We start from the raw sequence: 115,343 nt of genomic DNA, 5'->3' as shown, positions 1-115,343 counted from the left end.
CCTGCTTCGCTATCCCTGCGGGCATAGACACCGGCTACGGTTCCGCTTGGCGCAATGGTTCGAAGTCGGTTTTCGTTGTTTGGATCAGGAATCTGAACACGCGGGTAGTAGGCGGCCACGTTGCGATGTCTAAGCCCCGCAGCTGCCACCTCATCAAGCCATTCAATGGCCTCTTCCGCGCTATTCACATTTTCAGGAGGATCAATCAGCAAGAAGGCGCGTTGCTCTTCACAATACGCAATGGCCGGACTCATCACGGTAGACATATCGGCCACGTTGCCGTTGTTTAAATCAGAGGCTTCAGGGATCAGCAAAATGTTAAACAGATCCACATCTTCGAGTGCGTAAATCCCCGTACGAAGATTGCGATTCCCGCGAAGTTGAGCTGCGGTAGGTACACCACCATCCACTCCGGGAGCGGCCGTTGTTTGTTGACCTGCAGGAGCGGCCGTATTCATCGCGTATTGCTGAACGTTTGCTTCTGTACTGGCCACTAACCCCAGCACCGTCCCAATATTACCGACAGACTCCGCCACCACAACCTCGTGTCCTGCACGGTATTCAGGGCTGTTTCGTCCAGTAAATATTGCGAGACGATCGCCACGCACAACCACCTGACATTGCGCCCACAGCGGATCTTCCGGACGAGTATCACGTATCGTGTTTTGGATCATCAATGCGGCTTCTGCCATGGTGGTCGGTGGTATGGTGACATCAACGGTTACATCATGTGACCCTGTTCCAAGGTTGACCTGAAGCGTGTTAGCGGCAGCAATTCCAACATACTGCGTTGTATCCTGAACATCTGAGTAATAGCCAGTAGGTGCAGGTCGGTCGGTATTTCCTCCCTCGGTAAGCTGCACCATCATGGAATCATCATTCACCACGTGTGACACAAAACGTGGGTGCGTCGCGACCATAGACACGTTGCGATACGTTTCATTTCGCACGGGCAACTCTATGCCATCAACATGCCTGATTTCCGTCACAGTGAGATTGAACAGAGAAGTCGGATCGGAGGTCAAATAGTCGATATCGATACGTATATGATTATTCCACGTTCCGGGATCTTGAACTGGTTGCCCCTGAAACTGGCGCCCCGCATCAAACCTCAGCGTACTGCCTCCTCCCCAACTCTGGGCTGTCATAGATCCATTTGTGCCACCACCGACGCGAACCGCAATCGCCTCTCCGCCGCTATTTGCGTAGAATTGTGATACGGCATAACTGGTTTCACTGTTGGTATTCACGCCTCCCATATGAGCGTCAAAATCCCCAACATGAAACATACGAACCGGCGTATTTAATGGGCCTCGAGAAAACCCGCCAACAAATGCAGCGATGGATGTTGCGACGCCACTGATTGAGCGGCTACCGCTTGGAATTTCCTGAATGTAAACGCCGGGGTATGTCAGTGCTACGGGCATGAGCAACCTCCTCTACCATGACAATGAATCGAATCGTTTATGATTGGCGTCAAAAAGCAGCACAAACTATCTGGCTAAAACCCTAGGCGAGGATATATGACACGACAGACATGTATATTAGTGCTGCAATACACAACTGATGATGGCTAACTTTCGTCCAATGACATGTCGCAAAAACAAGATATTAGGTGGGTACAAAGGAGAGGTAAACAAAAAGCACGATTGTTTTAAATATTGTTTTTCAATAGATTACGCATTTTGATTGCGCTTACAATTTTCAGAAAAAATTTTCATACTTTTTTATCTGCCATTTAAGAAAGGATACCATTAATAAACATTACGTAATAAATGCCTATTTATTCGTCCTCCTTTTTACGACAATGCATTTAATTATTATGTATAGATTTCTAGCCCCGTACGGTATGCCTATTCGTTGAGTTTGCAATACAAACGGAAAATATCGCCCTATTCGCTCTTATTTCCCCACGCCAACGCGTTTAAAACCCAAGGCTTAGAAATAACCCCCTGAGCAATTCCACGAAACCGACTCGGAATTGCCACAGGGGGTAATCATTTTATTTACACAGCTGGAGCAGGTTTAACGATGTCCTCATCAGCCTCAGTCGTTACCTCTTCCTCAACATGACGGTATTTGGCTGTCAGGTGATCCTGAATCTTCTGATGATACGCACCATTTAGCTTGTAGTAGCGGAAGTAGATAGCCAATGCGATGGCGAAGAAGAAGCTTGGCAAACCAATCATCACACATTGCATACCAAATATCGTGTCGGCACTTTGTTCCACGTTCGGCACATATTCCACCATTGTCAACGCGATACCGATGAAGAATGCCGCAAACGCAGATCCCGCTTTTACCACCATGGTTTGCACTGCATAGGCAATACTCTCACAGCGTACACCCAGCTTGTACTCCCCGTAGTCAACGGTATCTGCAACCATGATGACATTCAGTACCCAGAATAACGCGGTACCAATTTGAAGCAGTACACCCGCAGCAGAAATCAGGAACACACTAGGTTGCCCAGTCACCCCAATGTAAATCAGAACCGCACTGCCCAATATTGGAAAACTCGATGCACAAGCCCACAGAATACGGCGGGAAAAGAGCTTCGCTAATTTAGGGAACAACACCAAGGTAATCAGGTTAGCGATACCCGCATAGGCCATATAGTAAGGGAATAAATCAGCATCCCCGATGACGTAGGTGAAGTAATAAATCGCAAATGCAGTGATGATGTTCGTTGCCAAGTTGTAAGACAGAGCCATACCCAGCAGGCACGAGAGTTGGGAGTTCTTATAGATTAAAGCAACCATCTCTTTGAATGAGACTTTTTCTTCATGCGCTATATTCTCCGAAGAACTTGAAGAATAACGTTCTTTGACGTTACGCAACGTAATCAACGTAGAGGCGACAAAAAACGCTATCAGTACAAGTGTCAGCATCTGAAAACCGAAGCCCTTGTCTCCACCACCTATCTTATCGACGAAAGGCAGTGTAATAGCGCCTGTCACAAACCCCGCAAGGCTGGCAAAAAAGCGAGGATAAGGAACAAGCTCTTCTCGTTCGCGTTTATCTAGTGTTAGCGTCGGAACCAGTGACCAAAAAGGAATATCCATAAGGGTATACGTCATACCCCAAAGAATGTATGTCACGGCGATGTAGGCGATCAATGCAGTCCCTTCAAAATGGTGCGCACTGAATAACATGAAGAGCACCACGGAATTCGCGATGGTTCCGATCAGAATCCACGGCTTGAATTTCCCCCAACGTGAACGGGTATTGTTAACTATCCATCCCATAATAGGGTCGTTTACCGCATCCCAAATCCGTGCGATAAGGAATATAGTACCGACGACGCCGGCCGAAATACCGATGACGTCCGTGTAGTAATACATCAGGTACATGTAGACGATCACAATGGCAAAATCTTTCCCGAAAGCACCAAAGCCGTAGCTTAGTTTGGTGTTCATTGACACGCTCATTTGGACTCCTTTGCCCCCATTCATGTGAGGGCGGAATAATATAGATCGTAGGGTTGCCCTCAGTGCCGTTGCGTCTTTTCAACGCAACGCAACCGTCACCTCGGGCATTCGTTATTGGTATTTATCTTTGTTATTTATTCTGTGTTTATAGGGGCATCAAATGATTACTGATGTACCCACGCTGGCAACCAGTCGCCGTGAGATTGGATAAGGTCATCCACCAGCGCATAAATTTCTTCAATACCCAGTACAGCTGCAGTATGTGGATCCATCATTGCGGCGTGGTAAATGCGATCTCGGTTTTCCGTCAGAATTGCTTCGGTCAACAGCGTTTGAACGTTCACATTGGTTTGCATGAGTGCGGCAAGGTGGCTTGGCAGCTTACCGGCTTTGATCGGTTGCACGCCGTTGGCATCAACCAGACACGCGACCTCGACACAGCATCCTTGTGGCAAGTTGTCGATCAACCCGTTGTTTTTTACGTTGCCGTAAATCACGCTCGGATTACCTGTCCAGATTGAGTTCATGATGGTACTGGCGTATTCATGCGAGTCTTTTACATCAATCCGATCGGCGTTTTTAAAGTCTTCCAGATCTTGCTTCCACGACGCAATTTGCTCTACACAACGCTTCGGATATTCATCCAAAGGCACTTTATAACGCTCAATCAAATCTGGGCGGTTAGGCTTGATGAAATAAGGGGTATATTCAGAAAAATGCTCTGAAGATTCAGTTACGAAGTAGCCCAACTTTTTGAACATTTCATAGCGAACGAGATTTTGGCAGCGTCCAGCGTGATGTTCAGAAGGTTTTGGTGCTTTACCACTTTCAAATGCGGCAAGAAGATCAGGATAAGCGTCTTGATATTCGCCCGATGCATTTTTCCTTTCAAAGGTCAGGTAATACGCCATGTGGTTGATACCCGCACAGGTATAGCGAAGGTCGGCATAATCTATGTCGAGATCCCTCGCCAACTCTTCTGCGGTCCCTTGAACAGAGTGGCAAAGACCGACTTGTTTGATGTGCGGGAACTTTTCATACATTGCCCATGTGTTCATCGCCATTGGGTTGACGTAGTTCAACATGGTGGCATTCGGACAGATTTCGGTCATGTCTTCACAGATTTGCCATAGGTGCGGAATGGTGCGAAGTGAACGCATAATGCCGCCAGGGCCCAAGGTATCTGCGATTGTCTGTTCTAAACCGTGACGCTTGCACACCTCAAAATCCGTCACCGTACATGGCTCATAACCGCCAATTTGAAACGCGACAACCACAAAATCTGCACCCGCCAACGCCTCTTTCTGATTCATATGGCAAGTGATTGAACCGTTTGCATTTGCTGACTGCATTAACTTGCTGACGACAATTTGAGACTCTTCAAGGCGCGTAGCATCGATATCCATTAACGCGATATCTGCATTTTTTAAATCAGGTTTGTGAAAAACATCACCAAGAATGTTTTTAACAAAGATCGTAGAGCCGGCACCGATAAACGTTATTTTAGGGTTTTTCATTCTTCATTGTTCCTATTAACAGATGTCTTATCTGCTAAAAACAGTAACCTCAAACGCCCCGCCGAATCTTCACGCTTCCTATAATCACATTCCCATTTCCTCAGATTTCCTGTGCTAGGTTGGAATTTCTTAGCAAATAGAACTTATTTGACGATTTTCCTGACATTTCAATGTACTAGACTGCCTGAACAATCAAAAACATACCGCCATCTCATTAATGACCTAAATATCAGAAGGTAAAATTGGGAATATGACATTGCTCAAGGATATAAATTTGTTTCACTGATAATAAATACTCGGTAAATCTTGGCTGAAGTATGCTGTTTCCTAAGGAATTAATATGGTAATGGAGAAAGAGTTAGGAATAGGCGCGCCTCCTCAGATGCACTATACGGACGAAAGCGTATCAGTTAGTCCGCTCTCTCTTTATTCATCCTATGAACAAATCGATATCGAATTGCGCGCACCGCATAGCATGCCAGTGTCACATTGGCACGGTCAGATAGAGATGAACATTCCCTTTGGCGATGATATTGATTACATCATTAACGGTGAAGCCGTCACTATTCAGAACGGACATGTCGGGCTGTTTTGGGCATCTGTTCCCCATCGACTCACCAATCCTGGCACGAGCCACAACATGGGAATCATCAACATTCCCATACACATATTTTTGTCTTGGCCTCTCAGCCGTGAGTTGATTAACCAAGTAACGCACGGTGTTGTGTTGCAATCTGACTCAGCCAGTCTTGTCAGCGAATTTGAGATTCAACGCTGGGAAGGAGAAACAAAGCACCCCGATGCCAGTAGAAGACAACTTTCCAATGATGAAATTTGTTTGATGCTTAAACGGATCTGCCTCGATGGGTGGTCGTCTTTGTTGAGCAGTCACACTGAAAAAGCCAATCAGAATGGGGTCTCAAAACACTCACAGTTTTATGTCAGCCAAATGCTGGAATACATAGCTTCCCACCACGATACCCCGCTCACGGTCAATCAAATTGCCTCACATGTCGGCTTGCACGCGAACTACGCAATGGGATTGTTTCAGCGTGTGATGCAGATGACAATCAAACAGTACATTACGGCAATGCGGGTTAACCACGCACGCGCTTTGCTAAGTGATACCGAGCGCACGATCTTGGATATTTCTTTAACGGTAGGGTTTAACTCTTCGAGTCGATTTTATCAAACGTTTCAAACCTATCTTGGTGTGACACCAAAGCAATATCGAAATCTCAGTCGAAACAATCAAAAACGGACGTAGACTTGGGATATGCAGATTTGCCCTATAAATAAAGCGGAATTGATTCGTTATGTCTCTGAAAATATGGGAATAAAATACGCGCTCATTTAGTTCATCGTTACGATTCGGCCACTAGGCAACATTCCAATCAACCTACCCTCAAGATTTTGTTTACATTCAAGTCCAAATGTAATGCCTTTACCCTGAATATTTGCACCTATAAATAGGCACTAACTTTTCCCCATATAATCATTGAGTTATAACCAGAACTTACAGATTTTCCCGCTTACCCCTTGGGGAAAATAAAACACGACGTACTTTTTCATTAAAGTCGCAGCACATGCACTACCCTTATTAATATATCTCTTAGTTAATACATGATTATTTTTTAGAGACTTAATTCTTATTGGCGGTACTTGAGGGTTAGACAGTAAATGAGTGATGTAAGAATTCCAGTTGGCGCAAATGTTGTGTTTATCAGTGGAAAGGCTGCTTTGCGCAATTCATCACAGACGCATGAAATCCAGGTTGGTGAACATCTACAACAAGACCAGATATTGGATGTGGCCGACAACTCTCTCATTGCTTTTCAAAGTGATGGCGGTGAATTCTTCCTCTACAACACTGCAAACATAAACGCGTTTGATAGTTTCCTTAGGGTGGATTCCTCCGAATTTTTTAGCGACCAAGAAATCGTTAAAATCGTTGAGTTCATCCAGCTCAATAAAGACCCGACTGTTGACGAAGAAAATGCCACGGCGTCGGGCTCTGCCCCTACAAGCTCTGGGACCCATGGTTTCTTCACTCTCGATCGCAACGCAAGTGAAACTATTGCAACTGCTGGCTTTGATACCGAGGCGTATGCAAACAACAATGGTATAGCAAGCACACGCAGCTTAGATGAATCGAGTTTTTTTAAAGCCCCTACTGTTGATGTTTTTGTCGACACTTTAACAAATGACAACACCCCGACGATAACAGGAACGACCAACTTGTTAGCAGGGTCCAGCGTTAAGCTGACCATTTCTGATGCAACTGGAAATGTGCTCTCTCTCTCAGCCGTCGTCCAAGCAGATGGCAGTTTTTCAATCGTTGTACCGCAAAGCTTGTCCGACGGGCAATTTTCGGTCGTCGCAACAATTGTTAATAATCAAGGTCAAAGCGCGTCCGCAACAGTCACTGGAACCATTGATACCACCGCACCTGGCGAAGGAACTGGCCCCGGCGGTACCGACGAGTTACCGCTTGTTGATATCCCTGAAGCCACAGGCGGCGTCGGCGAGAGCGAGGTCTCTGATGGCATTGAGGTACAAGTCACGCCACCAACAGGGACAGAATCGGGTGATACGATCACTGTCACGGTGACACAACCCGACGGGGATATCAGCCAAGTAATCACAACGGTTCCAAACGGTTGGACTGGCGGGAGCAGCGTCTCTGTCACGGTTTCTCCGGAAGATTTAGGCGCGAGCAGTGGTCAACTGCCTGATGAAGGCGATTACACCATCACAGCGAGCATCACTGACTCCGCAGGGAATACATCCGCATCAAGCGCAGACGCAGACTTCACCATTGATACCACCGCCCCCGGCGAAGGAACTGGCCCAGGTGGTACCGACGAGTTACCGCTCGTTACGATCCCTGAAGCCACGGGTGGCGTCGGCGAGAACGAGGTCTCAGATGGCATTGAGGTACAAGTCACGCCACCAACAGGTACCGAACTTGGCGATACGATCACTGTCACGGTGACACAACCCGATGGGGATATTACTCAAGTCATTGCCACCGTCCCAAACGGCTGGACTGGCGGGACTAGTGTCTCTGTCACCGTGTCTCCGGAAGATTTAGGCGCGAGCACCGGCCAACTGCCAGATGAAGGCGATTACACCATTACAGCGACCATCACTGACTCCGCAGGGAATACATCCGCGACAAGCACAGATTCTGACTTCACCATTGATACCACCGCCCCCGGCGAAGGAACTGGCCCAGGTGGTACCGACGAGTTACCGCTCGTTACGATCCCTGAAGCCACGGGTGGCGTCGGCGAGAACGAGGTCTCTAACGGCATTGAAGTCCAAGTCACACCACCAACAGGGACAGAATCGGGTGATACGATTACTGTCACGGTGACACAACCAGACGGGGATATTACTGAAGTCATTGCAACCGTCCCGAATGGCTGGACTGGCGGCAGCAGCATCTCTGTTACTGTGTCTCCCGAAGACTTAGGCGCAAGCAGCGGCCAACTGCCAGAAGAAGGCGATTACACCATCACGGCGACCATCACTGACTCTGCCGGGAATACATCGGTATCAAGCACAGATTCTGACTTTACCATTGATACCACCGCACCCGGCGAAGGAACGGGCCCTGGCGGTAGCGACGAGTTACCTCTCGTTGCGATCCCTGAAGCCACCGGCGGCGTCGGTGAGAACGAGGTCTCTGATGGCATTGAGGTACAAATCACGCCGCCAACTGGAACCGAACCGGGTGATACGATCACGGTCACGGTTACACAACCCGACGGGGATATCACTCAAGTCATTGCAAGCGTGCCAAATGGCTGGACTGACGGGAGCAGCGTCTCTGTCACGGTATCTCCGGAAGAGTTAGGCGCGAGCAGTGGTCAACTGCCTGATGAAGGCGATTACACCATCACGGCGACCATCACTGACTCCGCAGGGAATACATCCGCATCTAGCGCAGATTCTGACTTTACCATTGATACCACCGCGCCCGGCGAAGGAACGGGCCCCGGCGGTACCGACGAGTTACCGCTTGTTACGATCCCTGAAGCCACCGGCGGCGTTGGCGAAAACGAGGTCTCTGGTGGTATTGAGGTACAAGTCACGCCACCAACAGGGACCGAACCCGGCGATACGATCACTGTTACGGTGACACAACCCGATGGGGATATTACTCAAGTCATTGCCACCGTCCCGAATGGCTGGACTGGCGGGACTAGTGTCTCTGTCACCGTGTCTCCGGAAGATTTAGGCGCGAGTAGTGGCCAACTGCCTGATGAAGGTAATTACACTATCACAGCCACCGTCACCGACTCTGCTGGCAATACATCCACGTCAAGCACAGATTCTGACTTCACCATTGATACCACCGCTTCATCGACACCCACAGTCACCCTTGCCGATGACACAAATAACGATGGTTTGATAAACAGCCAAGAGCATGGAAGCGACGATGTACAAATGACCGTCTCCGTCGACCATGACGATTTTACGGCTGGCGGCGTAGTGACGATTGTGATTAACAACGACGGCACATCTCGAACAGAGAATCTTAAGCTCGTCAGCGGTACCTTACACTATGAAAATGGCTCGACTGCTTCAAGTTACAGCTACAACAATGGGACAATTTCGTGGAACGAGGTGGTCGCTGCTGGAGACAGTATCTCCGTCAGTGCTACTCAAACAGATTCAGCAGGAAACCTCTCAAACTCTGCCTCTGACTCTGCCATTGCGACTCAAGCGAGTAACGAGTCCGCCTCCACGCTAGAAGACGTCGCTCTAAATGGCAATGTACTGACCAATGATGCAGGCAATACCAGTGTTACCCAATACTCGGTAGCTGGCTCTTCAACTGTTTATACAGCAGGTCAAACCGCCGTTATTACAGGTATCGGTTCGTTCGTATTAAATACCAACGGAAGCTACACCTTTACCCCTGAAGCAAATTGGAATGGTCTTGTGCCGGACGTGACCTACACGACCAATTCTGGTGACACCGCGACAGTCGCTATTTCAGTCACGTCCGTAGACGAAGCCGTTGATGCAGTTAACGACACTTATTCTGTGGACGAAGACAGCACCCTTTCTCTCGACCTTCTCAGCAACGACAACGCGCCCGACGGAGGCCTTGAAGTCACTCATATCAACGGCGTCGCCCTCGTCGGCGGCACCCAAACCATTGCTGTTGACAATGGCAACGTCCTGATTGCCAACGACGGCAGTATGAGCTTTAAAGCGGACGCAAATTATTTTGGTTCAGTGAGTTTTAATTATCAGGTCAAAGATAGTGATGGTGACACCGATACGGCGACAATCAATATTACCGTAAACAGTGTTAACGATAATCCTGATGCTATTGATGACACATTAACGATGACAGATGCAGGTGCTATCGCTTCTGGCTATACCGGTAATGCAATCGACACCCAAATTATCGAGGGTTATGGCACAGGAAAAGTTGATGATTCAGCTTACATGACAACCACCCACGCAGATGGCAGTTACACTGTGGTATTCAGGGCGTGGGATACCAATTATCACGGCAACAATAAAGTCGTGTTACAGAGTTTCAACGCAGACGGATCATTAAAAGGCGATAAACTCACACTGGGTTCCAGAGATAAAATTGAATCGCCTCAGGTAACACAACTCAACGACGATGGTGACTTGTTAGTCACTTGGACTGGCTATAACAACAGCACGACCCTCAACACCCACTCATATGCTCAAGTCGTATATGCAAACCCTGATGATCATGGCGGCGCCACCACGGGTCCAGAAATGGATTTGGGTACATCGGCACTAAGAAGTGTCACCTCAGAGCATTCAGAAGATAACAGTATGCTTGTCTGGGTAGATAACTTTACCTTGTACATGCAAGTGCTAGACAGTTCCGGCGACAAAGTTGGCTCAGCGCAAGTCGTCGGCTCCGTTTCCGCCAATAGCAATGGATACCCCATTGTATCTAATCCTGAAATTACAGTACTCGACAACGGGAACTATGTTGTTTCTTGGAGCCAAGGTTCGACGGCAACGGCAACCAACACCGTTATGTATTCTTCAACTGGCAGCAAAATTGGGAGCACGCAAACGCTTAATATTGGTGGTACAGATGGTAACGCAGATAAAGAGACCAATGTCGTTAGTATAAGTGGTGACAAATACGCGATTGTTGGGTCTAGCGGGGGGACTGTCACGCTTACCCTCGTGGATGCAACAACCAACGCCCCCATTGCTGGCTCAACCCAGACATTGAACTTAGCTGGCACAACCAGCAATGACATGCCATCAATTACAAACGTTGGACCTGATGGGGATTTTGTTGTCGTTTGGCGCGGCATCGAAAATGGACAATGGCAAACCTACATACAACATTTCGATGCCGACGGTTCCAAAGATCAACCAGTGAGTAAACTTGAAGCACCTGGCGGCCATGGCCCAGCAAAAGTAGTTGGTGTTGGTGATGATGGCGATTATGTCATTGTGTGGTCGGCGATAAATGCGAATGGCGATTATGATGTTCACACCCAAAAATATAACGCAGACGGCACGAAAGATGGCGACCAACTGACCTTTACCGGTCAGCAGGAAAACCAAAATGACCTGAATTTCGATATTGTCGCTGTCGGCGATGAAGGTGCCTATACAATTTCATTTCTTGGTACCGACTCCAGTGCTAACGGCGGCGACTACAGTATTTACATTGCCAGCGTTGATGCAAACGGAAACAAAGTCGTCGCCTATCCGAGCGGAAGCACCGGCGACTTTTCTATTACTACCGAAGTTGTTCTTTCCTCTGGCTATTACAGCGTTACCTATAGCACAGGAACGCTCTACGCCAACGGCACAGCTTACCCCACTGGTAGTCAAGTTCCCGCCAGCGAATGGGTGGATGTAAAGTTAGTGGGGGCCACAGGTGCTGATTATGATCTCGTCGTGACAGCGCATGAGCAAATCACCACCACTGAAGACACCGCCGTCACTATCAATGCGTCAGATTTACTGGCAAATGACACCGATACCGAAGGCAACTCGCTTACCATAACGTCGGTTCAAAGCCCCCAAAACGGTACCGTTGTTCTAAACGGCGACGGCACCATTACCTTTACACCCACTGCTGACTACAACGGTTCTGCCAGCTTTACCTACACCATCAGTGACGGGCAAGGTGGAACCGACACTGCGACCGTCTATCTGAACGTCACGCCTGACGCCCTCGATGCCGTGAATGACGAATACACTCTATCGAATGGAGGACCTGTTGCCCTCGACCTACTCGCCAATGATACGACGACAGATAGCGGCCTCGAAATCACAGAGATAAATGGTGTTGCATTGACTGGTAGTGCGCAGAGTATTGCTGTTGACAATGGCGATGTCCTCATCGCCAGCGATGGCAGTATGAGCTTTGTTCCTGATAGCAACTTTTACGGACAGATAGCGTTTGACTATCAGATTCAAAGTGACAATGGCGACTCTGACACAGCGACGGTCAGCATTGCTGGTGATGCAGACAAGCCTACCTTGTCTATTAGCAATACAAACACCAACAATGAAATGGAAGAATCACAATGGGCTCAATTTACCATTTCACTCAGCGACCCGGTTGCTATAGCGACAAAGGTAGAAGTCAACGTACTCACTGACAACGGCTCAGGCATTACCGACCAAGATTTGGGAAGCTATCAATACTGGACAGGCTCAACATGGGCCCATTTTAAAAGTGGTAGCCAACTCACTCTTGATGCATTTCAAACTGAAATCAAAATTCGCATTCAGCCTATAAACGACAACACCACTGAAGCGAGCGAAACCCTAACCATTACGGTAGAACCTGCCACCTCAGAAACAAACATTAGCTCAGGAACTGCACAAGATTCCGTCCTGATAACTGATCACGGGGTTTACGATACAAGTGGGAATGCGTCTGGTTATTTGCATTGGCATATTGATGGAGACGGCGTCCAACATGTGAACGGCAATGGATGGCATCCTAACGAAAAAGTCACCCTTTCCGGTCCGGATGGCTCAGAGCACATCGTCTATGCAGATAGCGTGGGTAATTTTCATCTTGAGCAGGCTGATCTTTTTACCGCAGCAGGGACGCTCACCGCCAGTGGCGAAAGTTCCGGTGATGCAACGCGTTTTATTACACCCAGCATCACCCCTATCGTGCTTGACCTCGACGGCGATGGCATTGAAACCAGCGATGTCACCGAGAATCCTGTCGCCTTCGACTATAACGGTGACGGAACTGCCGTCAACACTGGTTGGGTTTCGGGAGGCGATGGTTTACTTGTCCATGACATCAACAAAGACGGTGAAATCAACGACGGCTCGGAACTCTTTGGCTCAAACACCGAGCTCAAAGACGGCACCAATGCAGCCGACGGTTACGAAGCCTTGGCTCAGCATGACACGAATGCTGATGGCGTTATCGACCAAAACGATGCTATCTACTCCGAGCTCGGTGTTTGGGTTGATAAAGACATGGATGGCAAAACCGACGAGGGAGAACTCCTTAGCCTCGAAGACGCTGGCGTAGCTTCAATCAGTTTGGCTGCGCAAACCAGCGACGACACCCAAAACAACAACCTCCTCGGTAAAACATCTACCTATACGACGCTAGACGGTGAAGAACGTGCCGCCGCGGACGTTTGGTTCGCAACCCAACAAACTGGAGAGGACGAAACGAATCTTGCTGGTTTAGTCGAGGAGCACAGTATCAATGGATTAGACAACAGTGAGCTCATCTGGCACAGCGACAACGTTAATGACCAACCTTGGTCTGACACGGTAACTGACTTCACGGTGGGCGAATCCCATCTTGACCTATCTGACTTAGTCACAGACCAACAAGACAACCTGCTTAGCGAGGCCGATGTCGACTTATTCGAACAAGACGGTTCATTAGTGCTTCGAGTGGACACGGATGGTGACCATGAGTGGAACCAAGAAATCATCCTTCAGGATGTGTCATTGCAAGACATTGTCGATGAGAACGGAATGATTAAAAACGGCGTTTTTGGTGATGACAGTACAAAAGAGCTTTTCCAGAAAGCGGCTGCGACAGACGTCGTAGAGAATTCACCAACACTCTTAGACGACCCTACTGTCGATCATCACTAATTAAGGGCCATTTATAGTGCGATTAGCCGATAATGTAAAACCTCAGTGGAGCATTCCGAGTTCAGTCCAAACCACAGAGGATCCATTGCTGGATTGCTTGGTGATACTCACTGAGTACTACGGGTCCCCATGCTCAGCCGAGGCGTTAGTCGCCAGTTTACCGATGAGAGACGCACGCCTCACACCAGAGTTTTTTTCACAAGCCGCATCCCGAGCTGGGTTGGTTTCCAAAATAGCAAGAAAACCACTCAATACGATAGGCGACATGCTCACACCTTGCGTATTGCTATTAGCCGATCATAAAGCCTGTATTTTGCGCTCTTTGGACAATGAAAACGAACAAGCGGTTATTCAATTGCCGGACACAGGTGGAGAAACCACACTGAGTTTGGAAGATCTCGAAGCACAGTACGTCGGCTATGCCATATTGATCAAAAAGCAGTATCGGGGCGATCGAAGTGTCGATATTCACCAACATACAAAAAAAGGTCACTGGCTGTATTCGATGCTTTGGGAAGCCGCCCCTATTTACCGCGAAGCCCTTCTCGCTTCAGTCATCGTCAACATTTTTGCGTTAGTCTCACCGCTGTTCATGATGAACGTATACGACAAGATCCTGCCTAACCAAGCCTTTGAGTCCTTATGGGTTCTCGCTAGCGGAGCCGCATTGGTTTTTGCGTTTGATTACGTCCTACGCTACGTGAGAAGCATGTTGATAGACAACGCGGGGAAGAAAATCGATATCGTCATTTCATCTCGTTTGTTTGCAAAATCCATTGGTATACCGCTTGAAAAACGTGGCCCCAGCGTAGGGGGAATGGCAAAACAAATCAGCGAATTTGACAGCGTGAGGGAAATGCTGACCTCAACCACTGTCACTGCGTTGGTAGACCTTCCCTTCGCTATCTTCTTTCTATTTATCATCTATATTTTCGCGGGAGATTTGGCCGTCGTTCCTTTGGCTTCAGGCATCATCATTATTGGCTATGCCTTTGCGATTCAACCCAAGCTTCGAGACGCTATTGAAGAAAGCAACAAATTCGCTGGACTAAAAAACGGACACTTAATTGAAAGTCTCTCTGCCATGGAAGCCATCAAAGCGAACCTCGCAGAAGGCATCGTTCAAAAAACATGGCAGCAAATGATCGCGCATTCAGCGACATGGGGATTAAAGGTCAAAAAGATATCTCAATCCGTGTCCTACCTCGCCACGTTTATTACGCAGATGACCTCAGTCGTGGTGGTGATCTTAGGGGTATACCTCGTCTCGAAAGGGGATATTTCTATGGGTGGGATTATCGCTGCTGTCATGCTCTCCGGTCGAGTCGTCTCCCCGATGGCACAGTTAGCCAACTTGCTTACGCGATCAAATCAGACGGCCAGCTCTCTTCGCCAACTCGATGCGCTAATGGAACAAAACGATGAGTTTGAAGATAAAGGGCATTTGATTAGCCGACAAAAACTCAAAGGCCAAATTGAAGCGTCCGGCGTCAGTTTTACCTTTCAAGAAACCGAAGAACCTGTCCTCTACCCTTGCTCGCTCAAAATTACGGAAGGTGAGAGTGTCGCCATCATTGGGAAAAATGGTTCTGGGAAAACCACGTTGCTTAAAATGTGCGCCGGACTTTATCATCCAACGCAAGGCAGTTTGAGGTTTGACGGTATCGACTCTAAGCAGATCCACCCTGCCGACCTCCGTCGCAATGTAGGCTACATGCCTCAAGATATCACACTCTTTCACGGCACAATTCGCGACAACATCCTCTTTGGCACACGCCAAGTCACAGAACATCAACTCATTCGCGCCGTTCAACTCTCAGGCGTCAGCCAATTTACATCTTTGGACTCTCAGGGGCTTGATAAACAAGTCGGTGAACGAGGTGAATCTCTCTCACGAGGGCAACGTCAAGCCGTTGCTTTAGCTCGCTCCATTTTGAATGACCCTTCAATTTTGCTGATGGACGAACCTACATCCTCTATGGATGCCTTTGCTGAAAAACAATTTATTCGTGCCATGCATCAGGTGAGCAAAGAAAGAACACTATTGCTCGTTACTCATAAGATGTCGCTCTTAGACATTGTCGACCGTGTTGTGGTGCTAGAAAAAGGGCGCATTTTTCTGGATGGGCCAAGGGATGTTGTGCTTAAGAAACTTTCTCAAGGTCAAGGGTCTGACAACGAACCGAGGCGGAGTGCAAACAATGAGTAAGGCAAAAGAACAAGAACACCTCGACATGGCAGACGACGTTTATGGGGCCATGATGATGGATGTCCCCCGCAGATATCGCGTGGTTGTCTGGTTAATTATTGTGATGGTTGCAGCGTTTATCACCTGGGCAGCGATGTCATCGCTTGATCAAGTAACACGGGGCGAAGGTAAAGTTATTCCTTCCTCTCAAGTTCAACTCATTCAGAGCCTTGATGGGGGAATATTACAGGAGATGTTCGTCAAAGAAGGCATGGTAGTTGAAAAAGGAATGCCGCTTGTTCACATTGACGACACACGATTTCGTTCAGATGTCGCCCAACAGGAAGAAGAGGATGCAAGCCTCAACGCAAACATTATCCGATTACAAGAGGAATTAAACAGCGTTCAACTGCAAGGTCTAGAAGTCGGTTGGCAAGATCAAATCCAGATTGACCCTACCCCACTGGTGTTCCCTGATGAATTAAAAAATCAAGCTCCCGAGTTATTAAAACGTCAACAACTTGAATATCTTGGCCACCTTGATAGCCTGAGGAACCACATTGACATCCAATCTCGACAAGTCCTTCAAAAACAACAAGAAATAAAAGAACTAAGAACCAAAATCAAAACATTAGAAAGCAGTGCAAAACTGGTAGCAAGAGAGTATGAACTAACAAAGCCACTCGCCAAGAAAAAAATTGTCCCAGAAATTGAACTGCTTAAACTCCAACGGAAAGTTAACGATATACGTGGTGAAATTGCTGCTCTCTATCAACTTCAGCCTAAGCTCAAAGCCCAGCAGGATGAGGCCATATTAAAACGACGTGAAGCCGTCCTGTCCTTTGAGAATGAAAACCGAACCCAAATAAGCGAGCTAGAAGCCAAGCTCTCTCGCCTCCAACAAGCTAAAGTTGGAGCACAAGACAAAGTAGACAAAGCCATCATCACCTCCCCCGTCAATGGCACCATAAAAACTATTCATATCAATACATTAGGTGGTGTCATAAAGCCCGGCGACAACATACTAGAAATCGTGCCTACCGAAGATCAACTGCTCATCGAAGCAAAGATCCAGCCTAAAGATATTGCATTCCTTCATTCCGGTTTACCCGCCGTCGTTAAGGTCACTGCCTATGACTTCACACGTTATGGCGGGTTAAAAGGCAAACTTGAGCACATTAGTGCCGACACAACACAAGATGAAAAAGGTAATAGCTTCTATCTCGTTAGAGTGAGAACCGATGTCTCGAACCTTGCTGATAGCGACGGGGGCGACTTGCCCATCATTCCTGGCATGCTCACCAGTGTGGATATTGTTACAGGAAAACGCACCGTACTTGATTACATACTAAATCCTATTTTGCGCGCACGAGAATCAGCACTTCGAGAACGATAAATAAACAGTGCTCTGGAGTTTGTATCTATGCATAACACTTTAAGCATCACACGTTTAACTAGGCGCATTGTATGGTCTTTGCCCGTGGCATTGGCCATACCGGCCGTGAGCTTCTCTCAATCGTTAGAGCAAGCAGTTGCCAATGCGCTGACATCGAGCCCTGAAGTTCGAAGAACATTCAATGCTTACAAAGCGCAACAAGAACAAATAGGACAGGCATTCTCCGGGTTCTTGCCCACGGTTGATATCACCGCCGCCTATGGCTGGGAGCAGACCGACAGCCCTTCCACTCGCGCTGGCGGCAGAGAAAATGACAGTCTTAATCCAGGCGAAGCAGGGATTAGTATTCGACAAGTACTGTTTAGTGGCTTTCAAACTCAGAACGAGGTCGAGCGTTCAAAAGCAGAAGAAACCTCAGCATATTGGCGTCTTATCTCCGTCTCTGAAGAGCAAGCTCTGAAAACAGTAAAAGTCTATATCAAGTATATTCAAGCGAAGGAAGTGGTATCACTCTCTGAAGAAAACTTAAAGAGCCACAAAACCATCTATGGTCAAATCAAAGAAAAAACGGACTCAGGATTAGGTTCCGCTGCGGACCTTTACCAGATCACTGGCAGACTTGCGCGAGCGAAATCAAACGTGATCGTTGCAAAGAACAATTTGATGGATGCAAAGAGTAACTTTGTACGTGTCGTCAATCTTTCTCCTGAAAACCTTATCCCTCCCGTTCCTGATGCCGATTTTATTCCCCCGACGCTACAGCAAACGCTGTCTGCAGCGCAAAAAGCGCACCCTACCCTCAAAATTTCCAATTCAGACATCCTTGCTGCGCAGTATCAACATGATGCCGCAAAATCAGCTTACTCCCCCGAGGTCAGCTTGGAAATCAACGGTGGCTGGGATAACGATATTGGCGGAACACTAGGCCACGATAACGACATTCAAGCCATGCTTCGCGTGCGTTACAACCTTTACAATGGCGGAAGGGATACGGCATTTGAAAAGGAGATGGCCTATCGCATTGGGGAGTCAAGAGACGTAAACCAAACGGCAGTAAGGGATGTTATTGAAGGAGCCACATTGGCGTGGAACGCACGGATCAACCTTGTTGAGCAGCTAGGGTACCTAAAAGAACATGTTATCTCTGCGAGACAAACACAAAGTGCTTACACACTTCAATTTAGCCTTGGACAACGCACACTTATCGATTTACTGGACTCTGAGAATGAGGTCTTTGAATCCAAAAAAGACTATATCGCCGCGGAATATGACCTCCTCGTCGCGGATTACCGGATACTTAATGCTACTGGAAACTTGCTTTCATCTCTTCGGGTTCAGCCTCCCGTGAATTCTGCGCCAAAAGTGCCAGAGAAAAGAGGAGACCAAAAATGAGAGTCATATTCGTAACCCTACTTTTCATTCTTCTGTCTGGATGCAGCGGAAACAAGGTCATGCCGTTTCCTGAAGACTTCGCACAACCTAGCGATCTTCGCGATCTTGATTTCGATGGTGTCATACAAGAACGAGATGCATGTGGCAACACGTTACAAGGTGCAATCGTCGACAATCATGGGTGCGCAGGTGCCAAAACGATTAACAAGCAAATCACGCTAAAAATCCAATTTACGAACGGTTCATCATCAATAACACCCGATCACTTACCAGAAATAAAACGCGTTGCAGACCTCCTGAAGAAATATCCCTACACCCGCGTCACCATTGAAGGTCATGCAAGTGCGCGAGGAAAAGCCAATATCAACAAATGGATTTCGTTGAAGCGCGCAAAAGCCGTCGCATTTCTGCTCTCGTTCGAGCACGGGATTAACCACAGCCGAATACGAGCAGTTGGCTATGGCGAAGAACAATTACTGGATACGGCAGATACACCTGAGGCTCATGAACGTAATCGGCGCGTCGTCGCTAACATTCAAGGGAGCAGCAAGACTACGCCGTTGAAATGGACCATATACACAGAATTAGAAGACTAAATCCTAAAACGTTTTGTGACTGATGCGTCCAGAACCCCACAAATGGAACTAAGCATGACGATAACGAATAAAATTACGCTTGTTGTGGTTGGAATACTCTTGCTCCTTTGCTCGGTTTTAGCGGTGGCCGAGTTTGCAATTAACCTCGCCTTTCTCAAACAAGAAATGCAGCTTCATGCTAACAGTGCATTGCAAAACATGAGTGTTGCTTTGATCCCGATATTAGAAACGGGTGACCGAGAGAAAAGCGATATTTTCTTCTCAACCGTTATGTCTGAAGGCACCATGCTGCAAAACGTCACACTGCAGTGGATGTTCGATGGTGATTTGCAGAATTGGACATATCAAAGCGATGTAATTCAAACGGTACCTGAGTGGTTTATCTCTTTGGGCTTCGTAGAGCCAATTTGGATGACAACCACCATCAACAATGGTTGGACTGATCTTGCCACATTATCGATTACCGTCACGTCAGATTATGCCTATTTAGCACTTTGGGAGCTTTCCGGTCCTTTTACACTCTTTGCCTTATCCATCATTGTTATTGCCACCCTGCTTGTTCGATTTACGCTAAAACGGGCCCTTTCACCCGTACTTAGCATAACTAAAGAAGCCAAACGCATTGCAAAACTCGACTTCTCAGCAAGATTACCTGACCCAAAAGCCAGCGACCTTTCTGAGCTTACGAACGCATTCAACGAGATGTCATCTCAGTTACACAGCCTGTTTGAAACACTCAATGAAGAGATAAACGCACTCAGGCAGAAATACTTGTTCGACCAAGCTTCAGGGTTCCCAAACAGAAGCTTTTTTATGAGGCAATTGGAAAGCTGGCTCTCAGACGGGGACTGTGGTGTCGTCATGCTCATCAACCTTAGGTGGCTGGAATCAGACCAACACAATGAGGGCGCGAAGAGTTTAAATGATTGCATGCGCTCTTTGAACATCGCACTTCAAAACGTAATTCCACGCTCTCACGATGCCTTTGCCGCTAGGCTTGGCAAAGCTGAGCTTGCCATTCTCATCCCCAGCGTTCATGAAAAAGAAGCGAGAACGATCCTGAGTAAGCTCATCCGAGCCTTTAACAATGAAGTGCTAAACAATGGTTTGCCTGCAGCAAATGCATACACCATTGGCATTGCCGAAAAACAGAGCGGCGACACAGTCTCCTCCTTACTGTCACGTACGAATGACGCGTTACAGCATGCAGAAGACACGCAATCCGTTTTTCATTTTTCCGAAACACTCTATGAGTATTCACAGACGACATTGAGGTCACAACTTGAGGATGCCGTTTGTAACAATGCGTTCAATTTGATGGTTCAGCCCATTTTTTCCAATTCGGCTCATACTACCCAACATTACGAAGTGTACGCCCATATCCTACTCGGTAATAAATCTATCCCTGCATCCAATCTCATTTCAGACCTTTCACGATTTTCATTGTCTACAAAGTTCGACCAATGCGTCATATCACACACCATGGATATATTGAGGAATGACCCAACCATTCCGCCACTGTCTATCAATTTGACGCCCAGCAGTGTCAAAGACTTTCGATTTATAACGTGGTTGGTGGATAAAGTTAGGAAGAATAAATTGAAGGATCGAATCTACTTCGAGTTTGCCGAGGTGCTAGTTTGTCTGCATCTTAATGATTGTGAAAAAGCCTGCGCAATGTTGAAGCATGAAGGTATCCGCTTCGGTATAGATAGGTTCGGACAGCACTTATCCTCAATCACTTACCTGAAATCCTTGAAGCCTGACTTTATAAAACTCGATCACTCGTTCTTAGAGCACTGTGAAGACGACAACAACCATCTTCTGCTTAAGCCAATGATAAAAATGGCATCAAGTCTAGGTATTGAGGTCATTATCTCTGCGGTAGAGTATAAACAGCAACTCGCGCTATTTTCTGACACCCAAATTGATGGGTATTTTGGCTATATTTCGCCCCCTGTTCCCTTGAGAGAAGACTTGGCCCGCAGTGCATAAACTCGTCACCATCACCAAAATTGTTCACTGCCCCTCTTTTTTGCACAAAGCCGCTGACTCTCATCCGCGGCTAAGGGCTCTTTGGTGTAGGGCTTTATAGGATTAAACGCGATCCGCGCGGTAACACGTCACGTCTACTTCCACTTTCACATCAACAACCAAATCACAAACCATGCAAATTCTGGCTGGCGGATGCGCACCAAAGAACTCTTGAAACACCTTGTTGAAGGATTGGAAATAGCGCGAGTCAGTTAACACCACTTTGACGTGCACAACATCCGCCAAGGTGTAACCCGCCTCTTCCATGATGTCGACACAGTTTTGAATCGCGAGACGGGATTGATCGACAATACCGCCTTCTACCACTTCTCCATCAATCATTGGCGTTTGGCCAGACACATACAAAAAGCCGCCGGCCTCCGTCGCTCGAGAAAAAGGCAAATGCTGCCCACCGGTACCGGTGCCACCTTCGCTGCCATATCGTTTAATTGTCATGAATTTATCTCCATTAATTTACTGCTAGCAAGTTCAGTATTTTTACGCCGTAGAAAACGGCCGTGTCGTCCCTGAACGCCTGTTGATTGTTGATAGCTGATTTTTCCGTTGACCCAGACGGTGTGAATTCCTTTCGCTGCCTGTTTCGGTTCGCGAAAACTGGCGGTATCAATGATTTCGTCTGGGTCGAACAACACGAGATCAGCAAAGTTACCGATTTTAATTTCACCGCGCTTAACGAGAGCAAAGCGCTGTGCAGACAAGCCTGTCATCTTGTGAATGGCGGTGGTGAGAGGAAACAGTTTGCGCTCACGGCAGTAATAGCCCAACACGCGCGGAAAAGCACCCCATAAGCGCGGGTGTGGGTGTGGGTCATTTGGTAAACCGTCAGAGCCAATCATGGTCAGTGGATACTTAAGTACCCGCTCTACATCCTGCGCATCCATATTGTGATAAACCGCACCCGCAGGTTTAAGCACTTTCGCGGCGTCAAGCAAGTTCAAACCCAAATCGCATGCAATGTCAGACAGCAACTGCCCCGCCAATTCAGGATGAGGAACAGACCAAGTGATAAATATCGGGTATTCGTCAGTAACTTGGTTGAGATCTAGCGTCGAAGAGCTCGCGGTATAGGGGTAACAATCACAACCCACGTCCAGAGACTGACGAGCGTGATCTATCTTCTTCAAGACGTCGGTTGTTCTCCCCCAGTTTCCTGCTCCTGCACATTTGAGGTGAGAGATAACAACCGGGACTTTCGCTGCCATTCCTACGCGAAACGCTTCATCCATGGCATCCAAAATGCCTTCAAACTCTGTCCGCAAGTGTGTGGTGTAGATGGCATTCGCTCGCGTCAGTTCTTGCGTCAACGCCAGCACTTCGTGTTCATCACAGCTCTTTGCACTGGCGTATGCCAAACCTGTGCTCAACCCCAGCGCACCTTCGCTCAGTGCTTGCCTTAGTTGCACCTTCATCTCTCGAATTTCTTCAGGTGTCGCAGTACGATAAAGATCGTCCATGACGTTATTTCTTAACGTCGTATGCCCGACCAATGCGGCAACATTTACGGCTGGCTGTGCTTGATTGACTGCATCGACATAGCTGGCAAAGTTGGGATATTTGAAGTCTTGCTGCTCACCCAATAAGTTCATGGGATCAGGCGGCGCAACCGTTAACACCGCAGGGGATGCGCTGATCCCACAATTACCAACAATGGTGGTTGTTACACCCTGAGATATCTTAGGCACACACTCAGGCATTCTTATTACGTTGGTATCATCATGCGTATGTACGTCAATGAAGCCTGGGCTCAACACAAGGCCATTCGCATCAATAATGCTATCGGCATTGGACGGATCCAACTGACCAATTGCCACGATGTTTTCATCAACAATGGCCACATCCGCCACAAATGGAGGCTGATTCTGGCCATCAATAATGGTTGCGCCCTTAATTAAACTTCCGTATTTCATCATGGCCTCAGCATTCCATTTTGCTTTCCCGGCAGTTGACGATTTTTGACTCGCCAAAACTTATAGCTTCCTGCTATTTACTGCCTAGGGTTTGAACCTACTAGGCCTCACTCAGCACTCGTAAGTATCTCTTTCTTTGAGATAATGTCTAACTGTCGCATGTATATCAAGTCGGCAGTTATCCACTCATTCATTAGGCGCGCATATTCGCGACAAACATCCGAACTAAACACACTGCCTAGCGAAGGAATCAAAAATAAAAAAGCCGCTGACTCTCATCAGCGGCTTTTTGGTTCCCAGTTCTAGCGTCGTGCCATGCTAAGCAAACGATGCGACATCGGTTGATGTAGAGGGTTACTTCTCAAGAACAAACTCGTGCTCATTACGGTTTTGGCTGTGAGAGACCCAGCTCTTCGCGGTTTTGTAACCCGGCGCAGACACTTCTACATGGTAGTTGCCCAATGCCAGTTTCATACCCGGCTGATACTTAGGCTTGATGTTCAATACACGGATAGTGGCGTTACTCACATTCGTTTTTACCGTAAAAGGCATTTCCGCCAACTGACCACGTTTCTTCACCGCTTCGCGTTGTTCGTTAAGTGCTGTGGCGTCGAGCGTGCCCTTAGCACCAGCAGCACTTGGCGAAATCATGGCGTAAACCTGCTTATCCAGCTTGTTGATTGGCTCCATTACCGTCTTTTCAAACAGTGAGAACAAACCAAAGTTACGCTCAAACGCGTTACCCACTGGCTGGATCACGGGTTGAGTGTGCAATACCCACGTCAAAACTGTTGAACCAACTGGCGATACCATCTTATCGATTTCTGACAAGAAATAGCCCGTGGTTGTGTTTTCGTCGGTAAATTTGGACTTACCCAAGACAACAGGAACAACAAAGATCGCCGCGATGATCAGCAAGCCAATACCCTGCTCGATCCACTTTGCTTTGCGTTTTTCGCTTGCGGTAATCTCACCCAGCTTGTCATCGTTGTAGCTGAGCAACTTCCAGAACTTAAACGGCAATTTCAGGAAGGTCACCAGAACAAGTAACAAAGAAATAGACATCGAAATTGGCGGTACAATGATAGAACGCAGTGCATTCTTACCGTCTTCAGCCATCGGTGCGCCATCTTCAAACTGACTGACTGCTGACTCCATATAGTTCAGCCAGTAATCACGTTCGCGGTTTACGTTAACCATGATGACATTGTTATAGAACGCTTTGTTGTTCCATGTTGTCAGCATCGGCTCCACGTAGAAGCGTTCACCCATCTGCGCTTTGATTTCATCTTGAATGTCACTGTGACGCTGGAAACTCGAGAAGCTAAGTCCCGGCTTCATGGCCATGTCACGCTTATCCATCTCTGCCTTCCAACGACGATTCGCTTCGTCAAGAATTTGGGTTTTAACGGCATTTTTAAAGACGGTAATTTGCTTTAAGGTCCACGTTTTCGGAAGCGTCAGCCCTTCTTTCGCCACACGCGCTCTTACTTTTTGTGCGGTGACTTTGTTATGACGAAACTCAGTGAGCGTTGCAATACCCATTGGGTAACCCGTTTCGCGCTCAAATTGCGACTGCATCAGTCCCAAAATTTTTGGCGTATAATTGCTCACACGCTTCGAGAACACCATTTGCTCTTCGACTTCGCCACCATCCCCTGCAGCAATTTCAATGCCTGCCAGTAGTGCCGAAATGCCCAAGGTCATGATGCTTTCTTTGACCGTTGTCGTTCCCTTTTCACGGCTTTCTTTTACTAACCAGAAATCCATCTCACGGTAAGGCAAGCCATACTTTTTGAGATTTTTCTTGTAGTTCGCTTCATTGTTATCAATACAGCGAGTAAAACGGCTTTCTGACTGGTTATAACGATCAATGCATCGATTTCGCTCTTCAAAATTCGCGTAGATCTTCGGAGCAAGTTCCTGTGCTCTCGCCTCCGCGCGAGCCAAGTAAGCCTTCTCGGCTTTCTGATAGTCATTCCAGCCTTTCAAGACTTGGGTTTCAACTTCACCCCATGCCTTGTTGGCTTCTTTAGTGCGACCATTTACGGCACTGTAGTATTTGTTGTTCGCTTTTTCGTATTCCTTCCATGCGCCGTTAACTTGGGTTCGCATTTCTTGGTACTGTGCATAGTGGCCATCAAACTCACTGCCTGCACGGTTAATCAGATAACGCTCAACAATCGTCCCTTTTTGCTTATCAACACTGTCGAGAAACGCGTCGTTGCTGTAAATCAGGCCGCCCATCAACGCCAAAAATGTCATTTCAGAAGGTGTTGTCGCATGGTCCGCTTCGTAAGGAATGCCTTCAATTTGAAGCGCGTTATGCGCCAAACTTGAACGAAGCACTGTCGAAAAGAATGCATCTTTGCGCTGCTCAGCCGACGAAGGCTCAACAATAAAGCGATCAACTAACCACTTTTGACCAAAGAAGACGGTAGGCCAAGCAATAACGGCGATCAGGATAATCGAAGGAATCGCGGTGGCAGCGCGTTTCGCAACACCCTTCACAACCAGTAAATCGATGAGAAGCAAAGTCACACCAATACCGGAAATGGTTCTACCAAAAAGCTCCGCCAGGTGGAGTGTTTCTGGCGAAAGACCCGCACCACCAGCTACTTCTACGAGTCTAGCGTTGAATATCACCTCAGGAACTAAGTAGATTAGTGAACAGGCAAAAAGCAATACCGCTAACCAGCGCGGTTTAGGTTGGTTCATACTGACTTATTTCCTAATCAGGCAAATTGATAATAATGGGTTCAACGAGCACATCCATTTCAACATCTTTGATGATCACTTCTGTGTACCCCTGATGTTTGGATTTGGCACGAGGCGCGACTTTTTCTGTCGCATAAATCGAACGAACTTGCTGCGTGTATGACAAATAGTGGTCGTCTGCCATATAGCTTTTTTGCAGCTCTAACTGAGAGAAGTCGGCATCGTTTGGCAGCTTTGAAATCATTTGACCAAGCTCAGTATTTGCACGGTACTCGCCTTTTTTCGCCACCAACTCTGGCTCCAAACCAATGCAGGTAGCAAACTTGGTGCTATCGACGATCACCGTGTCAGGCAAAGCACGTCCCGATTTTGCAAGGTATGCCAAACGCTCACGGTGGTATTCATCACTGTTGATGGTGTACGTCGCCAGTTTTAGGCCCTGCTCACGAGCACGTTTTTCGATGGTGGGATGACGCTCAAAGCTACGAATGTCGACATATAGCCCACTGTTTGGGCCAAGTTTCTGTCGCACTTCAGCCGCAGAAAGCTTTGCGTCATTTTTATAGCGGCGACGGGAGTAATCGTCCGCTAAATCGATATAACGGCGATTTCGCTGATACAAAACATCGCTTTTTACTGCGCGTCGTAAATCACGTTTTGCAATTTCAATTGATTGAGGATCGGGATCCCAAAGATACGCCATCATGGCATTTGGGTTGAGTTTGCGCAGGTACTCAAGATGTTCTATCTCCATGGAGCTGAAATAGTAGCTACCTTCTTCCAACTGCCATCTTGCGATGTTGTTCAGGTATCTCAGGTCATCATGACTTGGGTCACCCTTGATCTCGATGTTTAACGTCTGACCGGGTATCGCATTACTCCATGTGTTAATCATGCCTGATGCAAAAATCGGAGATTCCTCGGTAAGGTTTCCTTCGGTATCCCGCACACGATTTTTGATCCAATCAGAGTTAGACATGGTTGAAATGCGATAGCGTTTGCCATCCCACCGACCGACTGCTTTGCCCGTATACGCATCATGATACGCAACCCAACTGCCGTCACGGTTTGCTTGGACATCCAGTTCCGCTTCTTCATAGCCATTCAAAATGGCCCCTTCCAGCGAGGCAACCGAGTTTTCTGTCTGGCGAAAGTCTCCACGGTGGGCCGAAACATTGACGGGACAATTCTGATCGAAGAAGCCAATATCACCACCCAATGTCAGATACAGATTCCTGTCTGCCAACGCATGCTGAATATCAATCAGCTCATTTTCGCTGTACTCAAGGTTACGCCCTAGCTTGCCTTCGGCATCGTTCGGAAAATGGCTCAAAGCCCCAACTGGATCGTTTGCTAACGTGACGCTACTGCCTCCGGCGCAGCCCGCTAGCGTCGCGCCCATCAGGGCGACGTAAATTATTCGTCTTATTAACATGGTGTCTTAAATAGGTTTAATGTGGTTATCAATGGTGCTAAGACAATGCTCAGTATTCGGCTGGTGATCGTTGTACTCCGTTTCCATCACCAAACCTTTTCTTTCAGCCTTGTCTCTTTCCGTATCCGTCTGTTGAAGCGTGTCGTGCAATTCGTCGTACCTGTCTTGGCACTCATAGCTTTGCAATAGCTGTGACATCAAGCTATTGAACAAACCTTGTTGTTCCTCGGTACTTTCAAGGTGCTTCGTTAAATCGGTGTGCAGACTTTCTTGGCTATTTTGCAACTCACGGATATACCGTTGGCTTACACGTTGCGCCGCCTGATCACGCCAAATACTGTGTATGTTCGCTAGCGAATCTTCATAGTTGGCGAGATGACGACCTAATCCATCTAGGTCGTCTTGTTGGTCATCTCTGAGTTTCTGGTAATACGGTGGGTCAAAACTTGGCATGCTCTTCCTTACTTCTGCGCCAATGGCATGTCAAAGGCCTGCAGCAGTTCTGTTTTACGCTCTAGGCTTCCACGAAGCAGATAACCGTGGGATTCCACGTCATCGCGCTGGAAATCGATTCGACGGATATGGTCTCTCTCTGCGTCGTTGCAGTGATTAAGCGTAGAAAGTGATTGCGACAACGAATCCACAAGGAGTGACCATTCTTCTAGCGTTTTATCCATTTCATCGAGGATTTCAGACATGGTACTTAGTGCATCACGCTCTTCGTTGAATCGATTAAGCGCACCTTGCGCACGATCACTTTGCTGATACGTTAACTCGACGGCTTCCTTTGCATTGCTTACTGCATTATTACAACCTGCAACTTGCGCAATCGCATTCTGTAAATTCTCACGAGCAACAGCAACGGCCTGCCGCGCCTGACCAACAATCGCGATACAATGTCGAACGTCTCTCTCAGCGCGTGCAACACGAGCTTCTTCCAGCGTGGTGTCAGGAATTTCCTCATAGGTTTGCGTGTTGCCTTTACTGTCGGTATACGTAACAGTTCTTCGCTGTGCGCGTTTAGCTGCGAGGGCTGCATTTGCCGATGAAAGCTCAGCTTCAGCCGACCTCAATGCACTTTCTGCTCGCTCCAACGCAATCAACGCTGCATCAAACTGTCTTTGCGCTGAGTCCTGCCAAGCAAGTGCCTTTTGCTTCTGGTCTTCCCATTTTTCGAGTTTGTCAGCAGCAGTACCTTCCAAGTCATGCGAGTAACTCAGACGGTTTTCACCGTTTTCACACTTCACCTGATTGGCGCGTTGTGTTTTCAGTAACGTTTCACGCAACTGGCGGCTTAGCTTTTCGCGTTCACGAAGGCGTTCTTCGTTGGCACTTAAGTCAACGGCTGCACGTTCTGTGTGTTCTGCCGCAACATAATGCAGGTGATGGATGCCATCGATGTACTGCTGGAAAAAGTAAAGGCACTGCTCGGTGTGATAGTTAAGCTCTTGGAACTGACTAATCAGCAAAACGGGGATCATACGTTTACCTCTTCTGCTGCTTGCTTATCGGCTGAAGAGGAAGCTTGTTCATCGTCACGCAGGTGCGAGTTTCGTAACAAATCAATGCTATCTTCAAGCGTGCTTTTCCAGGCAGTAAGCTGCAAGTATTGTGCTTCCGCTTCATCTGCACCGTAGCCTAAATAACACTCTCTTAGCGTATTCCAGCGGCTCTGCACATCAACAAAGCTGTCCTGAAGTGTTTTTTCCAACACATTTAACTCAGCCAACATTTCGTCCATTAGCTGCTTATCACCAACATGTTTAGTCGTCATTGAGGTATCTCCTTAATAACACCAAACGGTGATTAAGCGGTTCAGAGATATTTGGAACCAAGGTGTTGAGTTGCGCTAAATCTTCGTTGAACTCACTAATATACGGCGCGATTTCGCGCCGTTTTTCAGGAGTCATTAGATCGAGCTGTTTTTCGACAAGTTCGAACCATTGAAGCTGTCGCTTAAACAGTGCTTCTCTGAATTCTTCCAAACTGTCGATGTAGTGCTTCATCTGCACTTCAACATCATCTAAAGACATTGTGAATTAACCCCACATTGCATAGCGTTCGCTCAGGACAGCAATATCTGCCTGATACTTATCCATGTCGCGGTAGCAGTATGGTTTGAAGTGCAGCGGACGGCTTTGCATCTGGTCGATATACAGCGCGTTAATTGGCTCTTTACCTTCCAGTTGCAGCTGTGCAGCATGGCGCATTTTCAGCAAGGCAAAGCTGTCATCTTCCGACATCTGCAACGCCACTTTATGGCGGAAGCTTTCAATGTCGTTACGACCAAAGACTTTCTGCAATGCACGCATGCTGTCTGCTGCCACAATCACGTGGATGCCCAATTCAGACCCACTTTCTAGAAGTGTGATGAGTTTTGCTGTCGCAGCCGCTGGCTCACTGACACCAAATCGGCCTGCTTGCATTTGAAGCTCTGTTGCACGTTGGACTTCATTTAGCACAACAAAGAGCGAAGGCTGCTCTGCGACATCGTCTTCATCCAATTGACGACGTCGCTCAAGTTCAACAACAAGCTGTTCAAGTGCTTCATCAAACTCACTGCCTTTTTCGATGATTTCTACATTCGAGTTTGGCATTGCACTCGCCGCCATCACCCCATGCCAAGGTGAACCTTTCACGCTGCGGTCGTACACCACGGCGTGCATATTTTCATTGCGGAAGTTAAGTGGAAGCTGCGCGACAAAATAGCCCAACATACCCAAACGGGCTTCGTTACTATCACCCACAATCAGCAAATGCTCATGCGGTCGACGACGCAAAATAGTGCGCGCATGGCCGTGAATGTTGAGTTCCTGACCCAACCAAAATACCGATGGCGACTCGATTGGGTACCACTCTTTCTCGCCCAAGCCTTGCTGATACGCTTCTCTAGACGCGAATTCCAGCCATTCAGATTGGCTTGGACGTGCTGTTTTTCCGATTAGCGCGTTGAGCTGAGGGTTAGCCATAATTTCAGGCTGGCCCGAGCCATCAAGCAAGATAGCGCGTTTTGGTGCAGACAAGGATGCAGCTTCTTGCCATTGCTCTGACAGGTAATCAATTAACCCTACTCGAGTATCGTTATCTAGGAAGGCGACGCGACCCGCTACGTTACGTTCATCATCACCAGCACCGTCATTCACCACAGCCTGACCCGGCTCTTTACATGCACGAAGAAGACGTTTGCCGTTGTGGCCAAATTCTTGAAGTGCAGTAACGTCTGCCGCTGTCATTTTCATACCCACACGTAGGTGGATGTTACCGAAGATGTGCTGTTGCTTTTGCATGCCAGGCACACCAAAGCGCTGAGAACCCACAAACATGTGAATACCGGCACTTCGCGCCTGAGCGGCTAATTTGTACATCAGTTCTGAGCCAACGCCATCGCGATCGTCTTCAAACAGGACCTGATACTCATCCACGATAAGCATGATACGAGGCAACTTACCGTTTGGTGAGCCTGCATCACGATAGCCAGTGAAGTTAGTTACACCCAAAGATTGGAACATTTCATTGCGACGTTCCATTTCTTCCACCAGCTCAGCGACAACACTTCGTGCAAGCTGTGGCGAGGTTTTCAAAGACACCACTTTGGCGTGAGGCAGTTTCGGGTACGATTGGAATTCAACACCCTGCTTGCCGTCGATCAGATAGAACTGAAGTTCTTCCGGCGAGTAACTGCATGCCAAGCCCATGATAAATGCATGGTACAAGTAAGACTTACCCGCACCCGTTGTTGCGCCCAACATACCGTGCGCCGAGTTACGTCCGTCCTTGCTCTCACCGAACCAGATTTCCAGATCATTGCGTTTAGAGCCCGAACCGCCAATCGATGAACGAAGTTCTCTCGACGCGTCACCAAGCCACAGGTTTTGGGTATCAACAACATCGTTGAACGCTAGCTTGCGCTCTTGTGGTTTAGCGTTAGATAAACTCTCGAAGAAAGCCTCGATCGTCTCATCTGAAAGCGTCGCCGGACAGAAAAGTCCTTTTTCAAACGCCTCAGTATTGCGTCTGGACACAAAGTTCACTTTCGATTTGAACATGTCCAGCGAGGTACCATTCGGATAATTTTGTTCAGTATCCAAATGCAGGAATACGTACTTGCCGGTATCTGTCGCGTTATTCGCGATTGATGCTAACAGCTCAATTGCGCGTCGGTCATAGCCGCTTGGGAAGTTAGCCGCGAAGATAAACTCAAAACGTTCGTTACTGCGAATGTTTTCGTCGACGTCTTGCAGGCGTTTTGTCGACTGATCCAGATAGGTTTGACGAATACGCAGTGAATCATCTTCAATCTCTTCAAGCACACGAGAGATGTCTTTCTCGATCATACGCTTGTGAGGAATATTTTTCTGATAGAGGAAAGAGCGACCGCTATTTGCAGGGTCAAGCAAACAATACTGACTGGTATATGGGAGGTGGGCGTTCAGTCTCAGAACTACGTTGTGCACCTCACACATTGGGTCAACACCTTCTATTTGCTTGATAATAAAGCAGTTAGAAGACGACATAAATGGCATAAACGTCGGCATGCGCGACTCTTGACCATCAGGCAGCGTCATCACTTGGAAACCTGTCGTGATTTGGTCAGGAATCAACTGTTCTTCAAAGTTGTAATCACGCCAATCAACCATGTTTAGGTTATGGCGCAGCGCGACATGAAGGTTTGACAATGCATGGCGTATTTCTTCGCTCAGCTTGGTTTTCTTAAGCTCAGCATCATCACGATATGGCTGAAGAAGCGTCGGGAGCATTTTCGAACATTCATCGACACTATCAACCAAGTTCGCGTAAGCACGTTCACAACGTACACGTTCTTCTTCATACGCATTTTCAGCAATGACTTGCTGTTTTTCTCTTTCTTCCAAAGTGACGTAGGTTTGGTCAAATGGCGAGCATTTTGCTAGCTCTTGTTCTACATATTTTTGATCAATCATTTGCATTATCTCATTTGCCAACCAATAAATGCCGCCACTGCTGAAATAAACAACAGTGTAAAGAACATTTTATTTCTAAATGCTTTCTTACGTTGTGCTGCTAATTTAATCCGTTCGTTCTCTTTTTGTTCAGCAGCATCTTCCAGTTCTTTGGTTTTTCGACGAATCGCGTCTCTGGTCTCGTTTACTCGCTTTTTCGATTCCAACGCAGCACGATGTTTATCTTTTAGATTTTCCGCACACTGAATAAATTTATTTCTTTCTAATTCGTATTGTTCTTGTAGTTCTCCCAACGCTAAGGAGTCGCTGTTTCGTAGCAAGCTTTCCACACCCAACATGCTGTTTTGAGTTGCTAGCGGCATCGTATTATTAATGACTGCTTTGCAGATGGCGTCAGCATCACTCTTACAATTTTGTAGTGATTTTTTATGCTGAGTAACGCCTTTGCTCATTTCTTCAACATTTGAAAGGTCTGCGTTTAGAGATAGAACTGACTCTACCAAAGCGTCGAGTTGAGCGTTGGCCTGTTCGACAGTGTGGTCTTGATTCAAAATAGTGTTCCTTGCAACTCAATTATCTTGACGGAGGTTATATAATTTTTTGAGCGTTGCAGAATTTAATATACTTGTCATTTATCCTCAATAAATAAATCCCCCTAGAAAACTCACTGTGATCATGTTCAAAATTGCCTAACCTAAAATAGAATTTTTCGACTTAATAACCCTTAATTAATCTCATAATGAGACACTTTCTTGTGGCAATTAGATGAGGCTATTCTTTAATCCAAAAAAAGCCGCGAACTCCCATTCACAGCTTTTTATTATGGTGGTATGACTTATTGCGTAGTGCTTTCTGAAAGGTGTAACCGGATATCGAACTCATCTCTAAATGGTGACTCTTTGTATAGCGGAAATAACCTTTATCTTTTTTAACTTCCACCATTCGAACTCCCCTTCTAAAGAAGTAGCTCTTGCAGCACACTTTCCCTGAGAGAAGAAGAAGCCTGATAAAGCGATACCAACGCCCCATGATCCATCACGCCGCACGTATCGGCTATTTGTTCTATCAATGTGAGGTTTTGCTCAGCCACAATGAAGCTTCGCCCTCGCTGGGCTTGTTCGAGGATCACATTACCCATTCGCTCAATGTTTTCAGGTTGCACACCTTCAGTGGGCTCATCAAGCAAGGTTATCAATCCGTCTTCCGATATCGCACGACAAAAAGACACCAACTTCCTTTCACCGCCTGAGAGCTTGCCCGCCTGTACGTCATAGCGCTTCTTGATGATCGGAAAGGTTTCAATCAGGAGATGAGTGAGCGCGTTGTCCCCCAACTTACCCGTCAGTGAAAGGTTATCGCGCACAGTCAATCCACCAAACACGGACTGCTCCTGCAATCCGTGACTGATTCTCTTTTGCTGACGCTCAAAAGCATTGAACGTCGATATATCTGCACCATTGAGGGCTATTTGTCCCTTAGTAAGTGGTAATGCGCCGGACAGTAGCTTCATCAAGGTGGTCTTCCCCACTCCATTGCGACCAGCAAGACACATGACCTCGCCTTTGCCCACAGACAAACTAATATCCCTGACGACTGAAATATCACCATACCCACCAGAAAGGTCTTTTACATCGAGGACTTTCACTGTCATTACTTCGTTCCTCCCGCATAAACTCTCCGGACGTCTTCATTCTCACGAACAAATTCAAAACTGCCGGAACAAAGCATAGAGCCTTGATGCATGACCAATACTTCGTCAGCCAATTTTTCCACGACTTGCATGTCATGCTCGATAATCACGCAGGCCTTTTGTTCCCTGTCGATATAGTTTTTTATGATTTGAATAAGCGTGTTGGTTTCGATCGGGGAAAGTCCGGCGCACGGCTCATCCAGCAATAACAAGTCAGGATCAGCGAGGCAAGTCATTGCTAAATCCAACATCTGTCGCTGCCCAACTGATAGCGAACCTGCCAGTACTTTGCCCTGTTTAAGAAACGGCATCGTCGTATAAAACGCATTTAATGATGTAGAGCGAATGCCGTATTTCGCCCTCTGGAACAAAAACGCCTGATTAGAATGGCTTGCCCATATGGCTAAATGAATATTTTCTTCAACACTCAACGAGGGGAATACACAGGGAATTTGTAATTTCCGACCAATCCCCTGACGTGCAGCGTCATAGGGTTGGCGGGGACGGAAACGCTCGCCATTCCACACGAGATTTCCTGATGAAAGCGGAAGCACACCTGTCATGGTGTTAAAAGCTGAGGTTTTTCCTGCGCCATTCGGGCCAATCAAGCATTGAATGCCTTTCCCACCTAAATGCATATCCAATGACGAAAGTATATTGACTGCACCAACGGATACAGAGACATCGTTGATGGCAAGCGTTACCCGCTTCTCGGACGGGCAAGAATCCGTTACTTCTAACTTATCATCCTCAATCCGCGTTTTCGTAGCGGGCAACCAACCTAGCAAGCCCTTGGGTAAAAAAAGCACCACAAGGATGAAAATGGTCGCGACAATCACCTCCCAATAAGGAAAGGTTTCTTTCAGCTCACTGGATACCATTCCCATCGCCAAGGCGCCTGCGATAGGCCCAATTAAGGTAAAGCGTCCTCCGACTGCAGCCCATATAACGAACTCTGCCGAGAGAAAAAAGCCGAGAGCCTGCGGCGTAACGATTCCCTGATGGACACTGTATAACGCCCCAGCGAGACCAGATACTGCTGCACTAACAGCAAAGATGACACTTTTCAGCTGGTCGCTTTTGTACCCCAGCAAGTCTACCCGCTGTTCGTTGTCACGGATGCCATTGAGCAAAAGGCCAAACGGTGTATTTTCGAGGTACTGAAGAAACAACAGCACAACGGCTACAGCAAGCACTATCACCCAGTACAGAGTTTCGTAACGGTCTGTCCCTGGAATGTCGTAAATACCATTTAAGCCGTTAAACCCGCCCGTTACCCCATCAAAGACCAATGCCAATTGCGTTGCCAACATGGCAATGGCCAACGTGATCAAAGAAAAATAGGGTCCAGAACTTGAGGTACGTGAAAACACTATTTTTCCCAAGGCATAGGCAAACAGTGCAGGCACCAGAAGTGCCAAAAACAATCCTGCCGAAACAGAAAGCACCGATGACTGCTCAATGTTCACATAGCCATAAAGGTACGCACCCAATCCAAAAAACACGGCCTGTCCAAGCGGCAAGAAGCCCGCCTGTCCCCAGCAAGACGCCACGCTCAATGCTGCCAATCCAAAAATCAAATAAAGCCCAACCTCATAAGCGGTATAGCTATCGATAAACAGTGGGAGTGCGAAAATAAACGCCAGCGCGTACAGATTAACGTTGTGAAATGATGCCATTGGGTTTCCACCATAAAAAGAAAATCGACAGCAGAAGCACGCCTGTGTAGCCGACGACCTTGTCGAACAGGTTGGAGAGTGACTGATCTACCCCGCCAATCATGCTGCTTCCCAAAATCACGCCTTCCACACTGCCGAGACCGCCAATCACAAGGGCAAAAAATGATGAGAGTAAGTAATCAAGCCCCATGTAGGGGTCAACCCTCACCAGAGGTGCAATCAATGCACCTGCAAGCCCTGCGGTACTTACACCAAAAACAAACGTACAAAAGGCAACGCGTTCCGTATTGATACCGACAGCCCGCGCAAGTGCAGGGTTGTCTACCATGGCGCGGATTTTCAGGCTGGCCGGGCTTTTTCGAAACCACAGATAGAGACCGACCATCAAAGTGGCTATCAACACCACTAAAACCAGTCGATAGAGGGGGTAATCAACACCCACAAGGTCAAGGGTTCCGGGCAGATATTGAGGAACATTTTGGTATTCTCTGCCGAACAGCGCCTCAATGCCTTTTCGAATGAGCATCGCGACACCCCATGTTGCTAACAGGGTGTCAAATGGACGCTGATAAAGGTGCTTAATCAGCCCTTTCTCCATTAACGCGCCGACAAATGCACAGATAACGACAGCCAGAAAAAGCCCCCCAGGCCAAGGTAATGACCATTGGCTTGCGAGTAGCGCGCTATAAGCACCCAACATGACAAATTCGCCGTGCGCCATGTTCATAACGCCCAACAACCCGAACACAGCAGCAAGCCCCGTTGCAACGAGGGCGAGCACTGAAAGGCTGTAAATGACGTTCAAAACGTAAAGGGTCAACACATCCATGTGCGTCACTCACTCCTTTAACCGCAAGTACTGCCGCTAGGCACGTTTTCAAAGGTTTCTACAACACGGAATGCACCATCCACCGCTTCGGCAAGGTAGATATCTTTATCAACATGTCCTTGCGTTAAGGTCATCTCTCCGCGAGGAGAAGACAATGATGCGCCTTCTGACGCGTTCGCAATCTTTTCTGCCGAGACGCCTTTTGCTTTGTTTGCCAAAGCATTAAAGAGATAGACACCGTCATAGCATGACTCGCCCAATGCATTAAGTGCAGGCGCGTCACTGCCAAACTTGTCGTAGTAGCGTTTCGAGAAAGAGTTAGCTTGTGGGGAATTAATATTCTGGAAGTAACCTGATGAAGAATAAAGCCTTGATGAATTTTCTGCCCCGATACCCGCTAAGGTATTTTCTTCAATTAAGGTGCCCAACCGCAGTGCCTGTTTGTCCAAACCGAAGTTTGCAAAAGCGCGGTTAAAACTAACAGAAGCCCCACCCACTAAAGTGATCAGCACAGCATCGGCACCACTGGCTTTGATTTTTGCCAAGCTGGAATCGAAATTATCCGCCGAAAACGGCAGATACTCCTCACCCACCACTTCACCCCCTGATGCCGTGATGTAGTCTTTTGCCGCTGCATTCGAATCGCGTGGCCAGTTGTAGTCATTGCCAATCAAATACCATTTGCTGGCATTGTTGTTTTTTGCTAACCAAGGAATGACCGGTGCCAATTGCTGCGCAGGGGTCTCACCGAGTACATAAGTTCCCTCTGCGCACTCGCCACCTTCATAAATCGGCGTATAGATATAAGGCACCTTGCCTTTAAACAAATTGGTGAGTGCACCGCGTACAGCACTGTCATGCATGCCAATAAACGCATCCACTTTCTCGCCTTTAAAGAGGCGCACGGCATTCTTAAGTGCATCTGACGGAGAGCCACCCGCATCGGCATAAAACACCTCGATTTGCTTGCCCAAAATACCGCCGGATTTGTTTATTTCCTCAACCGCCATTTCTGTGCAATTTTTGCTGGAAGGGCCAAACAAACCTGCAGGGCCGGACATGGGGATCATCACACCCAGCTTTATCGTGTCCGCAGCCAAAGCGGGAGATGAAACGAATGTCGGAGCCAGTGCTGCAAGCAGCGCAGCACTCATCGACGACGTTAAAAATTCGCGTCTTTTCATTGTTGTGTTCCTTACATCTATGAAGGGTGGTTCAGGGGCGTTGCGTAAAGTTGAAGACCGACTCCAAGGCGTCGGCGATCGCTAACAACCGCTCATCGCTATTGAAAGGTCCATCTATCTCAATGCCGACAGGCAGGCCATCTCGGGTTAGGCCAATGGGGAGACTGATACCCGGAATCCCTGCATTGCTGCCCGGATCCGTGTTGTGAATGAAGGTTGGAAAGGTAGGTAAGCGTTCGCCATTAAGGTCGACCGTTTCGTCATCACCAATGGGCGCGGCAGGCAACACAGTAGTTGGAAAAATAACGGCATCCACACCCTGATTTGAAAAGTAATCCGCGTAGGCTCGTTGCAGTTTCGGGCGAACCACGTCGATGGCCTCCCGATAAACAGACTCAGGCATCGCACCATCCGTCAGAAGTGACGCCATCAATCCGCTAACGTCAGGGCTTAAGGCATTATCGGCGACATCCTGAATACTGATATGTGGCACATAAGTGGCGAGAAAAGCCGGTAAATCCTGCATAAATTCATAAAGCGCAATCGGGAAACTGCACGCTTCATTAAGCTCGCCAACATTGGGAATATCTGCCTCGACCAAGGTCACGCCCGCATCTGAGAGTTTCTGCAACGCTTCTTCAGTCAATCTGGCGACTTCAGGGTCTAGATTCTCAAAGAAATAGCCACGGGGAACACCCAGCTTGATTGAAGAAAGGCTGGCGACCTCATTGATTGCGGCCTCCTCTTTGCCCGCCATGACGGCATCCAAAATGCGGCAATCTTTAACAGTATTCGCCATCGGGCCTGTGGTATCACGGGTATGACTAACGGGAACCAAACCTTCTGAAGGATAGCGGTTTATGGAAGGTCTGAACCCAACAATGCCACACAGTGCAGAAGGCAGTCTCACGGACCCTCCAGTGTCTGTCCCTATACCTGCTGGCATAATGCCCGCAGCAATCGCCACAGCGACGCCGCCACTGGAACCACCGGGGATCCGCGTTGTATTCCACGGATTTTTCGCTGCGCCGCTATAGGCATTGTTGGTCGTGATACCAAATGCCAGTTCGTGCATATTGCCCATCCCCCCGACCAGCGCACCATTGTTTAACAGTCGCTCAGCAACAAGGGAAGCTCCACCGACATTCCCCGCTAACGCTTTTGTCGCGGCCGATGCAGGCAATACACCCGTAGGGATATTGTCTTTGAAGCAAAGCGGAATGCCATTGAGCCCATCACCGGCGTTACCACGCTGATCAACGTCTCTCGCTGGCTTGCGTAGCAATTCCCAATCAACCGTGATAAAGGCATTAAGGTGTGTCAGGCTTTCCGCACGTTCGATAACGGCGTCGATATAAGATTCGCAGGTTAATTCGCCCGATTTAAATGCTGACTGCAGTGCTTCTAACGTAAACGGTACATCTTTCCTTTCCGTCATCTCTTGCTCCTGAGAATTGTTCTTCCTTTCCTTTTCAGCATGAGACGAGCAAGAAAAAACCGCCATCCTCAACAATGAGGATAGCGGTGGGAATGAGAACAGAATTACTTCTCAGCAGGCGTTTCCGTATTCCGGATTGTCAGTGCTGGATTATGAGCAAAGAAGTTGTGCGGCATGATGTGAACCGTCTTCCACTCCGTCGACATCACAGGCCAATCTTCCATTCTCGGGATGTGGTGAAAGCCCGCCGTAAACCAAGTGACGATATCTGCATTCATCAGAGAGCGATCTACTTTCACCCACTCAGCCAGCGTGTCAGAGCCATCATTTTGCACGGCATATTTTCCGCCTGCATAACGTTGTTCTGGATCGTAGACTGTGTTCCAAACCGCATATTGAATGTAAGCATTACGCTTCATCGGCGGGTCGTTTTCAAAGTCGAACGGACCATACGCCACTGAGCCATGATGTAACATGTAGCCGGGATGATGCCCCAAATACCCGTCACGCTGCGCGTTGCTGATGTGCAAATACCTCGGTTTGGCGGTCGATGTTTTGTATCTCGCATCCAGTTCAGAATCGAGCATGGTGTGTTTCACTTCCCACATTGAGCGGCGTGGGACAGAAGGGTCAACGGTAGCAGGAACGATGTCCATGGTCGCCGCATGATTCACGGGTTGGTCGATATCAAAATCAATCCGGAAATTGAAATAGTGGTCATGATTCGCCGCTACCAAATTCGGCGCGATCAAGGTGCCATAACGGGTATCTTCCTTGTAGCTTTCGCTGTCGGTGTTCACCGACGCCACGCCTTTCACCGCATCGAGGCCTGATGCCCCTACTTTGACATAGAGTTGGCCGTCTTGCTTAAGGCGATAGTCAATCAGGTAATCATAGTTACCCACTTCAGACGCGGTACGGATAACCAATTCTGTTTCAGGACGCCCTTCTGCGGGGACAAACTTGTCAGGCCCTTGCTCAAAGACTTCGTAATGACGCCATGCTGGGTCGCCAATATTGCGCTCGAAAATACAAATTGCGTTGGGAATTTCAAGTGGATTGCCTTGGTCATCTGCAATCATTGCAGGTAAAAACGTCGCGTAAACCGGGCAATCAATACCTGCCTCAAGTGGCGTCATGAAAAGACCAAAGCCGTACTCACCGCTGTCCATGTAGGTGCGCCAGTACCAGCCTTCGGTCGGATCCATATAGGGAACGAAGACTTCTGACAAATGTGCTTGATAGATAATCGGACGCCATGTGCCTTGGTCGTTCACGTCGATATTCGACACCACGAGACCCGCGCGTTTCTCGGTACGGAAATTCAAACGCCAGATATCCCATTCAAGGTGACTACCCTCAATGGTGTAATTCGGCTCACCAATCTGCGTCACCACCGCCGGATTCGTTTTCGGTCTCAATGGCACGCGTTTGGCCACTTCTTCCTCTGTATATCCCCAGTCATCGGTTGGAAGCGGAACGGCACCAGTATCAATGATTTCTACGACTTCTTTTTTACCAATATCATAAGTCGCAAACAGGCCTTCTATGGGTTTTGCATAGTAGTTTGAGCCTGTAGGAAGGACATAACACGGCACTTTCATCAGGCGTGAGTTTTCAAATGCCTCGGTGAAGAAATTGCCTGCGGTTAGAGGAAGGCAAAATATGTCATCAGGTTTTAAACCGCGTTTGGCTAAGCTTTTTTCCATGTCCGGATGAGAGGTTGCACCAGTCAACGCACCGATAAACTCCTCAAACAAGATCATAGGCTGCCCACTGCCTTTGATTAACGCATTGGACTCCACCTTCTGTTGGGTAATGTTCACGACAGCTTCGTAAAAACCGTCTGGCCCCGTCATTACAACCGTTGCTCGCCTATCCAATGGTTGGCCTTCTTTCCATGCCAGCACGGCCTTTTTGGGCGGCTCTTTTAAATCGATCAAAGGAAAAAGCGTATTCTCATCCACCAATTCAGCGTCACGCAGAGTACCTTGTATCGTTTTATATTCTTCCGCCGTTAAGCCATCCAGCGGATGCGCACTCAAGGCTGTTGATAGCAATGCCAACAAGGCAAGAGGTAGAAAAATAGTCCTTTTAAGTGCCATCACTTATCTCCTTTCATCCTTTTCATTTTTTACTTCCCTTTACCTTACCCATTGAAGGGTTTCTGTTCTTGGCATTGGACGTCAAACCCATTGGAGGTCAACGACAGAAAAAAGCGGATTGCCTGCAATCCGCTATTAGGAACTTACTTTTTCAGTAACGGTGCTGAGTCGGTTACCGACGCAATCAACGCTGCCTGATGGGGTTGGCATTCCTGTCCCCCCATTCCTCCAACAATGGGCAAGAATGGGTCTACAAGCTCCGTTTTCACGCCGCTTAACGCCTCCATCACCGCCAACCCGCAATACGGCACATAGGCGGTGGAATAGCCGCCCTCGTGGATACACAGCAAATGACCGTTGCAGAGTTTTTCTGCTGCAGTAACCAAGGCTTCCGTCATATATCGGTAGGTTTCACTCGTCGCCATGTTGCGACCAAGGGGGTCAATCGCGCTGCCATCAAAGCCGGATGACACAATGATGATCTCGGGTTTATACGCTTCAAGTGCGGGAAGCACGACCTCTTCAAACGCTTGTCGGTATGCCCCGTCACCAGAGCCTGGAGGCAGAGGAACGTTAATGTTGTAGCCTTCACCACTGCCCTCACCACGCTCATCCAGCGCACCTGACAGGGGTGGGTAAAAGTTATCTTGATGAATGGAAATGGTCAGAACACCCGCATCGTTATAGAAAGCACCTTGCTGGCTGTTGCCGTGGTGAACATCCCAATCAACAATAGCCACCCGCGCCATACCGTGCATATTTCTGGCGTGATTGGCTGCAATAACACCATTGCCAAAGATACAGAACCCACGTCCCATCTCCGCCTCCGCATGATGACCCGGCGGCCTTACCAAGCAATATGCATTGTCGACGTGTCCTTCCATCATCCGGTCCATGGCTTCCAGACAGCCGCCCAAGCTCATCAAGGCGATTTCATAGCTTCCCGGACCAAAGGGAGTCAGCTCCCCGGCATCACCACCATTAGCATCACTCATTTCGCGGATACGATTGATGTAAGCCTCAGAGTGAAAGGTAAGAAGATCTTCTGTGGTAGCAAGACGGGGGGTAATCGTAGTTAGCGAATCAGAAAGGCCTGCGACACTTAACAAGTTCAGCAAACGTCGCTTGGTTTCTGCATTTTCTGCATGCTTGTCGGGTTGAATGGTCAAACCTGGGGGAAGGAACGCCGCAGCCTCGCCGGTGTTGTGCCAGAAATAGAGTTCATGTGTCACCAATCCTATTTTTCTCATCGTGTACCTCCTTGGAAACGTGATTAGTCATTTGGCATACCAAACAACCTAGGAGGCAGGTGCTGATCCGTGAATGATGCAAATGCATTGTTCTGCATTTTTTCGCGCGTTTTCTCTGATGGTGTATCACATTAGGGAACGGTATTTTTCCACCAACTCGACTTTGTTTCTGATCCCGAGTTTCAGGTAGATTGATTGCAAGTGATTGCGCACTGTTGCTGGCGCGCGATGGATCTCTTCCGCAATTTCCATGTAGGTTTTCCCCTGTGCAAACAGCTCTGCCACCTGTGCTTCCCGCTCCGTCAATTCTGAAAGTAATGACGATGGGTAAGCCCGCGAACACCAATAACTATCCATTGATTCAAACGTCAACGTGAAGTGTCGCCCTTTCCATGAGGTAGTTTTGCACTGCGCACTTTGTTGGATCTCTTCCGGTAGAACACACCCATCCCAATCTGGGTAATCACGTTTGATTAACGCTGTGAAACCGAGAGAAGGCGTATTCAACATGAACCCGCTGTCAAACATCGCGACTTCGACAGCGTTGTTCGTTGGCGTGTTTTGGCTCGTTAACACAGAAAATTCGAGGCAATGATTGAGGCTAAGTGCGATATGAGGCATGACAAGGCGAAGGCAGTCTTGGTCTTCCGGTTGGAACGCGACCGCTTTCCTATTTCGGTATAGCGAAAGAAAATCCACCAGCATACTGTCACCCATGTTTCCTTTTGCATCCAGCAACAGTTCGGGGTCTACCTTCATGAATGAGAGCACATGATAAATGTCATGATGCCAGAGGAAATCACACAATGCGCCGCTCATCGATTCGACGTGAACCTCTGCCATAAAAGGCTCTGACGCATTGTTATAGAGATTTTCAGCGATGGTGTCGCAATCGGCGATTTTCTGCCATTGCTCAAAGTAGTTATCTGGAAGTTGGAACAGTGAATTACCATGCACTTCCGGCGTGTCAGAGTGCTCGGGGAAAAGTGCCCGTCCCCACCATGCACTGTCGAAGTGAATAAGTTGGCGAAGCTGAGTGATGGTCCACTGCTTAAAATCGTCGGGCTGCATATGGCGAGAAGCCTGATAGAGCAGAGTCACAAACTGCAATATTTCTTCGGTTGTTGAGACGCTTTTGCCCTTCATCAGCCGCTACTCCATGGCTACCAAACCTGCCATAAAAGCTTATATCCAAATCGCCGACTATGTAGATATCCAATTAGGCTTGGTCATTTGACGAAACGCTAAAAGCAGAAGGCTAGTCTTTCATTTTCTCCAGTTTGGCATCTAACTTTTCAAGCACGCGGAGGAAGTCGCGATATTCCACGGTATCAAGCACACCAATCAGTTCGGCTTCCCAATCCAGTGCTTTGGGCGCAATTTTCGCGTACAGTTCATGCCCTGCGTCGCTAAGCGATAAAAAGGAGGCGCGTTGGTCGGTGCTGTCTTTCACCTTCTGCAAGAGCCCCTTGTCTTCCAGCAACTTAACCGCACGAGAGACTCGGGATTTATCCATAAACGTGATATCGCCAATGTCTTTTGCATTCAGCTTTTCGTGTTCAGCCAGCCGCGCAAGAACACGCCATTCGGGAATAGAAACATCAAACTCTTCCCGATAGATTTTCGAGCAGGCATTGCTGATCCCATCCGCCAAGTTCACCATCCGATACGGAAGAAACTGGTTAAGCATTAGTGTGCGATGTTTTTTCTGTGTCATTCTTAATCCTGTAAGGCGTCCCAAACTTCCCGATCTTTCTCTGCCGTCCAGATTTCGGGCCAGTCTTTACCTTCAAATTCATCCCATAAACGTTTTACGTCAAACGGTAAGCAATGCTCAAATATCGGCCATTGACCAAACTTAGGGGCAAGCAACTTATGGGTTTCCTCGAACGCCTCTTTCAGGGTTCCACCCCGTTTATGCACTGCGCCAACAGTCTCCAACATGCCGGTTAAGAAGCCACGAGTTTGCTCAATCGCAGCATTGACTGCGTCGTTACCCCGCGCAACCGCCCCACGGCCACCGACTAATATATCAGCTTGATATGACTTTACTTTATCCAGAGTTTGAGATGACCAGTCAAAGTGGAAAGCATCTCCGGTATAGAGTGCAGCCTGAGCCTCAACCAAATCCCCCGCAAACAGGATTTTATGCTTAGGCAACCAGGCAACAATGTCTCCGGCGGTGTGTCCACGCCCACAATGCTCAAGGATCAGGCTTCCGCGATCACCACCAAGCGGGATTTCAATACGACTATCAAATACCACGTCTGGGTGCGTTAGCCCCGGAATGCCTTCAGGTTCTCTGAACAAGCGCGGCATACGCCCAAATTCACTTTCCCAATCCTGCTGCCCACGCTCTTCAATCAGCATTTTCGTGTTCTCGTGCGCAATGATGGTTTCCGCATCAAACGCCGACGCACCCAACCCCCTGACAGCATGGTAATGGGACAGAACGAGATACTTTACCGGTTTGTTCGTGTGCTCTCGAAGCAGAGCTAGCCAATCCTGCGCCGCTTTGGGAGTCGCCCTCGCTTCAAAGGCGATAATAAAGTCTTCCGCCTCTATCGCCCCCACATTGGGATCACCCTCTGCCGTTAATGCATACACACCGTCAGCCAATATCTCGAGCGTTTCCTGTTTGTCACCTAAGTCTGCAGATGACGCGAATGGTTTTATTGCCATGGTGGGTTCCTTGAACGTAATTAACTTCCTAAAACCAACATAGCAAATAATCTCATACGAGAATTTATATAATACCCCGCTATCTTACAAATAGGACTCTAGGGGACACGGCCGACAAATCAGCATTCGAGACTAATTACAAAATACTTTTTATATTCATTATTATAGAAGCATAACCACAACACCACTTAACGACAAACCGCCAATTTCTCTCATATTCGACACACCGACTTGCTTGATCCCTCATCAAATCACGCCTTACATTTAGTCTCATATGAGAGCATATTGAATGGATATTTATGTTATCGACGTATACCAATCCGGTTTATCCCTATTCAAGAAATGAAGACCAAGATTCAGAGCGCCCTTCGCATCACAAGGTAGTGATTGTCGGTGGCGGACCTGCTGGCTTGTCCATGTCCATAGACCTCGCGAAGCAGGGCGTTGAGTCCGTCGTACTTGATGACAGCAACACCGTCAGTGTCGGTTCACGTGCTATTTGCTTTGCTAAGCGAACACTGGAAATCATGAATCGCTATGGCTGCGCGGAACGTATGGTGTCAAAAGGCATTACATGGAAACGGGGCAAGGTTTTCTTTGGGGCGGAAAAGGTTTACGAATTCGATTTGTTACCCGAAGAACACCACAAACTCCCTGCTTTTATTAACCTTCAACAGTACTACTTCGAAGAATATTTGGTCGATGTGATCGAGACCTTACCTGAGGTTGATCTTCGCTGGAAAAACAGGGTGCAGACAGTCGATGCACGAACTGATATCAACCTTCTGACCATCGACACGCCCGACGGCATTTATCAGATTTCATGTGATTACCTTATCGTTGCGGATGGTGCAAACAGCCCGATTCGCAACCGACTCGGCTTAGAGAGTAAGGGGCAAGTGTTTCAAGACCGGTTCCTGATTGCCGATGTTGTCATGAAAGCCGACTTTCCCACCGAACGCTGGTTTTGGTTCGAACCGCCCTTTCACCCAGAGCAATCGGCGCTGTTGCATCGTCAGGCTGACAATGTGTGGCGTATCGACTTGCAACTCGGGTGGGATGCAGACCCCGAATGGGAAAAACGGGAAGAGAACATTCGCCCGCGTATCGAAGCCATGCTAGGACAAGACAAACACTTCGACCTTGAATGGGCGAGTGTGTATACCTTCCAATGCCGAAAGATGGATGACTTTATTCATAAGCGGGTATTTTTTGTTGGTGACGCAGCGCACCAAGTCAGTCCATTCGGCGCACGTGGCGCAAACGGTGCCATTCAGTCTGTAGAAAATTTAGCGTGGAAACTTTGCCGCGTGCTGAACCACACCGCACCGCCCAAATTGCTTCGTACCTACAATGAAGAACGCCAGTATGCAGCCAAAGAAAACATTCTGAATTCGACCCGCGCCACCGACTTTATTACCCCGAAAAGTGACATGAGCAAAGTGCTGAGGAATGCGACGCTTAACCTCGCAAAAATCTACCCTTTTGCTCGTCCATTGATTAACAGCGGCAGATTATCCACCCCCTGCACTTATCAGCATTCGGCGTTAAACACGCCCGACAGGGATACGTTCGAAAATGCGCCGCCCCTAGGCAGCCCGGTTTTAGACGCGCAAGTGCAACATCACGCTCATGATTCCTGGTTGTTAGATTGGGTGGGGAATCAGTTCGTACTCATGGTGGCAGAAGGCGGTGACGAGCAGGATGAACTTCTGTCTGAACTATCGAACATTGACGATTTGGAAGTGCTGCTTATCAGTCGCGATCTACAACCCGCAAGCCACCAAGGCATAAACCAACTGACGACCATCAATCAACTGGCAGACATGAAGGGTTTGCTCCACCAAAGATACGACTTGTCTGAAGGCGCGGCGTATCTCTTTCGTCCTGATCAGGTGATCACCGCTCGCTGGCGACAGCCCACCTTTAACGACGTAACCAACGCCATGCAGCGCGCACTGGGACATCAGTTGGAGGAAGCACAATGAAATTAAATACTGAGCCCAACTTTACCGATGGCGATGCTTTCTACGCATCACTCGCCAACATCTATAACGCTTTACCGCCAGAAGACGTGATGACCGTAAACGCCAAGTTGGTGTTGTTACTCGCCAACCACATTGGCGATCAAGCCATTTTGGAAGAAGCCATAGCAGCGGCGACACAATAGCCGCCGTCTCATCTCACGAACTCACCTTAATGGGTCAGCACTTTATGGATCAGCTGTGTTCTTCCTCTCACATTTAGCTTCTCGAAAAGGTGCTTGATGTGTGTGCGAACCGTGGTGAAAGAAACATTGTATCGTCGGGCAATTTCTTTGTCGGAGAGACCTTGTATCACCGCCATACATACATCCACCTCCCTTGATGTCAGGTGATACTCATCGACCAGAAAGTCTTCATCTATCGCAGAAGGGGTATGAATATCCGGGATAACCTCGGGCCTGGCTTCTTCTGTCACAAAGGTATTGGGCCGAGCCTGTTTCATGGCATTAGTGAAAGCCGTCCCCATCGCATTGACAATTTCCACATCTCTTTTGGTGAAATCATTGCGTCTGCGACTTCGCCATACCCTCAGATCGCCTATATTCTGGCGACCATCATGAGCATGGAAATTCAATCCATACGTCAGCCCATCGATAGACAGAAAATCATTAAAGAACTCTGTCTGCTTCAACGAATGGTGCGGCATGATTTGACTCACTGCCGTCGCCTGCTTACGTTGCTGCAACTTAGGCGTAATGGGATCGTGATACTGAAAATAGCTTTCGTAGTGCGTGAGATTGTCGTCAGACATATTTATCGCTACACGATGGGAGAAGCCGCATCGCGGCCCGTCCCATACATAGGAAGCAAAGTAATCAGCATCAAGGAGATCCAGCAGGCATTTACCGACTTGCTGGCGCATTTCCGAGCATTCCATGCCCGCATTCAAACACTCTGCAATTTGGAATACTGCATGCGTTTCTCGCATAGACAGGTTCACAACGTCCCCCTGTTACACAAATTTATCCATAGAGAAAGTTAGGTAAACCCAGTGCCAAAGCAGGGATAAAGATAATGGCGAAAAGCCGCACCATATCTGCTACCCAAAATGGCATCACACCGCGAAATACCGTGCGATTATCTAGGTCCTTGAACATACCGCTCAGCACAAACACATTCATGCCAACCGGCGGCGTAATTAGGCTGATTTCCGTGACCACCACGACCACAATGCCAAACCAAATCAGATCAAAGCCCATGCTCTGAACGACTGGGTAAAACACTGGCACGGTTAATAGCATCATCGACATGCTTTCAAGTACAGTGCCGAGCATCAGGTAAATCACGATGATCATCAAAAACACGAGCATGGGTTGAAAGTCTTGCGTGGTCAGAAAATGCACCAAGCCTTCGGGTAACCCTGCACGGTTAATGAAGTTGGAAAAAATCAACGCGCCGAGTACAACAAAGAAGATCTTCGCGCTCATCACCGCCGTTTCAAAAAGCACTTCTTTCAGCAGTTTTTTAGTGAGCAAATCACGCAAATAGACAATCACCAATGCGCCAAAACTGCCGATACCTGCTGCTTCTGTTGGCGTAAAAACACCCAGATAAATCCCGCCCATGATCACGGTAAACAAAGACGCGATACCTGCGATGCCTTTATAAGCCTCGCACTTTTGCTGTGTCGTCATTTCATGCCCGCGAGGGCCAGCCTCTGGTGAACGCCAGACCACGTATTTCACAGCCGCCAGATACATCAGAATACCCAATACACCCGGCACAAAGCCCGCAGCAAACAGTTCTCGAATGCTCTGTTCGGTCAAAATGCCATAAATGATCAAAGCAACGCTGGGTGGTATCAGAATGCCAAGCGTTCCGCCTGCGGCAATACAGGCTGATGCCAAGCTGTCGGCATAACCAAACCGACGCATAGAAGGGATAGCCACCTGCCCCATAGTCGCTGCCGTTGCCAGACTGGAGCCACAAATCGCAGAAAAACCGCCACATGCGGTGATGGTTGCCATCGCCATACCGCCACGGTGATGTCCCACTAAGGCATTAGAAGCACGGAACAATTCGACGGACATTCCCGAGCGACTGATCAAATTCCCCATCAGAATAAACAAGGGAATCACGCTCAACGCCGGGTCTTGCAAGGTATCAACAATTCGGCGGGCACTGATAGTCAAGGCGGCGGTGAAATTGAAATCCAGCAAGGAGGCATAGCCCACCACACCCACCAGCGTCATGGCGTAAGCCAATGGCATGCGCAAGACACACAGCAACAGGACAATCGTAAGTCCGATCAGGGCACTAATCATCACGCTCCCCCTCCATGGACTCGACGTGGTTTTCTAACGTGGCCGTTGAGCAGATTGCTCGGAACAAAAACGCAAAGGCACTGAGCAGCAAACAAAACGCAATCGCATACATTGCCCAGGACGCAGGAATTTCAAGGTATTCTGTCACCAGTCGTTTTCTGTCAGCGCGCGCTGCCAATTTATACACACTCATCGCCAAAAAAATGCACCCTGCACTAAGGGCAAGGGAGTAAACCCGCTCAACCCCTTTGGCAAATGCCGGACGAATGGCATCCGTGAATAAATCCACGCGGATCTGGTCATCTTTAAACACAAGTAGCGGTAGCATCAGCATGACCAAGACTAACAACATAAAACCGGTCAACTCGCTGCCACCCAAAATGGGCGTGCCGAGAAGGTACCTGCCCAACACATCCAATACGGTTAAAACCATCATGCCAATCAGTGCGACAGCACTTGTCCACTTCATCAAGGGAAACAGGTAGCAACATCCGTGTTGGAACAATGACCAATAATGCTGGCCAATGCCTGTTTTATTGTTGACCATTGCTCACCTCATAGGCCTGAGCCGCATCACGAAAAGCGTTTAACGCCGCATTGGCATCTACATCGCGATCGTTCACTGACTCAACCCACGCCTGATCCAAGTCACCCGTTACCGCAGCGAAATACGCCAAATCCTGACTCGATGCATCAACGATTTGGTTTCCTTTTTCTCGTGCAATACCTTCCGCATAGTCATCCGCATCTGCCCACGCTTTTGCCGCCATTGCAGACAGCCTCTCACCGGACACCGCCATAATGGCGTCTCGGTCTTTATCAGACAGTTCGTCCAACGCATCTTCGCTGAGGAAAATACCAAAACTGCCCAAGTACATGCCGTGCGGCAATTTCAGGGTATAGGGTGCAACTTCATGGAGTTTCAGCGTCGTTTTGGTCGACATGGGGTTAAACACACCGTCTACGACGCCTTGCGTCAGCATTTCATAGATTTTATTCGCCGGAGCTGCCACGCCGGTGACACCAAGGCGCTCACCAATCGCAGACTGAATACCGCCGCCAACACGGATTTTTTTGCCTTTGATATCTTCAAGGCTATCCAAGGGTTCACGCATGTGAATCTGGCCGGGGCCATGGGTAAATACACCGACAAGTTCAACGCCGTCATGCTCTCCCGCTTTAGCAAGATACTCCTCATGAATCTGCCAATGCGCCACCGATACCGCTTCTGAACCGGCGTTGTGGTTAGGCAATTCCGCGAGACTCGTGAGCTTGAATTGACCCGGGAAATAACCGTGGTAGGTCCAAGCACCATCAACCGCGCCGTCTTCTACCAAATCAATCAGGCTGTTTGGACTCCCAAGGTCATACACTAAAGCGATCTTTACCCGTCCGTCTGTTGCTTCTTCAATCCATTGTCCCCATGTTGGCAACACCGTCTTATTCATCGCTGCCGCAGGGGACAGCCATGTGGCAATTTTAAGTTCAACCTCTGCCATCACACTTGTTGGCAGGACAAGCAAACCCAATGCAACTCGCCAGAACACTCGTTTCATTACAACCTCACAATCCGTTACGATACACATAATGACAATATTTAACATATAACGTAACATGTAATAACAACAAACTAACATTCAGATAAATGTGTTGATTCTCTTTCTTGAAACAAGCCTGTACTCAAGGCTCATAAAAACAGAAGGTTAGAAATAAAATGCATCGGCGCAAGGTGCGTATGTGGCTGAATAGGTATAGATAAGCACAGCTCTGAAACAGCCAGATTGGCGATAAGAGGTAAACTTTTTGTCATCATCGGTAAGAGAGAGCGAAGTTGCCTCTTTCTTTGATCAAGCTTTTATGACTCGAAATTTTTCGCGAAGCGGAAATTTCGAACCAGTTCAAATCAGGAAAATCTGAGCAAGCGCGTTAACAAGGAGGGCTGTCGTGTTATCCCATCTTAGATTGAGCCAAACTGAGCCAAGCCTCGTGCATCTCGACGAGTTGCAGACCCAGATAACCGCGTCATGTGGCCAGTATTCACTTGAACCCAAACACACCGACAACCCATCACTTCAAGGTGCCATTGAGCCTTTTATGCTATCTCGCTATGAGGCCATCAGTGTGTGCATGAATGTGGGTCAGGTGACACGGTCAGAGCGCATGATCAGACAAGACCCCGGTGATCATCTGTATATGCTGGTTCAAGATGAAGGCCGCTGTGTCATTGAGCAAAATGACAAGCAACACACCTTGTTTCCCGGCGATATTTTTGTCGTCGACTCAACACAGCCGAGTCGCTTTATCCTTAATGGCAATGCATCAAGGCAAGTTTCCATTCACCTCCCGCGAGAAGAGATGCTCCACCGGTATGGAAAAGCCATTACCGGAGGTGTCATGGTGGAGCATGATGATCCACTGCGCACCGCACTGATAGCCGTGGTAGCAAAATCAATGGAGGAAGGCATGCCGGACTCCTGTGCCCGCTTAATGGATTCGACGTTTGACCTTTTAGGGATTTACATCGATGGCCGAGAAAAACAGAAAAGCCAAAGCGAGCGCGAGAAACAAGGCGTACTTGGGCGAGCACTTTCTCTGATCGACCGGAACTTTAACGACCCAACCTTCGATGCTGGGCAACTTGCCGTCAAACTGGGTGTATCCAGTCGCACGCTCCAACGTCAGTTTCAATCTCTTGGGGAATCGCCGACACGAAAACTCATCAATACCCGACTCGATAACGCCAAAGCACTGTTGATGGGCATGTCCCAACGTGACGCTCACCGTTCCGTGACCAAGGTGGCCTATCACTGTGGCTTCAGCGACCTCTCCTATTTCTATAAAGAGTTTCATAAGCGTTTTGATATGGCACCGGGTGCGATGGTGAACTGTCGCCAATAGCCAACGGGTTTGGCGGTTTGTTCCAAGTCGCTCAGGTTTACTCATCCTATGGTGGAGAGAGAATACGCATCAACGAGGATTGGAAATATGAGTACGGAAACACAAGACACCGCAACGCGATATTTAATGACCGTGAATGGGCAGTGCAGAAGTGCAGACACTTACTTTAAGGTGCTAAACCCTTCTTCACAGGACACCGTTGGATTGGCTCCACAAGCAAACCAACACGATGTAGACGCGGCAGTTGCAGCCGCCCAAGCCGCCTTCCCTGCGTGGTCATCAACACCACACGAAGAGCGAGTCGCGCTTTGCCAACAAATCGTCACCTTAATGAAAAACAACAGTGAAGCGTTAGCCACACTGATCACCCAAGAACAAGGCAAACCGCTGAATGGCCTAGGCTCTCGCTGGGAAATAGCCGGGGCTTGCGCGTGGGCGGAATACACTGCCAGCCTGAATCTCGGTGTCAAAGTGCTACAAGATAACGAAGAAGGCCGACTTGAATTGCACCGTAAGCCTTTGGGGGTTGTCGCTTCCATCACGCCTTGGAATTTCCCGGTTCTGATCGCGATTTGGCACATCATGCCCGCGCTTGTTACTGGCAATACTGTCGTCATTAAGCCCTCTCCCTATACCCCGCTTTCAACCTTAAAACTCGTTGAGCTGATGAATCAGGTATTGCCACCTGGCGTGGTGAATGCCGTCGCAGGCGAAGACAACCAAGAAAACAGCGTGGGACAAATGCTGTCATCACACCCTGACGTTCGTAAGGTGGTGTTTACCGGTTCAACCGCAACGGGCAAATCCATCATGCGCACCGCAGCAGACTCCATGAAAAGGCTCACCCTCGAACTGGGCGGAAACGACGCGGGCATCGTCCTGCCTGATGCCGATCCAAACGCCATCGCTGAAGGGCTTTTCTGGGGAGCCTTTATCAACAACGGGCAAACCTGCGCCGCGCTTAAGCGCCTTTACGTGCATGACAGCATCCATGACGAGGTTTGCGACGCCTTGGTGGAATTCGCCAAGCAGATTCCGTATGGCGATGGCATGGATGAAGGTTCAATTCTTGGCCCACTGTGCACCCCTTTTCAGTTTGAAAAAGTCAGCCGCCTAGTCTCGGAAGCGGCAATCAAAGGGACAGTGCATCTCGGAGGCAAAGCTGCAAACGGTCAGTTTTTCCCACCCACTATTATCTCTGGGTTAAAAAATGGCGATTCACTGGTCGATGAAGAGCAATTTGGGCCCGCACTCCCCATTATCCGTTACACCAACCTCGATGACGCCATTCAGGCAGCCAATGACAGCAGCGCAGGCCTTGGCGGTTCTGTTTGGTCGTCAGACACACAAGCCGCCGCAGATGTCGCGAAACGCCTTGAATGCGGCTCAGTCTGGATCAACCGACACGGCATGATCCAGCCCAATGCGCCGTTTGGCGGGGTCAAAAGCTCAGGTCTGGGTGTAGAGTTTGGCGAAGAAGGATTAGCGGAATACACCGATATTCAGGTGGTATTTAACTGAAGGAGAAATCATGTCTGCTTTTGAAAACGCAACCGAGTTCTTTCATGGTTGGGAGGCAACGGCACGCAGTAAAAGACCTTCTATATGTGTTTGCCATAAGTAACGACTTAATGGCGGAAATGACAGAACGAAGTAGATGACATTGTTTTTCGAATGCATTGGCTGCTAGCGCAGCCAAAAGAATGCTATTGCCTATTGACCGGAGAAGGGCTCAGATGTGTTAGGAAACTATCCTCTAGTTACTCTGATTGGCTAATCCTTGTTATCGGACAAATTTTGAGATTCCGATTCCATTGAGTGATATTCATACAATGAACTTCAAAACCTTTACTCCACCCCCTAGCAGGCCCCTTAATCCAATCTTTATTCCAAAGGGCAGATTTAAGCCCAGATAGTTCTGCTGATTGAAGTGACTCCAGACCTATTAAACTAATATATTTCATAGGTAACTTGGGAACGCCTTTATCTAAACCAAGATAAATTAAGCTATCCCTAAGCTTGGGAAAAAGATGCTCCTCAATCAAATTACCGCTTTTTAAGTTTTTCTCAAAAGTGGCTAACTGTTTAGCACGGTGCTGTTGCGGAATTTTGCCATTTTCAGGATCTTTGACTTCTACTAGCCAAAATTGATTGGTCCATTCAACAACGAAATCTACAGACTTAAAATATTGAGATAACCCATGTCCCTCAGCACCATCTTGGTCGAGCTTGTACGCGGACTGTGCTTTTGAAAAGTCAAAGTACAAGTCTCCCTCAACCCACTGACGGTTTTCATCCCAAGGGATCACTTAACACCTCCCAATGAGTTACTAATTTCCAGATCGTATAATCTGAGGTATTCATCTGCAATTTTATTCGGTGTGACACTCTCATAGTTAGTGAAAGTGTGCGGAGTAACACCATCTTTAGTTTTCTCTAGAGCAAAGTAACGAGCTCCGTCGGTTGAAGCGAAGTCGAGCTCTTTCAAAAATGCATAGTTATGAGTCGCTATAAATATTTGCACTCCGCGTTCCGCTAACATAACTAAAATTTTCGCCACATTTTGCATTAAAGATGGGTTTAGGTTTGCTTCAGGCTCATCCCAGAATAAGGTGTTATTACTAAACATTGCACCATTGTGTATAAGTTGCCATATTAGAGCCAATTTTCTATGCCCCTCTGCAACTAACGATATTTCAAGCTTAGAATTCCCTGATGTTAACTGAAACTCCTCTCCCGAAATGCTAACTTTCCCACCAACAGTCTTTCGGATAAGCTCAAGTATTGGTTTTTCATCTCGAAGAGGCATTCCTTTTCTAGCTGGCAAGTATGCTTGCTTGATTATGTCATAATACACTTCTTCAAAAGAAAGCTCATACTTGTCATACAGCGATATAAAACCCGGAGCGAAAGAAAGTACTTCTTTCACTGGAATAAACACAGGCTCTGAAGAGCCATTTAATTTTCCTTTTAGCTCAAAGTTCTTGTGTTTAGTATTATTGAACTCAAGTTTCTTAGAGTTGCCATCCACATCAACTAGTTTCACTTTTGCACTAGTTGAACCCTTCTTGCGATAAACTAAACGAGAAACTTGGCCTTGACTTGGACGAAAGACATTTACTAACTTTTTCTTAAGTTCATCGGATTCTCTTTGCTGCTGCATACAGTACATAAGCTTCATCAAATGAGTCTTTCCCGTTCCATTTTCACCAATAAATACGTTTAGACCTTTAGAAAATTGAAGTTCTGCATACTGAAACGCACCAAAGCTATCTAAGACCAGTTTATCAAACACTCGAAAGCTCCCATTTACTCAAAAGTAACTCTACATTTTTTCAATTACTTAACTTATATATTGTATCTTACTGGGATTATGTCGCAACTAAGTTTCCTAACGAATAACATGGTACTCCCTCACGGGGATTTGCCACACTTAGGTGTCGCGTTAAATACCGGAGGTAACTATGTCTTCTAAATTCTCTTGCGGCTTTGACCTCGCCAAACACCACTTTTCTCTGCACGCTGCCGATGACCGAGGTAAAGCCATACTTCACAAATCTGTCTCACACTCTAACTCACTGACTAAATTAGCAAATATGCCAGTCATGCGTATAGACATTTAAGCGTGTTCTGGAGCGCATTATCAGGCCGGAGAGTTAATGAAGTTAGATCGATGCTATTTATAGCTACAACTATTCCGCTTTTTCTCGCTTAAACGGTGCCTAATCCGCAAACTTTGGCTTGATGCTTTCATCAATCACCATACGCTTTCGGTCTGCTTCAATTGCTTTCAACGGCTCTACCTGCTGCATGGTCGCAAGACGCGTTCGGTGAGTTCGATATAGCCATCGGTACCTAAACTCTTCCAAGAGACTTCTTTTTCACTAAATTCATGAATGACTTTGGCGGGGCTGCCAAGGGCGAGCATTGTTGAGGGGATGTGTTGTTGTTAGAGAGGATTGGCTACTTAGTGGGTCAAGGGTTCATGTATTTCATGTTCAGCGTCAAAGGGATGCACCATCAATTTTCACAATCGGTAATTCGTTGATATTCAGCCCATTGAGACAACGAGCATTCACAGCCCAACCGGTAAATGGGACTTTCCCTGCCGCTATTTCCGCTTTGGTTAGTTTACTCGGTTTACGAAAAGGAAGAATGCCGCATTTTGGACAAAAGTAGTCTTCTGCGGTTTCACTGCCCCATTGGTATAACACTGCATTTTCCAGCGGCGTTAGAACCGTCAAATTCTCTGCTGGCACTCTAAAGTTGAGTGCCCCTCTGCGAACACAGATGGAACAATTGCACTCACGAAGATGGTCAATATCCGCCAACACTTCGAATTTAATGAGACCGCAATGACATGAACCGGAATACGTTTTTGGCATCTTGCCTCCTAAGTATTTGTTGGCTGAATAACGAGAATTTACTAACCAAAAGTGCTCTAAAAGCCTGAATTACAGCATTTCTATAGGAGATGCGAACGAGTAAATGTTCATGATTATTTGCTAGTTAGAGCGTTTTTTCAAACAACAGCAACAACCTGCCATCGAGATCCAAAGTGTTGAATTGCTGATAACCACATTTCTTATAAATGTGTATTCCGCGCATATTATCTTCAAATACATCTAGCCATATCCGAGAGGCACCCATTTTTTGTGAGCAATACTCATCTATCCCTCGCATCGCTTTTTGGCCTAAGCCTTTCCCCTTGGATGACACGACTATTCTTCTAAGTTCAATACCACTCGCTTCAATAGCCAATATGACAAAGCCGCACAGTTCGTCGTTGTCATATATTGACAAGTAAGTGACATTTTCGCTCATCATCTCTGACAAATGCTTTTCACGTGAGTATGAAGTCACGTACTTCGACGCGTCTGGAGAGCTCTCCATCAAAACGAATTCATCTACTTCATTTTCGTTCGATTTAGCCAACTTCACCTGATGACTCCTTCCAAGCTTTAATGAATGACATGGATTCCCCTCACGAGGATTTGCCAGACTTAGGTGTTGCTCTAATACCGAATGTAACCATGTCTTTTCCATTCTTTTGCGGCGTTGACCTCGCCAAACACCACTTTTCTCTGCACGCTGTTGATGACCGAGGCAAGGTCATTCTTCACAAATCGGTCTCGCGCGCTAAATTGCTGACTAAATTAGCAAATATGCCATCTATGTGCATAGGCATAGATGCGTTTTCGGCTCGCATTATTGAGCCAGAGCGTTCATCAAGCTTGAGCTATGCGTTTACTTTAAGTTGAGGAACAAAACTGTGTTTAATGAACGTCGGTTCTCACCCGAGTAAGTCGACGATTGGCAGGCAGCGGCAAGACCGCAGTAAGAGACCGTCTATATGTGTTTGCCGTAAGCAACGACTTAATGGCGTAAATGACAAAACGAACTAGACGACTTTGTTAGAGAGGATTGGCTGCTGGCGCAACCAAATGAATGCTATTGCCTATTGACCGGAGAAGGGCTCATATGTGTTATGGCCCTTCTCTTTCTCGCTCAAAACCACAAACTTCTTTATATTGCTCTGGAGATAACTTGCTTATCTCACCAGTATTTTCCAATGATTCTATTTTCTTACATGGTGCCAACAACAATTCAAGAGGAGTAATTGAGTCATACTCTACCTTGGAAGAGATAAAAGAACTTATGACTTCATCACTTCCGTGCTTTGCATAGCCAACTAAAGATTTTCCTTTGTAGGATCCCGAAATTCCAATCGCAATTTTATCAGCAGCGTATGTACTTTCATCGATGATATGTCTGAGTGTTGGTTCAACTCCATAGAAACTGGCGGCATCTGGATTGAATTTCACCAGCAATTGAATCGCTAACTCTCGTAAGAAATCATCAGGCATTGAAACATCGGGATTTAGTTCTTCGATGTTTGCGTTGAAATTCAGCACGTGTAATTTGCTATTCGCGTTATACAGCGAGTTTACAAAGCATAATTTCAATCCACTAGCCTTACAGCCCAGTCGCTCGCGTAATTCCGCCTGCTCTACTTCAATTGTGCTAGCATAAGATGGGTTCGATGTAATAATCACTAGCAAAAGAGCCCAGAAGAACTTGAACATAAACCTTCCCTAGCATTAAGCCTATAACGTCGCCATAACGGGCACTTATAAAATCACCCAAAACTGCTTTAATCCTTTGTATTAAAAACACTTTGTAAAGTTATCGCAGTAACAAAGCGTCCCGTCGATGGCCTTGTTGTAAGAAGGATGTACCTACCTGAATTGGGCTTCAAACTTCTCCTAAACAACTACTGCTGTTCAAGCAAAAATTTGTATAGTGCACCGCGTCCTACTTTTTCATTTTCTTTGGTCCAGTTAACCGATAAACCTTCAATTGAAAAGACTGGTTTCAGTTTCTCGGCTTCGATAAATGCCCTAAATTCATTTAGGTGCTTATGGTTGTTAAATGTGAATCCTATATCTGGCTGACTCGGGACTTCAAAAACATCCAAGGCAAAGTCGGATACTAATTCACCATCTTTAGATGAGTACCAAACTTTTTGAGCATCTACTTTGTACTCAACACCGAGAGAATCGAGTCTCGAAAGCAATTCGTCCCTGCTGGCACCAGTAATTGAAACAGATTCATCGTATGAGGGCTCACAGGATGCGAGCATTAGCAAACTTAACAAAAACATCAACTTATGCATAACCACCATAGACTTATAACAGCGTTTTGGACACCAAAGAGGTGTATCTAAACATCCCAAAACAGGGGTACTTCGGTATTATGGTCAACACCACTCCACACTGTGTGCGAAAGCAGTGTCAATTTTGATAATTACCCGCTTATTACCCCTTCAGGATAGTGAAAACGATTCGTTTCCAGTCATAGAAAATCTAATCCGCAAACTTCGGCTTGATGCTTTCATCAATCACCATTCGTTTTCGGTCTACTTCAATTGTTTTTAGCGGCTCTACCTGCTTCATGGTTGCAAGGCAGCGTTCGGTGAGTTCGATATAGCCATCGGTGCCTAGACTCTTCCAAGCCACTTCTTTTTCACTAAGTTCGCGAATGACTTTGGCAGGGCTGCCAAGGGCGAGCATTTTTGAGGGGATGTGTTGTTGGGAAGCCACAAGGGAGTGAGCGGCGACGATGCTATGCGCACCAACCACTGCACCGTCCATCACCACGGTATTCATGCCAATTAATGCGCCTTCTTCGATAATGCAGCCGTGTAATATGGCACTGTGTCCGATATGTCCGCGTTCATGAACCACCACATCGATGCCGGGGAAGGCGTGAATCACGCAGTTGTCCTGCACGTTGGCGTTGGCTTTGATGTGTATTCGGCCAAAATCGCCCCGCAAACTGGCAAAAGGCGCGATATAGCTGCCCTGCTCTACAATGACATCACCAATTAATACCGCTTCCGGGTGAACATACGCACCCTCTTCAACCACGGGCGAAATACCGTCCAATGCATAATAGGGCATGACTACTCCTTAGTCTGTTTAGTGTCAGTTCAGCGTGATGCCTCCAAAACGCTCATTGAACTGCTTGTCTGCTTTTGGCAGCGCACCATCGGCAGCGCGAGCTATGGCGTCGACATGTCGCTCGGCGGCGTAGGCCACCAGATTGTAGATATTGTGCGTCAATGTTCGTGCCGCTTTACCCGGCCAATTACTCGGTAACAACTCTTCGGGTAACGGCGGATACTTCAACAAGGCGCGACGATAAATGTGGATCAGCAATGTGCGCACCTGAAAGGCCTGCGAAGGGTCCAGTTGCTCCCCACTTTCTAGCAATGCGAGGATTGGGCGGAATTGGCTGAGGAAGGTATGAAATCTCTCCTCCACTTCCTCCAGTTGCCACAGTTTTGCCACCAGCGATTTCAGGTTTGCTTCGTTACCTTCTGCAAGATCACAAGATGATGCCTCAAACACGAGGGCCTTATCGTTTAGGTCATGTTTGCTCAATAACTGTCGCGTGGCATCTTTGTCTGCCCGTGGATACAACATGACGGAGGTAGAAAGAATCGCGTATCCCGCCGCTTCTAACTGTTTTCTGGCGTCCATCAACTCACTGCCACTGAGTGAGGGCAAGGCGATCATCTGCCACTTCCGGTTCCACTCGGCATCGTGCGCGCTATAAATTCGCTCTTCTGCGGCGGTGAATCGGTCCATGGCTTCTTCAGTCACGTGATAGAAGCTGTAGCGACCACTGCGTTCGGCGGTCAGCCAACCATCTTTCACTAAACGAAACACCGAGGTTCTGACAAAACGGTCAGACACATTGAATACACTCAGAAGCTCAATCAGGCTGGAAAGGCTGATTGAACCTCCGCGACGGGAAAGAATGTCACCGAACACTGTCATGATGAGTGAGGTGCCGCTAACCGAGTCAGCGGCGAGGATGTCAGAAAGCAGCTTCCCTAATTTTTGATTCATACATTTTTATCCGTAAACGTAGTGCTTTGTTATTTTTGCTTTGTGGTGCAGCTAGCCTTATGTTACACAATCACAACAAAACAGCAAAAATATGAATCTGATAATGAGGGTCTGTCGCGTTCTTGCATCGATTCTCTTCTATCGCTTTTACCGTTTATCGAGCACTCGCTTGGCTTTACCTTCTGAACGCGGCAACACGCCGGCTGGTACTACTTCCACTTTGGATGAAATGCCGATGAAGGTTTTAATCTTCCCTGCCAATTCATTCGCGAGTCCGTTAAGTTGCGAGCCATGAACTTCAGGCTGCTGCTCTACCCTGATGGTGACGCAGTCCATGTTGCCCTGCTTAAACAGCTCAATCAGGTAATGCGGCGCCAATCCACGGGTATTGCAAATTTGTTCTTCTATCTGGGTAGGGAAAACATTCACGCCACGCACAATCAGCATGTCGTCACTGCGACCCGTGATTTTGCCCATTCGACGCATGGTGCGTGATGTACCCGGTAGCAGGCGGGTCAAATCGCGGGTTCGATAGCGAATGATTGGCATCGCTTCTTTGGTGAGGCTGGTGAATACCAATTCCCCTTCTTCACCATCTGGCAATACTTCTCCCGTTAGTGGGTCGATAACTTCCGGATAGAAATGGTCTTCCCAAATCGTCGGGCCATCTTTGGATTCCACACATTCTTGTGCCACCCCAGGGCCAATCACTTCAGACAAGCCATAAATGTCCACCGCATCCATCAAGAGGCGACGTTGCATCTCTGCGCGCATGGCTTCTGTCCACGGTTCCGCACCAAAAATACCGACGCGCAAGGCTAACCTTTCTGGGTCTATACCTTGTCTCGCCATTTCATCGGCAATGTTAAGCATGTACGACGGCGTCACCATGATGATGTCTGGGTCAAAATCCCGAATCAACTGAACTTGCTTCTGGGTCTGGCCACCACTCATTGGGATCACGGTACAGCCCAACCTTTCCGCGCCATAGTGGGCACCGAGGCCGCCGGTAAAAAGGCCATAACCATAAGAGATATGCACTTTATCTTTCGGTCTGCCACCTGCTGCGTAAATTGAACGGGCGACCACGTCTGCCCACATATCGACATCATTCTGCGTGTAACCCACAACAGTTGGCTGACCCGTCGTGCCGCTTGATGCATGAACGCGCACCACTTGCTCCATGGGCGTACAGAACATACCAAACGGATAGTTGTCTCGAAGGTCTGCTTTGGTCGTCATGGGAAACTTGCTCAAGTCTGACAATGTTTTTAGATCATCGGGGTGGACGCCGTGCGCCTTGAACTTCTCACGATAGACCGGCGAGTTTTCATAGACATGGTTCAACGTTTTTTTAAGACGTGATAGTTGAAGTCCGCGTAACTCATCAATGCTGGCATTTTCAATCGCGTGCATCCCTACCTTACTGCTCATCTTGCTCTCTCCTTTCAAGGCTTTACTTCCAACTCCATCGCTTCTCAAGGTTCCCCTCTTAAAGCGTAGTCGCCAATTCGACTATTTATTCGTGTTACACATTATTGATCATCTCCATTTATTGTGTATCATAAAAATTAACCATTCATAAACATTTTTATTAAACGCCGACAACAAATGGCCGCTTTCGCAGGGATTGATTTGGGTCGAACGGAAATGCGAACACGCAGAAGGACACGTGACATGAAGGCAAGAAGTTTTGTTTACGGTGCATGGCATGAGGGAACAGCCGAAGGGGTTTCCGTCGCGAATGCCATCACGGGAGAACCCATTTGTTCTGTCAGCTCTGACGGTATCGATTTTGCGGAAGTAGTGCGATTTGGTCGTGACGTGGGCGGTCCAGCCCTGCGCGCGATGACCATTCATGAACGCGCAGAAATGTTAAAGGCTCTCGGTTTGAAACTGCTGGATAACAAGAAACGCTTTTTCGATATTTCTCAATGGACGGGCGCGACCAAGGTAGACAGCTGGGTAGATATTGAAGGTGGCCTCGGTACCATGCTGAGCTACTCAAGTATTGCCCGCCGCGAACTGGGCAATGAACCTTTTATTGTTGAAGACAAAGCCCAGCCACTTTCTGCAGACGGCTCTTTCGTCGGCCGACACATTCTCACGCCAAAGCCCGGCGTTTCGGTGCACATCAATGCCTTTAACTTCCCTTGCTGGGGCATGCTGGAAAAAATTGCGCCGAGCTTGATCGCGGGCGTGCCTGTGATTGTTAAACCCGCCACGCAATCGGCCTACCTGACGCAAGCCATGGTCGAAGATATGGTGGAAAGCGGCCTTCTTCCTGACGGTTCTCTTCAGCTTATTTGCGGAAGCGTGGGCGATCTGTTGGATCAATTGAGCGAACAGGACAGCGTGACTTTCACAGGCTCCGCTTCTATCGGCCAGATGCTTAAAGTGCACCCGAATATCGTGGCGCACAGCATTCCATTCAACATGGAAGCAGACTCGCTGAACTGCAGCATTCTTGGTGAAACGGTGAGTGAAGATGATCCTGAATTCGATCTCTTCATCAAAGAAGTCACAAGGGAAATGATGGTCAAAGCAGGCCAAAAATGTACGGCTATCCGTCGGGCACTGGTACCACGCGCCATGACCAACGCGGTAAGTGATGCGCTAAAAGCGCGCCTTTCCCGCGTGGCAATGGGCGATCCTTCCATAGAAGGCGTCAAAATGGGGCCATTGATTGGGAAAAGCCAGCGGGACGATGTGGCTTCTCAGGTCAGCAAGCTTTGCGAGCAAAGCGATGTGCTGTTGGGCGGGAACGACGCGGTGTTGGAACTTGTCGGTGACCACTGTTCTCAAGACGCTTTTTATCCGCCGACCGTGCTGCTCTCCAAAGCACCAACCGAAGAAGGTTACGTCCATAGCGTCGAAGCATTTGGTCCAGTTTGTACACTGTTGCCATATGACGACGTGTCCCAAGCGGTTGCAATCGCAGCTCTAGGTAAAGGCAGTCTGGTTGGGTCTGTCGTGACCAATGATGCGTCAGAAGCCTCCGAGCTTGTGCTGAAAGCGGCCGCCTACCATGGCCGTATGCTGATCCTGAACCGTGACAATGCCAAATCCTCAACCGGACACGGTTCGCCTCTCGCACCGCTTGTTCATGGTGGGCCCGGACGCGCTGGCGGCGGTGAGGAATTAGGTGGCGTCCGTGCTATCAAGCACTATATGCAGCGCACTGCTTTGCAGGGTTCACCCTCCATGCTGACCGCGATTACCCGCGAGTACACAGCAGGTGCGGAGAAGATCCGCACGCCAGTCCATCCTTTCCGAAAGTACTTTGATGAACTGCAAATTGGCGAAAGCCTGACCACGCACAGACGCACGGTTACTGAAGCCGATATCGTGAATTTTGGTTGTTTGTCTGGCGATCATTTCTACGCCCATTTTGATGAAGTCGCCGCTAAAGACTCCTTGTTTGGTCAGCGCGTGGCTCACGGTTACTTCGTGCTTTCAGCAGCCGCAGGCTTATTTGTCGACCCCGCGCCAGGCCCGGTACTTGCCAACTACGGGCTAGAAAATCTGCGCTTTATTGCACCCGTTGCGATTGGCGACACCATTCAGGCGGACATTACCGTGAAGCAGAAGATCAAGAAAACCCGCCGACCGGATGAGGAGCGCGCAACCGGTGTGGTGGTGTGGGACGTGCTGGTACGCAACCAGAACGACGAGACCGTCGCGGTGTACGACATCATGACCTTGGTCGAGCGTCAGGAGGACTGAGTCATGAATCAGCCAATGAACTTCATCACCGTGCTTTTCACCGTCGACAATGGCGTCGCGACCTTGGTGCTGAACCGACCGGACTCTCTCAACAGCTTCAATGCCCAAATGCATGAAGAAGTGAAAGCCGCGATCCGTGAAGTGCGGGAAAACAGCGAGATCCGCTGTTTGCTTATTACAAGTAATGGCCGAGGCTTTTGTGCCGGACAAGATCTGAATGATCGCGCCGTGAACGACGCCAGTGCGCGCGTTGATTTGGGCGAATCCATTGAGCGTAATTACAACCCATTGATTCGCGCCATCAGCACGCTCAATGTTCCCGTAATCTGCGCCGTTAACGGCGTCGCCGCTGGCGCAGGCGCCAATATCGCCATGGCGTGTGACATTGTGTTCGCTGCCCGCTCCGCGAGCTTTATTCAGTCTTTCGCCAAAATCGGTCTGATCCCGGACTCCGGCGGCACCTGGAACCTTACCCGCGCACTCGGCCTGCCCAGAGCAAAAGCCTTGGCATTGCTGGGTGAAAAGCTTCCGGCAGAGCAAGCCGAGGCATGGGGCATGATTTGGCGCTGTGTAGACGATGAAGCCTTGATGGAAGAAGCCAATGCAGTAGCAGAAAAACTCGCCAGCCAGCCGACCCTCGCCCTCGCCAATATCAAGCGTCTGTTAAACGCATCATTTTCCAACACGCTCGACCACCAGCTTGAGCTGGAAAAAGAGACCATGCGAAACCTCGGCTATTCAAAGGATTACGCCGAAGGCGTGGCTGCGTTTCTTGAAAAGCGTGCACCGCAGTTTAAGGGGGAATGAGCATGGATGCAGACCAATTGGCGCAAGCCTGCGCGCAGCATATGTTCACCCATGACACGGTCTCCCGCACCATGGGCATGGAAATCGTGCACATGGCCTGTCGGCAGAGTGAAGTCACCATGCGTGTGACGGCAGAGATGCTGAACGGTCACCAAACCTGCCATGGCGGCCAGATTTTCAGTCTGGCGGATTCAGCATTCGCGTTTGCCTGCAATTCAGAAAATGAATCCGCTGTGGCCTCTGCCTGCTCTATCGACTTTCTGCGCCCCGCCAAAGAAAACGATCTACTGACTGCACGAGCACACGTCATGCACCAAGGCAGAAGATCCGGCATCTATATCGTCAATATTACAAACCAAAACCAGGAGCTTGTCGCCATTTTCAAGGGCAACTCAGCACGCCTGAACCAAGCCGTACTCCCACAGGATCAAAGGAGTGATTCATGAAGCATGCTTATATCTGCGATGGCATTCGCACCGCTTTTGGCCGCTATGGCGGCACGCTTTCGGCAGTAAGAGCCGACGACCTGGGCGCAGTACCTATTCGCGCCTTGATGGAGCGCAACCCGCAGCTTGATTGGTCCCAAATTGAAGAAGTCTTCTATGGCTGTGCCAATCAGGCTGGCGAAGATAACCGAAATGTGGGCCGCATGAGTGCCCTTTTGGCAGGTATGCCAGATTCTGTTCCCGCCACCACTATTAACCGTTTGTGCGGTTCAGGGATGGATGCCATCGGCACAGCAGCCCGCGCCATAGACTGTGGTGAGATTGAACTGGCGATTGCTGGCGGCGTGGAGTCCATGTCCCGCGCGCCCTTTGTAATGGGTAAAGCGCAAACGGCTTTTTCCCGTCAGGCGGAAATCTTCGATACCACCATTGGCTGGCGTTTTATCAACGACAAAATGAAGAAACAGTTCGGCGTCGATTCCATGCCTGAAACGGCAGAAAACGTCGCGGAAGACTTTAACATCAGCCGTCAGGATCAAGATGCTTTTGCACTCCGTAGTCAACAACGTGCTGCCAACGCACAGGAAACGGGTGTATTCGACGCTGAAATCACACCGGTGATGATCCCGCGCCGCAAGCAAGAACCCCTGCTTTTTGAGAAAGACGAGCACCTTCGCGCCACAACCGCTGACGCATTGGCTGGACTCGCGACACCTTTCCGCGAGTTTGGCAGTGTCACTGCAGGCAATGCGTCCGGCGTGAACGATGGTGCGGTTGCGCTGTTACTCGCATCCGAAAGTGCCATTGAGAGGCATGGTCTCAAACCCCGCGCCCGCATTCTTGCTATGGCAACCGCTGGCGTACCACCACGCATCATGGGCTTTGGCCCCTCTCCAGCCGCCAAGAAAGTGCTGAAACTGGCGGGCCTGACCCTCGACGACATGGACACCATCGAGCTTAACGAAGCATTTGCCGCGCAGGCATTAGCAGTAACCCGCGACCTTGGCCTGCCGGACGACTCACCCAAAGTGAACCCCAATGGCGGAGCTATCGCGCTGGGTCATCCTTTGGGTGCCAGTGGCGCGCGCCTTGTGCTTACCGCACTGAACCAACTTGAGCGCACGCAAGGCAGATACGCCCTTTGCACCATGTGTATTGGTGTGGGTCAGGGTATCGCCCTCGTGATTGAACGTGTTTGATTTTCTGCACCTGAAAACGGAGCAATGATAATGAAAAAACTAAGACAGGAAGCCCAAGAAAAAGCCCTGTTGGAGACCTTCCAGCAGAAGATTGATCGTGAAGAAAAGATCGAACCGAAGGATTGGATGCCAGAGGCCTATCGCCAAAACCTGATCCGTCAGATTTCCCAACACGCACATTCTGAGGTGATTGGTGAACAGCCAGAAGGCAACTGGATCACCCGCGCGCCGTCGCTGCGTCGCAAAGCCGTGCTGCTCGCCAAAGTACAGGATGAAGCGGGCCACGGATTGTATCTTTACAGCTCTGCCGAAACGCTCGGAATAAGCCGCGCAGAAATGATCGAAGCTCTGCAAACTGGCAAAGCGAAATACGCCTCTATCTTCAATTATCCCACCCAGACCTGGGGCGATATTGGCGCAATTGGCTGGCTGGTTGATGGCGCGGCTATTTGCAATCAGGTTTCGCTACAGCGCACCTCATATGGCCCGTATTCCCGCGCCATGATCCGCATCTGTAAGGAAGAGAGTTTCCACCAGCGTCAGGGCTATCAAATCATGCTGGCACTCGCCAACGGCAGCGAAGCGCAACGCCAGATGGCACAAGATTCACTCAACCGTTTTTACTGGCCATCACTGATGATGTTCGGCCCGCACGATGCAGAATCCGCGCACTCAGCACGTTCTATGCAGTGGAAAATCAAACGCGAAACCAATGACAGTCTTCGTCAAAAGTTCATCGATCAGACCGTTCAACAAATCGAGTTTTTGGGTCTGGAACACCCAGACAAAGCCATTAAATGGAATGACGAACGCGGCCATTACGACAGCGGCGAAATCGACTGGGAAGAGTTCTACAACGTCATTAATGGTAACGGACACTGTAACCGCCAGCGTATTCAGCATCACGTGAACGCTCACGAAGAAGGTGCTTGGGTGCGTGACGCACAAAATGCGCACGCAGAGAAAGTCAAACAACGTCAACAACATGCAGTGGCTTAAGGAGAAGCGCGATGACTCTGGAAAATCTCGAACTGTTTGAAGTCTTTGTTCGTGGCAAGCGCGGACTTGACCATAAACACGTTGGCAGTCTTCACGCGGAAGATGCCGCACATGCATTGCAATACGCGCGTGACTGCTACACGCGCCGAAGTGAAGGCGTGAGCATTTGGGTGGTTCGATCTGCCGATATTTCTGCCTCGCAGGAAGATGACAACGAAGCTTTCTTCGACCCGTCGGACGACAAACCCTACCGCCATGCCACCTATTACCCACTTCCGAAAGAAGTCGGCAACATGTAAGGAGGCATGGAAATGGAACAACAAAAGGATTTGCTCCGCTATGTGATGAGCTTGGGTGATGACGCATTAACGCTGGGACACCGCGTGTCCGAATGGGCAAGCAATGGCCCTTTTCTGGAAGAAGACATCGCGCTGGGCAATGTCGCACTGGATTACATTGGCCGTGCTCGCATGCTTTATGGCTACGCCTCAGAACTGACCAATGGCGAGAAAAGCGAAGATGATTTTGCCTTTCTGCGGGGAGAGCGGGATTACATCAATCACCTCATTAATGAGCTTCCCCGCGGTGACTTTGCGTTCACCATGGCAAGGCAACTTATTGTCGATATCTACAGCCAATTGTTTATGACCCAGTTGCTGGAATCCAACGACTCTTTGTTATCAGCCATTGCCCATAAGTCGATCAAAGAAACCCGTTATCACCTGATGCGCAGCAAAGATTGGGTCGTCAAACTGGGGGACGGCACTGAAGAAAGCCACCAGCGCATGCAAACGGCCTTCAATGATTTGTGGGGTTATATCCCTGAGTTATTCGAACCGGATGACACAGAGCAACGGTTGATTGCCGCTGGCGTAGCCGTGGATACCTCCGCACTCAAAGCCAGTTTTTACGACCAATTAAGTCGCGTTTTAAAAGATGCCACGCTTAGCGTTCCCGCTGATGAATGGGCAGTACGCGGTGGCCGGAAAGGCTATCACACGGAACATCTCGGTCATTTGCTCGGCGTGATGCAAAGTGTGCACCGTGCTTACCCCGGCTGCGAGTGGTGAGGTATGGAAACCATTCCTGTGACACCGCACGCCCGATTTGAGCGGACAAAGACTCGGGCAGAGTCCACGATGACCGACATCTGGCAATTGCTGGACAATGTCGTCGACCCTGAAATCCCGGTGCTTTCGATTTGGGATATTGGGATCCTCCGCAATGTCAGCGAGAAGAACGGAACAATCCTCGTCGCTATCACCCCTACGTATTCCGGCTGTCCGGCGGTAGAGACCATTAAGGAAGATATTCTGGCTCTCCTGTCTGAAGCGGGTTACAGCAGCGTAGAAGTCAAAACCGTGCTTTTCCCGCCTTGGTCGACCGATGACATGTCTGAAGCGGGACAAAAAAAGCTGAGAGAGTATGGCATCGCTCCCCCCTCAGACGCACCGGATAGCTGCTTTCGAATGACGCCCAAACAAGGTGTTCGCTGCCCGCACTGCGGCTCTTCAAATACGACAAGGATCAGTGAGTTCGGCTCCACGGCCTGTAAGGCACTGTTCCGTTGCGAGAGCTGCCATGAGTCTTTCGATTTCTTTAAATGCTTGTAGTAAAGGGAATTGACCATGAGTGAAACCAATTTCTATTCATTAAAAATAAAACAGACACAGCCCCAGACTGACTCCGCCTTGTGCGTGACATTCGACATTCCCGACACGCTTAAAGAGACGTTTAGCTTTGTTCAAGGGCAGTTTCTAACATTGCGCGCCGACATAGATGGGGAAGAAGTTCGACGTGCCTACTCGATTTGTTCCGGTGCCGATGAAGACTTGCTGCAAGTCGCGATCAAACGTGTGGATGGCGGTAAGTTTTCGAACTTCGCCAATGACACGTTTGAGGCAGGTCTTACCGTCGATGTTATGCCGCCACAAGGTAGCTTCTACACAGAACTCGACGCGTCTAACCAGCATCACTATATGTGCATTGCGGTTGGTAGCGGGATTACACCGATTTTGTCCATCATCAAAACCGTACTCTCTCAGGAGCCCAATAGCCGTATCACTCTGATTTACGGCAATCGTCAGAGCAACACCATGATGTTCGCTGACACCCTGGGTTATCTAAAAAACCGCTACATGACCCGGTTCAGTTGGATAAACATCATGAGTCAGGAAGATCAGGGTTCAGACCTATTATCCGGCCACATTGACGTGAAGAAAGGTGCCGCACTGCAGAAACATCGTCTTATTGATATCAACAGCACCGACCATGCCTTTATCTGTGGCCCAGAATCCATGATGGCGGAAGTCTCCAGAGGGTTTCGAATCGAAGGACTTTCTGATGACCAAATCCACTATGAACTTTTCTCTTCATCGTCTGAAGATGCGCAAGTTGCGCTGGAGAAAGCCAAACAGCGTGTTGCCCATTATGGCGAGGAAAAAATGAGCAAAGTGACCGTCACCGCTGATGGTCGTTCTATCTCTTTCAAGCTGGCGACTGTGGGGGAAAACATTCTCGATGCGGGTATCGACAACGGCATGTCGCTCCCCTATTCGTGCAAAGGCGGTGTTTGTTCCACCTGTAAAGCCAAGCTGGTGAAAGGAAAGGTCGAGATGGATATCAGCCACGGCCTAGAGCAACACGAAATCGATGCGGGCTATATCCTGACGTGTCAGGCGCACCCTCTTACTGATGACGTTACCGTTGATTTCGATCAGCGATGATTTCGACCAAGGATAGGAAACATTATGCTTCTTTCTGACACCGTTAACCTCGTCATTGAAAATGGGGTTGGCGTAATCTGGGTAAACAACCCACCCGTTAACGCCCTCTCTCATTCTGTTAGAGCAGGCATTCTGGCAGGACTGGAACAGGCCAACACCAATTCAGACATTTCCGCTATTGTGATTGGCTGTGACGGCAACACCTTTATTGCTGGTGCTGATATCAAAGAGTTTGGCGAAGCCCCAAAAGAGCCTCACCTGCCCGATGTGTTGCATGCGATTCGAAACAGTGCGAAACCCGTGACGGCTGCACTTCATGGCACCGTGCTTGGCGGGGGCTTTGAGCTAGCTTTGTCATGTCACTACCGTGTTGCCATTACTGGCACGAAAGTCGGTTTGCCCGAAGTAAAACTGGGGCTTATTCCGGGTGCCAGCGGTACCCAGCTATTGCCCCGCTATGTGGGCGTAGAAACGGCCCTTTCCATGATCACGTCGGGCAAAATGGTGTCTACGGCATCCTTACCGGATCTCATCGATATGCAGGTCGATGACGACAGAGCGGGACAAAATAATTCGCCGTTCCCTGAACACGAACACTTGGTTAATCACGCATCCATTATCTTTGCCAAAAGAACGGCTAACGATGCCTTTGTTCCACCGGACAAACGCGATATCTCCGGTTCATTTGACGAAGATACCTTTGACAGCTGGCGTAAGAAACTCGCCAAAAAGGCCAAAGGTCAACTCGCCCCCCAAAGCGCGATTGATGCTATCGAAGCTGCCACTCAGCTTCCCTTTAATGAAGCATTGGCGTTGGAAAGAACCCTATTTGTGGCGTGTCGGGACTCCGAACAATCCCGAGCAATGCGCTACGCCTTCTTCGCTGAAAAACACGCGGCTTCCGGTTACGCCAAATCGACTTGCGATGTTCATATTCGCTCAGTCGCTGTCATCGGCGCGGGTACGATGGGCACCGGCATTGCCATCGCGTTTGCAAATAGTGGTTACAGCGTCACTTTAGTGGAGAACAGTGAAGAGATGTGCGTATCAGGTTTAGAACGCATTCGTCACCAATATCAGAAAATGCATGATCAAGGCCGGATGTCCGAAGCCCAAAAAGATCAAGCCCTCTCGCTGATTTCTGGTACCAGTGATTATGGCAACCTTGCCGATATTGATTTAGTTGTCGAAGCGGCGTTCGAAAAAATGTCCGTGAAGAAGATGATCTTCTCTTCCTTAGATGCAGTGTGTAAACCGTCTGCAATCTTCGCGACCAATACCTCCTATCTGGACATTGATGAGATCGCCACCTCTACCACCCGCCCCGAGCAAGTCATCGGCATGCACTTTTTCAGCCCCGCGAATGTGATGAAACTGGTTGAGGTAGTCAAAGCCCGTTCAACATCCGAGCAAGCTGTCAGTGCCGTCATGCAAACTGCCAAGCGAATGGGCAAAGTGCCGGTTTGTGTGGGGGTCGGCTTTGGGTTTGTCGGCAACCGTATGTATGCCGCCTATGGCCGGGAAGCCAATATGTTGCTGCTTGAGGGCGCGAGTCCAGAGCAGATAGATTCGGCGATGGAATCCTGGGGCATGGCGATGGGACCATTGGCGGTGAACGACATGTCCGGAATTGATATCGCTTATAAAGCACGTCGCGAGTACCCGCCGATTTATGATGACCCTGCCTATTTTCTCGCTGCGGACACCATGGTCGAACATGGGCGGTTGGGACGAAAAACTGGCGTGGGCTTTTATCGATATGAAAACGGGAAGAAAACCAACGACCCAACGGCGATGGCATTGATTGCCATTGAAGCTGAACGTTTAGGCATTGAAGCAAGAAAAGTCAGTGATGAACAAATTCAGAACAGGCTCGTGCTTGCGTTGGTCAACGAAGGGGCCAACTTATTAGAAAAAGGGATAGCCAGAAATAGTGAAGATATAGATACCATTTGGCTAAATGGATATGGCTTTCCTCGTTTTCGCGGTGGCCCTATGTATTATGCCAAAGCATCCGGAATAAATAACACCATTGAGGGCATTAAGTACCTTTACCGTGAAACAAATAAAAACTGGTGGCTACCTTCCGAGAAATTAGAAACCATCTAACTTCATCTTACGCATTAACAACTCCATTCTTCCCGCATTAATTTGCGGGCTTTTTTACGCTTAAAAAAAGACCTTAACAATCGTTAAGGTCAAAACACTAGGAGTGTATTAATATACCAAACACTAATAAGTGCCAAGTGCTAAGGATTAATCAGTAAAAGCTTTCCTATATTTTTGAAATACAGGCTTAGAAATAAGCAACCGCATTTAGCAATGCGATAAATTGATCGTCTGATGTGCCACCAGAAAACAACCCTGCGCCACTACCTTTGTAGGTGTCATAGCGAAGTTCAGGACGGATCTTGAAGTGTTGGTTCAGACTCCAGTCGAGATTTGTCGTCACGGAGTATACGTCACCGCCAGTTGCACCGACTGAGCTCCAAAGCACGTTTGCTGAATTCTCATCATCAAACCACTCGACGCGAGCGGCGAAGAAAAGGTTATCATCCAGCTTGTATCTTGCGCCTAGGTTCAAGCCCCTCCAGTCACTGTCTTTGGTGATAAAGACAGGTGCGGCAGACACATCACCACCTTCTTGAAACCCATAGACAAACTCAGCAGCCAATTGCAGGTCTGGATTAATGGTTTGGGTTAACGTGGTGGAGGAATGGAAACGTTCAAGCTTTTCATCAGTAGAGCTAACAGCTATGTAAGGTGAACCGCCTTTGGCAGCCCCGAATGCATCGCCCTCGCCATCACCATAGATGAACTCAAAATCGAGCCAAGTTGCTAAATCTGGGCTGCGCCAACGAACAGCACCGATAAAGGTTGGACGCTTTTCATCCCAGTTGTTCCAGCCAGCAACCAGACCAGCATCAAAGCTCAAAAGGCCAAAGTGTTCCTCTGTGGGTACTTTAATACTGGCAAGTGCGCCAACGTGTTTTGAAGGGCCATGTTGAGTGGCATAAGTGTGCGTGACAAACCAGTTAGGCGGCGTAAAAGGTGCACCGATTTCATTACCGATAAAAGTGAAAAAGCTACCAACCATCAATGTCATACCATCAAATACAGGGAGATAGGCATCAATGTAAAACTGTGGAATGGCGAACTTGTTATCGTCATCATCGTCAAAGGTGTAGTCGTCAATACCTGCAACGCGGAAGAACTGAATATCCTGACCGTACATGGCTGTCACGTTGAAATCGACACGCGCCTCACCAACTGGCCCTGGGAACGGTCCGACGCGACTCAAAACGTTTTGAGCTGGCGCAAACGCACCGGTAGGCAAACACCCCATGCCTTTACACAGCATCAAGCCGATTTGGTTGAGGCCAACACCGTCTTTCTGGTTCAGAAAGGCCCCGTTGCTGATATTGCCATCGCCAATCGTGTCTGAAGCATGTAGTGCCGTTGCTTCCGCCCAACCCGCGACGGTGATTTCATGTTCATCTAATGCGTTGTTTGTCGCCGCACGAAATAGTGAACCACCCGCAGGTTCAGCATTCGCCATTCCTACCGTCGGTAACATTAATGCCATAGAGACTGAAAGTCCCAATATATTCCTTTTTAATCTCATACTGCTTTCCTTTGAGGGTTTAATTATCACATCAAGCGGTTGTAAGTTTCCTTAATGTTTAAATTCGTCTACTCGCCAACTTAACGAATAAATATCCGACACTGTTCCCCGTAAAAACGGAGATTCAAAAATTTAGTGTTTTTATTATTTAAACAGAGTGGACACTGGAGCCGAATTGGACAATCCTCAAAATTAAGGAGAATTGCCCAAGTTATACTTCGCTATATTTTAATGCCTGCTAATAAACCAATTCCTTTTGAGCAATTAATATATTCCCCATACTGGGAACCCGCTGGTAATACCGACACTTCGTGCCAAAGTTGTAGCTGGAGGTCAGGGCCGTATTTGGGGGCAATTTCCAAAAAGGTATTAAAAATCGCCACATGAGTAGGATGGCTTTCAGACCACGCCTCTAAATCTGACATGGTGCGGAAGAAGGCAAGACCGAATGTGCACTCTTGCTTACCTTTAAAGGGGACAAACTGCGTCATGTAGCGACAGCTGTAGCAATTCACCTCATCACCCTGATCCCGAAGGAAATTCATACCCGCTTTAAGCACTGGTTCAATTTGATTTAGGTACTCTTCCCTTTGGGTTCCTGTGGTGTAGCTCCAATCCTGACCTGAACGGATAATACAAAGGTTCTCATGTGCCCGAACCACAACACGATTTCCCTGCTGCTCAATCACTTCCAAAGTCTGATGCGCTTCAAAAGGGTTTTCAGCCGAGAGCGGAATACGGTCACGCATGCCTCCCCAATACCCATGGTGTTCAATGGGACCTTCAATGCCTTCACGGACTTGGCTCATACCATGGTTGTGCACGGGGCCAGAGAACAGGGTTTCAAGACGCTCAAAAGGCACATTGAACACCTCTCTGAAAATGCCAAAATCCCATTTTTCGTCCGAGTAGAGTTCCCAGAACAAGGCAAAGCCATCGCTATTCAGCCAATCTGCGCAGGCTTGCGCGTCCATCCAATAAACAATCGCAATGGTCTGGCTGAACCCATCTTTATCTTCACAGGTTGCGAAATCACATACATCCGCGTTTTTAGCTAGGCCGTTTAGTGCGCCTACAAACTCGCTGATGTAAGCATCAGATTTATGCTGACATCCAATAATGCACATGCTGACGTCTTGTTGGTTTTCAGCAAATACCGAACTCCATGCCGGTACGGGTGGCTCCCAATCCGGTGGCATCTTCAGAGGCAGCTTTCTGTTGGTTGTATTATTCGCCATGGTGAGTACTCCTTGTGCTTATGGCTTCAAATTGGTGACATCGGTTGTCTAGGCCTTACCAAGGTTTAAGTCGGTGCAACAGTGAAGAACGCTCACTAGCGACTTCAACCGCTTCCTCCTGCCCCGTTGTTGCCAACTCTGACATTGCCGTTTTTGACGCATCAAGGTCTTTTACTTCCACAACTGCACGTCGTTTTTCACGATCTATCAGTAAACGTGTAGCATCTTTTTTCGCATAATGGCCCGCAGGGTCAGCGACGGCTTTGGCGTATGGAATCATGCTGAGGTCGATATCCGCCACCACCAGACCTTCTTCCGTTTCACCAATTTCAGAACCTATCGACTGTCCGTCCGGCGCATAGATTTTGGTGTAACCACCACCGACCTGACACATGCCTTCTTTCTCAGGATCACCCTGACAAAGCATGTCCTGCTGCGCTTTGCTCACCGTGGCGCACGGCGCGATGACGTAACAGCCCCCTTCAACGGCATACATCATGCTGGCGGCATTGTTCACCACGTCACCAAGGGCATACGCCATGCCACGGTAGAGAGAGAAATTCGGCCATGCTGCGCAATGGATCTGTTCATTCTGTGCGTACATTGCATACTTAGAGAGTGGCTGAAGGTGTTCCCAACAGGAAAGTTGTCCAACCCTGCCAATCGAGGTTTCCTTTACAGCGAGATCGCTGCCATCACCTTCACCGAACACCGTGCGTTCAACATGGGTAGGTTTTAGCTTTCTTCGGCGGCTGATGATGTCGCCGTCTTCGCCGTAATGCCATTGCGAAATGTACAGGCTTCCACCGTCACGCTCACTCACGCCAATTGAAACCTGAATATTGTTTCGTCGCGCCGCTTCAGCGATTGCTTTGTCTTCATCACTGCCTGCTTCAATACTGCTGTCAAAATAACGCCCAACAAACTGCATTTGCCAAGCAACAGGACCAAGCCAGATATGGTTGGGGTAACCGGGAAGCCAGGTTTCAGGGAATACAACCAGTTTGCATCCCTTTGAGGCAGCTTCTTCGATAAACGCTTCAGCTCGCTGTATCCCTTCTGCGAGATTTAAAAAAGACGGGGCTGCCTGTACCGCAGCGACTTTACATACTTCCGACATCGCGTACTCTCCTTCTTCGCGTCTAGTTATGTGTGTTAGCCATCGCAGTCGTAAGGAATGTCCCGTAGGTAGTAATGACCAAAACCTTACGGTGGGGCTGTTAAAACACTACGAGGCGGATAGAAAACGTGCTTGCGCAAGAAGGCGGCGTTTTTTGTCGTAAAGGGCAGCGAGTTAAGCGGCTCAAGTTTGAGACAGTGTCAGATTTGGATTTGGTGTTACAACGTAAAGGTAGGGATAAAAAGAGAGAAGATGGATGAGTAGTACCGTCAAGAGGTCCACGTATGACACAAGTCTCTGTCATCAAAGTGAAAAGTTCGCCTTTTGGCGAGAGTCGGTGTGTGATGCTTATGTCAATTTAGGCTGCGAAGCCCTATCTCGAAAAGACTTTCATGGGAAAATTGAGCTTTCTCGCCACGATGTTATTGACCTTTCTTTTGTGTCTGGCTCGAAGCACAAAGTCATCAGACGCGCGGAAGACATTGCCCGTGCGACCGATGCCGAATTCCTGTTGAGCATCCAACTCAACAACCGTTCTGTGATCGAACAATGCGGGCGAGCCGCCCCGCTTTCCCGTTATGATTTCACGCTATATAGCAGCACAGAAGCCTACTCGATTGACCTTGAAGAAGACTTCAAACAACTGGTCATCAAGTTTCCGAAGAGTGCTTTACTCAGTCGGCTTCCCGACGCCAACATGCTAACCGCAATCCCCGTTAACGGAGCATCTCAGTTGGGCAATTTGGTGGCAAATACCGCATTGAATATTTCATCGCTTATCGACAGCCAAACCACCGACTGCAAGCTCCTGCTGCAAGAGACCTTGATAGACTTGATTGCAACTTCGTTGGCACCGCTTCGAGGGTCACGCATTGAACTTTCCCAGCCTGAGCAACAACTGCTGATTCGGGCTAAGACCTTTATTCTCGCTAATCTGCAAGATGCCAGTCTTAACCGTGAAGACATTGCGAAAAGCCTTGGGTTGTCGGTGCGTCGTCTGAGCGAAGTGTTCGCAAGAAATGGTGAAACAGTGTGTGGTTTTATCCGTGAAAGCAGAATGCAGAAAATCGCCAGCGACCTCGTCGATGAGCGATTCTGCAAAACGGGTATTAGCGAAATCGCATTTAAATGGGGGCAGAACAACCTTCAGCACTTCTCTCGTACCTTCCGAGATCAATTTGGTTGTTCGCCCAGAGACTTTAGGCAACGCAAACATTAGCGATCTGCATGCGCAAACACGTGGGTTTCTACATGCCACTTTGCTATCAACCTTGCGCTGTTCCGCTAAATGCATGCACACTGGCTGCCTGCTCAGAGCCAGCTTGATGCGGCTCCATATGAACCCGGAAATGATGGGTTTTAATCCCTGCCGCCTGAAAGCGCATCGCAATTCCTGTTCGGATATCACTGGCAAGATTCCAAGCCCTAGAAGGGGAATTTGTCCAGCCAGCGACCCAACATTGGTAGGCATCTTTGTTAAGATCCATCACCCAAAAATCTGGCGCATCTTGAGAGATAAAGTGCTTACTGTTCTGCACAGATTCGATAGCCAATTCCCTGACTACCTCTAAGTCACTGTCGTAGGAGGTATAAAACTCAACATGCACCCAGATATAGGAGTCGTTATAGGTCAAGCTTTCTAGCTCCAACGACAGCATTTTGCTACTCGGAATGATCAATCGCTTCCAGTTCCAGAGCTTGATGATCGTATGATTCAAGCTAATGTCTTCAACCGTCCCATATTGGTTCTCAACCACGACGGTATCACCGACACGTATCGCTTTAGAAAGAGAAAGTACCACGCCTGCTATGATATTTTCGATAACAGGCTTTGCGGCAAAACCAAGCACAGTGGTGGATACCGCAACCACAAGTGAAACCATCGCGGCAGGCATTGCGTTCAGAAAAGGCAGCGACAGCGCGAGACCCAATACGATGAAAATGAAAAAAAAGGTGATTTTCCGGATAATCGAAAAGCGATTTTCAATTTTTTCTACCGCCGCATCAATTTCCCCGACCTGACCTTCGGCTTTAGGTATGGAGGTCTGAATACTGTTGAAGTTCTTCAAACGTCGGAGTCGTTTTTCGCGGTTCGATTTAGACTTTAATAATGCGGATGCCGCCCACCAAATAACAACAATGCCGACCACACTGACCGTGCCGAGGTAAATAGTAAGGTTATCTATCGCCATTTCACTCCACTCCCTTGCCAATGTCATGAAGAATCGCACGTGTTGATCTACTGGATGGTAGGCCTGACCAAGGACAAAAACCAGCACCGTGTCGCACTGCACACCTTGTATATCGATATCGCGACATCGAGGAACACATTATGACAATTTTGACCTGAACAACGCGGGGCACAGCAAAGCTCAAGTACGCACAAGGACCATCGGTAACTCATTGTTTATGTGAAGAAAAATTAGCGACAAATCCAAAAGGAAACCGACAGAGAGAAGCAAAGAACAACCTAGCTCCGGCGAGAGAAGTATTGAGCTGGTAATCGGTGAAGGTGACAAAAAAACGGAGGATACCCTCCGTTTACGCGACTTTTATCTATTCAGCCACAATTATTCTGGCAATACGGCCGCCTGACTCCCCACCTTAACCACTTTTCCGCCATGTTGCTCGGTGTAACCTTGCGCTTCCGAAATAGACGAAAACCAGTGGACCAAATACCCCGCATCAAGCTGTTCGATGCTATAGGGAAGGATGGTACCTTGCGGAGCTGCTGAAACGATTTTTTTTAAGTCCGCCCAACACCTTTCTCCATTCTCGGCAGCCAACATATGAAGTAGGTGTTTACGCTGAATCATCGCTGATTGACGCTTGAGCTCTGGCAAGGTGATATTGGTTAATACCTTAGATTCAAGCAAACGCCTAAGCACAGGCAGAGATTGTGACAGTGAATCAGATTGTGCCGCTTTTTGTAGAAACTTGGCTTCGCGAAGCCACAGCTGAATATCGGGATTGTCTTGATGACGCATATCGTCCTCCTTGTATACAACCTACTCGCTATGGGTTGTGGGATGATATGCAAGTGGAATGCTTGCTAAGTCTTGTCTATACGTTGGCACGATTGCTTTTGCGAGGCAGGTTTCCAACTAACCTAAATGAAGGGTACTACTGCACTCTTGATTTATCAACTGTCGTCAATGATTTGGAAATGCGCATTAGCATCAATAGATTAGAGCTTAAGACAGACTAATTAAGTAAAAAGCCGCCATTGAGCCGGGAACGTCGTTCTTACCTTCAAACCTCTATCTTGGCTCCATTTGCACCTAGTATCTGTGCGCATAACGCTTGAAAATGGCCGCCTATATTTAGACGGTACGCACACACTGATGTGTGTTCTGCTGGTATTGCAGATATTCGAGAGACCAACTTCAAACGCCCCAATTTTAGCCTGTCAATAAAAATGACCATGCAGTGCAAAAAATGCAGTCACCTCAGAGATGCACCTCAAGAATAACATGCTGACTTACTGACATTATATTCATTTGGCGTTGTGCCCATTATCTTGAAAATCCCTCCTCTCAGTGGGTTCGCCGCAAAAAAAGGGTAAACATGGTTCACGTCGAGAAACAGCAGAGTGTATTGCAAAAGCATGAAAATGAAGAACTTGCACTCACCCATTAACATTAATTCTTATCTTGCAACATTTGCAACAATAAATTTTATATCGAGAACCTCATCCAGTTCATGGAAGGAATGTTTGGAAAATTAGGCATCATAACGTTTGAATCCCCTCCCACTATTAAGGTGGTAATCAGTAGTCAATGTGGTTCAGGGAAAAAGAAGTGATGTACTCAAATATAGATACGCTTGGAGATGTACTTGCAACGGCTAGCAAGATTGAAGGAAAGGGTATCTACTTTTCGCATCACAGAGATAGCGCAATTTTTCTGAGTTACACTCAGTTGTGGCACGATGCGAATCAACTCGCCTGCACGTGGCGCAATCTGGGCGTAAAGCCGAAACAGAAAATTGTTTTTCAGCTAGAAGACAACAAAAATTTCGTCACTGCTTTTTGGGCTTCAATCATTGGAGGCTTCATCCCTGTCCCTGTTGCGTATGGCAACACTGATGCCCATTTCAAAAAACTTGATGCCATATTTTCCGTTCTAAAAGAAAGTTGGACAGTCACAGACTCCGTTTCAAAAACGCCTTTTTTGGTTAAAAATCCGCAATCCAAACTCCTTTCTGTCGATATTGGCTTTGACAATATTTTGCCAAAAATCCATACATCCAACATAGCATCAGATGATTTGGCGTTTATTCAGTTCTCTTCCGGTTCTACTGGTCTCCCCAAAGGCGTTATGTTGAGCCACAGAAACATCATTACAAACAACATCGCCACGATTGAAGCGACAGAGACAACGCAAGCTGATACGACGTTCAGTTGGATGCCATTAACACACGACATGGGTCTAATTGGTTTTCACATCAATCCCATGATGGTGGGTTGTGATCAATACATCATGCCAACAGCCAGCTTTATTCGTGACCCTTTAAGTTGGATTCGGAATGTCAGTGACGCTAAAGCGACCGTGCTCTCCTCCCCTAATTTCGGTTACCACTACCTACTAAAGCGGCTTGAAAACAGTAAGAAAAAACCTAACTGGAAACTGAATAATGTCAGGCTGATTTTTAATGGTGCTGAGCCCATCAATGTCGATTTGTGCAATGCATTCTTAGACAAATTGAGTGCTTTTAACCTTAAAAATAACGTGATGTTTCCCGTATACGGACTGGCCGAAGCCACACTGGGGGTAACATTTCCCAAAGCGGGAAAAACCTTGCGAAGTATCACACTCGACAGAGCAACACTTCATATGGGCACAAAAGCTCAAGAAGGCAATAACGGGGCTTCCTTTGTTGCTCTGGGCTCGCCTATCCCTGGCATGGAAATCAGAATCGTAAAAGGGAACGAGGAATGCGGAGAACTCACCGTTGGTGACATTCACATTAAAGGTGATAGCGTTACACGTGGATATTTTAACGCGCCAGAAAAAACGGCCGAGACCATTTCTGAAGATGGCTGGCTGGCAACCGGAGATCTCGGATTTCTAAAAGATGGTGAGCTCTATGTAACGGGTCGAAGCAAAGATCTTATTATCATAAACGGTCAGAATATCTACCCTCATGACCTCGAGCAGTCGCTAGCCATTAGCGAGTTGACACCGTTGGGCTCGGTCGCGGTGGTATCAATCACCCCTTCAGAAGAAACAGCTATGCCAAAGTTGGCTGTCTTCGTTCAGTATCGCGGATCTTTGGAAGCGTTTCTAACGGTAAAAACGCACATTGAGTCAACGCTTTCAGCTGAACATGGCATTTTCCCCGATCTGGTCATTCCGATTAAGTTAATTCCGAAAACCACCAGCGGCAAGCTGCAACGTTTTCAACTAAAACAACGCGCCGAAAAAGGCGAATTCGAACAGATAACCTCAAACATTCAGAATTTAGTCAGTGAGAAACGCAATGATTCTCCGCTAACAGATACAGAAAAACGACTTTCAGATTTGTGGCAAGAAGTACTTCGTTGCGCCTCGGTTAGCAAATCCGACAATTTTTTCGCCAAGGGCGGAAATTCTTTGGATGCAGTGTTTCTGCTTCAGCGAATTTCTCATACATTCGGAATAGAAGTGCCTCAATCAGACCTTCATTCCTATTTAACGCTTGAAACCATGGCGAAAGCCATTGATGACACCGCTTTACAAAAAGACGCCGCGGCTCCCCTCTTCGTACAGGAAACACAAGGCGCGTACGCTTTAACAAAAGCCCAGTTGGCGATGTTTGCCCTATGCCAACGAGACACACATACGGCGTACAACATCACTGCGGCAGTGTCCATTGAGTCTATTGTCAACCGCTCTGTCATAACCGCGAGTGCCGAATCCGTTTTCAGCAATCATCACCAAGTGTTGGGAGCCAAAATTGAGGTTTTAGATGGCCAGCCTCAATGGGTTTGCGGCGTTAAAAACACCCTACACGCGATTGGTCAAGAGATTGAGTTTAGAGAAGATACTCCTCTTGAGGCACAATTAGAAAACGTTGCAAAACCGTTTTCGATATTAGATGAACGCCTTGTACGCCTCTATTTTGGCTACCATCTCGGAAAGACAGTTTTAATCATTGATTGCCATCACCTGCTTTGCGATGGACTCTCACTTCCGAACCTGTTTGATGAATGGGTATCGACGATATGTGGCCAAACCAAACCCAATTCTCAAACCACGAATGCGTTTGTTCACTATGCTCGCTATCAATCAGAAACCAATCCAAACAAACTGAACTATTGGAAAGCCTCCACAAAAGTACGACCAGAAGACCTTGTTTGGCCGCTTCAATCCAAAAGGCCTGCCAAACAAGACTTTCAAGGGTACGCAGCACTCGCGTCGTTCAATAAAGCCGACACCAAAAAATTTGAAAAGCTGGGAGCAAAAAGTGGCACCAGCCTGCAAAACCTGCTGCAGAATATGTTTCAAATCTGGGTGTCAAAACACTGCGGACAAACACAGTTTTCTCTCGGCATCCCCGTTACTCAACGCACGCCTTCATCCATTTTATTGCCGGGCATGTTTGTTGACTCTCTGCTCGTTGACGCTCACGTGGATTACTCGCTGTCTGCTGAAGAAAACTTGAGGGCTCTTGAGCTTCATATTAAGGCGCGACATGACAACCTCATCCCGTTCTCCGAAGTAGTCAGTCTGTCTGAAAGCCCAACATCACAGAGCAGGAACGCGTTGTTTGACGTGATGTTCGTATATCAACCCATTCCAAAACAGTTCATCGACAAAGGGTATGAACATATTCCGCTTCATAATGGAGGGGCAAAAGTCGACGTAACACTTTTTGTTCAGCATCAGGCTGGCAAAGGGCTCCAACTCATGCTGGAAGGCTCTCGCTCACTCTTCTCTCACGACGCATTGTCGGTGATGCTTAATGACTTTGTCGCCACTTTAAATCTTCTGGCGGATCAATCTGGTCGCGAATTAAATGCGGTGCTCTTTGACAGCCTTAATATCGCCCCCGTAAGCGAAAACACACGAGATTATGACAAATCTCAAACCATCAGTTCATTACTCGATGATTGTGCCAATGCCTATCCTGGCACCATCGCCTTGGTCAATGGCGGGAGTTTCTGGACATATGAGGATGTGTATGAAACAAGCCACCAAATCTCAAATTCACTCTCCGCAAAGGGCGTAAAAAAGGGGCAAATCGTTGCTGTCATTGGTTCGCGCTCTGCCCAACTGTTACCGCTACTAACAGGAATAAACAGATTGGGGGCCTGTTATGTGCCCATTGACGACAGTTTACCTTTACGAAGAAAGGAAAAGATCCTCGAGGCAGCCAGCCCTTCGATCGTTGTTACTGATACGCCCCCAAACGAGAATCTCTATGACAACTTGCTTGAGCAGTTCCAACACTGCACGACTTCCGAGCTTGTTGCCGACGTTAGCGCATCAACATCAGCACACGTTGAGTCTCAGGCGATGCCTGATGATTTGGCCTATATCATTTTTACATCTGGCTCGACGGGAGAACCTAAAGGCGTCACGGTGACGAACCAAGGGCTGGCAAACTACCTTCAGTTTGCAAAGAGATATAACAGCGCAATGCCGATGAATATGGCACTGTTCACGAGCATTTCTTTCGACCTTACGGTAACGACTCTTTTTGCGCCACTTTGTACCGCCGGACAATTAGTGCTATCCGCTTCAGATTCGTTATACGACCAACTCGCTGCCGTTCTTTCAGATAGCACGATCAATACGTTAAAGCTTACTCCCGCCCACCTTGATGTGCTCACCACACTCGCGGAGCAAGCAGCGACGCCGACCGAACATCTGACGTGTTTCATTGTTGGGGGTGAGCAACTCAGTACGCCGCTTGCACAGCGTGCTCAAGCCATATTTAAAAACGCAAAAATCATAAATGAATATGGACCAACCGAAACAGTCGTTGGCTGTATAACGCACACTTACCACGCAATAGACAACAGCTATCATGCTGTGCCAATTGGTGAAGCGGCTGACAACGTTTCTATTTACCTGTTAGACAAGGCTGGAAATCAAGTCGAAAACGGAAAGTCGGGTGAGATCTGGATTGGCGGTGATGGTGTTTCGCCAGGTTACTTTAATGACACACAGAAAACTGCTTCAGCATTTATACAGCCCCAATTTACATGCCAAAGAAAACTCTACAGAACTGGCGATATCGCTTACCAAAATTCGCGGAATGAGCTGGTGTATGTCGGTAGAGAAGGAAACCAAGTCCAACTGCGCGGGTATCGAATTGAAACGGAAGAAGTAGAATCGTTACTTTTGCAAACTAAAGACGTTATCACCACCTGTGTGCGCGTTTGCAACTTGGCTGAAACACCACAATTGGTCGCTTTCTACACCGCCGACCAAGATTTAAATAGTCTTCTCACGCCCTTGTATGACGAGTTACCTGATTACATGGTGCCTCAGTGCGCTATCCGTGTTGAGCACATGCCGCTGACTGCCAATGGCAAAATCGACAACAACGCACTAGAGCTTATCGCACAGCAATACAATGAGAGTCACCTGACTTCCATCGACGAAACAGCTTTTGACGAAAAGGAAACTGCGCTAAAACACGCATGGGAGCAGGTACTTAGCCACAATGCTATTTCATTAAACAGTGACTTTTTCCGTGCGGGTGGTGACTCCATCAAAGCACTGCAAATTGTAGCGCACCTGCGCAGTGCCGGGTGGGAGCTGGATACCAGAGAAATACTCGTTAACCCCACTTTTCAGTCCATGGCGGCAAAACTGAAAGTACTGGCGTCAGAGCGACACTACTCGCAAGAAACTCTCAACGGTGATGTCGCACTTACACCAGCGATGCAGTGGTTCTTTAACCAACAATTTGTGAAACCAGAACACTATCACCAATCCGTGTTGTTAGATGTGCCTATCTCTCTTACTCCCGATCTTTTAGAGAAAGCACTCAAGCATATACTCCTCCACCACGATGCGCTCAGATTGCGATTTGATAGGGGTTCAGCGCAGTATCAGCACCCAGAGACGATTGATAAGTTTCACCTCTCTGTTGCTAGTGAATCAGCCCAAAATACACTGGTTACAATTGGCGAAACCGCGAAACGTGACTTTTCGTTTGATGATGATTGGCTATTCAAAGCGGTTTACGTTAAAAGTTCACAACCCAAGCTTTTGCTGATCGCACATCACCTCATTATTGACGGTGTTTCTTGGCGAATCGTGCTTGAAGACTTGTCGCTCGCGGTAAATAGTTTGCTGAACCAAGCAGACATATCCTTGCCGTTGAAGTCCGCGAGCCTGCATGACTACCAAGCACTGCTAGCGGCTTCGCTAAAAGCCACTTCTGAAACTGACAAGCAATATTGGGAAGCCGCGACGGCTTACCCATTAAACATAGAAAATCCGCCCATTAGCGATAAACCCGCTACACAGACCCAAAAACTGACTATTCCGTCCGACACATTAAAAGAGTTGGATGGAGATATTCACGGCGTTTTCAACACACAAAAGCAGGACCTTCTCCTTGCTTCTCTTGCGATGGCGTTGAAGCCACTTACCTCACAGAGACGTTTTAGCATCGAGGTTGAATCACACGGTAGAGAGTTGGAAGGGATTGATTTGTCTCGCTCTGTCGGTTGGTTCACTGCAATCTACCCCGTTCTGTTCAGCACCATTGATGATGCAAATGCCGTTATCCGTGATGCCAAAGAAGGCACAAGAAACGCACCCCACTCCGGCCTAACTTACTTAGCCCGCGAGGTCCAACAACAATCCTCAGGAATTCCTGCTTGCAGGTTTAACTACTTGGGCACGTTAAACATCAGTGCAGAATCTGAAAACGTTTCGTTGAACTTCGCCCCGACGGGTGTTGATAGCGATGAACAAAACGGAACAACGGCACTATTCGAATGTGATTGCTGGATTGAGGACGGCGGCTTGGTATTACAGGTCAAAACTGCCTTTTCTAATCCTTCGCCTCACGGCGAAGCACTTCTAAAACGATGGGCACACGAACTTGATCTGCTAATCACGCACTTAAAACAAGCAAGTGACATCCATTTCACGCCTTCTGATTTTGGCGATGCCGAGTTAAGTCAGGAAGACTTGGACGCATTGTTTTAACGACAAAAGCCAGATCAGTTATACGCGATATCGAACTTCGAGAAAGACAAGGAACAGCAACATGTCAGGAATTGACAAAAGTAACGTCTCAGCCATCCTCCCTCTTTTGCCCTTGCAGGAAGGCTTACTTTTTCATCATATTTCCGAGCCTGACAGCCCTGTTTACTTTGAGCAGCTTAGATTAAATGTGAGTGGCGACATTGACATAGACCGCCTTCAATTTGCGTGGAACCGCGTTGTAGAAAACAACGATGCACTTCGCACCGTTTTTCGTTGGCAAGGGATAGATAAGCCCGTTCAAATTGTGCTAAAAGAACGATCGCTCGATATCGAGCAGATATCGCGCCAACAAGCGAATGACAACACCCTTTCAACGCTGAGAAGTCCTTCACTTTTGGATTTGCAATCTCATCCTATTCGTTTGAGTGTTATCGAAAAAGACGCCAATGTTTTTACCCTTGTCCTGAGCTTTCACCACATTCTTCTTGATGGCTGGAGCAGTGCGCTGATTCTGAAATCCTTGCTGGGCCTCTACAAGAACACAGCGTTAACGTTGGAGAAGACCGCGTCGACCAAAGATATACACGAGGCGTGGAAGAAAGCCGATACCAATAAAGCCCTCAATTGGTGGAAAACGTCAACATCAAATGCCGAAGTGAATCGACCGTTACCAAAACGTACGCTGGAGGTATTGGATGTCAAAAGCCGTGCAGTTTCAGACAATAAAATTGTGCTCCCAATTTCGAGCCCAATACAGGCACGAATAGAGGCCCTCACTGAAAAAGAAGGCGTTACTCCGGCAGCAATATTTCACGCAGTGTTCTCGTTATGCCTGCGCTACTACCAGAATCAAAAAAACCTAACATTTGCAACGACGGTGTCGGGGAGAAATCTCCCCGTGCTCAATATTGCTGATACGGCAGGGTTATTTATCAATACCCTGCCCTTTTGTGCCGAATTGGAAATGACCATGCCATTTTCTGATTGGGTTAAAAAAGTTCAGCTGCAATTGGCGGGCATTAATGAACACAGTACTGTCGCGTTAAAGGACGTTCATACCCTTACTGCAATCCCTCAAAATGCCAGACTGTTTGACAGTTTGTTGGTCGTTGAAAATTACCCTCTCGACACCACAATAGCGGACGGAACAGGGTTCAGTATTCAGTCGGTGGAAACAACAGAAGAAACTGATTTCGACCTTACGCTCGCCATCACCCAGATGAACGGATACGAATGTAATCTGATTACTCAATCTGGCAAATTCGACCCAAGCTTTGGCCACGCCTTTTTAGCACACTTTTCTACCCTGCTTGACAATGCAGTGTCCGAGCCTTCGCGCCAGCTCAAAAGCTTATCTCCCGTTGAAAGACGCACAACTGATTCGACAATAGCGCGCCCTGAATACAACAGCGACTTGGTCACGCAACTCAAACTCGCCGTTGATAATTTTGGAGAGCGCGCAGCCCTGTCAAACCCTGAACAGTCCATCACTTATCAGGAGCTCGATAAATTAAGCAATAAGGTCGCCGCCGGTCTCGCCAGTATGGGAATTCGAAAAGGGGATGTTGTCGGAATCAGCTTACCCAGAGGCACCGAGATGGTGTTGGCGATTTGGGGTGTACTAAAAGCCGGTGCCGCTTACCTGCCTATTCTTCCTGACCTGCCGAAGAAACGTTCTGCTTTCATGATGGAGGACACGGGAGCCAAGCTTTGTATCGTCTCGGGGCAATCACCACTTGCGAGCACTCATTCGGTAGCAGACGTCAACGACCTTCTGGGCACAGAAGGTGACGCACCATCTGTGTGCATTAACAGCAGTGACACCGCTTACATCATCTACAGCTCAGGCTCAACAGGACAGCCTAAAGGCATTCTCACACCGCACGGTGCCGTTGCAGGTTTCGCCGCGTCTCCCACCTACGTAGAGATATCGGAAAATGATCGCGTATTGCAGCTCTCTTCCTACGGTTTTGACGGCTCGGTGTTCGATATTTTCACAACCTTATGCAACGGTGCCGAGCTCGTTCTTTTAGATGATGCGTTACTGTCAGATCTCAATGCGCTGACCGATTACATTTCGGACCAAAATATTTCCATCTTCTTTGTCACTACAGCGTTGTTTAATGCACTGGTTGACACCAATCTCTCTGCCTTAGAGCAAGTAAATCGGATTCTGTTCGGTGGGGAAAAAGTCTCGGTTCCACATGTGAAAAAGGCGTTTAGAAAGCTGGGGCCAAATAAACTTGTTCATGTGTATGGCCCGACAGAGACCACTGTTTTTGCTGCCGCGTATCCTATCCAGTCAACGCAATTGGTCCATGGAACGATCCCAATTGGCTCGGCCATCAATGATTCTACTTTCCATGTCCTTGACGTTGACCAGCTACCCTGTCTTCCGGGTGTACCGGGAGAGCTTTATATCGGTGGCCCAGCACTGGCAAAGGGGTATTTAAATCGTCCCGACTTGACGCAAGAACGTTTCACAAACGTACCCCATACCCAAGACTGGTCATATCGTACAGGCGATGAAGTTGTAGAAACAAAAAATGGCGTGCTCATTTTCAACTCGCGCTTAGACTCCCAAGTGAAGATTCGGGGGCTTCGCATTGAACTCGGCGAAATAGCATCACAACTTATTGATGTCACAGGCGCATCTGATGTCTATGTGGCGGTTCAAGGCAATGATTCAGGCAACGGCTATATCATCGCCTACCTGTGCCAAAACGAGATGCCAAACAAGGAAAAGATCACTGCTGAGCTGGCTGAATTTTTACCCCGATACATGCTGCCTCAACACTATATTCGTCTCGATAGGCTTCCTCTAACTGCGAACAACAAAGTCGATCTTAACGCGCTCCCGACGCCGGAAACAGAAAGGTCTGGTGAACCAGTGCAGCCAAAAACGGAGACCGAAGTTAACCTGCTTGCGATTTGGCAGAAAGTGTTGGTTCAACCCACGCTTTCGGTGACCGATGACGTATTTAATTTTGGTGCAAATTCTATCGCTTTCAGCCGTGTATCGGCTCAAATGCAGAAGCACTTCGGTAAACAACTCGACATAAAAACCTTGTTTTCGAGCACTACCGTTAGAGAGCAGAGCCATTTGCTTGATACGCAACGCAAGGAAAACACGCTGGGGAATATAGAACGCAATGCGTCGCTCAACGCCATCCCCGCCACCTCTATCCAAGCGGGTCTGTATACCCAAGCTCAAATGCAACCTGGCAGCACAGCGTACAACATGCCCATCGCTTTCTCCTTGCTGGGCGAAACAACAACAGAGCAAATCTCTGTTGCTTTCGAACGCGTTTGTCAGCGTCATCCTGTACTCTTCTCTCGCTTCCATTACGATGCTGACCAGTTACACCAAACCGCCAAGGTTACCCCTCTTTCTGCTCGCCAATATGCCGCCGAAATGCCTTTTGAAGATTGTTGGAAAGACTTTGTTCAGCCGTTTGATCTCACTGATGGCAAGCTGGTGAGATTGGGCTTACAAGCATTGGAGAATAAGCATCGAATATTTATTGATATCCACCATATCGTCGCCGATGGTGTGTCCATCCTTGTACTGATCAACCAATTCCTTGATCAATTGGAAGGCAATACTAATGCAGTTGTAGAACCAGAAGTACGCTTTGGCGATTATGCTGTTTGGCAAGCAAGCGACACAAATCAAAGCCGCATCAAACACCAAAAAGACTTCTGGCAAAACACGCTTGTTGATATCCCACCGCGTCTTGACTTGATTACTGACTTCCCGCACCCAGACAAAAGAACATTTAAGGGAGAGCAGTTCACGTTCGATTTTGATGCTGCAGTGTCAGAGGAAATTCGCACCACCTCTAACGCAAAGGTAAGCGTCAACACCCTGTTTTTCACTGCATTTCATCTTGTCTTGGCCAAATACAGCCAACAAGCAGATTTCTGCTCATCCATTCTAAGCACAGGACGAACGCATCACCAAACGCAGGAAATGGTCGGAATGTTCAACAACTTCCTCCCTATTCCTTTCAGCTGTGAGGCCAATCAAAGCGTACAAGAGCTCCTCGAGGGTCAACAAGAACGACTTCTTGAAGCGTTACAAAACCAAGATTTCCCTTATCACGATATGGTGTCCCATTGGTCTCAACCCGAGCCTGGCAGAAATCCCTATTTCGATACCATGTTCGTTTTTCACAACCAACTTTCAACGGCTGAGGCACTGAAGACAAACGCCTTCTTACTTGAGAAGCTCGACACGCCATCACACTTTGCCAAACTTGATCTAAAACTCGACATCTATCCTTCTAGTGCACATGGCTATACCGCCACGATTGAGTTCAGCACAGAGCTATTTAAGCGTGAAACGATTACATCTCTCGCTCAGCAATTTCAGTTTGTTATCAGACAGATTATCTCTGATGCTAACACCCTTGTAAGAGACATCATGCTTGTCGAAGAAAACGAGAAGCAGCAACTCTTAGAAACCTTTAATGACACCTACGTAGATCGACAACTCTCGTTACCGCTAATCGAAAGGTTTGAGCAACGGGTTCTGGAGCAGCCTGGGGCAATTGCAATATCCTCGAAAGATGGCGTCCTTACTTGGTCGGCGTTCAACAGAAAGGTAAATAGACTCGCGCACTATTTGCGAGAGGAGGGCGTTGGGCCAGAGTCAATTGTTGCCGTTCAAGTACCCCGCAGTTTGGACATGATGGTCGCACTTTTCGCCATCACAAAAGCAGGTGGTGCTTGGCTACCGATTCACCTTGATAACCCAGAACAACGCACGCAATACATTCTTGATGACAGTGACGCCATTTTGCATTTGCATTGGGCATCCCCTCTGTCGGCATCCCCTTGTCGTTCCATCGACTTACACACCCTAGATACGTCAGGTTTTAGCGAAACCAACCCAGAAAGGCTTCATTCGCCTGCAAACCTTGCTTACGTTATCTATACATCTGGCTCAACCGGTGAACCCAAGGGTGTGCTCATTGAACATGATGCATTGGTAAATCGCCTCGATTGGATGCAATCTCGCTACCCAATTTCAAATTTCGACACCGTTTTGCAGAAAACACCTTACACGTTTGACGTTTCAGTCTGGGAGCTTGTGTGGTGGTCGTTTACCGGTGCTCGTCTATTCCTCCTCGGACAAGACGAAGAAAAAGATCCCCAGTTGATAAGCAAAGCGATCGACGAACAAGGCATTACGTGTATGCACTTCGTGCCATCGATGTTAAGTGAGTTTCTCTCTACGCGATCAGAGCCTAGCGCAAAGACGCTTCATTCACTCAAGCAAGTATTTACCAGTGGCGAAGCACTCACTTATACCCAGGCGTCCGATTTCCAAAAACGCGTCCATGAACCGACTGGTGCGACGTTGCACAATCTTTATGGTCCAACAGAAGCAACGATTGATGTTTCCTATTTCGATTGCGTCTCTACCGAACTCCCGAATGCTATTCCAATCGGGAAGCCTATCGACAACACCACGCTACTCGTTCTCGATCAGCATCTGCAACTTTGCCCGATAGGTGTCGCTGGTGAGCTCTATATTGGCGGTGACAACCTTGCACGCGGTTACCTCAACAAACCACGCCTTACTGCAGAACGGTTTATTAGTAACCCGTTCGGAGACGGACGTTTATACAAAACCGGAGACAAGGCGCGCTGGAAAGCATGTGGCAACATCGAATATTTGGGTCGACTGGACCATCAGGTGAAAATTCGTGGCCAGCGCATTGAAACGGGGGAAATTGAATCCGTTCTCTCACAAATAACGAATGCGTGTCACGTAGGCACCTATTCAGACGGGAACAACGAACTTCAGCTCGCTGCTTGGTATGTACCGGTGCCCTCTCGCAGCCTTTCAAACCAAGAGTTAAGAAACTATCTGTTGACTCAATTGCCTTCATACATGGTGCCATCGGCTTTTGTACCGTTAGACAACATGCCTTTGACCGGAAACGGAAAGCTCGACCGAAAAGCACTCCCCGTTCCTCAGCTCAGCAGTACCTTCGTGGCCCCCGTCAATCAGACGGAGGCGACGTTGGCAAACATCGTCGAGCACATCCTCAAGCGGGAAAAAGTGGGTCGGGAGGATGATTTCTTTTTAATTGGCGGGCATTCGCTATCTGCCACCCGACTCATGGCAAAAATTCGAGAAGAGTGGGATATCGCCATACCATTGAGCGACATCTTTGCGTACCCAGTTGTCAAGGCACTGGCAACACAGATAGAACAAGCCTCCCCGACTGATGTCGCGGTAATTGCAAAACAGCCAATTGAAGAAAAAAAGGTGCTTTCTTTTGGCCAACAACGTATGTGGTTAGTAGACAAGATCGACCACACAAAAGGACGCTACAACATCCATACCAGACTCCAGCTCAATGGCGTTCTTGATGTTATGGCGTTAGAAAAAGCGATTCAACGCACCTTAGCGCGCCATGATGTACTGCGAACTGTTTATACCGCAAATGATGGCATTGTCGCGCCAGTTATTCACAATAACCTTGGTTTTGAACTCACCATCACGAACCACAGCACGTTAAATAACGAAGCACATCAGGCTGCGCTAAATGCACTATCGGAAGTTGAGAGCACTTACGCCTTTGACTTGGCGACAGAAACACCTCTGAGAGCCCAGCTTGTCAACGTCGCTGATGACAATCACACGCTGCTACTCACCATGCATCACATCGCGTCTGATGGATGGTCTTTGGGTGTGTTGACTAAAGAAATTGGTGCGCACTATCGAGACATCACAAGTGGCCATTCTACCTCTCTAGAACCGCTTGAGATCCAATATTCAGACTATGCAAACTGGCAGCGAGAATTTGAAAACAGTGATGCATTTGCCCGTCAAAAGGACCATTGGCTGACGTCACTCGATGGCTTACCCGAATGTCACGCGCTGACGCTGGATTCGGCGAGACCTGCAGTGCAGACATATCGTGGAGATCGATACACAACGTCACTACCTTCGTCCTTAACTGATGCGGTGTATTCCTACGCAAAGGAATCAGGTTCTACCGCCTTTATGGTACTTCAAACCGTATTCAGCTTACTTATTAGCAAGTACTCAAATGAATCGGACATTGTGATGGGTACACCCATCGCAAACCGCGAACAAACCGGTGTCGAAGAGCTTATCGGTTTTTTCGTCAACACCCTTGTTCTCCGTTCTGATATCGACGCTTCCCGCACTTTTTCTGAGCAGTTGAAAAAGAACAAACAGGTACTTTTAAACGCATACGCCAATCAGCAATACCCATTTGAACAGCTTGTTGATGAACTGTCGCCTTCACGAAGTCTCAGCCATCATCCTTTGTTCCAAATTATGATGGTGATGCAGAATCAGGATATTTCGTTTCCGACTATCGATAATCTTACGATCACCGCTGATGATGTTCCGTCATCCGTGGCGAAGTTCGATCTGCTATTAGACGTAGCAGAAACGGATAACTCATTAAGATTCCATTGGGATTACGCTGCCGATTTATTTACCCAAGATACAATCAAACAAATGGCAACGCACTTTGAACAATTGTTGTTCAGTGTTTTGGAGCAGCCAAATGCACGTCAATCAACATTCAGCCTTTTAACTCAAGAAGAGCAAACACGCTCATCTGATGCTCTGCGAAAAGCCTGCTCGTTGGAGGTAGGAAGCCAAGACGCCATCGTTCAGCGCTTTGAAGACACGGTTCGACGCTTCCCTAAACATATTGCTGTTTCATTCGACAATCAGACAATCAGCTACGAAGCATTGGATGCATCCGCCAGTCAGCTTGCACATCTTTTGGTCGAACAAGGTGTCTCGATAGACAAGAAAGTTGCGTTGATTGCTGAGCCGGGCTTCGACATGATCATTTCTATTCTGGCCATATTGAAATCTGGCGCTGCATACGTCCCGGTAGACCCTCATTCCCCAGAGCAGCGTATTCAGCATATTTTGTCGGACTGCGATGCCTCGCTTGTACTAAAAGCAACTGAACTCGATACACCGACAACATCCGTTCCGACATTGGCGTTGAGGGCGGAAGACACTCATGCAAGATTGCAAAATCTTCCTACGCACTTCCAATCTTGTGTCGCGAAGGACCAGATTGCCTACGTCATTTATACCTCTGGCTCAACCGGCTTACCAAAAGGTGTTCAAGTAACGCACGAGAACGTGATTCGTCTATTTGACAGTACATCAACGGAATTTGACTTCAACGAGCATGACGTTTGGACCCTGTTCCACAGCTTTGCATTTGACTTCTCCGTTTGGGAGATATGGGGCGCGCTTCTAAATGGTGGGAAGCTGGTTATCGTCCCTTCAATGGTGACGCGCTCTCCAAGCGATTTCCGACAAATTCTCAGCTCAGAAAATGTCACGGTTCTCAACCAAACGCCAAGTGCTTTTAATCAGCTCATCGAAGCAGACAAAAAGGTCGAACAACCTCTTTCACTTCGTTTTGTCATTTTTGGTGGTGAAGCCCTGACCTTAGGCGCGCTAAAACCTTGGATTGAAAAATATCCTCTCAAAGATACTGCGCTGATTAACATGTACGGAATTACAGAAACAACCGTGCATGTTACCTATAAATCACTGACTGAAAACGATATTAACCATGCAAAGCAGAGCTTGATTGGCAGTCCAATCAGTGATTTGTATATTTATATTCTTGGTGAAGGTCAGGCGTTGCAGCCTACTGGCGTACCCGGAGAAATGTACGTGGGCGGTGCTGGAATTTCCAGGGGCTACTTAAACAGACCTGAGTTAAATCAGTCTCGATTCATACAAGACCCTTACAGCCCTGATAAAATCTTGTACCGAACAGGAGATCGCGCACGCCAACTTGCAAGTGGTGAATTGGAATATCTAGGTCGATGCGACCAGCAAGTGAAAATTCGTGGATTTCGCATTGAGCTTGGTGAGATTGAACATCAATTGCTTGCCATTGACGGTGTTTCTGAAGCAGTGGTTGTCGCAGAAGAGAACTCCATCAGTGCCTTCGTTGTTTCGTCAGAACCACGAACGCGTTCTGAGTATAAAAATGCGCTTGAACAGCATTTACCTACCTATATGCTGCCAGCGTCTTTTACCGAGCTAGAGAGCATTCCACTCACCATTAATGGGAAGGCCGACAAGAACAAGCTACTTGCGATGAAATCCTCGGTCACCTCAGGCATAAACGTTATCCATGCCGAAACTGAGACCGAGCGAAAACTTGTCGAGATATGGCAGAGCTTGTTAGACGCTAAAGACGTCAGTGTGACTGAGAACTTCTTCGACCTTGGTGCGAACTCTTTACTTATCGTTCAGGCGCATAGTCGCATTGATTCAGACTTCCCAGATATTGTTCGCGTCACCGACCTATTTAGCCATACGTCAATTCGCGCGTTGGGCGACTTCATTGATGGCCAAAACAACAAAGTCACTTTACCCGCGACTACCTTGCCCCACTCAATGTTCCACCGCAGTGCAGGCCGATCGATCACCACACTCAAAGCCAATTATCCAAAAGACGCAGTGGCGGTATTTTCCAATGCCATATCCAATAGCCCAGCGTCTTTATTGGCGGGTCAAGCGAGCATTTTTGCTTACCTTCTGGCGCAATTAAATAAGCAACATAATGTCAATTTCACTTACGCGCTCAATAGTACGCAGTTGGTGCCTTTTTCCGTCGATTTAGCAAATTCGAACTCCATTGGTGACATGGTTGAGGAAACAAACAAGAAACTGGTTGAATTGGCAGCGACACAAGTGGTTTTTGACACGGCACTGCCCGAACCCTCTCAAGCGCACATCTTGCTTAAAGGTGAACACGCTGACGTGTCTTCCGATGTCTTACAAGAGTTTGATTTAGTACTGACACTTCCAGAGGATTCAGATAACACCTCTTTGTCATTGAGCTTCGATGCAGGACGACTACAAAAAGAGCAGTTGAATAACGTCTTAAGTACGTACTTAAAGCTGTTTGTGTACAGCACAAAGCAGTTAGCAGGAGCAGGCAATGTTAAGTAATCGATTTATCGTTGCCGGTGGCCTTTTTAGCTCCCAGTTTGCTACAGGCAGCCTGTCCTTCGCGATAAGCCTGTACCTGCTGGATGCAACACAATCAGCTTTATTGTTCTCTATGGCTGTCGGGGCGTCCTTTGTCCCCTCGGTCGTCATTAGTTTGCTAAGTGGTGTTTGGGTAGACAAGTGGAACAAAAAGCGGGTCGTTTGCCTTTGCGATTTTTGTACTGGCCTTATCGCTCTCGCTTTCGTGTTAACCGTCAACTACGCCGATAACTTAAATACATTGCTGTTCTACATCGTATGCGTTGCGAGTGTGCAGGCGTTACTCACACTCGCATTCAACAGTGCATTGCCCGAGTTGTTCCCTGCCGACGCGTTACCATCAGCTAACGGCCTTGTACAATCCGTCTCAGCTGTCACGCGGATCGTAGCACCCATATCAGGTGCGCTTTTGTATGCAAACATTTCGCTGAATCTCATATTCATAATTTCCGGCGCGATATATTTTGTTTCCGCTGTCGCTCAATTAAACCTCCGCTTTACCGAGAAAGAGAGCGAAAAATCGACGATTAACAAAGATTACATCAGTGCCCAACGCGAAGCGTTCGACTACGTTAAGCAGCAACCCTCTATTCGTTTTTTCCTCGTCTTCGAAATTTTACTCAATGGTCTCTACCTGCCATTGGTGCTGGTCGCCATGCCTTTTATCATTTATCAGATTTTGGGGGTCAGTCCTGTCCAGCTATCACTTGTTGAAGCAGCCATGGCTGTTGGAACCATTATTGGGGCATTGATCGCGAGTAAAAAAGCCGTTCAAAAAACAGCGATACGGTATTTCTGTTTACTGCTCATTCCTCAAGCCCTTCTCATACTTGTATGGCTATTTCCATTTCCCCAGCAAGCGAATGCCATGCTGATTACGAGCTTTTTTGCCGCAACGTTTGTCGTGTTGGCTTGCTTAAACACCGTACAGAACATTCCCGTGCTTTCACAATTTCAACGCACTGTCCCTCAGCACATGCTTGGCCGATTGTTTGGTCTTTTCTTCGCGCTACTTAACCTCGCGGTACCCGCTGGTATTTGGTTGGTGGGCAGCTTGTTAACCGCAGGGAACTGGCATCAGGTCATCGTTTTTAGTGCAGCTCTTATGGTGCTATTGGGCATTTTCGGGAATAGAAACAAAGGCTTTCATGCGTTTGTTAACGACGAAAGCCCCGCGACAAAAGAGTATGCGACAACACCTGAACACTAAAATAAAACTAAGGGAATACTATGAGTAGCCACATTGAAGATGCACCCAAACGTGCACCCTCTGCAATAAAGAATATCGGCCGTTCTATTAGCTGGACGATTGCCCATTCTGCAATCTATTTCGGAATTCTGGTACCGCTAATTATTCTATGGTACCAAGTGATGGGTAAGCACGAAGTATATGGTGAGTGGTTCAACCATAACGGCGTAGTTATGATTGTCGTCAATGACATTATTCAGATCTCTGTCTTTTACTTGTTTATCAAATTCATTAAGAAAGAGAACTTATTTAAGCGATGCAACTTCGTTTCATTTAGCAAGACAACGGCTCTTTATATCATCGCATTAAGCATTTCTGCGGCGATATTTACACATACGCTGTTCGCGCTACCTTATTTAAAAAACAACTTCGGGGGTTATGAATCTGTCATGGCCTTCTTAGTGGATACACCAAGCACATGGTCATTTGTACTATTCCTTATTATTGGATCGTTTTACAAAGAAATATTCTTCCGTGGTTTGCTATTTAATGAAATGCGAAGAGGCTTACACATTGGCATTTGCTACGCGCTGCTGTGCGTAATTTATACCTACTACTTTGAGTTGATGCGTGACATCCCACTCATGATCTATGCAGCAATAGGTACCTGCCTGTTCACCACCCTTTATCTTTGGACACGTTCAATGTATGCAGCCGTGATCATGCAGTTCCTCTCGACCGGTGGAATTTATGTTCTTCGCCACACTGCCATGATCGAGCAGTACAACCACACATACCACAATGCACTGCTACTTATCACATTTGGTGTCATTGCCTTCTCTCTTTACAAGGTTTACTCCCTATCCAAAAGATCTACCGTGCATCAGCACAGTGATTTCAAGAAATACGCAGGAAATTAAAGGAATTTTATTATGAGTATGGATACAACGCTAAATTCACGGCAGTTAGAAAAAGGCGGTAAGACCTCATGGGGAAAAGTTATTGCTTTAACCTTGGGTTACCTTTCTGTATATGTTGGGCTTGGTTATGCACTTATCTATTTGCTATTCACCGTATTGCTAGATGTAAAGCCCTTACAAGATGCTTTCTACAACCTTCCGTTATTAACGGCACTGCTCTATTTCACTATATGCGTCATTCTTTCTGATATTTTCTTCAGAGTACGTGGAAAAAGTTTATATAAGGCCTGTCAATTTAGAAAGTTGGATATGACGACAACGTTTCTAACAATATTCGTGGCCGTTTGTATGTCAATTTTCACCGTCACAGTTGTTAACCTGAGTAGTGTAAAAGCATCACTGCCAGAGCTTGATAACTACATGGCGTGGATAATGGACAAAGAAGCCGCGCCTTTATTTTTGCTGTTCGCACTCGCAATAATTGTTCCTTTCGTTGAAGAAATTGTATTCCGTGGTGCTGTTTACAACGATGTGAAGGATTACAGCAACATTACTGTAGCCATTTTTATCCAAGCCTTGGTTTATGCAGTCATGCAATTCGAATTGGTGGTTGGTATCTACTCGTTCGTTTCCTCGGTGTTTTACATCATGGTCTATATCTGGTTCCGCTCCCTATGGGCTTCCATTCTTATACAAGCTGCCAGCCTTGTTTGTGTGATCAGTTGGCGCCGATTTGGGTTGAAAGACCAACTGATCGCCTGGGGTGATCAGACGATGTATCTGGTCGCAGCAGCCGCATTTACCTTGATGCTTGGTAGCTACTTTCTGCTCTGGAGGCACTACAAGCGCCATTACGCCTAATGATAAGCATTGAAGATTGAAATATTCCCCAAGGACAAGTTGTAACTGAAGGTTAAAGAAATGGATTTAAATATCATCGACCAATTAGGCTTTTCGGATGAAGCTACCAATCATATCGAAGAAGTAAACAATAAGGATATCGCAGTTATCGGCCTTGAGGTCGTTCTTCCACATTGTGAAAATAAGTATGATTACTGGTCTTTGCTGGCATCGGGGCAACATGGAGTATCAGATTTCCCGTCATCTCGGCGTGTCGATACTGACGCCTATTTTAAATTCAAATTTCCTCAACTGACTCCAACTTATCGGACTGGAGGATATCTAAAGAACGTTGACAGGTTCGACCCCGCGTTCTTCGGTATGTCACCTAAAGAAGCTGCGCTGATGGACCCGCATCAGCGACTCTTCCTACAAACGGCCTATCACGCCATTGAAGATGCTGGCTATGCAGGGAAGATCCGCAACTCAGAGACCGGCATCTATCTTGGCTACGCGCATGATGCGATGTACAGGCACTACATTGATGACGTTGCGCCACAAGAAAAAGCATTATCTACTTTGGGTAACCTCGCCTCATTGACGGCAAGCCGATTGGCTTACACCTTGAACCTTCAAGGGCCGTCAATGGTCGTGGATACTGCCTGCTCCTCGTCCCTTACAGCGTTGCACCTTGCGTGTCAGGGGTTAAGGAATGGCGACTGTGATACTGCAGTCGTTGGTGCCGTCAATCTGATGCTTATGCCCATTGAGACAGGTGACAAAATTGGTATTGAGTCTGACGACGGCTTTACCCGCGCATTCTCTGAAGGCAGCACAGGCACGGGGCTTGGGGAAGGTGTTGTCGCAATAATGCTGAAACCCCTCGCCAAGGCAGTTGAAGACCAAGACCCTATTTGGGGTGTAATTAAAGGCAGTGCGATCAATCAAGATGGTCGCTCTGCAGGTATCTCAGCACCTAACGGCGATGCTCAGCAAAAAGTGCTCGTCAAAGCCTGGCGAGACGCCGGAATCGATCCTCGTGAACTCAGCTATATCGAAGCTCACGGCACAGGCACTAAACTGGGTGATCCCATTGAAGTGGCAGCAATAAACGGCGCTTTCAAGCAATTCACCCCAGAAACAGATTTTTGCCAAATTGGTTCTGTGAAAACCAACCTTGGCCATCTGGACTCTGCTGCGGGTCTGGCAGGCTTAGTCAAAGTCTTGCTGTGCCTCAAGCACGAACAAATCGTCCCCTCTCTCTTTTACAGCGCACCCAATCCTTCAATCCAGTTTGATGGCGCAGTTTCAGTTGCAACGAAAAACCAACACTGGGCAGGCGAACAACGCTTTGCAGGCGTGAGTGCATTTGGCTTAAGTGGTACGAACTGCCATATCGTGCTTCAAGCACCACCCGCTCAGGACATTTCTAAGCACCTTGATTTAACGACATACCCGTTTTTCTTATCTGCAAAAACTGAAGCGTCTCTATCACTACTTATTGGCAAAACGGCGGCTTGGCTAAAAACACATCCAGAAACTCGACCTCAAGACTTAAGCTACACAAGCATGTTTGCGCGCGCGCATCATGAACACCGATTTGCTGTCACTTTCTCGACAGTGCAATCGCTTGTTCAGGCACTGGAGGAACAGCAAAATACACAAGAATATGACCGATCAATCAACGCCGATAATGACGACACAATAACGAGAGCGTTAGCGCACTTCTATGCAGGAAACACGCCATTCAGCACCGCAGAGTACTCTCTATCAGGCCGCTGCATTTCCATGCCGGGGTATGCATTTGAGCCACAACGTTGCTGGACCACAGTACCAGAAACCGCGGTAAGCGCAGAGCCAACAGTGACAATGACTGAGAGCAAAAAGCCAGCCATTGTCCTGCCAGACGTTGATGTTGAAAGCGGCGACGTTTCCACCACATCTCAAGTGGTGGCTAATATTTGGGGGCACACGTTAGACATCGATTCACTCTCACTTGACGATGACTATTATGCACTAGGCGGAGACTCAATCTTCGCACTAGACGTTCAGCAGTTGGTAAAGAGCGAACTGGGTGTCAGTATTGAGCTCCACGAGTTACTGGACCATGCCGTGTTTGAAGCATTTTCTGCACTCGTTGAGTCCAGAATTGACGAAGATGCCGACACGTTAGAACACAGTGTCGACCCAACGGACTCACACCAGAATGTTCCGCTGTCATTTGCGCAAAAACGTTTGTGGTTTTTGGAACAATTAGAAGACTTAGGCTCTTCTTTAAACCTTCCAACTGCCCTTGAACTAAAAGGGGTATTGGACGTCGATGCGCTGAAAAAATCCATTGAAATCATTGTTGATAGCCACCCTGTTTTACGTGCTCGCGTCGTATCGGAAGACAACTCGGTTTATCAAACGTTTGATGCATCTGGCACTCCATTCGAGCGTCTAGATGTCAATCCCAATGAGCTCGACATTACGTTGGAGCGTTTGGCAAACAAGCGTTTCGAACTGGAGGAAGGCAGTCTCTTTTCAACGTCGCTATTGCGTGTTGAAGAAACACACCATGTCTTGTTTATCAACTGTCACCATATCATTGTTGACGGGTGGTCTATCGGGCTGATCATTCAAGAGCTTGGTAAGCACTATGCCAGCCTTACGCAAGGGATCTCTCCGCAGCAAACCCACAGCTCTGCTTTTTCCGATTATGCTCTCCAGCAACAAACGCTGACTTCCACAAAAAATGAAGACGATTTTTGGTCTCAAAACCTAAAAGACTTACCACGTAAACCTTGGCTTCCAACGGATTTTCCACGACCGAAAAAACAAAGCCATGCTGGTGCCTCACTTGAAATGATGTTGGATGAAGCACTTTCAGAAAAGGTGAAAAACTGGAGTAAGAGCCAGGGATTGACCCTATATATGGCATTGAAAGCGGCATTTGATATTTCGCTGTCCGCATACAGTGGCCATACGGATATCATCGTCGGAACCCCTGTTTCAGGTCGAGAAAGCAAAAACGGTCAAGATTGGCGCCACACGGTAGGGCTTTTCATCAACAATATTGTCCTTCGAAGCCAAGTATCACCTGAAAAAAACCTTTCGACTTTCCTCTCGGAAGTTAAGCGGCAATGCGTGAGCAGTTTTGCGAATCAGACAATGCCATTTGACCGTCTCGTGGAGTTGTTGCAACCGGAGCGAGATCTTTCTTCAAGTCCTTTATTTCAAGTCATGTTCGCGCTTCAAAACTCACCAGTGGATGCCGTTCACATTGACAACTTGACGATGCGTGCTTTACCGCCTTTAAAGCAAACGAGTCAGTATGATCTTACGCTGAATTTGTTTGAATCAGGCGATACCATTTCTGGTGCATTTGAATACTGCAGTGATCTGTTCGATGAAGCCTCTATCGCTGCATTATCAACATTATATGTCGACATTGTCAGCCAAATGGTTGAACAGACTGACTCGACCATCGAAAGCCTGCTCGGGTGGAAAGACGGTGAACGGAAGTCTGAAAGCACGAAACTAACAGGTGCTAAACCAGAAAGCTGGAGCACAGCCGTACTGAAAGCCTTTGCCGACAATCCAGATGCAATCGCCTTTGAATACGCTGACCGCACAGTGACGTATCAAGAGTTTGTTGAGCAAGCTTCTCGTGTCGCGCATGACTTGCAAAGAGAAAACACCGATGTATCTTTGACGGCCGTCATCGGCAAAACGCCTGAGGATTTGGCGACTGGCGCGCTGGCAATTAGCATCGCCGGCGGCAGCATGCTGGCTTTAGATGGCAAAGAGTCAACAACTTATTTGCGCAATCTTCTCAAGACATCTGGCGCAACGGCTGTCCTGTCAAATACCTCGTTAAGCCTGTTCGAGCAATTACCATCACACGCGCTGTATTCAGGGGAAGGTGCCGACGTTGAGATTCTGACCAATAGAAAAGCACTCACCTTTGAAATCAGCCTTTGGGACAGTCGTGCTGGTGAGATCCAAACGGTCAACCAGCAAGCATTCAGTCACTGGCTTGGACAACTAGAATCCTCGGCCACGGTTTTGACCGGACAGCCATGGATCGCCGCAAAACACGACAACCTTGATCAGCTTATTCTGGATGGGCTTTATCCCGTTTCGCAGGGGGCAACTGTCGTTTTTTCAGACACACCAACCTCTTTGCCTCCTTTGGCATTAACGGATGCAATTAAAGGAGCGTTGGCCTCAAAGCTTCCTGCGTACATGGTACCGACGGATCTTGTCGTACTTGATTCGCTGCCTACCACGCCAAACGGAAAGATAGATAGAAAAGCACTGCCCGACATGCGCGAGGCGACGAAAAAAACCAACATGTCTTTGTCGCTTTCGCCCTCTGTAGCGCGTTGGCATGAATTGCTGCAACACGCACCTATGCTGCACAGCTTGCCGCTAAGTGCTACACGAAGCAGTAACAGTTACGTCCCATCGCGACTGCCCTCAAAGCTGTCAAAAGACAGCATCGAACAACTGCACAAACTGGCCAATAGCCATGACGTAGATATGAACTGGCTTTTGCTGGCAATACAGGCAGCAACCATTGCATATCGCGGCTATGAAACCTCCTTGGTGATTGAAGCGACCAAGGATGGCGAAAGCAAGCCGCTGGCTTTCATCGTTGAGCCTAAGTGCTCGCTTATTGAGTTGGCCACTGAACTGGCAACGACATGGCATGCACTTCCAGAATGGGACAGCGAACAATACTGTGAAGAATTATCTCTTGGTAATAAAGCACACCATCCTGTCTATCAAATCGGATTTGGCGATCAGAAAAGCCGTCAAACACTCGATCTGACGCTAGTATCATCAGACGATGAGGTCACGTGGCTCTTTAACCACGCGATTTTAGACGCACCGTCTGTTAACGATTTGGATTCAACGTTTGTCCAACTTGCATCCCAATTGCTGTTAAAGCCCGCGCTGCCAACCACCGCATTCACGCTTATTGACCCTCATGGCTTGGAAGCGGTTAAGGCGTGGAATGCACAAACACCTGCTGCATCTATCGGCGGAGATTTACTTTCTCTGTTTAACCGTTCTTTGCATCAATTTGGTGGAAATACAGCATCTCGCTTTATCTCTGAACACGGACAGGCGAGTGAGCTTAGTTATTCAGACCTCGACATGCGTTCGACGACTGTTGCCAAATGTTTGATTGAATCGGGCGTTAAAAAAGGGGACCTCGTTGGTCTGTATTTGTCCCATTCAGAACAGTTGATCATTGCCCTTCTCGGCGTCTTAAAAGCGGGAGCTGCGTATGTTCCTCTAGACCCGTCGCATCCCGTTAGTCGAAATGCCTTAATTCTGGACGATGCTTCATGCAAATGGACACTCACAAATACCGCTTTGCAAGAAGCGTTATCCGCTTCTAAAACGCTCACTGTTTGTATTGATTCTCTTCCAGCCGTTGATGAATCAACGACCTTGCCAACCGTATCTCACGAAGACCTCGCCTATGTTATTTACACATCAGGTTCTACGGGTAAACCTAAAGGGGTAATGATCAGCCATGGTGCTGCCTTTAACTTCATTAAAGGGATGCATCAACAGTTGCCCGTTTCACAGCGCAACAACTGGCTATGGGTGACCACCGTCAGCTTTGATATCGCCTTGTATGAATGGCTGGGATGCTTAAGTCTTGGTCATTGCTGTGTGATTCCGAGCAGCGAGGTGATCGCAGATACCCAGCGCTTAAACGCGCTGATCAAGGACGAAGACATTGGCCTTATTCAAACAACACCTTCGAGGTGGAAGCTTCTTCTTGATAATGGCTTTGAAGGACAAAGTAGCCTGCTCGCGCTCTGTGGTGGCGAAGCACTGCCTAATGACACCAAGTCTCGCCTCATCCCGCAAGTGCAGGCACTATGGAATTGTTATGGCCCTACCGAAGCCACGGTATGGTCACTCCTTTCAAAATGCGAACTTGAAGAAGATGTCACCCTAGGAAGAAACTTACCGGGTTATCAGCATTTTGTGCTTTCCTCAGCAGGACAAATGCTGCCTAAGGGCGCGGTGGGTGAACTGTGTATTGGCGGTGCGAGTCTGGCTGAAGGTTACTTTCAGCAAGAGGAGCTCACCGCCAAGCAGTTCGTCAATACGGAAGCAGGCTTTGTCTACCGCACAGGCGATCTCGCCCTATTGAATCAAGATGACACCATCTCATACAAAGGCCGCATTGATGACCAAGTAAAATTGCGAGGGCACCGCATAGAGTTAGGCGAAATCGCTAGTCACATTAAAGGACACGATAACGTCGACGATGCGGTTGTTATCGCACGTAACAACGTTTTGGTTGCTTACATCGTATCAGCAGGTGAACGCGATGATGCCCTTCCTCTTCAAAAGGCGGTTTCTGATTCAGAAAACGGTTGGATTCATCTTAGTGATAACCAAGCTCAAAACATTGACGTAAACCAAAACCATGATGCGTCTTTCTTGGTCACAGGTGGACTCATACAGTCCGACTCCGTCTGCAATCTTCCCTTGCGTGACACTGCCGTCCTGCTTAATAGTACTTTAGCGGGGACGTTTAGTGGTGGCATCTACAGATTGAATGAAGCTGATCTGGCGTGGCCTCACATGCCTCTTGGGCAATCTCTGATGACCCAACAGGTCAACAGGTCACCCCAAGGTGTGAATCGCATTCTTGTGGGATCGCAATCAAAAAACGTTGTCTTAGTGAAAGGATGCGATAATCGCCCTGTATACTCGCAGCCTTACGCACCCTCATTCCAAAAGCAACTCGACCAAACCAAAGCGATCCTCGAGCAAAAAGAAGACATCACGTCAGCACTGGTTTGCGTCAATGGCCAGAATCAAATCATCGCTTTTGTTGCAGGCTCCGACGGACACCTGTCTATCGATGAACTCAAAACATATCTCTTTAACTCGGTCAGTCGACAAGCCTTCCCTCACCATATTTATTGTGTTGAACCGACGGAGCTAGAACTTCATCGAAATCACCCTCTAGACTTAATCGAAAAGGTGATGACCAAGCGACCACTAAGTGATGTTGAAACCAAACTAAAAGCAATTTGGTTAAGTGTTTTGGATGTTCAAGACATAGGCCTTTCAGACAACTTCTTTGCGATAGGTGGTCATTCTCTTCTCGCCGCCAAAGTCATATCGCGTATTACCGACGAATTAGGCGTTTCTACCCCTCTGAAAACGCTTTTTACTCACCCTACGCTCGCGCAACTTGCTGACGCTATCGAGACCTCCTCTAGGCTGCAAGGTGATACAGAAACACGCATTACAGCAGTAGCACGAGACAAAAAATTACCACTCTCTCTCACCCAACAAAGACTGTGGCTCATCGAGCAAATTGGCGACCGCTCGGCAGGTTACAACGTATATGATGGGTACCGATTGGCGGGCTCACTAAATGAAACCTTACTGAAAAAGGTCATCTCTGGCGTCATTGCCAAACATGAAGTGTTCAGAAGCCGATTCCCAACCCAAGATGGTCAGCCATATCTTGTCATTGATGAGGTCCGTGGCTTTGACCTCCCTTCAGAAGAATGTAGCGACGAGACGCTCAACGCGCTGCTCGAAAAGGATGCTCTAGCACCGTTTAATCTGGAGAATGGACCACTATTCCGGATACGTTTATTTAAACTTGCCGATGACCACCATGTTCTTTGGATCAACATGCACCACATCATTACTGATTTGTGGTCTGTTGGCTTATTGATGGAAGAAATCATCAATGCATATAGAACCGAACTTGCGGGAGAAACTGCGGACCTCTCCCCTCCGGCTCTCCAATACGCTGACTATGCCGTGTGGCAGCATGAACATGTTTCTTCAGATACGTTTAGCCGTGAAGTTCGCTACTGGCAGCATCAGTTGGAAGCACTGCCACCGTTGCTCGAGTTGCCTACGGATCACCCAAGACCTGTCGTGCAACAATTTGACGGTGAAAAGATAACCGTCCGTCTCTCGCCGACGTTAACTGAAAAAGTAAAAGCACTCTGTGAAAGCCAAGAAACCACGCTGTTTAATCTGCTGCTTGCCACCTATCAGATCCTGCTTTCACGATATGCTGGTAGTGATGACATTGCCGTCGCTTCACCGAGTGCGGGACGCACACATCACGATGTCGAGTCAATGCTTGGCTTTTTCATCAATACTCTCATCCTTCGCTCTAACGTGGATGCATCGCTGACATTCAATGACTTTCTAAAACACGTCAGTCACACAGCGGCTGATGCCCAAACCCATCAAAGCGTTCCCTTTGAGCATTTGGTCGAAGTTCTACAACCAGAAAGAAATACCAGCCACCAGCCTTTGGCACAGGTGTCGATGGCACTGCAAAACGCGGTTTCCAACAGTCTTTCGCTCAATCACCTTGCGCTTCCTAATCTTTCGCTTTCTCCGATTGAAATTGACGCCAGCGTGACGAAATTTGACCTGACCTTATGGTTATCGGACCAAGATCAAGCCTTAACGGCTGTTTGGGAATACAACACCAGCTTGTTCACTCGTGAAAGTATCGAAGAAATGGCAAGCCACTTCGAAATATTGCTTGAGTCGGTAGTATCAAATCCAGCTAGCGTGATCAGTGAGTTGTCGTGGCTGACAAAACAAGAATGGCAGCACTTGGTGCATGACTGGAACCAAACCTCTGAAGACTACGATCGCAACATGACGTTGCATGGCTACTTCGAGACCCAAGTTGCGCTTCGTCCTGAAGCAACCGCGTTGGTTGAACATGGAGGACGAGAAGTCAGTTACAAGGCACTCAATGAGGCTGCAAACCAGTTAGCACATCAATTGCGTGAAAACGGTATCACCCGAGGCTCACTGGTGCCAGTTTGCTTAGAACGAAGTGCAGACATGGTTGCTGCTGTCATGGGGATAGTAAAAGCAGGTGCAACCTATGTGCCGATTGAGATTGGTTCCCCAGCGTCACGAGTAAGAAACATACTCGCGCAGGTCGACAAAGCCAATCGCCAAACGTCGATGGTTACTTGCCAATCCCAGCTTAATAGCTTTAGGCATGCGAAGTGGTTAGACGGAAACATAGACCGTTTTATCGTAATGGATGCCCTCAGTCGCCGTTTACCTGCAGAGACAGATAACTTTACCGAAACGCAAGCAATGTTCGATCATATTGCGGAAAGTGCGACTGATGAGATCACTGCAGGCGGCTTCAGAAGTATCTACACAGGCCGTTGTTTCAAGCAACACCAAGTCGACCGATATCGTGATCATGTAGTTGGCCTGTGCGCCCCCTCTTTGAATAAAGAAGCACATGTGCTCGAATTGGGTTGCGGCTCAGGTTTAATCGCGTTTGAAATTGCCCCTCTTGTTGAACGTTACTACGCTATCGACCCGTCAGAAGTGACGCTGGAAGCGAATCGGGTTAAACAATCAGATACGCTGCCTGGTCTTTCGTTCCAGCAAGGGTTTGCTCATGAAGAGCTAGATATCCCACCGGAAAGTCTCGATCTCATTTTGTTGGCGAGTACCGCGCAATTCTTCCCAGGGTATTGCTACACAGAGTCTGTGATAGCTAGTCTCGTCACGCTCCTCAAACCTTCAGGAAAGATTGTTTTCTGTGATCTGCCTGATTTGGGACAAAAAGACGCACTGGAAGCATCGCTTGTCACTCACCATGCCACAGATCCGGAAAACACAAACGCCGCCTGGCAACAAGATTTAGAAAAACCGCTCTACTTTCACCGAGCATTTTTTGAAGAACTTACAGCGACAATTGGGTCCCTCTCTCAGCCTGTTTTCACCTCCAGAGAAAACGACTTCGATGACGAACTGCAATACCGCTTCGACGTGGTGATACAAAAAGGCGTGGAAACAGCGACAGACACCCCGCTGGTAACAACGAAGTGGCATCAACAGCAACAACCCACAGACAATCTTGATGTGACAGTGCTGCCGAGCGACTCGTCTTATATCATTTTTACATCAGGGACGACGGGCACGCCAAAAGGCGTAGAGATGCAGCATCAAGCTGTTTTCAACACCCTGAACTGGGTTAACAAAACACAGAACGTAGGCCCAAGTGACCGACTTCTGTTTGTGACATCACTGTCTTTTGATCTCTCCGTTTACGATATCTTCGGCGTGTTGGGTGCTGGGGGGAGCGTCCGGATCGCCTCCAATGATGAGTGCAAAGATCCGGAGCAACTGGCGAACATTCTGCTGCACGAACCCATCACATTCTGGGATTCCTCACCAGCATATATGAAACAACTCATGCCGTTGATGGAAGGGCTGCTTAGCCAGCCAAACACCGACAATACAAAGCTACGCAAAGTTTTCTTCAGTGGAGACTGGATTGGCTTGGCCCTGCCTCAACACGTGAAGCAGTATTTCCCGAATGCCAAAGTGCTCGGTCTGGGTGGGGCGACCGAAGCAGCCATATGGTCAAACTTCTATCCAATCGATCAAATACAGGCTTCTTGGACAAGTATTCCCTACGGAAGACCTATTTCAAACGCACAGTATTATGTCCTTGATAGCACACTGTCACCGTGCCCAGTCGGGGTGCCCGGTGACCTATATATCGCGGGTGATTGTCTGGCGAAGGGCTACTACGGTGATCAAGAAATGACCGAGAAGAAGTTCATTCGAAACCCTCTTCCAGAAACGCCTAGCACTCGCCTTTATCATACGGGGGATCGCGCACGCTGGATGCGTTCAGAATCCGGCGTCCTTGAGTTTCTTGGCCGTCAGGATTTTCAGGTCAAACTGAGAGGTTTCCGTATCGAATTGGGTGAAGTTGAAGCAAAACTGCTCGCCAACGATGCCATTGAGGAAGTGTTTGTCCACCTTCATCGAGACCCTGAAGGCAATGAAGCGTCTGATTGCCTCGTCGCTTACTATATTTGCGCAGATCATACATCCGCCTCCTCGGACACACTACGCTACTTCTTAGCTGAGCACTTACCCGAATACATGATTCCTACCCACTATGTGGAAATGGAAGCATTCCCTGTCACATCTAACGGCAAACTCGACAGATCTGCGTTACCAGAACCACAGTCTAGTCGTGACGAAGTCGCAGATATCGTGTTGCCTGAAACAGCTCACGAATCAGCGTTGTTGGCACTATGGCAGGCAGAGTTTAGTCGTTCTAACATCAGTACCACCGACGACTTCTTCCACATTGGTGGCAACAGTATCAGTGCGGTGAGACTCATTGGAGCCATTCAAAAGAATTTAGGCGTGACAGTGCCACTTCGCGCTATCTTCGAACATCGCTCAATCAAAGCAATGGGTTCCATGCTGAGCGAACTGTCAGAAGCACCAGAACAAGCTGATACGCTCGCGTTAATTGGCGATCCTGCACGTACTCACGCTCCTCTGACACCCGCACAAGCTGGTCTGTTTTTCATTGACCAATTTGAGAAAGGTTCATCGGCTTACCATATTCCTACGCTGGTAAAACTTACACCTTCTGCCAATATCAACATGCTTCAGCGCGCGTTGGAACGCGTAGTCGAGAGACATGCAATCCTTCGAACACGCTTCACGTTGAGCGAAACCCAAGAGCCCGTGCAGAGAATTACTGACTCGGTCCCTGCACTTACTGTTCACCATACTGATGAGGCTCACACCTTGTCTCAGTTGATTCATCAACTGACAGAAGCTGACTTTGACCTCACAGAAGAAAACCCTGTGAGATTAGCCCTTGTCAAAGACAACGATGACTCTTACCTGCTGATGGTATTTCACCACATTGCCTTTGACGGTTGGTCAGCAGATATCTTCCTTAAAGATTTGGCTACAGCTTACACCAAGCTAAAAGATGGTCATGACTCGGCACTACCGCAACTGCAAGCAAGCTTTGCGGACTATGCCGCGTGGAATAAAGCGGTACTCGAAAATGGCAGAATGCAGGCATTGGAAGATTATTGGATTCCACAGCTGGCGGGATACCAGAATCTAGAACTCAGCACTGACTATGCTCGCCCTACCGTTTTTGAGTATCACGGCAACGAGTCAACTTTCGCACTGAGCGAAAAAGACTCAGTTGCGCTTCGCCAACTTGCAGAAGCGCACAGCGTAACCCTCAACACAATCATGATCTCGGCCTTCTATGTCGCACTTGCGAAGCTATCCGGACAACATGACATAGTGATTGGTACGCCATCTGACAATAGGAATCATAGCGACACTCAAGAGATTATTGGTCTGTTTATCAATGCATTACCTATAAGGTTCAATGCAAACGAAGCCATGACTTTGGCCTCACTATTCAATCAAACAAACGCCACGATGCTTGATGCGAAAACCCATCAAGACATGCCATTTGAAGCACTTACCCAATGCTTGGATGTCACCAGAGACACATCAAGACACCCGATATTCCAAGTAATGTTCAGCGTCCAGTCATTTGCCGGGAATGAGCAGGCACGAGAAGATCTTCCGTTTGAAGCCCCAGCAAATGAGATAGGCTCTCTTTTCCCGCAACGCGCGAAGTTTGATTTGAACGTGTTCATCGATGACAGTGCTAGTGCGCTGAGTGGCGAGTTGGTGGGCGCATCCGCACTCTTTTCGAAAGCAACCTTGACGCGAATCGTGCACATGTATCGCCATGTACTGACACATTGCATAGCCGCACCACAGCAAACGATCGCGGAAATTGGCTCTCTGACGAAAGAAGATCATCAATGGCTATCATCAAAAGCAACGGGGGCAGCCACTTCTCGAGACAACACAGAGACACTAATTAGCTTGTTTGAGAAGCAATGCCTTCTCACACCAGATGCTGTGGCTTTGTATGAAGATAACCAGCACGTGACATATCGTGATCTCAATGTTCGTGTTAATCAGCTGAGTCACTTATTGGTTCAGAATGGCATCGCACCTGGCGATCGGGTGGGCATCTACCTCTCTCGGAGTGTGGTGAGCACCGCCGCAATACTTGCAACGCTTAAATCCGGCGCAACCTATGTTCCACTGGATCCTAGCTATCCTGAGAGTCGACTCGCTTTCATGGTCGACGATGCGCAAGTTTCAGCGATGTTCGTAGCGTCTTCTCTGCCTCGTTTAACTGCAAACGAAAACGTCACACACATCAGTATTGATCGCATTGATTTTCGCACTCTGCCAACCCACTCGGTCGACTTAAGCGACTATTCGACTCCCCTCTATGTGCTTTACACATCAGGCTCAACAGGCAAGCCCAAAGGGGTAATCGGAACACAACAGGGATTGATAAATCGACTTTACTGGATGTGGGAGCAGTACCCATTTGCAGAGAATGAAGTCAATTGCCATAAAACATCACTCAACTTTGTTGACCACGCGTGGGAGCTTTTTGGTGCCCTGTTGAAAGGAGTACCAACACTCATCATACACGGCCGGGACAGCAAGGATTTATTGACGACGGCAACAAAAATTGCCCAACACAAGGTGACAAGACTTGTCGTGGTGCCCTCGTTACTCGATGCAATACTCAGCTTACCGGAACACAGAAGTGCTGACTTTAACAGCATTCAGAGCTGGACTAGCAGCGGCGAAGTATTGCAGGCAAAGACAGTGAATGCCTTCTATCAACGTTACCCCGTGTCTACGCTTCTCAATATCTATGGATCTTCTGAAGTGGCTGCGGATGTAACCTGTTTCGATACCCGTGAATTAAAAGGGTTTGATGGACGAGTAACCGCGGTGCCAATTGGTAAGCCGATTACCAATGTTTCACTAATTGTCGCAGATTCCCAAGGAACCCCTTCTCCTGTCGGTACCGTTGGAGAACTCTACATCGCTGGCTCTTGCCTTGCGCAAGGCTACACCCAGTTAGCTGCTACGGATGAGCGCTTCGTGACTCTGGATTGTCACCAAGATCGTTTGTTTAAAACAGGCGATCTCGTTAAGTGGAATATCCATGGTTCTTTGGAGTTTGTAGGCCGGACCGACTTCCAGATAAAAATTCGCGGTCACCGAATTGATATCGCCGATGTTGAATCCAACCTCCTTGCTATTGACGGGATTGCACGAAGCATTGTAACCAGCGTAGACATTGGAGGAGACACGTCCTTAGTCGCTTACATCGTGCCAACGTCAGGCAGCGATGTCACACCCACAGACATCGACACACTGTTACGTGCACGACTGCCTGACTACATGGTTCCGAACTTCATCGAAATCTTGGATGCAATGCCACTGACTCCAAACGGAAAAATTGATCGAACCGCTCTCCCTCTCCCGAGCACTCGCTCTTCTGTGATAAGTCAACAAGCAGAGGCACCGCGTACGGATGTTGAACATAAAATAGCGTCCATCTGGAAAGACATGTTTGCCACTGAAGAGGTCTGTATTAATCAGAGCTTTTTTGCAGCCGGCGGGAACTCGATTTCAGCGGTCAAGCTCGTCGCGATGATTGAGCAAAACCTTGGGATGACGGTGAGCTTGCAAGCGCTGTTTACTAACCCGACGATCAAAGGCATAGCAGCGTCAGTTTCAGAGAACAGAACACAAGCGATTCCGGTTATTGATACCGAGCACGCGCCACTTTCATTTGCTCAAGAAAGACTGCTATTTATTGAGCGCCTTGAACAAGGCACGGATGCATATCACCTGCCCACCTTACTGGCCTTGGCGCCATCCGTTGATGTTTCTGTTCTCAGCGATGCCATCACTCATGTGGTTGAAAGGCATCAGATCCTTCGAACTGTCATTTCCACGGATGCCGCAGGAAAGGACTATCAGCGCAGTATCTCTAAACCTTCTTTAATGACAGAGATAAACGCGAGAGATGACGAAGATATTCAAGAATTGGTGGCAACGTTTATTGAAAAGCCGTTTGATTTCGAGCACGAGTGTCCACTTCGAATCGCATTTGTCCGTCAGGCAAACCAAAATTATGTGCTGTTTGTTTTCCACCACATCGCTGTAGATGGTTGGTCGACCGATATCTTTATGTCGGAGATTTCGTCAGCCTATGACGCGTTGTTAATTGGTGAGTTTCCGACGTTACCTTCACTTGATATTCAGTATGCTGACTATGCAGCATGGCAAAGGAGCACGATGGATGCGTCTGCCATTGACGAACAAGTCTCGTACTGGAAAGGTCAGGTTGAAGGTATTGATACGTTAGCATTGCTGACTGATCACCATCGTCCTAGCCATGTCGATTACCGTG

71 protein-coding genes and 1 pseudogene (2 of these 72 running past the window's edge) are annotated in these 115,343 nt (G+C 48.0%); 30 read left to right on the top strand and 42 right to left on the bottom strand.

What is annotated here, in order from left to right:
• The 3 genes from LRP49_RS04555 to melA form a co-directional block, all read right to left on the bottom strand.
• Positions 1-1,427, bottom strand: the 5' portion of a protein-coding gene (locus LRP49_RS04555) for a phage tail sheath family protein (protein ID WP_274140527.1). The gene continues 520 nt to the left of window position 1, outside the view; only the first 1,427 of its 1,947 coding nucleotides appear in the window; it begins with the start codon at positions 1,425-1,427; the stop codon falls past the left edge of the window.
• 579 nt (positions 1,428-2,006) lie between these two features.
• Complete coding sequence (gene melB, locus LRP49_RS04550) at positions 2,007-3,431, bottom strand: melibiose:sodium transporter MelB (RefSeq protein ID WP_274140525.1); 1,425 nt, start codon at positions 3,429-3,431, stop codon at positions 2,007-2,009.
• Between the two features lie 164 nt (positions 3,432-3,595).
• A complete protein-coding gene (gene melA, locus LRP49_RS04545) occupies positions 3,596-4,948 on the bottom strand; it encodes an alpha-glucosidase/alpha-galactosidase (protein WP_274140524.1) in 1,353 nt (450 codons plus the stop codon).
• A 340-nt stretch (positions 4,949-5,288) separates the two neighbouring features.
• On the opposite strand from melA, the gene melR reads away from it, so the two are divergent.
• The 7 genes from melR (at position 5,289) to LRP49_RS04510 (ending at position 21,638) form a co-directional block, all read left to right on the top strand.
• Complete coding sequence (gene melR, locus LRP49_RS04540; protein ID WP_274140523.1) at positions 5,289-6,215, top strand: transcriptional regulator MelR; 927 nt, start codon at positions 5,289-5,291, stop codon at positions 6,213-6,215.
• 413 nt (positions 6,216-6,628) lie between these two features.
• Positions 6,629-14,071 carry an Ig-like domain-containing protein gene (locus LRP49_RS04535; RefSeq protein WP_274140522.1) on the top strand — a complete coding sequence of 2,481 codons (7,443 nt, stop codon included), beginning with the start codon at positions 6,629-6,631 and terminating at the stop codon, positions 14,069-14,071.
• Between the two features lie 16 nt (positions 14,072-14,087).
• Positions 14,088-16,280, top strand: coding sequence for a type I secretion system permease/ATPase (locus LRP49_RS04530; RefSeq protein ID WP_274140521.1), 2,193 nt, complete (start codon positions 14,088-14,090; stop codon positions 16,278-16,280).
• Positions 16,273-17,655: an HlyD family type I secretion periplasmic adaptor subunit gene (locus LRP49_RS04525; RefSeq protein ID WP_274140520.1), complete on the top strand. Its 1,383-nt coding sequence runs from the start codon at positions 16,273-16,275 to the stop codon at positions 17,653-17,655. Before LRP49_RS04530 ends, LRP49_RS04525 begins: the two co-directional genes overlap by 8 nt.
• 27 nt (positions 17,656-17,682) lie before the next feature.
• Entirely contained in the window at positions 17,683-19,047 is a 1,365-nt protein-coding gene (locus tag LRP49_RS04520; RefSeq protein ID WP_274140519.1) for a TolC family outer membrane protein, read from the top strand.
• Positions 19,044-19,643 (top strand): OmpA family protein, encoded by a 600-nt coding sequence (locus LRP49_RS04515; protein ID WP_274140515.1) that lies wholly within the window; start codon positions 19,044-19,046, stop codon positions 19,641-19,643. Before LRP49_RS04520 ends, LRP49_RS04515 begins: the two co-directional genes overlap by 4 nt.
• A gap of 54 nt (positions 19,644-19,697) precedes the next feature.
• Positions 19,698-21,638: a bifunctional diguanylate cyclase/phosphodiesterase gene (locus LRP49_RS04510; protein ID WP_274140514.1), complete on the top strand. Its 1,941-nt coding sequence runs from the start codon at positions 19,698-19,700 to the stop codon at positions 21,636-21,638.
• A gap of 102 nt (positions 21,639-21,740) precedes the next feature.
• Here the strand turns inward: LRP49_RS04510 and LRP49_RS04505 are convergent, their stop codons facing one another.
• The 20 genes from LRP49_RS04505 to LRP49_RS04410 all read right to left on the bottom strand — a co-directional run bounded on the left by LRP49_RS04505 (position 21,741) and on the right by LRP49_RS04410 (position 45,555).
• Positions 21,741-22,133: a RidA family protein gene (locus LRP49_RS04505; protein ID WP_274140513.1), complete on the bottom strand. Its 393-nt coding sequence runs from the start codon at positions 22,131-22,133 to the stop codon at positions 21,741-21,743.
• A complete protein-coding gene (locus LRP49_RS04500) occupies positions 22,130-23,605 on the bottom strand; it encodes an N-acyl-D-amino-acid deacylase family protein (protein ID WP_274140618.1) in 1,476 nt (491 codons plus the stop codon). The genes LRP49_RS04505 and LRP49_RS04500 overlap by 4 nt, the downstream gene beginning before the upstream one ends.
• A 354-nt stretch (positions 23,606-23,959) precedes the next feature.
• Positions 23,960-26,323 (bottom strand): hypothetical protein, encoded by a 2,364-nt coding sequence (locus LRP49_RS04495; RefSeq protein ID WP_274140512.1) that lies wholly within the window; start codon positions 26,321-26,323, stop codon positions 23,960-23,962.
• 13 nt (positions 26,324-26,336) lie between these two features.
• A complete protein-coding gene (locus LRP49_RS04490; RefSeq protein ID WP_274140511.1) occupies positions 26,337-27,725 on the bottom strand; it encodes a glycerophosphodiester phosphodiesterase in 1,389 nt (462 codons plus the stop codon).
• 39 nt (positions 27,726-27,764) lie between these two features.
• The gene (locus LRP49_RS04485; protein ID WP_274140510.1) at positions 27,765-28,211 is read right to left on the bottom strand and encodes a hypothetical protein; all 447 of its coding nucleotides are present in this window, start codon (positions 28,209-28,211) and stop codon (positions 27,765-27,767) included.
• Between the two features lie 8 nt (positions 28,212-28,219).
• Positions 28,220-29,239, bottom strand: a complete 1,020-nt coding sequence (locus LRP49_RS04480; RefSeq protein ID WP_274140509.1) for a hypothetical protein — start codon at positions 29,237-29,239, stop codon at positions 28,220-28,222.
• Positions 29,236-29,532 carry a hypothetical protein gene (locus LRP49_RS04475; protein WP_274140508.1) on the bottom strand — a complete coding sequence of 99 codons (297 nt, stop codon included), beginning with the start codon at positions 29,530-29,532 and terminating at the stop codon, positions 29,236-29,238. The genes LRP49_RS04480 and LRP49_RS04475 overlap by 4 nt, the downstream gene beginning before the upstream one ends.
• The gene (locus LRP49_RS04470) at positions 29,522-29,791 is read right to left on the bottom strand and encodes a hypothetical protein (protein ID WP_274140507.1); all 270 of its coding nucleotides are present in this window, start codon (positions 29,789-29,791) and stop codon (positions 29,522-29,524) included. Before LRP49_RS04470 ends, LRP49_RS04475 begins: the two co-directional genes overlap by 11 nt.
• A 6-nt stretch (positions 29,792-29,797) precedes the next feature.
• Positions 29,798-32,698, bottom strand: coding sequence for an FtsK/SpoIIIE domain-containing protein (locus LRP49_RS04465; protein ID WP_274140506.1), 2,901 nt, complete (start codon positions 32,696-32,698; stop codon positions 29,798-29,800).
• A gap of 5 nt (positions 32,699-32,703) precedes the next feature.
• Positions 32,704-33,249: a hypothetical protein gene (locus tag LRP49_RS04460; RefSeq protein ID WP_274140505.1), complete on the bottom strand. Its 546-nt coding sequence runs from the start codon at positions 33,247-33,249 to the stop codon at positions 32,704-32,706.
• A gap of 404 nt (positions 33,250-33,653) precedes the next feature.
• Positions 33,654-34,349 carry an ATP-binding cassette domain-containing protein gene (locus tag LRP49_RS04455; RefSeq protein ID WP_274140504.1) on the bottom strand — a complete coding sequence of 232 codons (696 nt, stop codon included), beginning with the start codon at positions 34,347-34,349 and terminating at the stop codon, positions 33,654-33,656.
• Positions 34,349-36,067 carry an ABC transporter permease subunit gene (locus LRP49_RS04450; protein ID WP_274140503.1) on the bottom strand — a complete coding sequence of 573 codons (1,719 nt, stop codon included), beginning with the start codon at positions 36,065-36,067 and terminating at the stop codon, positions 34,349-34,351. Before LRP49_RS04450 ends, LRP49_RS04455 begins: the two co-directional genes overlap by 1 nt.
• Positions 36,045-36,896 carry a branched-chain amino acid ABC transporter permease gene (locus LRP49_RS04445; protein WP_274140502.1) on the bottom strand — a complete coding sequence of 284 codons (852 nt, stop codon included), beginning with the start codon at positions 36,894-36,896 and terminating at the stop codon, positions 36,045-36,047. Before LRP49_RS04445 ends, LRP49_RS04450 begins: the two co-directional genes overlap by 23 nt.
• Positions 36,897-36,913: 17 nt before the next feature.
• Positions 36,914-38,080 (bottom strand): substrate-binding domain-containing protein, encoded by a 1,167-nt coding sequence (locus LRP49_RS04440; RefSeq protein WP_274140501.1) that lies wholly within the window; start codon positions 38,078-38,080, stop codon positions 36,914-36,916.
• A gap of 31 nt (positions 38,081-38,111) precedes the next feature.
• Complete coding sequence (gene iaaH / locus LRP49_RS04435) at positions 38,112-39,518, bottom strand: indoleacetamide hydrolase (protein ID WP_274140500.1); 1,407 nt, start codon at positions 39,516-39,518, stop codon at positions 38,112-38,114.
• A 104-nt stretch (positions 39,519-39,622) separates the two neighbouring features.
• On the bottom strand, positions 39,623-41,623 hold the full coding sequence (locus LRP49_RS04430; protein ID WP_274140499.1) for a copper amine oxidase: 2,001 nt from the start codon (positions 41,621-41,623) through the stop codon (positions 39,623-39,625).
• Between the two features lie 143 nt (positions 41,624-41,766).
• On the bottom strand, positions 41,767-42,873 hold the full coding sequence (locus tag LRP49_RS04425) for a class II histone deacetylase (protein ID WP_274140498.1): 1,107 nt from the start codon (positions 42,871-42,873) through the stop codon (positions 41,767-41,769).
• A 126-nt stretch (positions 42,874-42,999) separates the two neighbouring features.
• Complete coding sequence (locus LRP49_RS04420; protein ID WP_274140496.1) at positions 43,000-44,019, bottom strand: response regulator transcription factor; 1,020 nt, start codon at positions 44,017-44,019, stop codon at positions 43,000-43,002.
• Between the two features lie 112 nt (positions 44,020-44,131).
• On the bottom strand, positions 44,132-44,590 hold the full coding sequence (locus LRP49_RS04415; RefSeq protein WP_274140495.1) for a MarR family winged helix-turn-helix transcriptional regulator: 459 nt from the start codon (positions 44,588-44,590) through the stop codon (positions 44,132-44,134).
• 2 nt (positions 44,591-44,592) lie between these two features.
• On the bottom strand, positions 44,593-45,555 hold the full coding sequence (locus LRP49_RS04410; protein WP_274140494.1) for an MBL fold metallo-hydrolase: 963 nt from the start codon (positions 45,553-45,555) through the stop codon (positions 44,593-44,595).
• A gap of 299 nt (positions 45,556-45,854) precedes the next feature.
• Here LRP49_RS04410 and LRP49_RS04405 point away from each other — a divergent pair, with 299 nt between their 5' ends.
• Both LRP49_RS04405 and LRP49_RS04400 read left to right on the top strand, forming a co-directional pair.
• Positions 45,855-47,543: an FAD-dependent oxidoreductase gene (locus tag LRP49_RS04405; protein ID WP_274140493.1), complete on the top strand. Its 1,689-nt coding sequence runs from the start codon at positions 45,855-45,857 to the stop codon at positions 47,541-47,543.
• On the top strand, positions 47,540-47,725 hold the full coding sequence (locus LRP49_RS04400; protein ID WP_274140492.1) for a DUF2783 domain-containing protein: 186 nt from the start codon (positions 47,540-47,542) through the stop codon (positions 47,723-47,725). Before LRP49_RS04405 ends, LRP49_RS04400 begins: the two co-directional genes overlap by 4 nt.
• Before the next feature lie 26 nt (positions 47,726-47,751).
• On the opposite strand, the gene LRP49_RS04395 is transcribed toward LRP49_RS04400, so the two are convergent.
• The 4 genes from LRP49_RS04395 to LRP49_RS04380 are packed head-to-tail and all read right to left on the bottom strand — an operon-like array spanning position 47,752 to position 51,420.
• Positions 47,752-48,540 (bottom strand): response regulator transcription factor, encoded by a 789-nt coding sequence (locus LRP49_RS04395; protein WP_274140491.1) that lies wholly within the window; start codon positions 48,538-48,540, stop codon positions 47,752-47,754.
• Between the two features lie 22 nt (positions 48,541-48,562).
• Positions 48,563-49,864 carry a TRAP transporter large permease gene (locus tag LRP49_RS04390; protein ID WP_274140617.1) on the bottom strand — a complete coding sequence of 434 codons (1,302 nt, stop codon included), beginning with the start codon at positions 49,862-49,864 and terminating at the stop codon, positions 48,563-48,565.
• Positions 49,857-50,411, bottom strand: a complete 555-nt coding sequence (locus tag LRP49_RS04385) for a TRAP transporter small permease (protein WP_274140490.1) — start codon at positions 50,409-50,411, stop codon at positions 49,857-49,859. The genes LRP49_RS04390 and LRP49_RS04385 overlap by 8 nt, the downstream gene beginning before the upstream one ends.
• Positions 50,398-51,420 (bottom strand): TRAP transporter substrate-binding protein, encoded by a 1,023-nt coding sequence (locus tag LRP49_RS04380; RefSeq protein WP_274140489.1) that lies wholly within the window; start codon positions 51,418-51,420, stop codon positions 50,398-50,400. Before LRP49_RS04380 ends, LRP49_RS04385 begins: the two co-directional genes overlap by 14 nt.
• Before the next feature lie 388 nt (positions 51,421-51,808).
• Between LRP49_RS04380 and LRP49_RS04375 the strand changes: the two genes are divergently transcribed.
• Both LRP49_RS04375 and LRP49_RS04370 read left to right on the top strand, forming a co-directional pair.
• A complete protein-coding gene (locus LRP49_RS04375; RefSeq protein WP_274140488.1) occupies positions 51,809-52,762 on the top strand; it encodes a helix-turn-helix domain-containing protein in 954 nt (317 codons plus the stop codon).
• Positions 52,763-52,849: 87 nt separating this feature from the next.
• Complete coding sequence (locus LRP49_RS04370) at positions 52,850-54,283, top strand: aldehyde dehydrogenase family protein (RefSeq protein WP_274140487.1); 1,434 nt, start codon at positions 52,850-52,852, stop codon at positions 54,281-54,283.
• A 239-nt stretch (positions 54,284-54,522) separates the two neighbouring features.
• Here the strand turns inward: LRP49_RS04370 and LRP49_RS04365 are convergent, their stop codons facing one another.
• Both LRP49_RS04365 and LRP49_RS04360 read right to left on the bottom strand, forming a co-directional pair.
• On the bottom strand, positions 54,523-55,071 hold the full coding sequence (locus tag LRP49_RS04365) for a hypothetical protein (RefSeq protein WP_274140485.1): 549 nt from the start codon (positions 55,069-55,071) through the stop codon (positions 54,523-54,525).
• Positions 55,068-56,057, bottom strand: a complete 990-nt coding sequence (locus tag LRP49_RS04360; protein WP_274140484.1) for an AAA family ATPase — start codon at positions 56,055-56,057, stop codon at positions 55,068-55,070. The genes LRP49_RS04365 and LRP49_RS04360 overlap by 4 nt, the downstream gene beginning before the upstream one ends.
• Positions 56,058-56,226: 169 nt before the next feature.
• Between LRP49_RS04360 and LRP49_RS04355 the strand changes: the two genes are divergently transcribed.
• Positions 56,227-56,385: a hypothetical protein gene (locus LRP49_RS04355; protein ID WP_420791519.1), complete on the top strand. Its 159-nt coding sequence runs from the start codon at positions 56,227-56,229 to the stop codon at positions 56,383-56,385.
• 99 nt (positions 56,386-56,484) lie between these two features.
• Here the strand turns inward: LRP49_RS04355 and LRP49_RS04350 are convergent, their stop codons facing one another.
• From LRP49_RS04350 to LRP49_RS04340, 3 genes are all read right to left on the bottom strand, one after another.
• Positions 56,485-56,631, bottom strand: a complete 147-nt coding sequence (locus LRP49_RS04350; protein WP_274140483.1) for a hypothetical protein — start codon at positions 56,629-56,631, stop codon at positions 56,485-56,487.
• Between the two features lie 135 nt (positions 56,632-56,766).
• Positions 56,767-57,147, bottom strand: coding sequence for a GFA family protein (locus LRP49_RS04345; protein ID WP_274140481.1), 381 nt, complete (start codon positions 57,145-57,147; stop codon positions 56,767-56,769).
• 124 nt (positions 57,148-57,271) lie between these two features.
• On the bottom strand, positions 57,272-57,703 hold the full coding sequence (locus LRP49_RS04340; protein ID WP_274140479.1) for a GNAT family N-acetyltransferase: 432 nt from the start codon (positions 57,701-57,703) through the stop codon (positions 57,272-57,274).
• Between the two features lie 92 nt (positions 57,704-57,795).
• On the opposite strand from LRP49_RS04340, the pseudogene LRP49_RS04335 reads away from it, so the two are divergent.
• Positions 57,796-57,957: pseudogene (locus tag LRP49_RS04335) on the top strand (IS110 family transposase); the annotation flags it as partial.
• Between the two features lie 291 nt (positions 57,958-58,248).
• Here the strand turns inward: LRP49_RS04335 and LRP49_RS04330 are convergent.
• The 5 genes from LRP49_RS04330 to paaK form a co-directional block, all read right to left on the bottom strand.
• Positions 58,249-58,848 carry a hypothetical protein gene (locus LRP49_RS04330; protein ID WP_274140478.1) on the bottom strand — a complete coding sequence of 200 codons (600 nt, stop codon included), beginning with the start codon at positions 58,846-58,848 and terminating at the stop codon, positions 58,249-58,251.
• Positions 58,849-59,036: 188 nt separating this feature from the next.
• Positions 59,037-59,438, bottom strand: a complete 402-nt coding sequence (locus LRP49_RS04325; protein ID WP_274140477.1) for a hypothetical protein — start codon at positions 59,436-59,438, stop codon at positions 59,037-59,039.
• A gap of 190 nt (positions 59,439-59,628) precedes the next feature.
• Positions 59,629-60,225 carry a phenylacetic acid degradation protein PaaY gene (locus LRP49_RS04320; protein WP_274140475.1) on the bottom strand — a complete coding sequence of 199 codons (597 nt, stop codon included), beginning with the start codon at positions 60,223-60,225 and terminating at the stop codon, positions 59,629-59,631.
• Between the two features lie 24 nt (positions 60,226-60,249).
• Positions 60,250-61,179 (bottom strand): phenylacetic acid degradation operon negative regulatory protein PaaX, encoded by a 930-nt coding sequence (paaX, locus tag LRP49_RS04315; protein WP_274140474.1) that lies wholly within the window; start codon positions 61,177-61,179, stop codon positions 60,250-60,252.
• Positions 61,180-61,326: 147 nt separating this feature from the next.
• Positions 61,327-62,613, bottom strand: coding sequence for a phenylacetate--CoA ligase PaaK (gene paaK / locus LRP49_RS04310; protein WP_274140473.1), 1,287 nt, complete (start codon positions 62,611-62,613; stop codon positions 61,327-61,329).
• Between the two features lie 243 nt (positions 62,614-62,856).
• Between paaK and paaZ the strand changes: the two genes are divergently transcribed.
• The 10 genes from paaZ (at position 62,857) to LRP49_RS04260 (ending at position 73,191) form a co-directional block, all read left to right on the top strand.
• Positions 62,857-64,905 (top strand): phenylacetic acid degradation bifunctional protein PaaZ, encoded by a 2,049-nt coding sequence (paaZ, locus tag LRP49_RS04305; RefSeq protein ID WP_274140472.1) that lies wholly within the window; start codon positions 62,857-62,859, stop codon positions 64,903-64,905.
• 3 nt (positions 64,906-64,908) lie between these two features.
• Positions 64,909-65,712: a 2-(1,2-epoxy-1,2-dihydrophenyl)acetyl-CoA isomerase PaaG gene (gene paaG, locus LRP49_RS04300; protein ID WP_274140471.1), complete on the top strand. Its 804-nt coding sequence runs from the start codon at positions 64,909-64,911 to the stop codon at positions 65,710-65,712.
• A gap of 2 nt (positions 65,713-65,714) precedes the next feature.
• Positions 65,715-66,158: a hydroxyphenylacetyl-CoA thioesterase PaaI gene (gene paaI, locus LRP49_RS04295; protein ID WP_274140470.1), complete on the top strand. Its 444-nt coding sequence runs from the start codon at positions 65,715-65,717 to the stop codon at positions 66,156-66,158.
• On the top strand, positions 66,155-67,357 hold the full coding sequence (gene pcaF, locus LRP49_RS04290) for a 3-oxoadipyl-CoA thiolase (RefSeq protein WP_274140469.1): 1,203 nt from the start codon (positions 66,155-66,157) through the stop codon (positions 67,355-67,357). Before paaI ends, pcaF begins: the two co-directional genes overlap by 4 nt.
• Before the next feature lie 30 nt (positions 67,358-67,387).
• Entirely contained in the window at positions 67,388-68,356 is a 969-nt protein-coding gene (gene paaA / locus LRP49_RS04285; RefSeq protein WP_274140467.1) for a 1,2-phenylacetyl-CoA epoxidase subunit PaaA, read from the top strand.
• An 11-nt stretch (positions 68,357-68,367) separates the two neighbouring features.
• Positions 68,368-68,655 carry a 1,2-phenylacetyl-CoA epoxidase subunit PaaB gene (paaB, locus tag LRP49_RS04280; RefSeq protein ID WP_002538723.1) on the top strand — a complete coding sequence of 96 codons (288 nt, stop codon included), beginning with the start codon at positions 68,368-68,370 and terminating at the stop codon, positions 68,653-68,655.
• Between the two features lie 12 nt (positions 68,656-68,667).
• A complete protein-coding gene (paaC, locus tag LRP49_RS04275; RefSeq protein WP_274140464.1) occupies positions 68,668-69,426 on the top strand; it encodes a 1,2-phenylacetyl-CoA epoxidase subunit PaaC in 759 nt (252 codons plus the stop codon).
• Positions 69,427-69,495: 69 nt separating this feature from the next.
• Positions 69,496-69,969, top strand: a complete 474-nt coding sequence (gene paaD / locus LRP49_RS04270) for a 1,2-phenylacetyl-CoA epoxidase subunit PaaD (RefSeq protein WP_274140463.1) — start codon at positions 69,496-69,498, stop codon at positions 69,967-69,969.
• Between the two features lie 15 nt (positions 69,970-69,984).
• Positions 69,985-71,082: a 1,2-phenylacetyl-CoA epoxidase subunit PaaE gene (gene paaE / locus LRP49_RS04265; RefSeq protein ID WP_274140462.1), complete on the top strand. Its 1,098-nt coding sequence runs from the start codon at positions 69,985-69,987 to the stop codon at positions 71,080-71,082.
• Between the two features lie 24 nt (positions 71,083-71,106).
• The gene (locus LRP49_RS04260) at positions 71,107-73,191 is read left to right on the top strand and encodes a 3-hydroxyacyl-CoA dehydrogenase NAD-binding domain-containing protein (RefSeq protein WP_274140461.1); all 2,085 of its coding nucleotides are present in this window, start codon (positions 71,107-71,109) and stop codon (positions 73,189-73,191) included.
• Positions 73,192-73,378: 187 nt separating this feature from the next.
• Here LRP49_RS04260 and LRP49_RS04255 read toward each other — a convergent pair whose 3' ends face one another.
• The 3 genes from LRP49_RS04255 to LRP49_RS04245 all read right to left on the bottom strand — a co-directional run bounded on the left by LRP49_RS04255 (position 73,379) and on the right by LRP49_RS04245 (position 77,065).
• On the bottom strand, positions 73,379-74,707 hold the full coding sequence (locus tag LRP49_RS04255; protein WP_274140460.1) for an outer membrane beta-barrel protein: 1,329 nt from the start codon (positions 74,705-74,707) through the stop codon (positions 73,379-73,381).
• Between the two features lie 221 nt (positions 74,708-74,928).
• Entirely contained in the window at positions 74,929-75,945 is a 1,017-nt protein-coding gene (locus tag LRP49_RS04250) for a phenylacetaldoxime dehydratase family protein (protein WP_274140459.1), read from the bottom strand.
• A 55-nt stretch (positions 75,946-76,000) separates the two neighbouring features.
• Positions 76,001-77,065: a carbon-nitrogen hydrolase family protein gene (locus LRP49_RS04245; protein ID WP_274140458.1), complete on the bottom strand. Its 1,065-nt coding sequence runs from the start codon at positions 77,063-77,065 to the stop codon at positions 76,001-76,003.
• Positions 77,066-77,321: 256 nt separating this feature from the next.
• Between LRP49_RS04245 and LRP49_RS04240 the strand changes: the two genes are divergently transcribed.
• Positions 77,322-78,284 (top strand): AraC-like ligand-binding domain-containing protein, encoded by a 963-nt coding sequence (locus LRP49_RS04240; RefSeq protein WP_274140457.1) that lies wholly within the window; start codon positions 77,322-77,324, stop codon positions 78,282-78,284.
• Between the two features lie 46 nt (positions 78,285-78,330).
• On the opposite strand, the gene LRP49_RS04235 is transcribed toward LRP49_RS04240, so the two are convergent.
• The gene (locus LRP49_RS04235; protein ID WP_274140456.1) at positions 78,331-79,257 is read right to left on the bottom strand and encodes a mechanosensitive ion channel family protein; all 927 of its coding nucleotides are present in this window, start codon (positions 79,255-79,257) and stop codon (positions 78,331-78,333) included.
• Positions 79,258-79,635: 378 nt separating this feature from the next.
• Positions 79,636-80,052, bottom strand: coding sequence for a hypothetical protein (locus LRP49_RS04230; protein ID WP_274140455.1), 417 nt, complete (start codon positions 80,050-80,052; stop codon positions 79,636-79,638).
• Positions 80,053-80,868: 816 nt separating this feature from the next.
• Here LRP49_RS04230 and LRP49_RS04225 point away from each other — a divergent pair.
• The 6 genes from LRP49_RS04225 to LRP49_RS25355 form a co-directional block, all read left to right on the top strand.
• A complete protein-coding gene (locus LRP49_RS04225; protein ID WP_274140615.1) occupies positions 80,869-87,222 on the top strand; it encodes a non-ribosomal peptide synthetase in 6,354 nt (2,117 codons plus the stop codon).
• A gap of 61 nt (positions 87,223-87,283) precedes the next feature.
• Entirely contained in the window at positions 87,284-97,219 is a 9,936-nt protein-coding gene (locus LRP49_RS04220) for a non-ribosomal peptide synthetase (RefSeq protein ID WP_274140454.1), read from the top strand.
• Positions 97,209-98,468, top strand: a complete 1,260-nt coding sequence (locus tag LRP49_RS04215; RefSeq protein WP_274140453.1) for an MFS transporter — start codon at positions 97,209-97,211, stop codon at positions 98,466-98,468. Before LRP49_RS04220 ends, LRP49_RS04215 begins: the two co-directional genes overlap by 11 nt.
• Before the next feature lie 20 nt (positions 98,469-98,488).
• Positions 98,489-99,367 (top strand): CPBP family intramembrane glutamic endopeptidase, encoded by an 879-nt coding sequence (locus LRP49_RS04210; protein ID WP_274140452.1) that lies wholly within the window; start codon positions 98,489-98,491, stop codon positions 99,365-99,367.
• Between the two features lie 12 nt (positions 99,368-99,379).
• Positions 99,380-100,228: a CPBP family intramembrane glutamic endopeptidase gene (locus LRP49_RS04205; protein ID WP_274140451.1), complete on the top strand. Its 849-nt coding sequence runs from the start codon at positions 99,380-99,382 to the stop codon at positions 100,226-100,228.
• A 60-nt stretch (positions 100,229-100,288) separates the two neighbouring features.
• Positions 100,289-115,343 carry the 5' portion of a non-ribosomal peptide synthetase gene (locus LRP49_RS25355; protein WP_274140450.1) on the top strand. 2,519 nt of this gene lie beyond the right edge of the window, so 15,055 of the gene's 17,574 nt are visible here — the first part of the coding sequence; its start codon is at positions 100,289-100,291; the stop codon falls past the right edge of the window.

The organism is Enterovibrio qingdaonensis (assembly GCF_028683135.1).
Lineage (GTDB): Bacteria > Pseudomonadota > Gammaproteobacteria > Enterobacterales > Vibrionaceae > Enterovibrio > Enterovibrio qingdaonensis.
The sequence above is the reverse complement of the archived record's forward strand: the minus strand, read 5'-3'. Positions and strand labels throughout refer to the sequence as shown.

What these genes read in the sequence shown, in the direction of transcription:
- melB (WP_274140525.1), bottom strand. Translation starts at nt 3,431, where the DNA reads ATGAGCGTGTCAATGAACACCAAACTAAGCTACGGCTTTGGTGCTTTC.
- melA (WP_274140524.1), bottom strand. Translation starts at nt 4,948, where the DNA reads ATGAAAAACCCTAAAATAACGTTTATCGGTGCCGGCTCTACGATCTTT.
- melR (WP_274140523.1), top strand. Translation starts at nt 5,289, where the DNA reads ATGGTAATGGAGAAAGAGTTAGGAATAGGCGCGCCTCCTCAGATGCAC.
- LRP49_RS04535 (WP_274140522.1), top strand. Translation starts at nt 6,629, where the DNA reads ATGAGTGATGTAAGAATTCCAGTTGGCGCAAATGTTGTGTTTATCAGT.
- LRP49_RS04525 (WP_274140520.1), top strand. Translation starts at nt 16,273, where the DNA reads ATGAGTAAGGCAAAAGAACAAGAACACCTCGACATGGCAGACGACGTT.
- LRP49_RS04520 (WP_274140519.1), top strand. Translation starts at nt 17,683, where the DNA reads ATGCATAACACTTTAAGCATCACACGTTTAACTAGGCGCATTGTATGG.
- LRP49_RS04515 (WP_274140515.1), top strand. Translation starts at nt 19,044, where the DNA reads ATGAGAGTCATATTCGTAACCCTACTTTTCATTCTTCTGTCTGGATGC.
- LRP49_RS04510 (WP_274140514.1), top strand. Translation starts at nt 19,698, where the DNA reads ATGACGATAACGAATAAAATTACGCTTGTTGTGGTTGGAATACTCTTG.
- LRP49_RS04505 (WP_274140513.1), bottom strand. Translation starts at nt 22,133, where the DNA reads ATGACAATTAAACGATATGGCAGCGAAGGTGGCACCGGTACCGGTGGG.
- LRP49_RS04500 (WP_274140618.1), bottom strand. Translation starts at nt 23,605, where the DNA reads ATGAAATACGGAAGTTTAATTAAGGGCGCAACCATTATTGATGGCCAG.
- LRP49_RS04495 (WP_274140512.1), bottom strand. Translation starts at nt 26,323, where the DNA reads ATGAACCAACCTAAACCGCGCTGGTTAGCGGTATTGCTTTTTGCCTGT.
- LRP49_RS04490 (WP_274140511.1), bottom strand. Translation starts at nt 27,725, where the DNA reads ATGGGCGCGACGCTAGCGGGCTGCGCCGGAGGCAGTAGCGTCACGTTA.
- LRP49_RS04485 (WP_274140510.1), bottom strand. Translation starts at nt 28,211, where the DNA reads ATGCCAAGTTTTGACCCACCGTATTACCAGAAACTCAGAGATGACCAA.
- LRP49_RS04480 (WP_274140509.1), bottom strand. Translation starts at nt 29,239, where the DNA reads ATGATCCCCGTTTTGCTGATTAGTCAGTTCCAAGAGCTTAACTATCAC.
- LRP49_RS04475 (WP_274140508.1), bottom strand. Translation starts at nt 29,532, where the DNA reads ATGACGACTAAACATGTTGGTGATAAGCAGCTAATGGACGAAATGTTG.
- LRP49_RS04470 (WP_274140507.1), bottom strand. Translation starts at nt 29,791, where the DNA reads ATGTCTTTAGATGATGTTGAAGTGCAGATGAAGCACTACATCGACAGT.
- LRP49_RS04465 (WP_274140506.1), bottom strand. Translation starts at nt 32,698, where the DNA reads ATGATTGATCAAAAATATGTAGAACAAGAGCTAGCAAAATGCTCGCCA.
- LRP49_RS04455 (WP_274140504.1), bottom strand. Translation starts at nt 34,349, where the DNA reads ATGACAGTGAAAGTCCTCGATGTAAAAGACCTTTCTGGTGGGTATGGT.
- LRP49_RS04450 (WP_274140503.1), bottom strand. Translation starts at nt 36,067, where the DNA reads ATGGCATCATTTCACAACGTTAATCTGTACGCGCTGGCGTTTATTTTC.
- LRP49_RS04445 (WP_274140502.1), bottom strand. Translation starts at nt 36,896, where the DNA reads ATGGATGTGTTGACCCTTTACGTTTTGAACGTCATTTACAGCCTTTCA.
- LRP49_RS04440 (WP_274140501.1), bottom strand. Translation starts at nt 38,080, where the DNA reads ATGAAAAGACGCGAATTTTTAACGTCGTCGATGAGTGCTGCGCTGCTT.
- iaaH (WP_274140500.1), bottom strand. Translation starts at nt 39,518, where the DNA reads ATGACGGAAAGGAAAGATGTACCGTTTACGTTAGAAGCACTGCAGTCA.
- LRP49_RS04430 (WP_274140499.1), bottom strand. Translation starts at nt 41,623, where the DNA reads ATGGCACTTAAAAGGACTATTTTTCTACCTCTTGCCTTGTTGGCATTG.
- LRP49_RS04425 (WP_274140498.1), bottom strand. Translation starts at nt 42,873, where the DNA reads ATGAGAAAAATAGGATTGGTGACACATGAACTCTATTTCTGGCACAAC.
- LRP49_RS04420 (WP_274140496.1), bottom strand. Translation starts at nt 44,019, where the DNA reads ATGAAGGGCAAAAGCGTCTCAACAACCGAAGAAATATTGCAGTTTGTG.
- LRP49_RS04415 (WP_274140495.1), bottom strand. Translation starts at nt 44,590, where the DNA reads ATGACACAGAAAAAACATCGCACACTAATGCTTAACCAGTTTCTTCCG.
- LRP49_RS04410 (WP_274140494.1), bottom strand. Translation starts at nt 45,555, where the DNA reads ATGGCAATAAAACCATTCGCGTCATCTGCAGACTTAGGTGACAAACAG.
- LRP49_RS04405 (WP_274140493.1), top strand. Translation starts at nt 45,855, where the DNA reads ATGTTATCGACGTATACCAATCCGGTTTATCCCTATTCAAGAAATGAA.
- LRP49_RS04400 (WP_274140492.1), top strand. Translation starts at nt 47,540, where the DNA reads ATGAAATTAAATACTGAGCCCAACTTTACCGATGGCGATGCTTTCTAC.
- LRP49_RS04390 (WP_274140617.1), bottom strand. Translation starts at nt 49,864, where the DNA reads ATGATTAGTGCCCTGATCGGACTTACGATTGTCCTGTTGCTGTGTGTC.
- LRP49_RS04385 (WP_274140490.1), bottom strand. Translation starts at nt 50,411, where the DNA reads ATGGTCAACAATAAAACAGGCATTGGCCAGCATTATTGGTCATTGTTC.
- LRP49_RS04380 (WP_274140489.1), bottom strand. Translation starts at nt 51,420, where the DNA reads ATGAAACGAGTGTTCTGGCGAGTTGCATTGGGTTTGCTTGTCCTGCCA.
- LRP49_RS04370 (WP_274140487.1), top strand. Translation starts at nt 52,850, where the DNA reads ATGAGTACGGAAACACAAGACACCGCAACGCGATATTTAATGACCGTG.
- LRP49_RS04355 (WP_420791519.1), top strand. Translation starts at nt 56,227, where the DNA reads ATGTCTTCTAAATTCTCTTGCGGCTTTGACCTCGCCAAACACCACTTT.
- LRP49_RS04345 (WP_274140481.1), bottom strand. Translation starts at nt 57,147, where the DNA reads ATGCCAAAAACGTATTCCGGTTCATGTCATTGCGGTCTCATTAAATTC.
- LRP49_RS04330 (WP_274140478.1), bottom strand. Translation starts at nt 58,848, where the DNA reads ATGTTCAAGTTCTTCTGGGCTCTTTTGCTAGTGATTATTACATCGAAC.
- LRP49_RS04325 (WP_274140477.1), bottom strand. Translation starts at nt 59,438, where the DNA reads ATGCATAAGTTGATGTTTTTGTTAAGTTTGCTAATGCTCGCATCCTGT.
- LRP49_RS04320 (WP_274140475.1), bottom strand. Translation starts at nt 60,225, where the DNA reads ATGCCCTATTATGCATTGGACGGTATTTCGCCCGTGGTTGAAGAGGGT.
- paaX (WP_274140474.1), bottom strand. Translation starts at nt 61,179, where the DNA reads ATGAATCAAAAATTAGGGAAGCTGCTTTCTGACATCCTCGCCGCTGAC.
- paaK (WP_274140473.1), bottom strand. Translation starts at nt 62,613, where the DNA reads ATGAGCAGTAAGGTAGGGATGCACGCGATTGAAAATGCCAGCATTGAT.
- paaZ (WP_274140472.1), top strand. Translation starts at nt 62,857, where the DNA reads ATGAAGGCAAGAAGTTTTGTTTACGGTGCATGGCATGAGGGAACAGCC.
- paaG (WP_274140471.1), top strand. Translation starts at nt 64,909, where the DNA reads ATGAATCAGCCAATGAACTTCATCACCGTGCTTTTCACCGTCGACAAT.
- paaI (WP_274140470.1), top strand. Translation starts at nt 65,715, where the DNA reads ATGGATGCAGACCAATTGGCGCAAGCCTGCGCGCAGCATATGTTCACC.
- pcaF (WP_274140469.1), top strand. Translation starts at nt 66,155, where the DNA reads ATGAAGCATGCTTATATCTGCGATGGCATTCGCACCGCTTTTGGCCGC.
- paaA (WP_274140467.1), top strand. Translation starts at nt 67,388, where the DNA reads ATGAAAAAACTAAGACAGGAAGCCCAAGAAAAAGCCCTGTTGGAGACC.
- paaB (WP_002538723.1), top strand. Translation starts at nt 68,368, where the DNA reads ATGACTCTGGAAAATCTCGAACTGTTTGAAGTCTTTGTTCGTGGCAAG.
- paaC (WP_274140464.1), top strand. Translation starts at nt 68,668, where the DNA reads ATGGAACAACAAAAGGATTTGCTCCGCTATGTGATGAGCTTGGGTGAT.
- paaD (WP_274140463.1), top strand. Translation starts at nt 69,496, where the DNA reads ATGACCGACATCTGGCAATTGCTGGACAATGTCGTCGACCCTGAAATC.
- paaE (WP_274140462.1), top strand. Translation starts at nt 69,985, where the DNA reads ATGAGTGAAACCAATTTCTATTCATTAAAAATAAAACAGACACAGCCC.
- LRP49_RS04260 (WP_274140461.1), top strand. Translation starts at nt 71,107, where the DNA reads ATGCTTCTTTCTGACACCGTTAACCTCGTCATTGAAAATGGGGTTGGC.
- LRP49_RS04255 (WP_274140460.1), bottom strand. Translation starts at nt 74,707, where the DNA reads ATGAGATTAAAAAGGAATATATTGGGACTTTCAGTCTCTATGGCATTA.
- LRP49_RS04250 (WP_274140459.1), bottom strand. Translation starts at nt 75,945, where the DNA reads ATGGCGAATAATACAACCAACAGAAAGCTGCCTCTGAAGATGCCACCG.
- LRP49_RS04245 (WP_274140458.1), bottom strand. Translation starts at nt 77,065, where the DNA reads ATGTCGGAAGTATGTAAAGTCGCTGCGGTACAGGCAGCCCCGTCTTTT.
- LRP49_RS04240 (WP_274140457.1), top strand. Translation starts at nt 77,322, where the DNA reads ATGAGTAGTACCGTCAAGAGGTCCACGTATGACACAAGTCTCTGTCAT.
- LRP49_RS04235 (WP_274140456.1), bottom strand. Translation starts at nt 79,257, where the DNA reads ATGGCGATAGATAACCTTACTATTTACCTCGGCACGGTCAGTGTGGTC.
- LRP49_RS04230 (WP_274140455.1), bottom strand. Translation starts at nt 80,052, where the DNA reads ATGCGTCATCAAGACAATCCCGATATTCAGCTGTGGCTTCGCGAAGCC.
- LRP49_RS04225 (WP_274140615.1), top strand. Translation starts at nt 80,869, where the DNA reads ATGTACTCAAATATAGATACGCTTGGAGATGTACTTGCAACGGCTAGC.
- LRP49_RS04220 (WP_274140454.1), top strand. Translation starts at nt 87,284, where the DNA reads ATGTCAGGAATTGACAAAAGTAACGTCTCAGCCATCCTCCCTCTTTTG.
- LRP49_RS04215 (WP_274140453.1), top strand. Translation starts at nt 97,209, where the DNA reads ATGTTAAGTAATCGATTTATCGTTGCCGGTGGCCTTTTTAGCTCCCAG.
- LRP49_RS04210 (WP_274140452.1), top strand. Translation starts at nt 98,489, where the DNA reads ATGAGTAGCCACATTGAAGATGCACCCAAACGTGCACCCTCTGCAATA.
- LRP49_RS04205 (WP_274140451.1), top strand. Translation starts at nt 99,380, where the DNA reads ATGAGTATGGATACAACGCTAAATTCACGGCAGTTAGAAAAAGGCGGT.